Source organism: Roseateles sp., from assembly GCF_965262435.1.
Classification (GTDB): domain Bacteria; phylum Pseudomonadota; class Gammaproteobacteria; order Burkholderiales; family Burkholderiaceae_C; genus Paucibacter_A.
Window position 1 is genome coordinate 1,997,753 of record NZ_OZ253537.1, and the last position, 114,481, is coordinate 2,112,233.

93 protein-coding genes, 1 tRNA gene and 1 pseudogene (2 of these 95 cut by a window edge) are annotated in these 114,481 nt (G+C 66.0%); 65 read left to right on the plus strand and 30 right to left on the minus strand.

The annotated features are described in order from the left end of the window. The 5 genes from ACQY39_RS08670 to ACQY39_RS08690 all read left to right on the plus strand — a co-directional run. Positions 1–1,764, plus strand: partial view of a heavy metal translocating P-type ATPase gene (locus tag ACQY39_RS08670; protein ID WP_428505300.1) — the 3' portion only. 546 nt of this gene lie to the left of the window's left edge; the window shows 1,764 of its 2,310 coding nt (coding positions 547–2,310); its start codon lies off the left edge, out of view; its stop codon occupies positions 1,762–1,764. Between the two features lie 85 nt (positions 1,765–1,849). After that, on the plus strand, positions 1,850–2,224 hold the full coding sequence (locus tag ACQY39_RS08675; RefSeq protein WP_428505302.1) for a hypothetical protein: 375 nt from the start codon (positions 1,850–1,852) through the stop codon (positions 2,222–2,224). 156 nt (positions 2,225–2,380) lie between these two features. Next, positions 2,381–3,703, plus strand: coding sequence for a TolC family protein (locus tag ACQY39_RS08680; RefSeq protein ID WP_428505304.1), 1,323 nt, complete (start codon positions 2,381–2,383; stop codon positions 3,701–3,703). Then, positions 3,700–5,022 carry an efflux RND transporter periplasmic adaptor subunit gene (locus ACQY39_RS08685; protein WP_428505306.1) on the plus strand — a complete coding sequence of 441 codons (1,323 nt, stop codon included), beginning with the start codon at positions 3,700–3,702 and terminating at the stop codon, positions 5,020–5,022. Before ACQY39_RS08680 ends, ACQY39_RS08685 begins: the two co-directional genes overlap by 4 nt. A gap of 26 nt (positions 5,023–5,048) precedes the next feature. Further along, positions 5,049–8,246, plus strand: a complete 3,198-nt coding sequence (locus ACQY39_RS08690; protein WP_428505308.1) for an efflux RND transporter permease subunit — start codon at positions 5,049–5,051, stop codon at positions 8,244–8,246. A 355-nt stretch (positions 8,247–8,601) separates the two neighbouring features. Here the strand turns inward: ACQY39_RS08690 and ACQY39_RS08695 are convergent. Continuing rightward, positions 8,602–8,678 (minus strand) — tRNA-Met (locus ACQY39_RS08695). Positions 8,679–8,830: 152 nt separating this feature from the next. Then, complete coding sequence (locus tag ACQY39_RS08700; protein ID WP_428505310.1) at positions 8,831–9,736, minus strand: delta(1)-pyrroline-2-carboxylate reductase family protein; 906 nt, start codon at positions 9,734–9,736, stop codon at positions 8,831–8,833. Positions 9,737–10,016: 280 nt separating this feature from the next. Between ACQY39_RS08700 and ftsY the strand changes: the two genes are divergently transcribed. Further along, positions 10,017–11,162 (plus strand): signal recognition particle-docking protein FtsY, encoded by a 1,146-nt coding sequence (gene ftsY / locus ACQY39_RS08705; RefSeq protein ID WP_428505312.1) that lies wholly within the window; start codon positions 10,017–10,019, stop codon positions 11,160–11,162. Positions 11,163–11,352: 190 nt separating this feature from the next. Here ftsY and ffh read toward each other — a convergent pair whose 3' ends face one another. Beyond that, entirely contained in the window at positions 11,353–12,759 is a 1,407-nt protein-coding gene (gene ffh, locus ACQY39_RS08710; protein ID WP_263517005.1) for a signal recognition particle protein, read from the minus strand. A gap of 50 nt (positions 12,760–12,809) precedes the next feature. Here ffh and ACQY39_RS08715 point away from each other — a divergent pair, with 50 nt between their 5' ends. From ACQY39_RS08715 to ACQY39_RS08745, 7 genes are all read left to right on the plus strand, one after another. Then, positions 12,810–13,682, plus strand: a complete 873-nt coding sequence (locus tag ACQY39_RS08715; protein WP_428505314.1) for a cytochrome C assembly family protein — start codon at positions 12,810–12,812, stop codon at positions 13,680–13,682. An 18-nt stretch (positions 13,683–13,700) separates the two neighbouring features. Next, the gene (locus ACQY39_RS08720; protein ID WP_428505316.1) at positions 13,701–13,946 is read left to right on the plus strand and encodes a PP0621 family protein; all 246 of its coding nucleotides are present in this window, start codon (positions 13,701–13,703) and stop codon (positions 13,944–13,946) included. Beyond that, on the plus strand, positions 13,943–15,871 hold the full coding sequence (locus tag ACQY39_RS08725) for a sensor histidine kinase (protein ID WP_428505318.1): 1,929 nt from the start codon (positions 13,943–13,945) through the stop codon (positions 15,869–15,871). The genes ACQY39_RS08720 and ACQY39_RS08725 overlap by 4 nt, the downstream gene beginning before the upstream one ends. A 7-nt stretch (positions 15,872–15,878) precedes the next feature. Then, entirely contained in the window at positions 15,879–17,471 is a 1,593-nt protein-coding gene (locus ACQY39_RS08730; protein ID WP_428505320.1) for a sigma-54-dependent transcriptional regulator, read from the plus strand. 787 nt (positions 17,472–18,258) lie between these two features. Next, positions 18,259–21,165, plus strand: a complete 2,907-nt coding sequence (locus ACQY39_RS08735; protein ID WP_428505322.1) for a ribonucleoside-diphosphate reductase subunit alpha — start codon at positions 18,259–18,261, stop codon at positions 21,163–21,165. A 239-nt stretch (positions 21,166–21,404) separates the two neighbouring features. Continuing rightward, a complete protein-coding gene (locus tag ACQY39_RS08740) occupies positions 21,405–22,610 on the plus strand; it encodes a ribonucleotide-diphosphate reductase subunit beta (RefSeq protein ID WP_428505324.1) in 1,206 nt (401 codons plus the stop codon). Positions 22,611–22,843: 233 nt separating this feature from the next. Further along, positions 22,844–23,509 carry a histone gene (locus ACQY39_RS08745; RefSeq protein ID WP_428505326.1) on the plus strand — a complete coding sequence of 222 codons (666 nt, stop codon included), beginning with the start codon at positions 22,844–22,846 and terminating at the stop codon, positions 23,507–23,509. Positions 23,510–23,636: 127 nt separating this feature from the next. Here the strand turns inward: ACQY39_RS08745 and ACQY39_RS08750 are convergent, their stop codons facing one another. The 11 genes from ACQY39_RS08750 to ACQY39_RS08800 form a co-directional block, all read right to left on the minus strand. Further along, positions 23,637–25,013 carry a zinc-ribbon and DUF3426 domain-containing protein gene (locus ACQY39_RS08750; RefSeq protein ID WP_428505328.1) on the minus strand — a complete coding sequence of 459 codons (1,377 nt, stop codon included), beginning with the start codon at positions 25,011–25,013 and terminating at the stop codon, positions 23,637–23,639. Between the two features lie 87 nt (positions 25,014–25,100). Further along, complete coding sequence (gene prmA, locus ACQY39_RS08755; RefSeq protein ID WP_428510761.1) at positions 25,101–26,000, minus strand: 50S ribosomal protein L11 methyltransferase; 900 nt, start codon at positions 25,998–26,000, stop codon at positions 25,101–25,103. A 47-nt stretch (positions 26,001–26,047) separates the two neighbouring features. Beyond that, the gene (gene accC / locus ACQY39_RS08760; RefSeq protein WP_428505330.1) at positions 26,048–27,397 is read right to left on the minus strand and encodes an acetyl-CoA carboxylase biotin carboxylase subunit; all 1,350 of its coding nucleotides are present in this window, start codon (positions 27,395–27,397) and stop codon (positions 26,048–26,050) included. A gap of 9 nt (positions 27,398–27,406) precedes the next feature. Beyond that, positions 27,407–27,868: an acetyl-CoA carboxylase biotin carboxyl carrier protein gene (accB, locus tag ACQY39_RS08765; RefSeq protein ID WP_263517015.1), complete on the minus strand. Its 462-nt coding sequence runs from the start codon at positions 27,866–27,868 to the stop codon at positions 27,407–27,409. Between the two features lie 69 nt (positions 27,869–27,937). Then, positions 27,938–28,393 (minus strand): type II 3-dehydroquinate dehydratase, encoded by a 456-nt coding sequence (gene aroQ / locus ACQY39_RS08770; protein ID WP_428505332.1) that lies wholly within the window; start codon positions 28,391–28,393, stop codon positions 27,938–27,940. Positions 28,394–28,581: 188 nt separating this feature from the next. Further along, the gene (locus ACQY39_RS08775) at positions 28,582–29,178 is read right to left on the minus strand and encodes a TlpA disulfide reductase family protein (RefSeq protein ID WP_428505334.1); all 597 of its coding nucleotides are present in this window, start codon (positions 29,176–29,178) and stop codon (positions 28,582–28,584) included. After that, entirely contained in the window at positions 29,175–29,804 is a 630-nt protein-coding gene (locus tag ACQY39_RS08780; RefSeq protein ID WP_428505336.1) for a hypothetical protein, read from the minus strand. The genes ACQY39_RS08775 and ACQY39_RS08780 overlap by 4 nt, the downstream gene beginning before the upstream one ends. Positions 29,805–29,810: 6 nt before the next feature. After that, entirely contained in the window at positions 29,811–30,560 is a 750-nt protein-coding gene (locus ACQY39_RS08785) for a transglycosylase domain-containing protein (RefSeq protein WP_428505338.1), read from the minus strand. Then, positions 30,557–31,423, minus strand: coding sequence for a shikimate dehydrogenase (gene aroE, locus ACQY39_RS08790; protein ID WP_428505339.1), 867 nt, complete (start codon positions 31,421–31,423; stop codon positions 30,557–30,559). The genes ACQY39_RS08785 and aroE overlap by 4 nt, the downstream gene beginning before the upstream one ends. Beyond that, a complete protein-coding gene (locus ACQY39_RS08795; protein WP_428505341.1) occupies positions 31,420–32,277 on the minus strand; it encodes an energy transducer TonB in 858 nt (285 codons plus the stop codon). The genes aroE and ACQY39_RS08795 overlap by 4 nt, the downstream gene beginning before the upstream one ends. Positions 32,278–32,279: 2 nt before the next feature. Then, entirely contained in the window at positions 32,280–34,337 is a 2,058-nt protein-coding gene (locus ACQY39_RS08800; RefSeq protein ID WP_428510763.1) for a ribonuclease catalytic domain-containing protein, read from the minus strand. 205 nt (positions 34,338–34,542) lie between these two features. On the opposite strand from ACQY39_RS08800, the gene ACQY39_RS08805 reads away from it, so the two are divergent. The 3 genes from ACQY39_RS08805 to ACQY39_RS08815 all read left to right on the plus strand — a co-directional run bounded on the left by ACQY39_RS08805 (position 34,543) and on the right by ACQY39_RS08815 (position 38,106). Further along, positions 34,543–36,741 (plus strand): prolyl oligopeptidase family serine peptidase, encoded by a 2,199-nt coding sequence (locus ACQY39_RS08805; RefSeq protein ID WP_428505343.1) that lies wholly within the window; start codon positions 34,543–34,545, stop codon positions 36,739–36,741. Positions 36,742–36,891: 150 nt separating this feature from the next. Continuing rightward, on the plus strand, positions 36,892–37,227 hold the full coding sequence (locus ACQY39_RS08810) for an SHOCT domain-containing protein (RefSeq protein WP_428505345.1): 336 nt from the start codon (positions 36,892–36,894) through the stop codon (positions 37,225–37,227). 231 nt (positions 37,228–37,458) lie between these two features. Next, positions 37,459–38,106, plus strand: coding sequence for a DUF6680 family protein (locus ACQY39_RS08815; RefSeq protein ID WP_428505347.1), 648 nt, complete (start codon positions 37,459–37,461; stop codon positions 38,104–38,106). Positions 38,107–38,477: 371 nt separating this feature from the next. On the opposite strand, the gene ACQY39_RS08820 is transcribed toward ACQY39_RS08815, so the two are convergent. Then, positions 38,478–39,224, minus strand: a complete 747-nt coding sequence (locus ACQY39_RS08820) for a helix-turn-helix domain-containing protein (RefSeq protein ID WP_263564681.1) — start codon at positions 39,222–39,224, stop codon at positions 38,478–38,480. Positions 39,225–39,431: 207 nt separating this feature from the next. Between ACQY39_RS08820 and ACQY39_RS08825 the strand changes: the two genes are divergently transcribed. The 4 genes from ACQY39_RS08825 to ACQY39_RS08840 all read left to right on the plus strand — a co-directional run bounded on the left by ACQY39_RS08825 (position 39,432) and on the right by ACQY39_RS08840 (position 43,942). Continuing rightward, a complete protein-coding gene (locus tag ACQY39_RS08825; protein WP_428505349.1) occupies positions 39,432–40,691 on the plus strand; it encodes an amidohydrolase family protein in 1,260 nt (419 codons plus the stop codon). Positions 40,692–40,809: 118 nt separating this feature from the next. After that, entirely contained in the window at positions 40,810–41,229 is a 420-nt protein-coding gene (locus tag ACQY39_RS08830; protein ID WP_428505351.1) for a hypothetical protein, read from the plus strand. Beyond that, positions 41,226–42,017: a DUF2145 domain-containing protein gene (locus ACQY39_RS08835; protein WP_428505353.1), complete on the plus strand. Its 792-nt coding sequence runs from the start codon at positions 41,226–41,228 to the stop codon at positions 42,015–42,017. Before ACQY39_RS08830 ends, ACQY39_RS08835 begins: the two co-directional genes overlap by 4 nt. Positions 42,018–42,040: 23 nt before the next feature. Beyond that, complete coding sequence (locus ACQY39_RS08840) at positions 42,041–43,942, plus strand: MFS transporter (protein ID WP_428505355.1); 1,902 nt, start codon at positions 42,041–42,043, stop codon at positions 43,940–43,942. Between the two features lie 20 nt (positions 43,943–43,962). Here the strand turns inward: ACQY39_RS08840 and fabG are convergent, their stop codons facing one another. Next, entirely contained in the window at positions 43,963–44,703 is a 741-nt protein-coding gene (fabG, locus tag ACQY39_RS08845) for a 3-oxoacyl-ACP reductase FabG (protein WP_428505357.1), read from the minus strand. A 105-nt stretch (positions 44,704–44,808) separates the two neighbouring features. On the opposite strand from fabG, the gene ACQY39_RS08850 reads away from it, so the two are divergent. The 5 genes from ACQY39_RS08850 (at position 44,809) to ACQY39_RS08870 (ending at position 53,875) form a co-directional block, all read left to right on the plus strand. After that, complete coding sequence (locus ACQY39_RS08850) at positions 44,809–45,312, plus strand: hypothetical protein (protein ID WP_428505359.1); 504 nt, start codon at positions 44,809–44,811, stop codon at positions 45,310–45,312. A 7-nt stretch (positions 45,313–45,319) separates the two neighbouring features. After that, positions 45,320–46,267 (plus strand): DUF2145 domain-containing protein, encoded by a 948-nt coding sequence (locus ACQY39_RS08855; protein ID WP_428505361.1) that lies wholly within the window; start codon positions 45,320–45,322, stop codon positions 46,265–46,267. A 521-nt stretch (positions 46,268–46,788) separates the two neighbouring features. Next, positions 46,789–48,486: a glycoside hydrolase family 19 protein gene (locus ACQY39_RS08860; RefSeq protein WP_428505363.1), complete on the plus strand. Its 1,698-nt coding sequence runs from the start codon at positions 46,789–46,791 to the stop codon at positions 48,484–48,486. Between the two features lie 180 nt (positions 48,487–48,666). Further along, a complete protein-coding gene (locus tag ACQY39_RS08865) occupies positions 48,667–51,798 on the plus strand; it encodes a chitinase C-terminal domain-containing protein (protein ID WP_428505365.1) in 3,132 nt (1,043 codons plus the stop codon). Between the two features lie 34 nt (positions 51,799–51,832). Next, positions 51,833–53,875: a glycosyl hydrolase family 18 protein gene (locus tag ACQY39_RS08870; RefSeq protein WP_428505367.1), complete on the plus strand. Its 2,043-nt coding sequence runs from the start codon at positions 51,833–51,835 to the stop codon at positions 53,873–53,875. A gap of 566 nt (positions 53,876–54,441) precedes the next feature. On the opposite strand, the gene ACQY39_RS08875 is transcribed toward ACQY39_RS08870, so the two are convergent. Together ACQY39_RS08875 and ACQY39_RS08880 are read right to left on the minus strand one after the other, a co-directional pair. Beyond that, positions 54,442–55,275: an N-acyl amino acid synthase FeeM domain-containing protein gene (locus ACQY39_RS08875; protein WP_428505369.1), complete on the minus strand. Its 834-nt coding sequence runs from the start codon at positions 55,273–55,275 to the stop codon at positions 54,442–54,444. A gap of 184 nt (positions 55,276–55,459) precedes the next feature. After that, the gene (locus tag ACQY39_RS08880) at positions 55,460–56,068 is read right to left on the minus strand and encodes a YqiA/YcfP family alpha/beta fold hydrolase (protein ID WP_428505371.1); all 609 of its coding nucleotides are present in this window, start codon (positions 56,066–56,068) and stop codon (positions 55,460–55,462) included. 195 nt (positions 56,069–56,263) lie between these two features. Between ACQY39_RS08880 and ACQY39_RS08885 the strand changes: the two genes are divergently transcribed. After that, a complete protein-coding gene (locus ACQY39_RS08885) occupies positions 56,264–59,050 on the plus strand; it encodes a zinc-dependent metalloprotease (protein WP_428505373.1) in 2,787 nt (928 codons plus the stop codon). A 532-nt stretch (positions 59,051–59,582) separates the two neighbouring features. Beyond that, the gene (locus ACQY39_RS08890) at positions 59,583–60,593 is read left to right on the plus strand and encodes a transporter (RefSeq protein ID WP_428505375.1); all 1,011 of its coding nucleotides are present in this window, start codon (positions 59,583–59,585) and stop codon (positions 60,591–60,593) included. A gap of 1 nt (position 60,594) precedes the next feature. On the opposite strand, the gene ACQY39_RS08895 is transcribed toward ACQY39_RS08890, so the two are convergent. From ACQY39_RS08895 to thiD, 5 genes are all read right to left on the minus strand, one after another. Beyond that, positions 60,595–61,044, minus strand: a complete 450-nt coding sequence (locus ACQY39_RS08895) for an N-acetyltransferase family protein (protein ID WP_428505377.1) — start codon at positions 61,042–61,044, stop codon at positions 60,595–60,597. A gap of 7 nt (positions 61,045–61,051) precedes the next feature. After that, complete coding sequence (gene mpl, locus ACQY39_RS08900; RefSeq protein ID WP_428505379.1) at positions 61,052–62,428, minus strand: UDP-N-acetylmuramate:L-alanyl-gamma-D-glutamyl-meso-diaminopimelate ligase; 1,377 nt, start codon at positions 62,426–62,428, stop codon at positions 61,052–61,054. Between the two features lie 55 nt (positions 62,429–62,483). Then, positions 62,484–63,158 (minus strand): HAD family hydrolase, encoded by a 675-nt coding sequence (locus tag ACQY39_RS08905; protein WP_428505381.1) that lies wholly within the window; start codon positions 63,156–63,158, stop codon positions 62,484–62,486. A gap of 17 nt (positions 63,159–63,175) precedes the next feature. Next, positions 63,176–64,462 (minus strand): glutamate-1-semialdehyde 2,1-aminomutase, encoded by a 1,287-nt coding sequence (hemL, locus tag ACQY39_RS08910; protein WP_428505383.1) that lies wholly within the window; start codon positions 64,460–64,462, stop codon positions 63,176–63,178. 81 nt (positions 64,463–64,543) lie between these two features. Next, the gene (gene thiD, locus ACQY39_RS08915; RefSeq protein WP_428505385.1) at positions 64,544–65,521 is read right to left on the minus strand and encodes a bifunctional hydroxymethylpyrimidine kinase/phosphomethylpyrimidine kinase; all 978 of its coding nucleotides are present in this window, start codon (positions 65,519–65,521) and stop codon (positions 64,544–64,546) included. A 264-nt stretch (positions 65,522–65,785) separates the two neighbouring features. Here thiD and ACQY39_RS08920 point away from each other — a divergent pair, with 264 nt between their 5' ends. The 13 genes from ACQY39_RS08920 to ACQY39_RS08980 all read left to right on the plus strand — a co-directional run bounded on the left by ACQY39_RS08920 (position 65,786) and on the right by ACQY39_RS08980 (position 88,743). After that, positions 65,786–65,938: a rubredoxin gene (locus ACQY39_RS08920; protein ID WP_428510765.1), complete on the plus strand. Its 153-nt coding sequence runs from the start codon at positions 65,786–65,788 to the stop codon at positions 65,936–65,938. 121 nt (positions 65,939–66,059) lie between these two features. Then, a complete protein-coding gene (locus ACQY39_RS08925; RefSeq protein WP_428505387.1) occupies positions 66,060–66,437 on the plus strand; it encodes a response regulator in 378 nt (125 codons plus the stop codon). 128 nt (positions 66,438–66,565) lie between these two features. Then, positions 66,566–66,931 carry a response regulator gene (locus ACQY39_RS08930; protein WP_428505389.1) on the plus strand — a complete coding sequence of 122 codons (366 nt, stop codon included), beginning with the start codon at positions 66,566–66,568 and terminating at the stop codon, positions 66,929–66,931. A gap of 16 nt (positions 66,932–66,947) precedes the next feature. Beyond that, a complete protein-coding gene (locus tag ACQY39_RS08935) occupies positions 66,948–67,508 on the plus strand; it encodes a chemotaxis protein CheW (protein WP_428505391.1) in 561 nt (186 codons plus the stop codon). Between the two features lie 102 nt (positions 67,509–67,610). After that, positions 67,611–69,914 (plus strand): methyl-accepting chemotaxis protein, encoded by a 2,304-nt coding sequence (locus ACQY39_RS08940; RefSeq protein WP_428505393.1) that lies wholly within the window; start codon positions 67,611–67,613, stop codon positions 69,912–69,914. Between the two features lie 15 nt (positions 69,915–69,929). Beyond that, positions 69,930–76,676, plus strand: a complete 6,747-nt coding sequence (locus tag ACQY39_RS08945; RefSeq protein WP_428505395.1) for an Hpt domain-containing protein — start codon at positions 69,930–69,932, stop codon at positions 76,674–76,676. A gap of 110 nt (positions 76,677–76,786) precedes the next feature. Further along, positions 76,787–77,896 (plus strand): GGDEF domain-containing protein, encoded by a 1,110-nt coding sequence (locus ACQY39_RS08950; protein ID WP_428505397.1) that lies wholly within the window; start codon positions 76,787–76,789, stop codon positions 77,894–77,896. Between the two features lie 1,025 nt (positions 77,897–78,921). Then, a complete protein-coding gene (locus tag ACQY39_RS08955) occupies positions 78,922–79,635 on the plus strand; it encodes a CerR family C-terminal domain-containing protein (protein WP_428505399.1) in 714 nt (237 codons plus the stop codon). A 41-nt stretch (positions 79,636–79,676) separates the two neighbouring features. Continuing rightward, the gene (locus ACQY39_RS08960) at positions 79,677–81,125 is read left to right on the plus strand and encodes an efflux transporter outer membrane subunit (protein WP_428505401.1); all 1,449 of its coding nucleotides are present in this window, start codon (positions 79,677–79,679) and stop codon (positions 81,123–81,125) included. Then, the gene (locus tag ACQY39_RS08965) at positions 81,122–82,324 is read left to right on the plus strand and encodes an efflux RND transporter periplasmic adaptor subunit (protein WP_428505404.1); all 1,203 of its coding nucleotides are present in this window, start codon (positions 81,122–81,124) and stop codon (positions 82,322–82,324) included. Before ACQY39_RS08960 ends, ACQY39_RS08965 begins: the two co-directional genes overlap by 4 nt. 33 nt (positions 82,325–82,357) lie before the next feature. Next, on the plus strand, positions 82,358–85,471 hold the full coding sequence (locus ACQY39_RS08970) for an efflux RND transporter permease subunit (RefSeq protein WP_428505406.1): 3,114 nt from the start codon (positions 82,358–82,360) through the stop codon (positions 85,469–85,471). A gap of 40 nt (positions 85,472–85,511) precedes the next feature. Continuing rightward, positions 85,512–86,639, plus strand: coding sequence for an alpha/beta hydrolase family protein (locus ACQY39_RS08975; RefSeq protein ID WP_428505408.1), 1,128 nt, complete (start codon positions 85,512–85,514; stop codon positions 86,637–86,639). 136 nt (positions 86,640–86,775) lie between these two features. After that, positions 86,776–88,743 (plus strand): metallophosphoesterase family protein, encoded by a 1,968-nt coding sequence (locus ACQY39_RS08980; protein ID WP_428505410.1) that lies wholly within the window; start codon positions 86,776–86,778, stop codon positions 88,741–88,743. A gap of 26 nt (positions 88,744–88,769) precedes the next feature. Here the strand turns inward: ACQY39_RS08980 and ACQY39_RS08985 are convergent, their stop codons facing one another. Genes ACQY39_RS08985 through ACQY39_RS08995 form a run of 3 tightly spaced genes read right to left on the minus strand, consistent with a single transcriptional unit; the run spans position 88,770 to position 90,856 of the window. Further along, a complete protein-coding gene (locus ACQY39_RS08985; protein ID WP_428505412.1) occupies positions 88,770–89,057 on the minus strand; it encodes a hypothetical protein in 288 nt (95 codons plus the stop codon). Continuing rightward, a complete protein-coding gene (locus ACQY39_RS08990) occupies positions 89,054–89,338 on the minus strand; it encodes a DUF2164 domain-containing protein (RefSeq protein ID WP_428505414.1) in 285 nt (94 codons plus the stop codon). The genes ACQY39_RS08985 and ACQY39_RS08990 overlap by 4 nt, the downstream gene beginning before the upstream one ends. A gap of 18 nt (positions 89,339–89,356) precedes the next feature. Then, on the minus strand, positions 89,357–90,856 hold the full coding sequence (locus tag ACQY39_RS08995; RefSeq protein ID WP_428505416.1) for a cryptochrome/photolyase family protein: 1,500 nt from the start codon (positions 90,854–90,856) through the stop codon (positions 89,357–89,359). A 33-nt stretch (positions 90,857–90,889) separates the two neighbouring features. Here ACQY39_RS08995 and ACQY39_RS09000 point away from each other — a divergent pair, with 33 nt between their 5' ends. The 9 genes from ACQY39_RS09000 (at position 90,890) to ACQY39_RS09040 (ending at position 99,208) form a co-directional block, all read left to right on the plus strand. Then, positions 90,890–91,468, plus strand: coding sequence for a YqgE/AlgH family protein (locus tag ACQY39_RS09000; protein WP_263563572.1), 579 nt, complete (start codon positions 90,890–90,892; stop codon positions 91,466–91,468). Then, a complete protein-coding gene (gene ruvX, locus ACQY39_RS09005; protein ID WP_428505419.1) occupies positions 91,465–91,896 on the plus strand; it encodes a Holliday junction resolvase RuvX in 432 nt (143 codons plus the stop codon). The genes ACQY39_RS09000 and ruvX overlap by 4 nt, the downstream gene beginning before the upstream one ends. Continuing rightward, the gene (pyrR, locus tag ACQY39_RS09010) at positions 91,893–92,396 is read left to right on the plus strand and encodes a bifunctional pyr operon transcriptional regulator/uracil phosphoribosyltransferase PyrR (RefSeq protein WP_428505421.1); all 504 of its coding nucleotides are present in this window, start codon (positions 91,893–91,895) and stop codon (positions 92,394–92,396) included. Before ruvX ends, pyrR begins: the two co-directional genes overlap by 4 nt. A 5-nt stretch (positions 92,397–92,401) precedes the next feature. Beyond that, positions 92,402–93,364, plus strand: coding sequence for an aspartate carbamoyltransferase catalytic subunit (locus ACQY39_RS09015; protein WP_428505423.1), 963 nt, complete (start codon positions 92,402–92,404; stop codon positions 93,362–93,364). Then, a complete protein-coding gene (locus ACQY39_RS09020; protein WP_428505425.1) occupies positions 93,361–94,674 on the plus strand; it encodes a dihydroorotase in 1,314 nt (437 codons plus the stop codon). The genes ACQY39_RS09015 and ACQY39_RS09020 overlap by 4 nt, the downstream gene beginning before the upstream one ends. 1 nt (position 94,675) lies before the next feature. Then, positions 94,676–95,413, plus strand: coding sequence for a lysophospholipid acyltransferase family protein (locus tag ACQY39_RS09025; RefSeq protein ID WP_263517056.1), 738 nt, complete (start codon positions 94,676–94,678; stop codon positions 95,411–95,413). A 47-nt stretch (positions 95,414–95,460) separates the two neighbouring features. Further along, the gene (locus ACQY39_RS09030; protein WP_428505427.1) at positions 95,461–97,065 is read left to right on the plus strand and encodes a thymidine phosphorylase family protein; all 1,605 of its coding nucleotides are present in this window, start codon (positions 95,461–95,463) and stop codon (positions 97,063–97,065) included. Positions 97,066–97,081: 16 nt separating this feature from the next. Beyond that, complete coding sequence (locus ACQY39_RS09035) at positions 97,082–97,981, plus strand: ribose-phosphate diphosphokinase (RefSeq protein ID WP_428505429.1); 900 nt, start codon at positions 97,082–97,084, stop codon at positions 97,979–97,981. A gap of 75 nt (positions 97,982–98,056) precedes the next feature. Then, on the plus strand, positions 98,057–99,208 hold the full coding sequence (locus tag ACQY39_RS09040; RefSeq protein WP_428505431.1) for an HD-GYP domain-containing protein: 1,152 nt from the start codon (positions 98,057–98,059) through the stop codon (positions 99,206–99,208). Positions 99,209–99,331: 123 nt separating this feature from the next. Here the strand turns inward: ACQY39_RS09040 and ACQY39_RS09045 are convergent. Further along, a pseudogene (locus ACQY39_RS09045) lies at positions 99,332–99,709 on the minus strand (2,3-bisphosphoglycerate-dependent phosphoglycerate mutase); the annotation flags it as partial. A gap of 200 nt (positions 99,710–99,909) precedes the next feature. On the opposite strand from ACQY39_RS09045, the gene ACQY39_RS09050 reads away from it, so the two are divergent. The 8 genes from ACQY39_RS09050 to ACQY39_RS09085 all read left to right on the plus strand — a co-directional run bounded on the left by ACQY39_RS09050 (position 99,910) and on the right by ACQY39_RS09085 (position 106,851). Further along, positions 99,910–101,142, plus strand: a complete 1,233-nt coding sequence (locus tag ACQY39_RS09050) for a hypothetical protein (protein ID WP_428505433.1) — start codon at positions 99,910–99,912, stop codon at positions 101,140–101,142. An 11-nt stretch (positions 101,143–101,153) separates the two neighbouring features. Continuing rightward, positions 101,154–101,585: a hypothetical protein gene (locus ACQY39_RS09055; protein WP_428505435.1), complete on the plus strand. Its 432-nt coding sequence runs from the start codon at positions 101,154–101,156 to the stop codon at positions 101,583–101,585. A 57-nt stretch (positions 101,586–101,642) separates the two neighbouring features. Further along, entirely contained in the window at positions 101,643–103,157 is a 1,515-nt protein-coding gene (locus ACQY39_RS09060) for a methyl-accepting chemotaxis protein (protein WP_428505437.1), read from the plus strand. 128 nt (positions 103,158–103,285) lie between these two features. Further along, the gene (locus ACQY39_RS09065) at positions 103,286–103,696 is read left to right on the plus strand and encodes a rhodanese-like domain-containing protein (RefSeq protein WP_428505439.1); all 411 of its coding nucleotides are present in this window, start codon (positions 103,286–103,288) and stop codon (positions 103,694–103,696) included. A 71-nt stretch (positions 103,697–103,767) separates the two neighbouring features. Further along, positions 103,768–104,028, plus strand: coding sequence for a glutaredoxin 3 (grxC, locus tag ACQY39_RS09070; RefSeq protein WP_428505441.1), 261 nt, complete (start codon positions 103,768–103,770; stop codon positions 104,026–104,028). Positions 104,029–104,183: 155 nt separating this feature from the next. Continuing rightward, complete coding sequence (gene secB, locus ACQY39_RS09075) at positions 104,184–104,660, plus strand: protein-export chaperone SecB (RefSeq protein ID WP_428505443.1); 477 nt, start codon at positions 104,184–104,186, stop codon at positions 104,658–104,660. A 163-nt stretch (positions 104,661–104,823) separates the two neighbouring features. Then, the gene (locus ACQY39_RS09080; protein ID WP_428505445.1) at positions 104,824–105,852 is read left to right on the plus strand and encodes an NAD(P)H-dependent glycerol-3-phosphate dehydrogenase; all 1,029 of its coding nucleotides are present in this window, start codon (positions 104,824–104,826) and stop codon (positions 105,850–105,852) included. Between the two features lie 3 nt (positions 105,853–105,855). After that, a complete protein-coding gene (locus ACQY39_RS09085) occupies positions 105,856–106,851 on the plus strand; it encodes a Bug family tripartite tricarboxylate transporter substrate binding protein (protein ID WP_428505447.1) in 996 nt (331 codons plus the stop codon). 3 nt (positions 106,852–106,854) lie between these two features. On the opposite strand, the gene ACQY39_RS09090 is transcribed toward ACQY39_RS09085, so the two are convergent. Continuing rightward, entirely contained in the window at positions 106,855–107,328 is a 474-nt protein-coding gene (locus tag ACQY39_RS09090) for a tRNA (cytidine(34)-2'-O)-methyltransferase (protein ID WP_428505449.1), read from the minus strand. Positions 107,329–107,379: 51 nt separating this feature from the next. Then, positions 107,380–108,135: a ComF family protein gene (locus ACQY39_RS09095; protein ID WP_428505451.1), complete on the minus strand. Its 756-nt coding sequence runs from the start codon at positions 108,133–108,135 to the stop codon at positions 107,380–107,382. Positions 108,136–108,158: 23 nt separating this feature from the next. On the opposite strand from ACQY39_RS09095, the gene ACQY39_RS09100 reads away from it, so the two are divergent. From ACQY39_RS09100 to ACQY39_RS09130, 7 genes are all read left to right on the plus strand, one after another. After that, the gene (locus tag ACQY39_RS09100; RefSeq protein ID WP_428505453.1) at positions 108,159–109,103 is read left to right on the plus strand and encodes a biotin synthase; all 945 of its coding nucleotides are present in this window, start codon (positions 108,159–108,161) and stop codon (positions 109,101–109,103) included. Positions 109,104–109,317: 214 nt separating this feature from the next. Further along, entirely contained in the window at positions 109,318–110,511 is a 1,194-nt protein-coding gene (gene coxB, locus ACQY39_RS09105) for a cytochrome c oxidase subunit II (protein WP_428505455.1), read from the plus strand. A gap of 38 nt (positions 110,512–110,549) precedes the next feature. Continuing rightward, positions 110,550–112,178, plus strand: a complete 1,629-nt coding sequence (gene ctaD / locus ACQY39_RS09110; RefSeq protein ID WP_263517071.1) for a cytochrome c oxidase subunit I — start codon at positions 110,550–110,552, stop codon at positions 112,176–112,178. 4 nt (positions 112,179–112,182) lie between these two features. Further along, on the plus strand, positions 112,183–112,299 hold the full coding sequence (locus tag ACQY39_RS09115; protein WP_428505458.1) for a cytochrome oxidase small assembly protein: 117 nt from the start codon (positions 112,183–112,185) through the stop codon (positions 112,297–112,299). Between the two features lie 7 nt (positions 112,300–112,306). Then, positions 112,307–112,930: a cytochrome c oxidase assembly protein gene (locus tag ACQY39_RS09120; RefSeq protein ID WP_428505460.1), complete on the plus strand. Its 624-nt coding sequence runs from the start codon at positions 112,307–112,309 to the stop codon at positions 112,928–112,930. Next, positions 112,927–113,169 (plus strand): DUF2970 domain-containing protein, encoded by a 243-nt coding sequence (locus tag ACQY39_RS09125; protein ID WP_263517074.1) that lies wholly within the window; start codon positions 112,927–112,929, stop codon positions 113,167–113,169. Before ACQY39_RS09120 ends, ACQY39_RS09125 begins: the two co-directional genes overlap by 4 nt. Positions 113,170–113,227: 58 nt before the next feature. Then, on the plus strand, positions 113,228–114,112 hold the full coding sequence (locus tag ACQY39_RS09130; protein WP_263517075.1) for a cytochrome c oxidase subunit 3: 885 nt from the start codon (positions 113,228–113,230) through the stop codon (positions 114,110–114,112). A gap of 105 nt (positions 114,113–114,217) precedes the next feature. Here ACQY39_RS09130 and ACQY39_RS09135 read toward each other — a convergent pair whose 3' ends face one another. Beyond that, positions 114,218–114,436: a DUF2909 domain-containing protein gene (locus ACQY39_RS09135; RefSeq protein ID WP_263517076.1), complete on the minus strand. Its 219-nt coding sequence runs from the start codon at positions 114,434–114,436 to the stop codon at positions 114,218–114,220. A gap of 33 nt (positions 114,437–114,469) precedes the next feature. On the opposite strand from ACQY39_RS09135, the gene ACQY39_RS09140 reads away from it, so the two are divergent. Then, positions 114,470–114,481, plus strand: the 5' portion of a protein-coding gene (locus tag ACQY39_RS09140) for an SURF1 family protein (protein WP_428505463.1). It continues 747 nt past the right edge of the window; the window shows 12 of its 759 coding nt (coding positions 1–12); it begins with the start codon at positions 114,470–114,472; the stop codon falls past the right edge of the window.

Here is a 114,481-nt window from a genome sequence, read left to right on the forward strand (position 1 = left end):
CTGGCCCTGGCGGCCATCGCCCTGGCCGGGCTGGAGACCTACAAAAAAGGCCTGGCGGCGCTGCGCGTCGGCCGCCTCAACATCAATGCCTTGATGGCGGTGGCCGTCAGCGGCGCTTTTGTCATCGGCCAATGGCCCGAGGCGGCCATGGTGATGGCGCTGTATGCCCTGGCCGAGCTGATCGAAGCGCGCGCCGTGGACCGTGCGCGTCATGCCATCCAGAGCCTGCTGGCCCTGGCGCCCGAGGATGCGGAAGTGCTGCAGGCCGATGGCCAGTGGCGCCGCCTGCCCAGCGGCGAGGTGGGCCTGGGCGCGACCGTGCGCCTGAAGCCGGGCGAGCGGGTGCCGCTGGACGGCCGCGTGCTGCGTGGCCAGAGCGCGGTGGACCAGGCCCCGGTCACGGGCGAGAGCCTGCCGGTGGACAAGCGGGCGGGCGATGCGCTTTACGCCGGCACCATCAACCAGACCGCGGCGCTGGAATTCGAAGTCACGGCCCTGGCGGCTGACAGCACCCTGGCCCGCATCATCCACGCGGTCGAAGAGGCCCAGTCCAGCCGCGCGCCGATGCAGCGTTTTGTCGATCGCTTTGCGGCCATCTACACCCCGGCGGTCTTTGTGCTGGCGCTGGCGGTGGCGGTGCTGATGCCCTGGCTGGCCGGTTGGACCTGGATGCAGTCGGTCTACAAAGCCCTGGTGCTGCTGGTGATTGCCTGCCCCTGCGCCCTGGTGATTTCGACGCCGGTGGCGGTGGTCAGCGGCCTGGCCGCGGCGGCGCGTCGCGGCATCTTGATCAAGGGCGGGGTCTATCTGGAAGAGGCACGCAAGCTCAAGGTCGTGGCGCTCGACAAGACCGGCACCCTGACCGAAGGCCGGCCGGTGCTGACCCACTTTGAGCTGCTGCGCCCCGGCGCCGAGCTGGCCCGTGTGCAGGCCTGGGCCCAAGCCCTGGCTTCGCGCTCGGACCACCCGGTGTCCAAGGCGATCGCCCAGGGCTTGTCGGTCGCGTTGGTGCCCGAGGTGCAGGGCTTTCGCGCCGAGGCCGGCCGCGGCGTGGCTGCTCAGGTCGAGGGCCAGGCGCTGGTGCTGGCCAATCACCGCTGGATCGAGGAGCGCGGTCAGTGCTCGCCAGAGCTTGAGGCGCAGATGGCGGTGCATGAGCAGGCCGGGCGCAGCGTCAGCCTGCTGGCCGATGCCGGCGGCGTGCTGGCCTTGTGCGCCGTGGCCGACACGGTCAAGCCCTCCAGCCGCCAGGCCGTGGCCGATCTGATCGATCTGGGCCTGACCCCGGTCATGCTCTCGGGCGACAACCCGCGCACCGCGCAGGCGATCGCGGCCCAGCTGGGCATCACCGAGCTGCGCGCCAATCTGCTGCCCGAGGACAAGCTGGCCGCCATCACCGAGCTGCAGGCCCGGCTGGGCCCCACGGCCATGGTCGGCGATGGCATCAACGACGCGCCGGCCCTGGCCCGCGCCGACATCGGCTTTGCCATGGGCGGCGCCGGCACGCACACAGCCATGGAGGCGGCCGATGTGGTGGTGATGAACGACGACCTGTCGCGCCTGCCCGAGACCATCCGGCTCTCACGCCGCGCCCGTGCCGTGCTGTGGCAGAACATCGCCTTGGCGCTGGGCATCAAGGCGGCGTTTTTGCTGGCAGCCTTGTTCGGCAGCGCGACCATGTGGATGGCGGTGTTCGCCGATATGGGCGCCAGCTTGCTGGTGGTGTTCAACGGCCTGCGCATGTTGCGCGGCCCGCGCCGCTGAAATTCAGCGCTGACATCAAGCGTTTACCCGCATGATCGTCTGCCGCGCTGGCTATACTGCGCCCGCTTTTGTTCAAGCCCTCTCCATGCGTCGTCTTCTCCTCACCCTGCTGGCACTGTTGATGCTGGCCCAGTCCAGCTGGGCCGCGGCAGCGCTGTGCTGCATCAAGGAGTTCCAGGCCAGCGCGCTGGAGGCGGCGGTTCATTTGCAAGGCCAGACCCATGCCGAGCCGCGTGAGCCTCAAGTGCTCGGCGATGATGGTGATGGCCTTGAGCTCAGGGCCCAGGATGTCTGCGCCCTCGGCCACTGCCACTGCAACCATTCGCCGCTGGCCGTGTCGCCCGACGACGGTCTAGGTGCCCAGGCCGACGGCGCCGAGCGGCGCCCGCCGCCGCGCTGCGCAGCTGAGCGCTCGCACATTCCCGAGGGGCGTGACCGCCCCAACTGGCTGCGCGCCTGAGCGGCGCGTCGTCCAAAACCCTTTTTCCTTTTTGCTTGTCCTCACGCGGCCTGTCCGTGTGAGGTGAGTTCGGCCTGATCGTTTCTTTTTCAGGCCCGCCGGACGCTGCGCCGACCACCCGTATGTGCTGTTTTTCCACACAAACCGGAGTGTTCGATGCGAACCCCTTTTCTCATTTCCTTTGTACCGGTGCCGGTGCGGATGACGCGCGCCGCGGCGCTGCTGTCGCTCTGCGCCCTGGCGCTGCTGAGCCCGGGCTTGCGGGCGCAAACGCCTGAACCTGTCCCCGCGGCAAGTTTGAGCCTGCCGCAAGCCCTGAACCTGGCCCTGAGCCACAACCCCGATCTGGCCGTCGCGCGCCTGGAGCTGCAGGCCCAGGAAGCGGCCGAGCAGCAAGCCGGCGTGGGCCCCAACCCCGAGCTCAGCCTGCTGATCGAAGACACGCGCCGTGCCAGCCGCAGCAGCACCGTGCAGTGGAGCCAGGCCCTGGAGCTGGGCGGCAAGCGCGCTGCCCGCGTGGCCGCGGCCGCTCATGCCCGCGAGCAGGCGGCCGTGGGCTTGCAAGCGCGGCAGGCCGAGCTGCAGGCCGCCGTCAGCACGGCATTCTTTGACCTGCTGGCGGCGCAGGAGCAGCTGAGCCTGAGCGAATCGGCCATGCAGCTGGCCGAGCGCAGCGTGCAGGCGGTGCAGCTGCGTTTGCAGGCCGGCAAGGTCGCGCCGCTGGAGCTGCACAAGGCGCAGGTCGCGGCCGGCGCCGTGCGTGCGGACCTGGCCCAGGCGCGCAGTGAGCTGAGCCTGGCCCGCCAGCGCCTGGCTGCGCTTTGGGGCGGCGCCGAGGCCCGCTTCGAGCGCGCCGAGGGTCTGGCCGAGCAGATGCCGCCCAGCAGCGCCGAAGTCGCGCCCAGCAGCACGGCACTCGATGAAGCGCCGGCCCTGCGCCTGGCCCGCCTGGACATCGCCCGCCGTCAGGCCCTGACCGCCGGCGAGCGCGCCAAGCGCGTGCCTGATGTGACCGTCAGCCTGGGGGCCAAACGTGAGGCAGAAACAGGGCGAAGCATGGCCGTGATCGGCCTGTCTTTGCCTTTGCCGCTGCGCGATCGCAACGAGGGCAATTTGCTCGAAGCGCTGAAGCGCGAGGAGCAGGCGCGCGAGCAACTGGCCGCCGCGCAGGTGCGCCTGCGTCTGGACCTGGCGCAAGCCCAGGAGCGCCTGCGCCAGACCCGTCTGCAGCAGCTGAGCCTGCGCGTGCAGCAGCTGCCGCTGGCGCAGACGGCGTTTGACACCGCGCTGCGCGGCTACGAACTGGGCAAGTTCGCCTTCATCGACGTGCTCGATGCCCAGCGCAGCCTGTTCCAGCTGCGCCAGCAAGCCCTGCGCCAGAGCGCCGAAGCCTGGCGCGCCGCTGCCGAGATCGCCCGCCTTTTGGGGCTGCCGCCTTTCGCCGTGCAGCCCACCACCCAACAAGACACCACATCATGATGATGAAGAGCAATACCCACACTGAAACTGCGAATCCCACTCCGGCAGCACGCCCCAAGAAGCAGGCCCTGGCCGTGGCTGTGGTGCTGGCCCTGGGCCTGGCCGGCGGCTGGGCCATCCTGCGCGGCGGGCCGGCCGTGGCCGGGGCTGACGCCCATGCGCACGGCGAAGGTGAGGCGCCCCACGAAGAAGCGCCCTCTGTGGTGGCCCCGCCCGTGGTGGCCGCCTCGGCCCCCGCCGCTGCAGCCAGCTCCGCCGACAGCGGCGAAGAATTCGTCGAGCTCAGCGACGAGCAGCTGCAGCGCCAGGCCATACGCCTGGAAGCCGCCGGGCCGGCCAGCCTGGCCCGCAGCCTGGAGCTGCTGGGCGAGGTCAAGCTGAACCAGGACCGCAGCGTCTTGGTGACGCCGCGCCTGGCCGGCCAGGTCGAGGCGGTGCGCGTCAGCGCCGGTGATCGGGTGCAGGCCGGCCAGGTGCTGGCCGTCATCTCCAGCCAGGCCCTGGCCGACCAGCGCAGCGAGCTGCTGGCGGCGCAAAAGCGCCTGGCCCTGGCGCGCGGCGTCTACGAGCGCGAGAAGAAACTCTGGGAGGAAAAGATCAGCGCCGAGCAGGACTACCTGCAAGCCCGCCAGGCCTTCCAGGAGGCGGACATCACGGCCGAGAACGCGCGCCAGAAGCTGCAGGCCCTGGGCGCCGGCGCCGCGGCCAGCGGCACCGCGGGCCTGACCCGTTACGAGGTCCGTGCGCCCATGGCTGGCGTGGTGGTCGAGAAAAAGATCAGCGTCGGCGAGGTGCTCAAGGACGATGCGCCCATCTTCCAGCTGGCCGATCTGGGCACGCTGTGGGTGGAGCTGAGCCTGCCGGTGCAGACCCTGGGCCAGCTGCAGATCGGCGCGCGCGGCCGCATCCAGGGCGCGCCTGCCAAAGAGCCGGCGTTGACGCTGAGCCATATCGGCAGCACGGTGGCCGAGCAAAGCCGCAGCGCCATGGCCCGCTTGCTGCTGCCCAACCCGCGCGGCCAGTGGCGGCCGGGCCAGCCGGTGACGGTGGCGCTGCAAACAGGCCAAACGGGCGCCTCGGGTGAAGTGACGGTGCCGGTGGCGGTGCGCAACGAGGCCTTGCAAAGCCGCGAAGGCCGTGACGAGGTGTACGTGCGCGAAGGCCAGCACATGGTCGCCCGCGCTGTGCGCCTGGGCCGCAGCGACGGCAGCCATACCGAGGTGCTGCAAGGCCTGAGCGCCGGGGAGCGCTATGCCTCCGCCAACAGCTTTGTCGTCAAGGCCGATCTGGGCAAGTCGGCCGCGGCCCACGCGCATTGAAAAAGAGCGAGAGGACGCAAACCATCATGTTTGAAAAACTCATACGAACCGCCATCGCCCAGCGCTGGGCGGTGATGCTGGGCGTGCTGGCCATGGCCTTGTGGGGCGTGTACAGCCTGCAGCGCCTGCCCATCGACGCCGTGCCGGACATCACCAACGTCCAGGTGCAGATCAACACCGAGGCGCCCGGCTACTCGCCGCTGGAATCCGAGCAGCGCGTCAGCTTCCCCATCGAGACGGCCATGGCCGGCCTGCCGAATCTGGAGCAGACGCGTTCGCTTTCGCGTTACGGCCTGTCCCAGGTGACCGTGGTGTTCAAGGATGGCACCGACATCTACTTCGCCCGCCAGCTGGTGAACGAGCGCATCCAGCAGGCGCGCAGCCAGCTGCCGGCAGGCCTGGCGCCGGCGCTGGGGCCCATCGCCACTGGCCTCGGTGAGATCTATATGTGGACGGTGGAGGCCAAGCCTGAGGCGCGCCGGCCCGATGGCCAGGCCTACACGCTCAGCGATCTGCGCGAGATCCAGGACTGGATCGTCAAGCCGCAGCTGCGCACCGTGCCCGGCGTGACCGAGATCAACACCATCGGCGGCCATGCCAAGGAATACCTGGTGGCGCCCCGGCCCGAGCAGCTGGTGGCCCATGGCCTCAGCATGGTCGAGCTGGTGCAGGCGCTGGAGCGCAACAACAGCAATGTCGGCGCCGGCTATATCGAGCGGCGCGGCGAGCAATATCTGATCCGCGCGCCGGGTCAGCTGGGCTCGATCGAGGACATAGCCAACACAGTGATCCAGACCCGCCAGGGCCTGCCGCTGCGCGTGCGCGATGTGGCCGAGGTGGGCCTGGGCCAGGAGCTGCGCAGCGGTGCGGCCACCGAGAACGGCCGCGAGGTGGTGCTGGGCACGGTCTTCATGCTGATGGGTGAGAACAGCCGCGTGGTCGCGCGTGCGGTGGACTTGAAGCTCAAGGAAATCGCTCGCAGCCTGCCCGAGGGCGTGATCGTGCAGACGGTGTACGACCGCACCGTGCTGATCGACAAGGCGATTGCCACCGTCAAGAGCAATCTCTTCGAGGGCGCGCTGCTGGTGGTGGCGGTGCTCTTTCTCTTCCTCGGCAATCTGCGTGCGGCCCTGATCACGGCGGCGGTGATTCCGCTGGCCATGCTGTTCACCTTCAGCGGCATGGTGGCCAACCGCGTCAGCGCTAATCTGATGAGCTTGGGCGCGCTAGACTTCGGCATCATCATCGACGGTGCCGTGGTCATCGTCGAGAACTGCGTGCGCCGCCTGGCCCATGCCCAGGCCCTGGCCGGCCGCCCCTTGAGCCGCAGCGAGCGTTTTGCCGAGATGTTTGCCGCCGCGCGCGAGGCGCGCCGGCCGCTGCTCTACGGCCAGCTCATCATCATGGTGGTCTACCTGCCGATCTTTGCCCTCAGCGGGGTCGAGGGCAAGATGTTCCACCCCATGGCCTTCACCGTGGTGGCGGCCTTGGCGGGCGCCATGATCCTGTCGCTGACCTTTGTGCCGGCGGCCGTGGCCTTGTTCATCGGCGATCACGTGGCCGAAAAGGAAAACCGCCTAATGGGCTGGGCCCGCCGCGGCTATGCGCCGGCCCTGGACTGGGCCTTGCTGAACAAGCCCCTGGTGCTGGCGCTGGCGGCGGTGTCGGTGAGCCTGAGCGGCCTGATGCTCAGCCGCATGGGCAGCGAGTTCGTGCCCAGCCTGGACGAGGGCGATATTGCACTGCATGCCTTGCGCATCCCGGGCACCAGCCTGAGCCAATCGGTGGCCATGCAGGCGGAGCTGGAGCGGGTGATCCAGACCTTCCCTGAGGTGCAGCGCGTCTACGCCAAGCTGGGCACTGCCGAGATCGCCACCGACCCCATGCCGCCCAATGTGGCCGACACCTTTGTCATGCTCAAGCCGCGCGCCCAGTGGCCTGACCCCAAGCGGCCCACGGCCGACTTGGTGGCCGCGCTACAGACGGCCGTGGCCCAGGTGCCGGGCCAGAACTACGAGTTCACCCAGCCCATCCAGATGCGCTTCAACGAGCTGATCTCGGGCGTGCGCAGCGATGTGGCGGTCAAGGTGTTTGGCGACGAGATGGCGGTGATGGAGCGCAGCGCCGAGGCCATCGCGGCCGTGCTGCAGCGCATCCCCGGCGCGGCCGACGTCAAGGTCGAGCAGACCACTGGCCTGCCCATGCTCAGCCTGCAGCTGGACCGTGCCAAGCTGGCCCGTTTGGGCCTGAGCGTGGCCGAGGTGCAGGAGACGGCGGCCATCGCCATCGGTGGCCAGGAGGCAGGCACGCTGTTCGAGGGCGACCGCCGCTTCGACATCCTCGTGCGCTTGCCTGAGACCTTGCGGAGCGATGTCGAGGCGCTCAAGCGTTTGCCGCTGCGTTTGCCATCTACTGGAGGCAATGCCTCGCCGGCCTACGTGACCCTGGGTGAGGTGGCGCAATTCGACATGGCGCCGGGCCCGAACCAGCTCAGCCGCGAGCAAGGCAAACGCCGCGTGGTCGTGACGGCCAATGTGCGCGGACGCGACATCGGCTCCTTTGTGGCCGAGGCGCAAGCCCGGCTGCAGGCCGAGGTCAAGATCCCGCCGGGCTACTGGACCCAGTGGGGCGGCACGTTTGAGCAGCTGCAGTCCGCCAGCCAGCGCCTGAAGATCGTCGTGCCCCTGGCCCTGAGCCTGGTGTTTTTGCTGTTGTTCGCCATGTTCCGCGACCTCAAGGACGGCCTGCTGGTCTTCACCGGTGTGCCTTTTGCGCTGAGCGGCGGCATTGCGGCGCTGTGGCTGCGCGACATCCCGCTGTCCATCTCGGCCGGCGTGGGCTTCATCGCGCTCTCGGGCGTGGCGGTGCTCAACGGCCTGGTGATGATCGCCTACATCCGCAGCCTGCGCGAAGAGCAGGGCCTGGGCCTCGACGCCGCCGTGCGCGAGGGCGCGCTCACCCGCCTGCGCCCAGTGCTGATGACGGCCCTGGTCGCCTCACTCGGCTTTGTCCCCATGGCCTTGGCCGTGGGCACCGGCGCCGAGGTCCAGCGCCCGCTGGCCACGGTGGTGATCGGCGGCATTCTTTCGTCCACGGCGCTGACCTTGCTGGTGCTGCCGGTGCTGTATCGGTGGGTGCATGGGCGCAGGGCAGCGCGCCAGGCCTTGGCGCAGGGAGCGCAACAAGCGGACCGCAACGCAAGTGCCGCTGATTTCAGCGCTTAGTCGGTGCCGCCCTCACGGCCCGGCACTGCGCCGCCATTGCCGCCGGGGGGGGGCGAATCCGCCCCTTCGGGTGAAGGCGTTGTGGTGCTGCAGCGGGCAAGCTGCGCTTTTCTGAGTCTGCTCTGGTCCGGCGGTGCGTGGCGAGAGCTGCGCAAGCGGGTGCTTTCGGCGTTTGAAGCACAGCCTGCCGTTTGTGCCTGAGGGCGCCTGAGACAGCGGTGGAGCGAAGCGTCGGCATGGCCGGCGTTTTTTTTGCGCTTCTGCGCTCGGGTTCTCATTCGCCGGCTCGGCTGTTTGGAACCGCGCGGGCAAAGAAAAAAGCCCGCAACCTTTCGGGTGCGGGCTTTTCATGTTTTGGTGGCGCTTCAGGGATTCGAACCCCGGACCTGCGGATTATGATTCCGTCGCTCTAACCGGCTGAGCTAAAGCGCCTCAAGCCCTCTACTATAGCACCGGTTTTTTGAGCCGCGCAAGAGTTCTTTGAAAAAATCTCAGGGAATTTGAATTCGCCAGGGCGCTGGGTCCGTGGACGGGAGTCGCTGCGCGAGGCTGCGGCAGGTCCGGCGCCCCTGCCACGGTTGGGCTCACGGGTTGGGCTGCAGCGCCACCCGCACCGCTGCCAGGTCCCAGGCCGCGTGGCCGACGGTCTTGAAGAGCAGGGGCGCGCGAATCAAGTTGGGATGACGCAGCGCTTCGGCGAGGCTGTGGACGCGGCTCCAGTCGATGTCGGCCTGCAGCAGATCGCCGGCTTCGTGGCGGGCGCCGTCGAGGTCGTCGACCCAGACCTGGCGGCGGCGCACTTCGCTGGCCGGCAGCTCGGCCATCTGCGGCGTGAAGCTGCCGATGCCGACGATCAAGGTGGGGTCGGCCACATGCGCGGGCAGCACTGCGCTGAGGCTGGTGGTGGCGGCCACCGTGACCTCACTGTCTTCCAGCGCCTGCTCCAGGGGCAGGGCGCGCAGGCCCGGCAGGCCTTCCTTGCTCAGTTGCGCGGCGAAGGCCTCGCCCTGGCCGCGGTTGCGGCCCACGCACCGCAGCTGCACTCCAGGCCAGCGCTGGCTCATGGCCCAGGCGTGGCTGCGTGCCTGTTCGCCGGTGCCGACCAGGGTCAACACCGCGGGTGGACGCTGAAGCAGGGTTTCGATGCCCAGCAGGGTGACGGCGGCGGTGCGGCGTGCGGTGACCACCGAGCCGTCCATCACCAGCAGCGGTTCGCCGTGGCTGGCGCTGCTGACCAGCAGGCGACCCTGGATGGTGGGCTGGCCGAGGGCGCGGTTGGCCGGGGTGACAGCGACCAGCTTGGTGATGGCGTACTGTGCATCGGTGCAGGGCATGGCCAGATAGCTGCCGCCCTCGGGCAGCGGCAGGACGGAACGGGTGGCCGCATGGATGGTGCCGGCGCGCAAATCTCGCATGGCTTGGGCCACGGCTGGAATCAGGCGGTCGAAGGGCAGCAGGGCGGCCGTGGCCTGAGCGTCAAGAATGTCCATCGTTGCGTGAGCCGGACGGGGTCGCCGACGGCCGGAAGCGAAGCGGGCTTTGAGTATCCACCGCCGAGGCGGCCCTGGGTGTCGCCGGGCTGCCCAGGGGGCGCCGTTTATGATTCGGGTGCGAACGCAGGCGTGGGTGTCGAGCTGAACCCGGCGCCGCGATCCGGAACCCCGATGACAAGGTTGAGCGACGCGCCGGCACCGCCGGCCCGCTTGCCCGCCGACGCTGCCCCGGCTTCGCGATGACGAAGTTGCCGCAGTGCCGCAGCCAAGAGTGCCCATGTTCAGCTTCTTCAAGAAAAAGTTCTCCAGCAGCCCGGCGCCCGAGCCCGTACCGGCGCCCGCGGTGGCCAGCGTCGATCTGCCCCAGGCGCCGCCTGATGCTCTTGTCGCCGCAGTGCCGGTGGCTCCGGCTCCTGTGGCCGCGCCCACGCCGGCCGCGGTGCTGAGCGCCGAGCCTGTGCCGGTCAACGCGCCCGCCATGCCTGTGGCACCGATCGCGCCTGTGCCCGCCCCGGCACCTGAGCCCCGCCGCAGCTGGATCGACAAATTGCGCCAAGGCCTGCGCAAGACCGGCTCCAGCATCGCCCAGGTCTTTACCGGCACGCAGATTGACGACGCTCTGTACGAAGAGCTGGAAGAGGCGCTGCTGATGGCCGACACCGGCGTCAAGGCGACCGAGTATTTGTTGACGGAACTGAAGCGCCGCGTCAAGGAAGCCAAGGCGACCGACCCTCAGGCGGTGCGTGGCCTGCTGGTCGAAGCTTTGGCCGAACTGCTCAAGCCTCTGGAGAAGAGCCTGGCCGTGGGCCAGCACAGCCCGACGGTGATGATGGTGGTGGGCGTCAACGGCGCCGGCAAGACCACCAGCATCGGCAAGCTGACCCGCCATCTGGCCGAGGCGGACCAGAAAGTGCTGCTGGCTGCGGCCGACACCTTCCGCGCGGCGGCGCGCGAGCAACTGTCCGTTTGGGCCGACCGCACCCAGGTGCAGATCATCAGCCAGGAGGGCGGTGACCCGGCCTCGGTCACATTTGATGCGGTCAGCGCCGGCCGCGCGCGCGGCTGCGATGTGGTGCTGGCCGACACGGCTGGCCGCTTGCCGACGCAGCTGCATTTGATGGAAGAGCTGAAGAAGATCAAGCGCGTGATCACCAAGGCGCAGGCCGACGCGCCGCACGAGGTGCTGTTGGTGGTGGACGGCAACACCGGCCAGAACGCGCTCAGCCAGGTCAAGTCCTTCGATGACGCGCTGGGCCTGACCGGCTTGATCGTCACCAAGCTCGACGGCACGGCCAAGGGTGGTGTGCTGGCGGCCATCGCTCGTGAGCGGGCCATACCGGTCTACTTCATCGGCGTGGGCGAGAAGCTGGAAGACTTGCAGACTTTCAATGCGCGCGAGTTTGCGCAGGCTTTGTTGGAGTGAGTGGTGAGTGGTGAGTGGTGAATCGGTGAACAGGTGAACAGGTGAACAGGTGAACAGGTGAACAGGTGAACAGGTGAACAGGTGAACGGGTGAACGGGTGAACGGCTCGGCTTGGGCACCATGAAAAAAAGCCACCGGATCGCGGTGGCTTTTTTGTGGGTGAGCGGGGGGGGCGCTCGGGTGCGCGGCTTCAGCCGCCCAGGCCACCCATGCCGCCGCCGCCCATCATGCCCTTCATGGCTTTCATGCCGCCCATCTTCTTCATCATCTTCATCAGGCCGCCGCCGCTCATCTTTTTCATCATGCCCTGCATCTGGTCGAACTGATTGAGCAGGCGGTTGACGTCCTGGATCTGCACGCCGGCGCCGGCGGCAATGCGGCGCTTGCGGCTGGCCTTGCTCTTGCCGTCCATCAGCAAGTTGGGCTGACGGCGTTCCTTGGCTGTCATGGCGTTGAGGATGCCTTCCATGCGCTTCATATCGCGCTCGGCGCGGTCCATGTCTTGCGGGCCGGCCTTGGCGGTCATCTGGGTGGGCAGCTTGTCCATCAGGCCTGAGAGGCCGCCCATCTTCTTCATCTGCGAGATCTGGGCCAGGAAGTCGTTGAGGTCAAAGCCGCTGCCGGTCTTGAGCTTGTCGGCCAGCTTCTGTGCGGCGGCCACGTCCACGCCCTTGGTCACTTCTTCGACCAGGGCGACGATGTCGCCCATGCCCAGCACGCGGCCGGCATGACGCTCGGCATCGAAGACTTCCAGGCCGTCGAGCTTCTCTGACGTACCCGCGAACTTGATCGGTGCGCCGGTGATCTGGCGCACCGACAGGGCGGCACCGCCACGCGAGTCGCCGTCCAGCTTGGTCAGGATCACGCCGGTCAGGGGCAGGGCTTCCTTGAAGGCCTTGGCCGTGTTGATCGCGTCCTGGCCCTGCATGGCGTCGACCACGAACAGGGTTTCGACCGGGTTCAGCACCGCGTGCAGATCGCGGATCTCGGCCATCAGCGCTTCGTCGATGGCCAGGCGGCCGGCCGTGTCGACCAGCAGCACATCGAAGTAATGCTTCTTGGCGTAGTCAATAGCCGCCAGGGCGATGTCGTGCGGCTTTTGATCGGGGCTGGAGGCGAACCATTCAGCGCCGGCTTGGCCTGTGACCGTTTTGAGCTGCTCGATGGCGGCCGGGCGGTAGACGTCGGCGGAGACGGTCAGCACCTTCTTCTTGCGCTTCTCGATCAGGTGCTTGGCCAGCTTGCCGGTGGTGGTGGTCTTGCCGGCGCCTTGCAAGCCGGCCATCAAGATGACGGCGGGCGGCTGGGCGGCCAGATTGATGTCGGAAATGCCCTCGCCCATGGTGGCGGCGAGTTCCTTGTGGACGATGGACACCAGCACCTGGCCGGGGTTGAGCGAGCCCACCACCTCGGCGCCCAGGGCTTTTTCCTTGACCCGGGCAATGAAGTCGCGCACGACGGGCAGGGCCACGTCGGCTTCCAGCAGGGCCATGCGAACTTCGCGCAGCATCTCCTGGACATTGCTTTCGGTGATGCGGGCTTGGCCACGCATCGTTTTCACGAGCTGGCTCAGGCGGTCGGTCAGATTGGAGGCCATCGGGGGTGGCGCCGGACCGGAGGGGCGGCGCGCAAAAGTACACTGTGGCGATGATTTTATCGTTCGTCTCTGCCGAGTCCGCCCAAGCCCTGCTGACCGGCTTCAGCGTACTGGCCGTGGCCGCCTATGCCTGGGCCGCCTGGCGCAGCGAAACTCGCCCTGCCGAGGGTGGCAGCCCGGCTGCAGAGCGGCCCGCCTGGCCCGTGCATCTTGGCCTCTTGTTGCCCTTCGCGGCCCATTTTTTGGCTTTGTTGGTGGACATCTCGGGCCTGGGCCTGGCGCAGGCCGGCGCGCGCTTCGGCTTTGCGCCGGCGCTGTCGATGACAGCCTGGCTGGTGCTGGCGGTCTACCTGGTGGAAAGCCACCTGCTGCCGCTGCCGGGCGCGCGCCGGGTGCTGGCGCTGATGGCCCTGGTGACCGTGCTGCTGGCGCTCGTGTTTCCGGGTGAGAGCCGGCCGCAGGCCGCCTCGCCTTGGGCGCCCTTGCATTGGGTGCTGGGCCTGGCTTCTTATGGCTTGTTCGGTGTGGCGGTGCTGCACGCGGTGCTCTTGAACCGGGCCGAGCGCCAGATGCGCCAGGTCGGTTCGGGCACGGTCGGCCGTGCGCGGTCAGCCAGCCCCGGCCTGCCGCTGCTGCGTCTGGAGCGGCTCACCTTTCAGTTTGTCGGCGCGGGTGTGACCATGCTGTCCCTCGCTTTGCTGCTGGGCTGGTGGTTCACGCCGCAGTGGCGCTGGGATCACAAGAATCTTTTCGCCGTGCTGGGCTGGGTGGTTTTGACCGGTTTGCTGACCGGGCGCCGCATCTTTGGTTGGCGCGGCCGCCGCGCCACCCGCTGGCTCTACTTCGGCGCGCTGCTCTTGCTGCTGTCCTATGCGGGTTCGCGCTTTGTGCTGGAAGTTGTTTTGCAGCGTCCGCCGCTGTGATGGGATGCTGAAGCTGCCATGAAATACCTGATCTTGATCGGCCTGTTGGCCTTGTTGTTCTTTGTGCTGGGTTTCAAGCGCGCGCGGCCGCCGCAGCCGCCCGTGGCCGGCAAAGCGCGCGATTCAGCGCCCCAGGACATGCTCAGCTGTGCGCATTGCGGCCTGCATCTGCCGCGTGATGAGGCGCTGCCGGGCCAGGGCGGGGTGTTCTGCAGCGCCGCGCATCGCGCCAGCTATGAGGCGGAGCATGGCGGCGGGCGATGAACAAGGCTGAGCCGGCCCAGTCCTGGTTCGGGCCGGGCAGCGAGGCCACGGCCGCTGCTACCGAAGGCGATGCCGACACGGAGTCGCGCTTCGGCGGCCTGGGCAGCGCCAGCGGCTTCAGTGCTTCAGGCTTTGACGAATTGCAGGCCGAGGCTGCAAGCGCGCCAGCCGGTGATTCGCCGGACTTCTTTTTCCAGCAGGCGCGCCGCCTGGCACAGGCCGGTGGAAACGCCTTCGGGCGTCTGTACCGGGCCTTTCTTGCCGCTCGGGCGGCCCTGGGCCTGGTCCTCGTGGCCACGCAGGTGATCGCCGGTTTCCTGGGCTCGCCGCCGCCGCGCTGGACCTTGGGCCTGTGCTTGCTCTATGCCGCCGAGGCGCTGGCGCTCTGGCTCTTGCCGCGCCTGCAGCGCGGGGCCACGGCGCGCAGCCTTGCGCGCGTGTCCAGCCCGCAGTGGTGGGCCAGCATCGGCCTTGACCTCGGCCTGTTCGGCTTGCTCCATGCCTTCGACCGCTTGGCCGGCGTCAATTACGGGGCGCTCTTTGTGCTGCCGGTGCTGATGGCCGGTGTCTTGACGCCGCGCCTGCTGGCTCTGGCCACGGCCGCCGTGGCGGCCTTGCTGATGCTGGCCGTGTCCGGCTGGGCGGTGCTTGAGGGCGCCGATGTCGGCCTGCGCATGACGCAGGCGGGACTGGTTGGCAGCGGCTTTTTTGTCGTCAGCCTTCTGGCCAGCGAGTTGGCCAGCCGCTTGGCGCGCGAAGAACGGGCAGCGCGCGGCAGCATGGAGTTGGCGCGGCAGCAGGCGCAGCTGAACCGCCTGGTGATCGACGAAATGCAAGAGGGCGTGCTGGTGGTGGACCGGCGCGGCCGGGTGCGCGCGGCCAACCCGGCGGCCCGCATTCTTTTGGCCGATGCGGCGCCGCTGGCGCAGCAGGGGGTGCCAGGGGCGCCAGCCATGGTGCGCAAGGCGCCCTTCCAGCTGCGCGGCGTGCCGGCCTGGCAGCCGCTCGAGGCGGCCGTGGAGCAGGCCTTCACGGCCGGCAATTGGCCCGAGCTCGGGCGCGATATCAGCCTGAGCTTTGCCAGTGGCTGGCAACGCAGCCTGCGTCTGCGCATGCGTTTCACGCGCCGGCGCGAGCCCAACACCACGGAAGATTTGTGCGTGCTGCTGATCGAGGACAACCGCCAGGTGCAGGCGCGCAGCCAGCAGGAAAAATTGGCCGCCATGGGCCGGGTCTCGGCCGGCATTGCGCATGAGATTCGCAACCCGCTGGCCGCCATCGACCAGGCCAATGCCTTGCTGGCCGAGGACTTGGCCGAGCCGCGCGCTCAGCAGCTCACGCGCATGGTGGCGTCCAATGTGCAGCGCCTCAAGCGCATCGTCGAGGACGTGCTCGAAGTGGCGCCGGGCGCGGTGCCCACGCCGGTGCCGGTCGACGCCAGCACCCTGGTCAACGAAACCTGTCTCGATTGGGCGCGGACCAATCAGCTCGCGCCCGGGCCGCTGGATCCGCTCAGCTGCATCGTGCCCTTGCAGCCGCTGATCGTCAGTTTCGATCCCGAGCATCTGCGCCGCGTGCTGGTCAATCTGCTGGACAACGCCTTGCGTCATGCCGACCCGGGGCCCGCCTCCGTCCAGGTGCATCTGGACAGCGAAGCGTCCGCGGCCGGCCCGGGCTGGGCACGGCTGGTCATCTTCAATGCCGGTCGCCCGATTGCGCCCGAGGTCGAACGCCACTTGTTCGAACCCTTCTTTTCAACCCGCAGCCGTGGTTCGGGCCTGGGCTTGTACATTTGCCGGGAGCTGTGCGAGCGCTACGGTGCCCGCATCGACTACCAGCGCCGCCATGACGAAGCGCTGCCCGGCAACGAGTTCGTGCTGCGCCTGCGCTTGATGCCAGCCAGCAGCCCCGCCAACCTGATCTGAGACACCCATGAGCAGCAGCAGTCAACCTGCCGCCATCGGCCCCACGCACCGGCTGCTGGTGGTCGACGACGAACCCGATTTGCGCACGCTCTATGAGCTGACGCTTTTGCGCGAAGGCTATGAGCTGGAGACCGCCGGCACCGTGGCCGATGCACTGGCGCGCCTGCGAGCCCAGAACTACAGCGCCGTCATCACCGACATGCGCCTGCCCGATGGCAGCGGCCTGGACCTGCTGCATTGGCTGGAGCAGCAGGGCCGGGGCGAAAAAACGCTGGTAATCACGGCCTATGGCTCGGCCGAGAACGCCGTCGAGGCGCTCAAGGCCGGTGCATATGACTACCTGACCAAGCCGGTGGACTTGCGACAGTTCCGCTTGGTGGTGGCTTCTGCCCTGGGGCGTGTGGCCGCGGTGAGCGCAGTCCAGGCTGCGCCATCGGCTGCGGCGCCGTCTGCAGTGCTGCCACCCGCACAGCCCTCAGCGCCTACCGCCGCCGCGCAGGCTGCACCCGCACTGTTGCCGACCAAGGCTGCAGCCGCGCCGCGCCGCACAGCCCCCGCCGGCTCGGCCCTGGACCGGCTGGCCGGCCAGTCGGCGGCCATGCAGGAGGTGCGGGCCTTGATCGACAAGGTCTCCCGCAGCATGGCGCCGGTGCTCTTGCAAGGCGAGTCCGGCACCGGCAAGGAGCTGGTGGCCCGAGCCATCCACGACAGCGGCGTGCGCGCGCGCCAGCGCTTTGTGGCGGTCAACTGCGGCGCCATTCCCGAGCAGTTGCTGGAGGCCGAGTTCTTCGGTTACCGCAAGGGCGCCTTCACCGGCGCACATGAAGACCGTGAGGGCTTTTTCCAAGCAGCCGATGGCGGCACCCTGTTTCTTGACGAAATCGGCGACCTGCCCCTGGCCATGCAGAGCAAGCTTTTGCGCTCCATCCAGGAGCGTTCGGTGCGGCCGGTGGGGGCTGTGGTGGAGGCGCCTGTCAATGTGCGCATCCTCAGTGCCACTCACAAGGATTTGGGTGCCGAGGTGGCGGCCGGGCGCTTCCGCCAGGACTTGTTCTACCGCCTCAATGTGATCCAGCTGCGCGTGCCGCCGCTGCGCGAACGCATCGAGGACGTGGCCCAGATCGGCGAACAGGTGTTGACGCGCATTGCCCACGACGCCGGTGTCTCGCCGGTGCCGCGCCTGACTGCGGATGCACTGGACCTGCTTGCTCGCTATGCCTTTCCCGGCAATGTGCGCGAACTCGAGAACCTCCTGCACCGGGCGCTGGCTCTGTCGGGCGGGGAGTGGATCTCGGCCGGCGATCTGGGTTTGCCCGATGCGGTGCTCGATGATTCTCAGCTCTCAGCCTTTGATGTCCTGGATGACGCCTTGGTCGCCGAGCCGGCTGCACGCGGTGCGACCGAGTCCGCCCCGGAGTTGGCGGCTGCGGAACTGCCCTCCGATCTGGCCCGCTACCTTGACGAGGTGGAGCGAGACATTCTCTTGCGCGCGTTGGCCCGCCACCGCTTCAATCGCACGGCGGCAGGTGCTTCGCTGGGTTTGAGCTTGCGACAGATCCGTTACCGCATGGCGCGCCTGGACATCACGGCGGGTGAATGACCCGGCGGGCCAGCGGCTAGCCGGCCGCGGCCAGGCCCGGTAAAAAAACGTAAGCAGGGCAGCTTGTTCGGTGTGGCGCTGAGGGCTGCGGACGCGCGCGGCACGGCGAGTTGAATGCCGGCCGCAGCCCCTGCGTGTGAGCGGCTCGCTGCTGCGGCGTCGGGCACCGCCAGGATTGGCGCGGCCTGGCGCCGGATTCGGCCCGCCAGGCCAGGCGCCATGCGGGTCTGCTCGCCGCCGGCCCCTGGGCATCGGGGTTGGCGCGCGACGGGGCCTCGCGAAGCCCCGTGCCCGCCTGGATTCAGCGGCGCTGGGGGCGCCATCGCATAGCCACTTCGTACCGGCCCGTCAACGGGATTGATACGCTATCGGTAGTGCTTGAGGGGCTTCTCGCCCCCAGATATAGTGTCCGTCATGGTATCCTTCACGCTTGGCTGCGGTGCTCTGAATCGCCTGCTTGCTGCCCTCGGGCAGCTCGGGTGGGCGCAGAGACCCCGGTTCGCCGTCGAGGCTTCGGAGGCTGCTCAGGGTCTGGTTCAGACCCTGCAGCAGTCCATCAGGAGCAGGCGCCACCCGCTATGGATCGCGGGCTTCGGCGTCATCCTCGCAGCGTTCGGCCGACGGGCAGCCTTGCTTTGCAGGGCAGCTGCCTCGGCCCTCAGCCAACAACAACCATTGCCAGACCCGATGCGGTCCGGCGTGTCTGAACGGAGCTTCACCGCTCCCGCTACACGCCGCCGCATCGCCATGTATTTTTGAATCAAACGTGACACCCCAAGGAAGATCCATGCAGACACAAGCCGCTCCCGCTGTGAACCCGGCCCCCGAAGGCGCCAGCCGCCTGGCCTCGTCGACACTGAGTCTGGCCGCCCAGTCGGCCTTCCAGGCTTACCAGATCCTGCGCCGCAACGGCGCGGTGGTGGCCTTCGAGCCGAGCAAGATCGCCGTGGCCCTGATGAAGGCCTTCCTGGCCGTGCATGGCACGACCGGCGCGGCTTCGGCAAGCGTGCGCGAGACGGTGGACGGCCTGACCGAAGCGGTGGTGCGCGCCCTGCTGCGCTCGCGTCCGAGCGGCGGCACCTTCCACATCGAAGACATCCAGGACCAAGTGGAACTGGGTCTGATGCGCGGCGGCCATCATGAAGTGGCGCGTGCCTATGTGCTGTACCGCGAGCGCCGCTTCCAGGAGCGCCAGCGCCAGGGTGTGGTCGACACACCGCCGGCCGAGAACACCTTGACCGTGATCGACAACGGCCAGCGCGTGCCGCTGGACCTGCCGCATCTGCAAAGCTTGATCGTGTCCGCCTGCGCCAACCTCGGCGCCGACGTGAAGCCTGAGCCCATCCTGGCCGAGACGAAACGCAATCTGTACGACGGCGTGCCCATCGACGAGGTCTACAAGGCCTCCATCCTGGCCGCTCGTACCCTGATCGAAAAAGACCCGGGCTACAGCCGCGCCACCGCACGCCTGCTGCTGCACACCATCCGCCGCGAAGTGGTGGGTGGTGAGATCAGCCAAGAACAGATGCAAGAGCGTTACGCCGAGTACTTCCCCAAGTACATCAAGAAGGGCGTGGCCGCTGAGTTGCTGGACGAGCGCCTGGGTCAGTACGACCTGGCCCGCCTGGGCGCCGCGCTCAAGGCCGAGCGCGATCTGCAGTTCGACTACCTGGGCCTGCAGACCCTGTATGACCGCTACTTCCAGCACATCGAGGACAAGCGCATCGAGATGCCGCAGGCCTTCTTCATGCGCGTGGCCATGGGCCTGGCGCTGAACGAGATCGACCGCGAAGCCCGCGCCATCGAGTTCTACGAAGTGCTGTCGAGCTTCGACTTCATGTCCAGCACGCCGACCCTGTTCAACTCGGGCACGCGCCGCTCGCAGCTGTCGAGCTGCTACCTGACCACGGTCGCCGACGATCTGGACGGCATCTACGAGGCCCTGAAAGAGAACGCGCTGCTGAGCAAGTTCGCCGGTGGCCTGGGCAATGACTGGACCCCGGTGCGCGCTCTGGGCTCGCACATCAAGGGCACCAACGGCAAGTCGCAAGGCGTTGTGCCTTTCCTGAAGGTCGTCAATGACACGGCCGTGGCCGTGAACCAGGGCGGCAAGCGCAAGGGCGCGGTCTGCGCCTATTTGGAAAGCTGGCACCTGGACATCGAAGAATTCCTGGAGCTGCGCAAGAACACCGGTGACGACCGCCGCCGCACCCACGACATGAACACCGCGAACTGGATCCCCGATCTGTTCATGCGCCGTGTCATGGACGGTGGCGACTGGACCCTGTTCAGCCCCTCGACCTGCCCGGACCTGCACGACCTGTTCGGCAAGGCCTTCGAGACCGCTTACGTGGCCTACGAGGCCAAGGCTGACCGCGGCGAGATCAAGCTCTTCAAGCGTCTGCCGGCCAAGGACCTGTGGCGCCGCATGTTGTCCATGCTGTTCGAAACTGGTCATCCCTGGATCACCTTCAAGGACGCCTGCAATGTGCGCTCGCCCCAGCAGCATGTCGGCGTGGTGCACTCGAGCAACCTCTGCACCGAGATCACGCTGAACACCAATGACAGCGAAATCGCCGTCTGCAATCTGGGTTCGGTCAACCTGGTCCAGCACTTGAAGGGCGGCGGCGTGGATCACGCCAAGCTGAAGAAGACGATCTCGACGGCCATGCGCATGCTCGACAACGTCATCGACATCAACTATTACGCGGTCAAGAAGGCGCGTGACTCCAATCTGCGCCACCGTCCGGTGGGCCTGGGCCTGATGGGCTTCCAGGACGCGCTCTATGCGCTGCGCACACCTTACGCGTCCGACGCGGCGGTGGAGTTTGCCGACCGTTCGATGGAAGCGATCTGCTACTACGCCTACCAGGCCTCGACCGAGCTGGCCGAAGAGCGCGGCCGCTACTCGTCCTACCGCGGCTCGCTGTGGGACCGTGGCATCTTGCCGATCGACTCGCTGGAGCTGCTGGCTGAAGCGCGTGGCGGCTATGTGGAAGTCGACCGCTCGACCAGCATGGACTGGGACGCACTGCGTGCCCGCATCGCCACCCACGGCATGCGCAACAGCAACTGCGTCGCCATCGCCCCGACCGCGACCATCTCCAACATCATCGGCGTGGACGCCTCGATCGAGCCTTGCTTCGGCAACCTCTCGGTCAAGTCCAATCTGTCGGGTGAGTTCACCGTCATCAACGAAGCGCTGGTGCGTGACCTCAAGGCTCTGGGCCTGTGGGACGACGTGATGGTCATGGACCTGAAACACTTCGACGGTTCGCTGCGCCGCATCGACCGCGTGCCTGAAGAGCTGAAGAACCTCTACGCCACCGCCTTCGAAGTGGAAACGCAGTGGTTGGTGGAAGCCGCCGCGCGCCGCCAGAAGTGGATCGACCAGGCGCAGAGCCTGAACATCTACATGGCCGGCGCCTCGGGCAAGAAGCTGGATGAGACCTACAAGCTGGCCTGGCTGCGCGGCTTGAAGACCACCTACTACCTCCGCACCATGGGCGCGACCCACGCCGAGAAGAGCACGGTGACCAAGTCCGGTCAGCTCAATGCGGTGTCCTCCGGTGCGGCCGGCGGCATGGTGTCGGCACCGGCTCCCGCCGCTCCGGTGGCCGCCGAGTCTGAGCTTCCTGCCACCGACATGAAGTTCTGCTCGATCGACAACCCCGATTGCGAAGCCTGCCAGTAAGCGAATGAAAAAGAGGCGATCGCAAATCGCCTCTTTTTGTCTGTGGCCCGCGATGTCAATGTTCATCGATATCGTCGGCCATTTGTATGCATAGATTTGAAGTTATGTGTTGAAGCGCCCGGTGTGCATTTGTTCCAGAAATCGATGCAGGCCAGCAACGCGCAAGGCGTCTTGATGTCAAGAAGTCCTTGGTGTTTGAACACAACACTCTGATAATTCGACACGATAGGAAGTCCACCATGTTGGTTTGGGAAGAAGACCTGAAGCCTGCTGATTCAGCCACTGCAAATGCCGCATCCAGCCCCGCTGCGAATGCGCGTGTTGATGCCCCCGTCGGCGCTGCAAACAGCGCCGCTCCGGCAGCTGGCCTAACCCCCTCCTCACCGGCCGCAGCCGTGCTGGCCGCGTCGCCGACCCAGGCCGCCGAGCGCCGCGTCAAGGCCGCTGACAAACGCATCATCAACGGCCAGACCGACGTCAACCAGCTGGTGCCCTTCAAGTACAAGTGGGCCTGGGAGAAGTACCTGGCCACCTGCGCCAACCACTGGATGCCGCAGGAAGTGAACATGTCGCGCGACATCGCCTTGTGGAAGGACCCGAATGGTCTGTCCGAGGACGAGCGCCGCATCATCAAGCGCAACCTGGGCTTCTTTGTCACCGCCGATTCGCTGGCCGCCAACAACATCGTGTTGGGCACCTACCGCCACATCACGGCGCCCGAGTGCCGCCAGTTCCTGCTGCGCCAGGCCTTTGAAGAGGCCATCCACACCCACGCCTACCAGTACATCGTCGAGTCGCTGGGCCTGGATGAGGCCGAGATCTTCAATGCCTACAACGAAGTCAAGTCGATCCGCGACAAGGACGAGTTCCTGATCCCCTTCATCGGCGCGATCATGGACCCCAACTTCCACACCGGGACGCTGGAGACCGACCAGACCTTGCTGAAGAGTCTGATCGTGTTCGCCTGCCTGATGGAAGGCCTGTTCTTCTATGTCGGCTTCACCCAGATTCTGGCCATGGGCCGCCAGAACAAGATGACCGGTGCGGCCGAGCAGTACCAGTACATCCTGCGCGACGAGTCCATGCATTGCAACTTCGGCATCGACCTGATCAACCAGATCAAGCTCGAGAACCCGCAGCTCTGGACCGCCGAATTCAAGGCTGAGATCAAGGCCTTGTTCATGAAGGCCGTCGAGCTCGAGTACGCCTACGCCGAAGACACCATGCCGCGTGGCGTGCTGGGCCTGAACGCATCGATGTTCAAGGGCTATCTGCGCTATATCGCCAACCGTCGTGCCACCCAGATCGGTCTGGAGGAACTCTTCCCGAATGAAGAGAACCCCTTCCCCTGGATGAGCGAAATGATTGACCTGAAGAAGGAACGCAACTTTTTCGAAACCCGCGTCATCGAGTATCAAACCGGTGGTGCGCTGAGCTGGGACTGAAGCCGCGCGGGCCCTGGCCTTCGCACTCCATCGCAGTTCATCGAGAGAGATCAGAGACACACGTAACCGCCATTTGCAGCGCCACCGGCCCGAGGCCGGTGCGCTCAAGCGGCACCCCGATTTACCGTACCGGAGCACTCCTCCTGGGTGACATTTGGACGGTGAATAACTGCGCTGCAGCGGCCTCGCTGACTGTAGGCAGTGCTCTTTTCACTTGATCAAGGAGAACTGAAATGGCAACTGCAAAGAAGGCTACGGCCAAGAAGGCCGCCGCTCCGGCGAAGAAGGTCGCTGCTGCACCGAAGGCTGCTGCACCGGCAAAGAAGGCTGCTGCTGCGCCTAAGGCCGCCGCACCGGCGAAGAAGGCTGCAGCTCCGGCCAAGAAGGCCGCTGCACCGGCGAAGAAGGCTGCGGCTCCTGCCAAGAAGGCTGCCGCACCAGCGAAGAAGGCCGCGGCTCCTGCCAAGAAGGCTGCTGCACCGGCGAAGAAGGCTGCCGCTCCTGCCAAGAAGGCAGCTGCACCGGCGAAGAAGGCTGCTGCTCCTGCCAAGAAGGCAGCTGCACCGGCGAAGAAGGCGGCAGCTCCTGCCAAGAAGGCCGCTGCACCGGCGAAGAAGGCGGCAGCTCCTGCCAAGAAGGCCGCTGCACCTGCCAAGAAGGCCGCTGCGCCGATCAAGCCGCCCGTGAAGAAGGCTGCTGCGCCGATCAAGCCGCCGGTCAAGAAGGCTGCCGCTGCTGCCCCCAAGGCCGCTGCGCCGAAGGCTGCCGCACCGAAGGCCGCTGCTGCCAAGCCGGCTGCCAAGAAGGCTGCTGCCAAGCCCGCTGCTGCGGCTCCCGCAGCCAAGACGGCGCTGAGCCCGCAAGCCGCATGGCCCTTCCCCACAGGCAACAAGCCCTGAGGAATAGGGTGACCGAAGTCGGCTTGCGCCGGCTTGGGGTCTCCCGCTTCGAACCCGGCCTCGGCCGGGTTTTTTTACGCCTCTTGCTTTTGTCTTGGCTCTGCCAGCCGCAAGCGGCCAGGGCCGCTCAAGGGTAGAAGAGTTCCACGCTGTATCCGCTCACCGCGCGCTCGCCGGTGGTCAGGAGGGTGTTCACAGGCAGCTCACTGCTGGCTGCCAAGGAGTCCTTGCTCAGGCCGAAATCGTGGGGAGCCAGGGCCCGGCGTGCGATCAGTTGGCCGCTGGCGTCGGTCAGACTCAGCTCGACCCAGGGCAGGGCCAGTTCGAACTCGCTCTTGTTGCGCAGGCTCAAGGCCAGCTTGTAATGATGGCCTGAGCCGGCCTGGCTCAGTGCGCTGCTGTCGACGCTGAAGCTTTCCAGTCTTTGCCAGGGCTTGAGTTCGCACCGGGCCAGCTCGCAAAAGGCTTGAAGGTCGGGGCGCAGCTGCGGATAGCGGGCCACCAAGGCATCACGGAACTGCCAGGTCGCCTGCAGACCCAAGGCCAGCAGGGCCAGGCCGCAGAGCAGACCCAGGCTCAGCCGCACCCAGAGTCGACCCCAGAGCGCTTGACTGCGTGTGGGCCTGAGGAACTCGGGCAGCTCAGCCGAAGTGGTCGTTTGGGCTCCGGCGGCGGTGGTCGAAGCGGAGGTTGAACCCGCTTGCGCAGCCGCTTCGGCTTCGGCCAGCAATTCGCCGCCGGCGCCCAGCGTGGTCGCCTGGAAGCCGTGATCGTCTTCCTCGACGGTATTCGATCCTGTCGGCTCAGCTGCTGCTGCAGCAGCTGATCGGTTCAGTTGGGCCTGGCGCTCGCTTTCCGCCAGCATCGCCGATTCGATCTCGGCCGCGATCTCGGCGCGCTGTCGGGCTTGCGCTTGCTCGGCGGCTTGCGCAGCGAGCAGACGCGCCATCTCTTCCTGAACTTCCTGCTCGATCTGCTGTTCGATCTCGGGCTCAGTCCAGGCCGGTGCCGCGTCCTTCGGCGGAGTGGCCGGGGCAGGCGGCGGCTCGTCGATCCAGCGCGGCTCATGGCGGGAGTCCATGGCGGCGGCGACGATGGAATCGTGCGTGCCGAAATCCATGCTGGGGCTGGCCGAGGCGCTCTGCTCATGACGCGGGTGTTCAGCGTCAGCGGCGAAGTGGCTTTCGCTCTGAACCGGCGGCGCAGCCCGGTGCATGTTCAGGTCGGGCTCGGGCGTCGCCTGGTTCTCGGCCGTGGCGGGCGCTGGCGCTTGCGTGAGCTGATCGCGCATGGCCAGGTCCATGGCTGGGGTGGCCAGGGCGGCCGGCGCGGGAACCGGTGGCCAGGGCGGCGGCGCTTCCAGGTCGATGTCGAACAGCTGCTCGCGGGCGTCGAAAACTTCGGCGCAGCGGCCGCAGCGCACCCAGCCTTCCGAGACCCGGAGCTGGTCTTCCACGACGCGGAAAATGGTTCCGCAGGCGGTGCAACGGGTGGCAAGACTCATGGCGTGATCATGCCATGAGTCCGCCGAAGCTCAGGCCTAGGCAAGCCCGAACTCGATCGCGAATTCGGGCTCCGCACCATGCCCGAATCAAGCCGCAGGGCGCTGTGCCGTCATCAGGATCCAGCCCTCTTCCTCGTCGCTGACGTCCAGCTTCAGCCAGGGGGCGTAGGCTTCCTTCAGTTCCTCGGCCTGGCGGGCCAGGATGCCGGCCAGAATCAGGTGAGCACCTGGCGCCAAATGAGCGGCCAGTAGCGGTGCCAACAGCTTGAGCGGCGTGGCCAGGATATTGGCCATGACCAGCGGATATTCGCCTTGCGCGGCGTCCGGCAGAGCAGCGGTCAGGCTGACCTGATTGGCCTTGGCATTGTCCCGGCTGGCGGTGATGGCCGCCGGGTCGATGTCGACCGCGTCAATGTTCTGCGCGCCATGCAGAGCCGCGCCGATGGCCAAAATGCCAGAGCCGCAGCCGTAGTCGAGCACGCGGGTCCAGCCGGGGCTGAGCTCAGCGTGGCGGGCGATCCAGCGCAGGCACATGCGGGTGGTCGGGTGGGTGCCGGTGCCGAAGGCCAGGCCCGGGTCCAGGCGCATGATGCGCTGGGCTTGGGCCGGAGCCTCATGCCAGGACGGCACGATCCAGAACTCGGGCGTGATCTCGACCGGCGCGAACTGCGACTGCGTCAAGCGCACCCAGTCCTGCTCGGCCACCGCCTGGATCGCCTGCACATGGACATCGGCCGCCCAATCCTGGCTCAGGATCAGGGTGGCGCATTCGGTGGCTTCGTTCTCGTCCGGGAACAAGGCCTTGACCACCGAGCGCTGCCAGCCGCCCCGCGGCGCCGGCATGCCGGGTTCGCCGAACAGGGCTTTCTCGGCATCGGTGTCGGCATCGGCGTCTTCCACCGACACCGCCAGTGCGTCCAGCTCCATCAGCGCATCGCTGACGGTCTCGACATCATCCTCGCCGCAGATCAGCAGCAGCTCATGCAGCGTGGCCGGGTTCGGCTCGTCGGCCGTGTCTTGTGCAGTGGTGTCGCTCATCGCTTGTGTTGGCTCATCCAGCCTTCGAGGTAATGGATGTTGGTGCCGCCCTCGACGAACTTGGCGTCCACCATCAGCTCGCGGTGCAGCGGGATGTTGGTCAGGATGCCTTCGACCACGGTCTCGCTCAGGGCGATGCGCATGCGGGCCAGGGCCTGCTCGCGGGTGTCGCCGTGAACGATGATCTTGCCGATCATCGAGTCATAGTGCGGCGGCACGACGTAGTTGGTGTAGACATGCGAGTCGACGCGCACACCCGGGCCACCCGGTGCGTGCCACATGGTGATGCGGCCCGGCGAGGGCGTGAACTTGAACGGGTCTTCGGCATTGATGCGGCACTCGATGGAGTGGCCGCGCATCGTGATATTGCGCTGGGTGAAGGGCAGCTTCTCTCCGGCCGCCACCTTGATCTGCATCTGCACGATGTCGATGCCGGTCACCAGTTCCGTCACCGGATGCTCCACCTGCACGCGGGTGTTCATCTCGATGAAATAGAACTCCCCGTTTTCGTACAGGAACTCGAAAGTGCCGGCTCCGCGGTAGTTCATCTTGCGGCAGGCGGCGGCGCAGCGGTCACCGATCTTCTCGATGATGCGGCGCGGGATGCCCGGTGCCGGTGCTTCTTCGAGGATCTTCTGATGGCGGCGCTGCATGGAGCAGTCCCGCTCGCCCAGCCAGACCGCGCTCTTGTGCTCGTCGGCCAGCACCTGGATCTCTATATGGCGAGGGTTCTCGAGGAACTTCTCCATATAGACCTGGGGGTTGCCGAAGGCGGCACCGGCTTCGGTGCGCGTCATCTGCACGGCATTGACCAGGGCAGCTTCGGTGTGCACGACACGCATGCCGCGGCCACCGCCGCCACCGGCGGCCTTGATGATGACCGGGTAGCCGATCGAGCGGGCGATCTTGATGATCTCCTTCGGGTCCTCGGGCAGGGCGCCTTCGGAGCCCGGCACGCAGGGCACGCCGGCGCGGATCATGGCCTGCTTGGCCGAAACCTTGTCGCCCATCATGCGGATGGACTCGGGTGTCGGGCCGATGAAAGTGAAGCCGCTGCGCTCGACACGCTCGGCAAAGTCGGCGTTCTCGCTCAGGAAACCGTAGCCGGGGTGGATGGCCTCGGCGTCGGTGACCTCGGCCGTGGCGATGATGGCCGGCATGCTGAGGTAGCTCTGCGCGGACGCGGCCGGGCCGATGCAGACGGCCTCGTCGGCCAGCTTCACGTACTTAGCGTCGCGGTCAGCTTCCGAGTAGACGACCACCGACTTGACGCCCAGCTCGCGGCAAGCGCGCTGAATCCGCAAGGCGATCTCGCCTCGGTTGGCAATCAGAATCTTCTTGAACATCGCAGGTCCTTATTCGATGACGAACAAGGGTTGACCGAATTCGACGGGCTGGCCGTTTTCGCACAGCACCTTGGTGATGGTGCCGCTGAAGTCCGCATCGATCTCGTTCATGATCTTCATCGCTTCGATGATGCAGATCGCCTCGCCTTCCTTGATCTGCTGGCCGACTTCAGCGAAGGGCTTGGCATTCGGGCCGGAGGCGCGGTAGAAGGTGCCGACCATGGGCGACTTGACGATGTGGCCGGTTTCGGCCGGAGCTGCGACAGGCGCTGCGACCACCGGGGCGGCGGCGGCCACGGGTGCGGCGGCTGCGACCGGTGCGGCGGCGGGTGCGGCCATCATCATGGGCACGGCCACCGAGCCATCCGACTTGACGATGCGGACCTTGCCGTCGGCTTCGGTGATCTCGAGTTCCGAGATGTTCGACTCGGACACCAAATCGATCAGGGTCTTGAGCTTGCGCAGATCCATAGAATTTCTCCAGCGAATTGATATTTATTGTTGGTGAAACAGGGCGGCCGGATGGGCCGCCACCCTCGACTACTGCTTGTGTTGCGCTTGTGTCTGCAACTGCTTCAGTGCGTAGCTCAGTGCCAGCTGATAGCCCTGAGCGCCCAGGCCGCAAATCACGCCCACCGCAAGCTCGGAAAAATAGCTGTGTTGGCGGAACGCTTCGCGCTTGTGGACGTTGGACAGATGGACTTCGATGAAAGGCAGGGCCACGGCAGCCAAAGCGTCCCGGATGGCCACGCTGGTGTGCGTGTATGCCGCCGGGTTGATGATGATGAAGCGGCAGCCTTCTTGCGCGGCGGCCTGAATGCGGTCCACCAGCGCACCTTCGTGGTTGCTCTGGAAGGATTTTAGTTCAGCTCCGGCATTGGTTGCTATCTCAGCCAAATCAGCGTCAATTTGCGCCAAAGTCTGTGATCCATACACCCCTGGCTCCCGGGTTCCGAGGAGGTTGAGGTTGGGGCCATGAATGACGAGAATTTGCATCGGCAAGGTCTTGGGCGGCCGCGCTCAGATTTAGAGCCCGGACACTAGAAGCGAAGAAGGCCGGACTTTACGCGTTTTAGGGGGCGATCAAGACGGCTCGCCGGAAATAAATCGCTTGACCCTTTTGCGCAAATACGCTTGCCCGAGTCCTGCCCGCCGTCCGCCAGAAGCCCTGGCTGCACTGCGAATCAGACCGTTTTTGCGGCCAGCTCGCGCAGTTCGCTGAGGCTGGTGGCGCCGGTCTTGCGCCAGATGATGTGGCCATCTCGGCCCAAGGCGATGCTGAAGGGCAGGCCGCCGTTGCTGTTGCCCAGTGTGCGGGCCAGCTGGGCGCCGGTCAATCCGGCCATGCCCTGGGGGAAGTCCAGAGGCAGCTTCTTGAGAAACTCGCGCACCGGCGTGGGTGCGTCGACGGCGAGGCCCAGCACCTGCCAGCCCTTGGGCTTGAACTCGTGCTGGAACTCGGCCAACTCGGGCAATTCCTTGACGCAGGGCGGGCACCAGGTGGCCCAGAAATTCAGGAGCACAAGCTGGCCTCGGTAGTCGGCCAGGCGCAGATCACCGCCCTCCGGCCGCTCGAAGCTGGCGGCCCAGAGCTCGGTCTCGGCCGGCGGCAGGGCGGCAGCGGGTGTGGCCGCAGCGGGGGCAGGCGCCTGAGGTGCTGTGCGCACGCCCAGGTAGAGGCCGCCCAGGCCGGCGGCGCCGGCCAGGGCGCGCAAGGCCCAACGGCGCCCGCTGGAGACGGGCGGCGTGTCGTGTTCGGGCGAAGGAGTCTGGCTGCTCATGGGAGGCGGTCGCTTTCAGGTTCGGTGGGTTCGTTCAGCAGGCGCTGCAGGGCGGCCAAGTCGCCGCGCTCGCTGCGGCCCCGGCTGTCCAGCTTGAGGGCGCCACGCAAATCGTCGAAGTCCAGGATGCTCAGGTGCACCGTGATCTGCTCCTGCAGCGCCCGGCAGGGCGCGGCGAGCGAGAGCACATCGATCTGGCGGCCGCGGGCATCGTGGGTGGCGCCGACTTCGTAGTCCACGCCCAGATTGATCAGGCCGATTTCGGAGGCCTTGCTGTCGTCGCAATAGAGCTGGAGGTGGATGTTGTTCAGGCGCGTGGCCGTGCCGCGCCAGACGGCGCCGCAGAGATGCGGGCGGAATTCGGCCAGGCGTGCCATCCACTGCGCGGCCAGCTCGCGCAAGGCGCGCAGCTCGGCCGGCTGGGTGTCGGCACAGAAAATGGCCAGGTACTCGCGGACCTCGTCTTCCAATTCTTCGTTGCTGGGCAAGGCGGCACGGCCATGGCGGCTCAGGCCAAGCGCCTTCAGTGCGCGCTGCTTGGCCGGGCCGTATTCCATGCCTTCCTCCACCACCAGGCGGGCGGCCGTGGCGGCGATTTCTTGGCTGAGGGTGGATTCGCTGTTCATCGCCGCTCAGGGTAGCTCAACCGCCGGCATGCGTGCCTCGATGGTCGCAGCGCGCGACAGCACATAAGGCGAAGCCGGGCGCTTCTCGAAGCGCTTGGGCGCCGGCAGCATCACGGCCAGGCGGGCGGCCTGGTTGGCGCTGAGTCGGCTGGCATCGAGCCGGAAATAGTTGCGGGCAGCGGCTTGAGCGCCGAACAGGCCTTCGCCCCATTCGACGTTGTTCAAATAAATGTCCAGGATGCGCTGCTTGCTCAGCAGCCCTTCCAACATATAAGTGATGACGATTTCCTGGCCCTTGCGCACGAAGTTGCGCTCGCCGCTGAGAAACAGGTTCTTGGCCAGCTGCTGGGTGATGGTGGAGCCGCCGACCACCTTGGCCGGCTTCACGGTCTTGGCGGCCGGGCCGACCTGGGCCAGCCTCTTTTCCAGCTTGGCCTGGGCGCGTTGGTTGCGTTCCCAGGCTTTTTCCAGCGCGTCCCAGTCCACGCCGCTGTGCTCGGCAAAGCTGGCGTCTTCGCTGGCGATCACCGCGCGACGCAGCTGAGGCGAGAGCGCCTCGCCATCCACCCATTGCTGGCTCCAGGGCAGGCGGCCTTGCTCGCTGAGGATGCGCCAGGCCTCGGCCCGCTGGAAGGTGGTGGACTGCGGCGCCAGCACATTCATCAGCGCGATGCGCCCGGCAAAGTAGAGCTGCAAGGCCAGGGCGCCCAGCAGCAGCAGGGCGGCCAGCCGGGTCAAGAAGCGCAAGGGCTTCATGGCTTTGAAGCCAATTCCTGGCGCAGCGCTTGCAGCACCGGGCCGGTGTCCGGCCGTTTGCCGCGCCAGAGGGCAAAGGCCTCGGCCGCCTGCTCGACCAGCATGCCCAGGCCGTCGCGACCCTCGGCGCCCTGGGCGGCCGCCCAGGCCAGGAAGGGCGCGGCCGCTGGGCCATACATCATGTCCAGGGCCAGGGCGCCGGGGGCCAACACGCCGTCCGCCACCGGCACGGCGGCACCGGCCAGGCTGGCACTGGTGCCGTTGATCAGGATATGGAAGCCCTGGCCACAGTCTTGCAAGCTGCGGGCCTGCAGGGCCACGCCATGCTGTTCGGCCCAGTCGGCATGCTGGGCGACCAAGGCGGCGGCTTTGTCCACGCTGCGGTTGGCCACGGTGATGGCGGCCGGCCGGGCCGCGATCAGGCTGCCCAGCACGCCGGCCGAGGCGCCACCGGCGCCCAGCAGCAAGACCGTTTGTCCTGCCAGGCTGCGAGCGGCGTTGTGCTCGATGTCGCGCACCAGACCGGCGCCGTCGGTGTTGTCGCCCAACCAGGCGGGCCGGCCGTCTGAGTCGCAGTCGAAGCGCAAGGTGTTGACCGCGCCGGCCAGGCGGGCGCGCTCGCTCAGGCGCGCGGCCAGGGCATGAGCCTCGAACTTGAAGGGCACGGTGATGTTGCAGCCGCGGGCGCCGCTGGCGGCGAAGGCCTGAACGGTGGCGGCAAAGTCGTCCAGCGGGCAGAGCAGGCGCTCGTAGCTCAGGGCTTCGCCGGTTTGGGCGGCGAACTGGGCGTGGATGGCCGGCGAGCGGCTGTGGGCGACCGGGTTGCCCGCGACGGCATAACGATCCGGTTCAGGGCTGCTCATGGCTGCGGGCTCAAGGTGGTTTCCAGCCCGTCTTCGCGGGTGAAGCGGAAGCGCGAGCTGATCACCAGCACCTCAGCGCCCTTGCGCATGGCCTGGCTGAAGTTGCCGAAGGGGCTGGCCGCGCGCACGATGGCCACGGCGCGGCGGTCGAGTGTCTTGTTGCCCGAGGACGCGACGATGTCGGTCTCGATCACGCGGCCGCGATGGTCCACATGGATGTTCATGGTCAGCTCGCCGTAGAGCTTGCGGCCCTTGTAGCTGGGGAAGTCGCGCGTGCCGCGCGCCTCGACCTTGCGGCGCAAGAGGTCGTAATACTGGGCGTAGACGACTTCACGCGTGGCCGGGCTGACATAGCGCTTGCGCGGCCGGGCGTTCTCTTCGTTGACCCGACGTTCGATCTCGGCCAGCAGCTGCACCAGCTGGCGGCGGCGTTCGGCCTGCTCGCGCGCCTCGGCCGTGCCGCGGTCGCGCTCGGGGTCGGGTGGGGGCAGCAGGGACAGCTCGCGGCGCACCCGGCTCAGCAGCTGCTGTTGCTGCTGCTGCAGCTCGGCGATCTGAGCATGCTGCACCTCATTGGCCTCGCCCACTTCCAGCAGTTTGGACGGCGGCAGGGGCGAGGTGGCGCGGCCAGACTCGGCCTGGCCGCCACCGGCCAGATTCGCCTGGGCCAGGGCCTGCGCCTTGGTCGGCGGCTCGGTGCTGCGGCTGTTGACCAGCACGACCTCGAGCGGCGTTTCCTCGAACAGGCGATTGAAGCGCTCCGGGTCCACCCAGCGGAAAGCCAGCAGACCGGCATGCACAGCGGCCGAAACGAGCAGCGCGATCTGCAGGGTGGAGAACGGGCCGCGCCGCATCGTCAGTTCGCAGCCGCCTCGGTTGGCGCGCCGGCGGCATCGTCGCCCTCGGCGCCCATGTCCAGCGCCAGGGTCAGGGGCCCGCCGCCTTCCAGCACCTCGTCGTCCTCGCTCTCGGCGCCGTCCTCGCTGCTGGCGGCGCCAGTGTCCTCGGCCTCCAGGCGTTCGATCAGGCTGGCGTGCACGTCCAGCGTCATCTCATCGGTGCCGGTGATGCGCACACGCACATGGGCACCGCGCGGCAGCGGCTCGCAGCCCAGGGCCTTGAAGACCAGAGGCAGCTCGTCGGCGCGCACCAGGCCGTCCTTCATGACGGTGGCGGTCAGCTCGGTGATCTCGTTCTGCACCAGATAGCGCAAGGTCCAGAAGCGTTCGATGCCGTTCTGGAAGCCGTTGTAGGCGCTGTAGGCGGCGTCGAAGCCCGAGATGATGGAGAAGAGCTGTGCGTCCTTGGGCTTGAACGGCGCCACCAGGGCGGCCGTGCGGCCGTTCTTGGCGCAGGCAATGATCTGCCACTGGTTGACCAAGTCGACATAACGGCGCAGCGGCGAGGTGGCCCAGGTGTACTGGGCCACGCCCATGCCCGCATGGGGCAGGGCGCGCGTGCCCATGCGCACCTTGACGCCGGGCGCCATGCTGGCCTGGCTGCGGTAGATGCCGGGCAGGCCCATGTCGTTGAGCCAGCCGCCCCAGGTCGAGTTGGCCAGGATCATGGCCTCGGCCACGATCAAGTCCAGCGGCGAGCCGCGCAAGCGGGTGCTGATGCTGACGGTCTCGCTGCCATTGGGCTCACGCTCGCCGTTCGAATCGAGGCGGAAGTTGTAGTCCGGCCGGTTGAAGTTCTCGGGCTTGCCGCGCACGATTTCGCGCTGTGCCTTCAGATGGTTGGCCAGGCGGAAGGTGAAGGCCAGCTCGGGCGCGAAGGCGTAATCGGCCGGTGCGGCGCCGGTCAAGGTGTCGGCGGTGATGATGCCGTCCAGCTTGTCATGGCGCAGATTGGCCTTGATGGGCACGCGCTCCAGCTTCGTCTCGCTGCCAGTCACGGCCAGCGTGGCCTCGTCCATGGTGACGTAGAGCGAAACCGCCGGGCAGTCGCGCCCTTCGATCAAGGTGTAGGCCTGCACCACCTCGTCCGGCAGCATGGTCAGCTTCCAGCCGGGCATGTAGACGGTGGACAGGCGCTCGCGCGCCACCTTGTCCACGGCCGAGTCGGGCTGGAAGGCCAGGCCCGGCGCGGCGATATGCACGCCGAAGACGATGGTGCCCGTGCCCAGACCCTGGACCGACAGCGCATCGTCGATTTCGGTGGTGGCCGAGTCGTCGATCGAGAAGGCCTGCACCGGCGACAGCGGCAGCTCGTCCTTGATCTCGGGTGCCTGCAGGGCCGGGAAACCCGTGCCCTTGGGGAAGGTTTCGAACAGGAAACGCTTCCAGTGGAACTGATAAGGGCTGGCGATGGCGCCGGCGCTCTTGAGCAGTTCCAAGGGTGCCTTGTGCGAGCGGCGCGTGGCTTCGACCACGGCCTTGTACTCGGGGCCGTTCTTGTCGGGCTTGAACAGGATCTTGTAAATCTGATCGCGGATCGCGTCCGGGCAGCGGCCGGCGGCCAGCTCCTCGGCCCAGGCCTCGATCTGCAGCGCCTGCTGGCGCTTGCGCTCGATGCCCAGCAGGGCGGCCTTGACCACCTCTTCGGCCGCCTTCTTGAACTGGCCCTTGCCCGCGCGGCGGAAGTAATGCGGCGCTTCAAAGAGGCGGAACAGGGCGGCGGCCTGGTGGGTCACGCCGGCTTTGGCGTCGAAGTAATCGCGCGCCAGGTCGGCAAAACCGAACTCGGTGTCGGGCGCGAACTCCCAGGCCAGGTCCAGGTCGATCTCCTGGGCCAGGCGCTGGCCTTCCGCGATCAACTCCGCCGGGGCGGGCTTGTCGAACTTGAGCAGCACATTGGCTGACTTCACTTTGACGCGCTTACCCGACTCCAGTTCGATTTGCATCGAACTGTCGGCTTCGGACATCACGCGGCCGGCGAGGAATTTTCCGGCGTCATCGAACAGGGCAAACATATGGGCGGCATTGTCGCTGATCAAAGCGACTGCCTCGCCCGCTTGGGTGCTTCGCCTTGCCGATCATTAAGATGAGCCGCCGTCTTGATGCAGTTCAGGGTTCAAGCCGCCACCCCCTCGCAGCGCCGGCCCATCGGCTGGCAGGTCTTTCTACTCGGGGCGCCACCGCGCTGCCGATGTCATTCACCACTTGAGCATGCCGCACATGAAACTGAACCCGTCTCGCCTGGCACTGGCCTTGAGCGTTAGCCTGCTGTCCGCTCCGCTGTTCGCACAGACCGCCCCCAATTCACCGTACCCCGCCACCCCGCTCAAACCCGTCACCGATGTCTATCACGGCACCGCCGTGGTCGACCCCTACCGCTGGATGGAGGACCAGAAGTCCGCCGAGTTCCAGACCTGGCTGCGTGCGCAGGCCGATTACGCCAAGGCCAGCCTGTCCCAGTTGCCCGGCCGCGCCGCTTTGCGCGAGCGCCTGGGCCAACTCGCCGATGCGGGCGAAAGCACCGGCGGCTACAAGCTCGTGGCCGGCCAGCTCTTTTATATGAAGCGCGCGCCGGGCCAGAACCAGTCGCGGCTGTGGCTTCGTGCGGGGGTGGAAGGCGCCGAGCGCGAGCTGCTGGACCCGAACAACATCCCCGGCGAGCCCGGCAAGCATGCGATCGACTGGTACACGCCCTCGCCGGACGGCAAGCGCCTGGCCATTGGCCTGTCCAGCGGCGGCTCGGAAAACAGCGTGCTGCGCGTGTTCGATGTGGCCAGCGGCAAGTTCTTGAGCGAGGCCATCGCCCACACCGGCCTTAACCAGTTCGGCGTGGCCTGGTTCAAGGACGGCAGCGGCTTTGCCTACAACCGCCACCCGGCCGAAGAGCGCTACAACAAGAGCGCCGTCTTCCTGCACAAGCTCGGCGCCGATCCGGCGCAAGACGCGCCCCTGTTCGGCTGGGAGGTGAACGCCCAGGAGAAGCACGCGCTGGCCGACTTGCCCTACGTCTATCTGAGCAAGGACTCGCGCTGGGCCCTGGCCGAGGTGCTGCATGGCGATGCGGTCGAGCGCTCCTACTGGGTGGCGCCGGCCGAGGATCTGCTCAAGAAGGGCGCGGCCACCCCCTGGCGCCGCATCATCCGCCCGGAAGACAAGGTCACGGAGGCCACCATCTCCGGCGACCAGATCTATGCCCTGAGCCAGAAAAAAGCCTCGCGCCGCGAGCTGCTGCAGCTGGACCTGCGCCTGCGCACCACGCTCTTCCGCCCCCTGCTGCCGGCGGGCGAGAGCGTGTTGCAGGACATCAAGCTGGCCGACGATGCCGTCTACGTGAAGGCCCTGGATGCCGGCGTGAGCAAGCTCTGGCGGGTGGAGAAGAAAAAGCCCGGCAAGGGCAAGCCCGCCATCTCGACCGTGGCCCTGCCGTTTGAAGGCACGCTGCGCGAGATCAGCCCCTTGCCCGGCGGCGAGCTGCTGGTGCTGCACGAGGGCTGGACCCAGCCGCCGCAAAGCCTGGTCTTGATGAAGCCCGGCGCCGCTGACGCATCGGCGCGGCGAGTGGACCTGCAAAAGCCGGTGGCCGTGGACACCTCGGGCGTGCAGGCCGAGCGCGTCATGGTCAAGAGCCATGACGGCGTGATGGTGCCGCTGTCGATTCTGTCGTCCAAGAGTGCGCCGCGCGACGGCAAGCGCCCCACCATTCTCAGCGGTTACGGCGCCTACGGCATCACCCAGGAGCCCCGCTTCGGCGCCACCCGCCTGGCCTGGCTGGAGCGCGGCGGCGTCTCGGCCATCTGCCATGTGCGCGGCGGCGGTGAGCTGGGCGAAGACTGGCACCGCGGCGGCTACATCCAGACCAAGCAGAACACGGTCTCGGACTTTATTGCCTGCGCCGAATACCTGATTGCCAACAAGTACGCCTCGCCCGCCACCCTGGCCGGCACCGGCGGCAGCGCCGGCGGCATCACCATCGGCGGCGCCATCACCCAGCGCCCCGAGCTGTTTGCCGCAGCGCAGAGCGCGGTCAGCCTGTCCGACATGCTGCGCATGGAAACCACGCTCAACGGCGCGCCCAATATCGCCGAGTTCGGCACTGTCACCAACCCCGCGCATTTCAAGAGCATGTATGCGCTCAGCCCCGTGCACCGCGTGCGCGACGGCGTGAACTACCCGGCCGTCATCGTCACCACCGGCGCCAACGACCCCCGCGTCGAAGCCTGGATCCCCGCCAAGTTCGCCGCCCGCCTGCAAGCCGCACAGCCCGAGCGTTATGCTAACAAGCCCGCGCTGCTGCGCGTGGACTTCGAAGGCGGCCACGGCATGGGCTCCGGCGTGTCGCAGCGCCTGGACGAGACGGCGGATGTGTGGAGCTTCTTCCTCTGGCAGTTCGGGGATACGGGGTTTGCGCCGAAGCGGTGAGGGGCGGCTCAGTGCTCAGCCGGAGTAGCTTTGAGTCGTGGCTACTCTCGCTATTTGTCTGCTAGTCGGCGTTGAAAATTCGTGGCAGGCGTACGGAGCGCCTGCTTAAATTCTGGAAATAGTCCGTCGTTATTCAGGCTGGAAGGAAAAATGAAAGAAACCGCAGGCAAAGTTCTAAAGCGTCTCTGGCAATACGATATCGTAAAGAACGCGATCTCAGGCGCAGCAATCGGTGCAGTCGCAAGTCTATTTATTCCATTTCTTCGCCCAGTAAAAGGTGCCCTACTGCTGGCGCTACTCTTCGCTGGTGTTGGTGTTTACAGAAACCTTGGTAAGCAAAGTTCTGCAATCAACAAGGAAGATGGCACTCAAGCCGTCACTAAAGATGTAGCCGAAGAAATAAGGAAGTTTGCCGAGTTGAGAACGTCAAACGCTATTACAGAAGAAGAATTTCAAGCGCAGAAGAAGAGGCTGCTTGGTTATTAAGGTTTGAGTGGTTGTGCCTACCTTTGGTTGTAAATTAGTCGCGAACTGTGGCCTAGTTATTCTATGGTTTGAGTACATTTCGGCATGCTCCCATTTTGCCCCGCCACTTCGTTCTGGGCCAGGTGGTGTTACGCCACAATAAGTCTATTGATTCAATCATTGCGGCAGGCAGGGTAATTGGTGTAGCAGTTTGCGTAGCATCATTGCTGCCTAGAAAGTTTCAGTATGAATATGGATACCAAGGATTGGATTGTCGTAGTTGCGACTCTGCTGGGGCCAATTCTGGCTGTCCAGGCGCAAAAGTGGATTGAAGGTATACGTGAGCAAAAGGACCGAAAAACTCGTGTGTTCACGCAGCTAATGGCAACACGCGCTGCTCGATTGACTCCAGATCATGTGCAAGCATTGAACATGATCGACCTAGTTTTCTATGGTGGTTTCGTCTTCGGAATTCACCATAGGACACGCAAAGAACAAGCTATTCTGGACGCATGGAAGGAGTATCACGACAACCTGGGCGAGGGAGCTGATTTAGCGGAGGCTCAACAGCAGGCCCACTATGCAAAACGCGAAGAACTTTTTCTGAATCTTCTCTATGCAATGGCTCAGGATGTCGGCTTTACCTTTGATCGTGTTCAACTTAAGCGAGGGGCTTACACACCCGTTGCCCATGAGGAGATCGAAGCGGATCAACGCATACTTCGCAAAGCCCTGATTCAGACAATGTCAGGTGATTCGCCATTAAGCATGCGCGTTTTACAAATGCCAGCGAACCCCGAACTTGCGGAAGAATACCGCCGCAACATTGAGCGCATTGCAATTGCACTTGAAGCAAAAGCACATGAACCAGTCCAAGTTGAGAGGGTGCCTGTGGCTTAGCTGGTTGGACAAGTTGATGCCAACATTGGAAACGGACCTGGCATTTTCAAGGCATGTTTTGGCGTCCTGCGCCTTCTCCCTCGGCTCCGGCGCTGCTTACCTAGGGCGTTGAACTACCGCCCTCTGGTCATAGGGTCAGCATTGCAGAGGTCAGTAGTGGGGGTGGATTCGGCAAACCTAAGCAACACGCCGTTTACCGCGTAGGCGGCATAGGCTTGTCGTCAGGAGGTTGATTCGCGATTGATTTTTCGTCGGCGACGCCCTTGCCACACGGTTTTCAAAGTGAGCCATGAGCTTGCTCCCTCACTCGAAGCAACTGCTGTCCCTTCGCAGCGGTAAATCGGCGCGAATCGCACCGGGGTCGGCGCCTCCTACCCCCGCCCCGCCCTCTGCAAATGCCTGAAGTGCTCAAACAACCAGGACCGCATGCCCATCACCAGGGTGTACTGGCGCTTCTCGGCCTCGGGCAGTTTCTGGTCCAGCAGGTGCTGGCGGGCGAAATCGTGGGCCAAGCGTTGCAGGCGTTCGACCAGCTCGCGGGCCTTGGCCTGGCTGAGGCGGCCGTGCACCAGGCTCAGCAGCTCGGCCTCGCCGTCGAAGCCGCCTGAGAAAAAATCTCCGGCCACTTCCTCGCGGAAGAAGTTCATCACCGGCCCGTGCGGGCGCCAGCGAAAGGTCTTGGCCACGCGCAGCTTGTAGCGGTTCAGGGGCTTGAGCTCGATGATGTCCAGCCGGTCCAGCTCGGCCAGGTGCAGGGTCACCTCGGCCTCGCTGAGGCGGTAGTGCTGGTGCATCTGCTCGGCCGTCCACTGGCTCAGACAGCAGATGGCCACCAGCAGCAGCTTGGGGTCGGCCACCACGGCTTTTTCCTGCGCCAGGCTCAGTTCCATGCGCAGGGGCTGGCGTTCGCTGAGTGAGCGGCTCAGCTCGCCGAAATCGGTGTTCAGCACCCGGCAGATTTCATCGACCCGCGACAGCGGCATCTCGCCGCCGGGCGCAAACATGCGCTTGACGCTGGATTCCGACAGCTCCAGCTCGCGGGCCACATCGGCATAGCTCAGGCCCTGGCTCTTCAGCTCGGCCTTGATCACTTCGATCAGGGTTTGGGTGGTGGACATGCGGGCTTCGGTGCGAAGAAGAAGTCAGAAAAGAAAAGAGAAAAGTGCTGTGGCGCCGGGCGCAGCAGTAGCGCATGGTGCCACCGTCGGGGCCAGGTCTTGCCACCGAGCGGCATTTTTCGCACGCCAGCGCCGCGCTGCCGCGAGCATCGCTTTCATTCCAAGCCCAGCCGGGCGCCATCCCATCCAGACGGAGTGAGACACGCGATGCACCACGATGCTGCCTTTCAAACCACACGGCGCCGCCACCTGCAATGCTGCGGCGCCGCCGCCGTGGCCGGCCTGTTCAGCAGCCTGGTGCGCCCGGCCCAAGCCGGCTATCTGCGCAACCCCTGCCGTGGCGCCTTGCCCGAGGCCCTGCGCCAGCATCCGGCCCTGCAGCAGCTCTGGCAGGACATCGACGCCCGCCAGCTCTGGGACGTGCACTGCCATCTGCTCGGCACCGGCGATGCCGGCAGCGGCTGCCGCATCCACCCAGCCATGCACCAGTGGTGGCACCCGGGCGAGAGCCTGCGCCGCCGCGTCATCATGGACGGCGCCTGCGTGCCGGCCGATGCGCCCAGCGTGGACCGTGCCTATCTGCAGCGCTTGCGTGCGCTGACCGAAGACTTCCCCGAGGGCGCCCGCTGGATGCTCTATGCCTTTGACGAGGCCCACGACGAGCAGGGCCGGGCCCAGGCCGACTGGACCACCTTCCATGTGCCCGATGCTTATGCCCGCAGCGTGGCGCAGGCCGGCCCGCAGCGCTTTGCCTGGGTGGCCTCCATCCACCCTTACCGCGAGGATGCGCTGACCCGCCTGGATGCGGCCATCGCCGGCGGCGCCGTGGCGCTGAAATGGCTGCCCAGCAGCATGAACATCGATCTGCGCGACCGCCGCCTGCGCCCCTTTTACGAGCGTTTGGCCGCCGCCCGCTTGCCCCTGATCGTGCACTGCGGCGAAGAGAAAGCCGTGCCCGGCGCCGGCCGCGATGAGCTGGGCAACCCGCTGCTGCTGCGCCAGCCCTTGTCGCAAGGCGTGCGCGTGATCGCGGCGCACTGCGCCTCGCTCGGCGATGCGCTGGACCTGGACCAGCCCCGGCCGCGCCTGCGCCCGGCTTTTGATCTCTTCGCCCGGCTGATGGACGAGCCGGCCTGGAGCGGCCTGCTGCTCGGCGATGTCTCGGCCCTGTTCCAGTTCAACCGCCGGCCCGAGGTCTGGCGCAGCGTGCTGAGCCGGCAAGATTGGCATGGCCGCCTGCTCCATGGCTCGGACTACCCGCTGCCCGGCGTGGGCCTGCTCTACCGCCTGGGCAGCCTGGTGCGGGCGGGGCTGCTAGACGCCGCGCAGCAGCCTTTTCTGGAGCAGCTGCGCGAGCACAACCCGCTGCTGTTCGATCTGCTTTTGAAGAAGTCGGTTCGGTGGCGAGGCCAGGGCTTGCGCACTGAGGTCTTTCACTCGCGCCGCCATTTCGAGCATCCAGGCTGAGTGCGGCCCTGCGATGATGCGCCCGCCAGCGCGCATGCCAATCCATGTGCCGACGGTGTGCCTGACGGAGACATCAAGTCGAAAGCCGGGGTACTGCAAGACCCTTGAATCGGGAGTTATGAAGATTAAGAACACCAAGTTCCTTTCCTGTTCCGCGTATCTGCTGCTGAGCCTGGTCTTGTTGCAAGCGCCACATGCGCGAGCCCAGACCACGGCCTCGGAGGCCAGTGCCTTGTCTGCCGTGCCCGTGGCGGTCTCGGTGGCAGCGCCTGCGGTGCTCTTGTCGGCGGGTGCGAACTTGACGGTCGTGGCCGTCGAGGCCTCGGCCCAGGGCACGGTGTGGGTGTTGGAGCGCGCGTCGGATGGCGTCCGCGCCAGCGTTCGTTTCACCGGCAAGGCCAGCACAGCTTTGGGCGCCGTGGTGGTGGTCTCGGTGATCGGCAGTGGCTATGTGCTTTCGGTGGCGGGCGAGGCGGTCGCCCTGGTGCCCAATGCCGTCGGCAAGGCCTTGCTGCACAACGAGCAGATCACGCGATGAAGCACTGCGTTTGGCTGGTGTTGTTGCTGACGGCCGGCTGGGCTCAGGCCGGGCGGCCTTGTGAGGACAAGCCGCTCACCGTGCAGCAGATCGAGCGCGGCATGAACCTGGCCGAAGCCACGGCTCGGCAGTTGGAGGCCAGCGGTGCGCAGGTCGTGTTGCTGGCCCGCGCGGGGCAAGACCTTAGCAAGTACGGGGTTCAGTGGTCCCACCTGGGCATTGCCTACCGGGACAGCCAGGGTGATGCGCAGGATGCGCAGCCGGTCTGGCGTGTGCTGCACAAGCTCAACCACTGTGGCTGCGCCCGCGCCGATCTGTTTCGTCAGGGCCTGGGTGAGTTCTTTTTGGACCGCCCGCATCGCTACGAGGCTGCTTTTGCTCGGCTGAGCCCGGCGCTTCAGTCGGCGCTGATGCCGCTGCTGCGCGACCAAGCACGCGTGGCCACCCTGCACGAGCCGCGCTACAGCATGGTGTCTTACGCCTGGGGCAGCAAGTACCAGCAAAGCAATCAATGGGTGCTGGAGACGCTGGCCTTGGCGAGCCAGGGTGCAGAGAGCCGGGCCCAGGCCCAGGCCTGGTTGCGCGAGCGGGACTACCAGCCCGGCCTGCTGCGGCTTTCCACGGTCACGCGGCTGGGCGCACGGGTGAGCATGGCCAATGTCGAGTTCGATGACCATCCGAGCGCCCAACGCTTTGCCGGGCGAATTGAAACGATCACGGCCGATTCGGTGTTCGCCTGGCTGCCCCGCGCGGGAGCCGGCGATGCGGTCGAGCTGGTCAAACCATGAATTGAAGAAGCGGAGGCAACAGCATGTCGGAATCCCATGGTGGTCAGTTCGCGCTCTTGGCGCAGCGCCGCTTCGCCCCGTTTTTCTGGACCCAGTTCCTGGGTGCGGCGAATGACAACCTGTTCAAGTTCGCCTTCACCGTGCTGCTGACCTACCAGCTGCAGCTGAGCTGGTTGAAGCCGGCCCAGGCCGGGCTGGTGATCGGCGCCTTGTTCATCTTGCCTTTTGTGCTGTTCTCGGCCACCAGCGGCCAGCTGGCCGACAAGCATGACAAGACGCGGCTGATCCAGTTCATCAAGAGCCTGGAGATCGCCATCATGGCGCTGGCGGCCTGGGGCTTTTACGCGACGAATGTGCCGGCTCTTTTGGTCTGCGTCTTCCTGCTGGGCCTGCACTCGACCCTGTTCGGCCCGGTCAAGTACGCCTATCTGCCGCAGCAGCTGAACGAGCGCGAGCTGACGGGCGGCAATGGCATGGTGGAGATGGGCACCTTTGTGGCCATCCTGCTGGGCAATGTGGCCGGTGGCGTGCTGATCGCGCGCCCCGAGGTGGGCGCGCAGCAGGTGGCCTTGGCCTGCCTGGGCCTGGCTGTGCTGGGGCGCTTGACGGCGCAAGCCATTCCAACTTGCCCGGCCACCGACCCCGGCCTGGTGATCAACTGGAACCCGGTCAGCGAGACCTGGCGCAACCTCAAGCTGGCTGGTGAGCAGCTGGCGGTGTTCCGCTCGCTGCTGGGCATTTCCTGGATGTGGTTCTTTGGTGCCGTCTTCCTGGCCAACTTTCCGGCGTTTGCGAAAGACGTGCTGCACGGCAATGAGCAGGTGGCTTCGCTGCTGCTGGTGGTGTTCTCGGTCGGCATCGGTGTGGGCTCGCTGCTGTGCGAGCTGTTCTCGCGCCGCCATGTCGAGATCGGCCTGGTGCCGGTGGGCGCCATCGGCATGAGCGTGTTTGCCATCGACCTCTACTTCGCCTCGCGGGGCTTGCCGGCGCCATTGCCTGCTGCTGCGGCGCTGAGCCTGGGCGACTTCCTGGCCCAGGCCGCGCATTGGCGCGTGCTGGCCGATCTGTGCCTGCTGGCGCTGTTCGCCGGCCTGTACAGCGTGCCCATGTACGCGCTGATTCAGGTGCGCGCCCAACCGACCCACCGCGCCCGCATCATCGCGGCCAACAACATCCTCAACGCGCTGTTCATGATCGCCAGCTCGCTGCTGGCCGGTGCCTTGCTCGGCGCGGGCTTCAGCATCCCCGAGCTCTTCTTGGCGGTGGGCCTGGCCAATGCGGTGGTGGCGTTCTACATCTTCATGCTGGTGCCCGAGTACCTGCTGCGCTTTGTGGCCTTCGTGGCCTCGCGCCTGGTCTACCGCTTCCGAGTGCGCGGCGACGAGCACATTCCGGCGCGCGGCCCGGCCCTGCTGGTCTGCAACCATGTCTCCTTCATCGACGCCGTGCTGCTGATGGCGGCCAGCCCGCGGCCGATCCGCTTTCTGATGGACCACCGCATCTTCCGCATCCCGGTGCTGGGCTGGTTGTTCCGCCTGGCCAAGGCGATCCCAATCGCGCCGCAGAAGGAAGACCCGGCCACTTACGAGCGCGCTTTCGAGCTGGCGCGCGAGGTGCTGGACGAGGGCGAGTTGCTCTGCATCTTCCCCGAGGGCGGCATCACCCGCGACGGCACGCTGCAGCCCTTCAAGGGCGGGCTGATGAAGATCCTGGAAGGGCGCGAGCAGGTGCCGGTGGTGCCGCTGGCGCTGCAGAACCTCTGGGGCTCTTTTTTCTCGCGCGTGGAGCAGGGCCAGGCCATGGTGCGGCCCTTCCGGCGGGGCTTGTTCAGCCGGGTTGGGCTGCTGGCGGGCCCGCCCTTGGCCTCGGCCGAGGTCAGCCCCGATCGGCTCCGCGCGCGGGTCGAGGCGCTGCTGGTGAGCTGAGCTTCTGCGAGCCGCCCGGCCTACACCGTCATGCCGCCCGAGACCTCGATCACCGCGCCATTGATGTAGCTGGCGTCCTCGCTGGCCAGAAAGGCGTAGACGCTGGCGATCTCTTCTGGCTTGCCCAGGCGCTTGAGCGGCACATGGGCTTGCATTTCGGTGATCACCTTCTCGGGGATGGTGGCCAGGATGGGCGTCTCGATGAAGCCCGGCGCGACCGCATTGACGCGCACGCCCTTGAGCCCCAGCTCGCGCGACCAGGTCTTGGTGAAGCCGATCACGCCGAACTTGGCCGCCGCGTAATTGGTCTGGCCGAAATTGCCGTAGATGCCGACCACCGAGCTGGCGTTCAGGATCACGCCGGCGCCCTGCGCCACCATGGCGTCGGCCACGGCCTGGGCGCAGTGGAAGACGCCGCGCAGATTGACGTCGATGACTTGGTCGAACTGCTCCAGGCTCATCTTCTGCAGCCGCGCGTCGCGGGTGATGCCGGCGTTGTTGACCAGCACATCGATGCGGCCGTAACGCGCCAGCACCTCGGCCACCACCGTATCCACCTGGGCGCGGTCGGTGACATTGAGCACCAGGCCCAGGGCTTCGGCGCCGAGCGCGCGGCATTGGTCGGCGGCGGCGTTCACGGCTTCGGGCTTGATGTCGCCGCAGATGACGATGGCGCCTTCCTGGGCAAAGCGCAGGGCGGTGGCCAGGCCGATGCCTTGGGCGGCGCCGGTGATGATGCAAACCTTGTTCTTCAGCTTCATGAGTGTTGGATGAAAGTGGGGCGAAGAGTGCGCAGTCTAGGCCCGGCTTGCCCTCGGGCAGCCGCTAACATCGCGCATCCTTGCTCTGAACCTGACGGACCCCTCATGAACACCCATTCCTTGCGTCTTTCGTCCCGGGCCACTGCGGCTGCTGTGTTGGCGCTGGCTTCTTTGGCCCTGGCGGCGCCCGCCCAGGCCACGGGCCTGTCGGCGTCTTCGGCCTCCGAGAGCATCGGCACCTCGATCGGCAGCCTGTCCACCTCGGTGCAGAAGTCCAGCGAAAGCTCGAGCGGCGACAAGAAGGTGGCGGCCGGCGACTACAAGATCATCGAAGTGGCCGAGGCCCCGGGTCGCCCGGGTCAGGTACGCCTGAGCTTGCAGGCCAAGGTTCAAGGCGGGGCCGCCGATGGTCAGAGCGCTGAGCAGTTCTTCCTGTTCTTGCCGCAGACGACCCTGGCAGCAGCTGGCCTGGAGAACGGCCAGTGGGTCAGCGCCCGGCCGACGTCCTATGGCCTGGAGTTTTCGCGTCAGGCCACGCAGCAGGCCTTCTTCCTGGTGCTGGACGACGCCTTCTATCGCGAGCTGCCCTCGCGCGCTGTGACGCTTTGAGATGGGCGTGAAGGTGTCGGCCGGGCTGCCTTTGCTGATGGCTTTGGCATCGTTTCTCGCTCTGGCCTCAGCACCCTGCCGCGCCGACATCCTGCGCTATTGCGCGCAGACCACCGAGTCCATGAGCGTGGCGCAGCAGGACCGCTTGCTGCGCTTCAGCGCCGTGGTCAAGCAGCAGCTCGAAGCCTCGGGCCAGGAGCTGGCCATCGTCGCCCGTGCCGGGCTGGATCTGCAGCGTTTTGGCCTGCGCTACTCGCATGCAGGCATCAGCCTGAAGGCCAGCCCCAACACGCCCTGGTCGGTGCGCCAGCTCTATTTCGCCTGCGACGAGAACCGACCGCGCCTGTTCGACCAGGGCCTGGCCGGCTTTCTGCTGGGCACGCTGACCCCGGATTTGAGCGTCATCTCCTTGCTCTTGCTGCCGCCCGAGGCCGCGGCGCCGGTGCAGGCTTTGGCGGCCGATGACGGCCGCGCCTTGCAGCTGCTGGCGCCGCGCTACAGCGCCAACGCCTATGCCTTCGGCCTGAGTTACCAGAACTGCAACCAGTGGCTGCTCGAGTTGCTGGCCGCCGGCTGGGGCGGTTTGCAGCCCTCCGCTGAGGCCCAAGCGGGCGTGTACCAAGCCGGTCTGCGCGCCCAGGCCCAGGCCTGGCTGCAAGCCCAGGGCTACCAGCCCACGGCCGTGGAGCTGGGCTGGCGGCCGCTGATGTGGGCCGGCGCCTTGATTCCCTGGGTGCACAGCGATGACCACCCGGCCGAGGACCTGGCGCAGCTGCGCTACCGGGTCAGCATGCCCGATTCCATCGAGCAGTTTGTGCGCCAGCGCTGGCCCGAGGCGCGGCGTGTTGAGTTGTGCCTGCGTGGCCAGCAGGTGGTCATGCGCCGCGGCTGGCAGCCCTTGTCGGCCGATTGCACGGCGGCCGAAGACGATCAAGTGATCGACCTGGGCGCCTGAGGCCCTGGCCTGCCTTTGCGGCAGGTGCCGCAGCGCGGCATTGGCGCCACCCATGACGCGCATACGCAGGACCGGGAGGTCTTGCTAACGGTGAGATTGCCTGTCTTTTTGTATCAAAACCCCGCCCGAGCTTGAATGCATCGCGCCCGATTCGGGCTCCTGGCCGGCCGCTGCAAGCGCGCCGGGCAAGGGCTTTTGGCAAGGCTCCGCCACGCCGCAGCGCTAAGCGGGCTGGACTGCGTTTGGTATTGCTGTTTACGCTATGTTTCGTGCAAACTAGGTGTTTTCATCTATGTTTTGCGACAAACTGGTATCTAAAGTAAATACCACTGATGGGCCAAAGCAATGTTTTGGTCTTGAAGCGGTTGCCTCGATTGCCACGGGCTCTGGGGCTTGAATCACACCGGCGCTGCAGCCTTTTGGCGCGTGAGAGATGGGAGTTGTTCATGAACCGAAGTCCTGAAATCGCAACCCACCTGGCATGCGGCCAAGAGCGCCTCACCGGAGCGCGCGAGGTTTTCATGAATCGGCCGTTCGGCATACTGTCAGGCCTTACAGGTCGTCATCTGCGCGGCCAGCGTTGGGCGGTTTTGGCCGTGTTGCTGGCCGCGGCGGCGCCCGCCTGGGCGGTGAACTGCAGCGCCTTGCCGGTCTGGGCCTCGGCCACGGCCTACACGGCGGGCAAGCAGGTGCAGGACGCTGGCAAGGCCTACTCGGCCAATTGGTGGACGCAAGGCCAGGCACCGGCGAGCAATTCGGGCAGCTGGGCGGTCTGGAAGCCCTTGGGCGCCTGCGATGGCGGCGGTGGCACGGGCGGCAACAAGGCGCCGGTGGCCAACTTCAGCTCGGCGGTGGACCGCCTGACTGTCAGCTTCGACGGCAGCAGCTCCAGCGACGCCGATGGCGCGGTGGCCAGCTGGCGCTGGGATTTCGGTGATGGCACGAGCGGCACGGGTGCCAAGACCAGCCATGCCTATGCCAAGAACGGTACCTACCCGGTCACCTTGACGGTCACCGATGACAAGGGCGCCACCGGCAGCAAGGCCTTGAGTGTGAGCCTGGTTTCCGTGGTCAAGGACCCGGTCACCGGCAAGTACATCTTGCGCCAGGCCGATGTGCTGGCCAATGAAGCGCGGCTGACCAGCACGCCGCTGTTCGCCTCGGTCAAGGCTTCGGTGGCGACGCGGGACAACGCTGTGGTCACCGCGGTCAAGCCCGGAGCGGCCGGCAACCCCGAGAACGTCAAACGCGTCGAACGCATCTTGCCCGCCAGCCAGTGGGAATTCTTGTTCCCGTTGCGCCATGCCAGCTACACCTACACCGGCCTGCTGCAGGCTGTGGCCAAGTTCTCGGGCGTGTGCAGCAGCTACAGCGATGGCCGCGATGCCGATGCCATCTGCCGCAAGACCCTGGCCACCATGTTCGCCCACTTCACGCAGGAGACCGGCGCGCATGACCGCAACAACGCCATCCCCGAGTGGCGCCAGGCCCTGTACTTCGTGCGTGAATCGGGCTGCAGCGAGAGCAGCTACGGCTGCCCTTACAACAACGAGTGCCTGCCGAGCACCTGGCAGGGTCAGGTCTGGCCATGCGGCAAGGACGCTCAGGGCCGCTACAAGCAGTACTTCGGCCGCGGCGCCAAGCAGCTGTCCTACAGCTTCAACTACGGCCCCTTCTCGGACGCCATGTTTGGTGATGTGAAGGTGCTGCTGAACAACCCCGAGCAGGTGGCCGACACCTGGCTCAACCTGGCCTCGGCGGTGTTCTTCTTCGTCTACCCGGCCTCGCCCAAGCCCAGCATGCTGCATGTGGTGGACGGCAGTTGGAAGCCCAATGCGACCGATACGGCCCAAGGCATCAAGCCCGGTTTCGGAGCCACCACCCATGTGATCAACGGCGGCATCGAATGCGGCCAGATCATCGAGAAGCCGCAGTCGGTCAATCGCATCGCCTACTACCGCCAGCATGCAGCCTCCCTCGGCGTGCCGATCGCGGCCAATGAAGAATTGGGCTGCGCGACGCAGAAGCCTTTTGTGGTCGGCGGCGCCGGCGCCCTGGACATCTACTGGGACCAGGACTGGGCCTACTACCCCGACATGCCCGAGGGCAAAGCCTTCGCCTGCAAGCTGGTCGGCTACCAAACGGCTCACTTCGCCCTCAAGGCCGGCGACTACCAACGCTGTGTCGAGAAGTACTTCGATGTGACCGTCAAACCATGAGCCGGCACTGAAAAACCAGCGGTCCGGGCGCGTCGCTCCGAGTCCGCTTCTCCCCGAAGGCCGTTCCTGCAGCCCTCGTTCGAGCGAGGGGTGGGGCGGCTGCATTCCGCGACGCAAACCGCCCCGCCCAGCGCCCTGCGCGCTTCCAAGAACCTAGCCTGAGACAAGCAAGGACTCCCCATGAAACATGCACTTCCCAGCCTGAGCGTGCTGGTGGCCGCCATGGCCGCCAGCCCCGCTTTGGCCTACAACTGCACCGGTGTGAATGAATGGTCGGCCACGGCCGTCTACACATCGGGCGGCAAGGCCAAACAGAACAACAAGGCCTTCCAAGCCAAGTGGTGGACTCAGGGCAACAGCCCGGCCACCAACTCGGGCCAGTGGGACGTCTGGAAGCCGCTGGGCGACTGCGATGGCGTCGTCAATCAGCCGCCGGTGGCAGCGTTCACCAGCAGCATCAACGGCCTGGCTGTCAGCGTCAACGGCAGCGCTTCGACCGATGCCGACGGCCGCGTGGCCAGCTATGCCTGGACCTTTGGTGACGGCGGCACGGCCACAGGCGCCACCGCCAGCCGCAGCTATGCCGCAGCCGGCACCTACACCATCACCTTGACGGTGACCGATGACAAGGGCGCCACCAGCAGCAAGAGCAGCCAGGTGACCGTGGGGACGGTGGTCAACCAGCCGCCCGTCGCCGCCTTCACCAGCACGGCCAGTGGCCTGACGCTGAGTGTCAACGGCAGCGGCTCCAGCGACCCCGACGGCACGATTGCCAGCTACGCCTGGAACTTCGGCGATGGCGGCACCGCCACCGGCGCCACCGCCAGTCGCACGTATGCGGCCGCCGGCAGCTACAACGTCAGCCTGACGGTGACCGACAACAAGGGTGCCACGAACACCAAGACTCAGGCCGTCACCGTGACGGCCGGCCCGGTCAACAAGCCGCCCACAGTGGCCTTGACCGCACCGACTGCCGGCGCAACCCCCGGTGCCGGTGACAGCGTCACCCTGAGCGCCAATGCTGCCGACAGCGATGGCACGGTCGCCAAGGTGGCCTTCTACATCAACGGCGCCCTGGTGGCCGAGGACAGCACATCGCCCTTCAGCGTGGCGTGGACGGCACGCGCTGGCGTGGCCGACGTCGTCGCCCGCGCCACCGATGACAAGGGCGCCAGCACCGACAGCTCGGCCGTGCGCATCACCGTCAGCGGTACCAGCACGGGTGATGAGCGCTGCCGCCCCGAAGGCCTGCTGACCACACCGGGTACCTCGCCCGCCTACTGCAAGGTCTATGACGAGCAGGGCCGCGAAAAGATGGGCGCCGACAAGCCGCGCCGCATCATCGGCTACTTCACCAGCTGGCGCACCGGCAAGAACGGCCAGCCCGCCTACCTGGCCAGCAACATCCCCTGGGCGCAGCTGACCCACATCAACTACGCCTTTGCGCACGTGGACGGCGCCAACAAGCTCTCGGTCGGCAATGTCAACGACCCGAACAATCCGGCCACCGGCATCACCTGGCCCGGTGTGGCCGGTGCCGAGATGGACCCGAGCCTAAGCTACAAGGGCCACTTCAACCTGCTGAGCAAGTACAAGAAGCAGTTCCCGCAGGTCAAGACCCTGGTGTCGGTTGGCGGCTGGGCCGAGACGGGCGGCTACTTCGACGACAGTGGCAAGCGCGTGGCCAGCGGTGGCTTCTACACCATGACCACCAATTCCGACGGCAGCGCCAACACGGCCGGCATCAATGCCTTTGCCGACTCGGCCGTGGCCTTCCTGCGCCAGTACGGCTTTGACGGTGTGGACATCGACTACGAGTACGCCACCAGCATGAAGGACGCCGGCAACCCTGACGACTTCGCCATCTCCAATGCGCGCCGCGCCAGCCTGGTGAAGAACTATGTGGTGCTGATGCAAACCCTGCGTGCGCGCCTGGATGCGGCCAGCCAAGCCGATGCCAAGCACTATATGTTGACGGTGGCGGCGCCAGCCTCGGGCTACTTGCTGCGCGGCATGGAGAACTACCAGGTCACCCAGTACCTGGACTACGTCAACATCATGAGTTATGACCTGCACGGCGCCTGGAACCAGTTTGTTGGCCCCAATGCAGCGCTCTACGACGACGGCAAGGACAAGGAGCTGGAGGCCTGGAGCTACTACACCGCGCCGCAGTACGCGCGCATCGGCTACCTCAACACCGATTGGGCCTATCACTACTTCCGCGGCGCGCTGCCGGCCGGTCGCATCAACATCGGTGTGCCTTACTACACCCGCGGTTGGAAGGACGTGACGGGCGGCAGCAACGGCCTTTGGGGCACGGCTGCTCAGACCGACCAGACCAAGTGCCCGCCGGGAACCGGCGGCGGCACGGTGCAGAAGTGCGGTGCAGGCGCCATTGGCATCGACAACCTCTGGCATGACCTGGATGTCGGCAACAAGGAGGTGCCCGCTGGCTCCAACCCCATGTGGCACGCCATGAACCTGGCCGCCGGCAAGCCCGGCAGCTATCTGGCCGCCTACGGTCTGAACCCGGCCACCAACCCGGCCGACCAACTGACCGGCAGCTATGCGCGCTTCTATGACTCGACCCTGGTTGCGCCATGGTTGTGGAATGCCCAGAAACGGGTCTTCTTGTCCACCGAGGATGAGCAGAGCATTGGCGTGAAGGCCCAGTACGTGGCCGACCGCGGCATCGGTGGTGTGATGTTCTGGGAATTGGCCGGTGACTATGCCTACGACAACGCGAAGGCCGAGTACTTCATGGGCAGCACCCTGACCAAGGCGCTGTACAACAAGTTCAAGACGGCCACGCCTTACGGCAACCGCCTGAGCGCCACGGCCCTGCCGACCGAGAGCCTGGACATCCGCTTCCGCATCGCCGGCTTCGCCCTGGGTGACGCCAACTACCCGATCAACCCCAAGCTGACCCTGACCAACAACAGCACGCAGACCCTGCCGGGCGGCACCGACTTCAGCTTCGATGTGCCGACCGCCATTCCTGCGACGCTGGCGGATCAGAGTGGCTTCGGGCTCAAGATCGTGCAGAGCGGTGCCAACCCGGCCGGCAACAACATCGGCGGCCTCAAGAATGATGCGCACCGCGCTGCCTTCAAGCTGCCGACCTGGCAGACCCTGGCCCCGGGTCAGAGCGTGACCATCGCCCTGAACTACTACCTGCCCATGCCCATGCCGAGCAACTGGGTGGTCAGCTTCGGTGGCAAGTCCTACAGCCTCAAGCAAGAGGCACGGCGCGCGGACCTGAGCGCCGCCGCCATGGCCAAGGCCGCTGCCGCCAAGGCCGCAGGCAAGTGAACGCACTCAACCTCTATCGACGGAGCAAGACAATATGAGACTGCAACAAACAATGATCCCGGCCGCCCTGGCCCTGGCCTTCGGGCTGGCCAGCCCCCTGGCCATGGCCTACAACTGCACCGGCGTGGCCGAGTGGAGCGCCCAGTCGGTCTACACGAGCGGCAAGGTCGTGCAACAGACCAACAAGGCCTATTCGGCCAAGTGGTGGACGCAGGGCAACAGCCCGGCCACCAACGCTGGCCAATGGGATGTCTGGAAGCCGCTCGGTGACTGCGAAGGCAGCAACAACGACGTGACCCCGCCGACCGTGCCTTCGGGCCTGACGGCCAGCAGCCAGACCACCAGCAGCATCGTGCTGAACTGGAGCGCCTCGACCGACGCCGGCAGCGGCGTGGCCGGCTACGACGTCTACCGCGCGGGCAATCTGGTGGCCTCGCCCACGGCCGCCACGCACACCGACAGCGGCCTGGCCGCCGGCACCGCCTACAGCTACACCGTGCGGGCCCGTGACAAGGCCGGCAATGCCTCGGCCCAGAGCGCAGCCCTGATGACCAGCACCGCCAGCGGCGCTTGCGCCGCGCCGCCGGCGGTGCCGTCCGGCCTGGCTTCGCCCAGCCAGACCAGCAACAGCGTGAACCTGACGTGGTCGGCGGTGGCTGCCGCGCCTAACTGCACCGTTCAGTACCGCGTGCTGCAGGGCAGCGCGCAGGCCGCGCAAGTCGCCAACACCAACGCCAGCGTGACCGGACTGGCCGCCGACACGGCCTACAGCTTCAGCGTGGTGGCCTTCAACCAAGCCGGTGCATCGGCTGCCTCGCCCGCCATCTCGGTGCGCACCGCCAAGCCCGACACCAACACCGGTGCCAAGAACGTGGTGGGCTACTTCGCCCAGTGGGGCATCTATGGCCGCAACTACCTGGTCAAGGACATTGACAAGGGTGGCGCCGCCTCGCGCCTGACGCACATCAACTACGCCTTTGGCAATGTGCGCAACAACAAGTGCGAGGTCGGCCTGACCGTGCCGGTGAACGAAAGCACTGGCGTGGGCGGCGATGCGTTTGCCGACTACACCAAGTCTTTCCAGGGCTACCAGAGCGTGGACGGCGTGGGCGACACCTGGGACCAGAAGCTGCGCGGCAGCTGGAACCAGATGAAGAAGCTCAAGGCCAAGTACCCCAAGCTCAAGGTTCTGATCTCGCTGGGTGGCTGGACCTACTCGCGTGGCTTCTCCAGCGCATCGCGCCCAGAAAACCGTGTGGCCTTCGTCAAGTCCTGCATCGACGCCTACATCAAGGGCGACCTGCCGGTGACGGAAAACGCGGGCGGCCCGGGCGCAGCCGCCGGCGTGTTCGATGGCATTGACATCGACTGGGAGTACCCCGTGGCCTGCGGTTTGGCCTGCGGCAAGCCCGAGGACAAGGAAAACTTCAACGGACTGGTGGCGGAGTTCCGCAAGCAGCTCGATGCGGTTCGCCCGGGTCTGCTGCTGACCATGGCGGCACCGGCCGGCATTGACAAGATCCGCGTGTACCAGCCCGAAGTGGCGCAGAACTCGCTGGACTTCATCAATGTGATGACCTACGACTTCCACGGCGGCTGGGAGAGCACCACCAACTTCCACGCGCCGCTGTACGGCTCGCCCAAGGATCCGTCCACCGGTGATGCGCGGGTCTACAACACGGCCGATGCCATCCAGGCCTATCTGGACCGCGGCGTGCAGCCCAAGAAGTTGAACCTGGGCATCGGCTTCTACGGCCGCGGCTGGACCAATGTGCCCAACACCAACAACGGGCTCTACCAGACCGGCGCGATCCCGGCGCCTGCCACCTACGAGAAGGGCAATGAGGACTACAAGGTGCTCAAGACCTTGAACTACCCCAGCTACGTCGACCCGGTGACCCGCGCCCAGTGGATCTTCAATGGCACCACCTTCTGGAGCTTTGACACCCCGGTGCAAATCACCGAGAAGATGAACTACCTGAAGAGCAAGAACCTCGGCGGCGCTTTCTTCTGGGAGTTCAGCGGCGACGACGCCAACTCGACCCTGCTCAAGGCCGTCAGCGACGGCGTGAAGTAAGGCTGGCGATCAGGATCAGAAATCCGGAGGCGGAGGAAGGGCCGGGGGCAGTGGCTTCTCACTGCTCGGTCACTGCCCCCACAAAGCCCTCAGCTGCTTCCGGGTAGGTATCCGATCCAAGCGAAAGAAAGGCCAGCGTCTCCGCTGGCCTTTTTGTTGCTCGCAGATTCCATCGATGTGAATTGGGCGGCTCTCGGCACTGAGCAGCCGTTCGATTGGGCGGCGATCGGGCCGACTGGGCACTCTGCTCCGTTCATGTCCCCCGTCGCCCGACTGTGTCGGGCGCCTCCTCCTTGACTTCACTTCGCAGAGCACCCAGCCGTCCCGATCCAGCAAGGCCATGCCCCTCCGACGAAGACGCCGACCGGTTGAACTGACAAGGGGTGTCGGGTGAGTGCTGAAGCGAAGTTAAGGAGGAGGCCCGCGCGCAGCGCGGGACGGGGGACATGAGCGGAAGCACTCGCCCGGCGACCCTTGGCACAAGCCCCCACTTCAACGATGGCTACGTGCCGTGACCCGCCAGTCAGCCGGTGCGCGTGCACTGCCGGTGGCTTGGCGTCTCTAGATCAGAGGAACTCGCCGGTGACCGTGTCGCCTTCGAGGTCAGGGTAGTCGTCTTTGCTGGTGGCGGCGCGCAGGCTTTCGATGTCCTGGTGAGCGCGGCTGAGGCGGCCGACGATATTGGCTTCCTCGGCAATCGACAGGAAGTAGGGGTAGAGCGAGCGCACTTCCAGCGACTTCTCGGGCTGGCCACCCAGGGTGGAGATTTGCTCCTGCACATAGCTGAAGTCCAGGCACATCAGCACCGCCGGTGCATTGACGCGCGGGTTCTGCCGCTGGCCGGTCAGGACCTTGAAACCCAGCATGGCCTCGTAGAAGCGAACGTGGCGAGGGTTCACCTCGATCAGCAGGCTGTCGAAGCCCATCAGCCGGTGGGCGTAGATGTAGGCGACATGGAACAGCGAAGCCAGCACACGCTTGGACTTGGAGACGTTGTCCACCGCCAGCTTGGTGAATTCGCAGATATTGCGGCGCTCAGCGCGCAGGGCGTCTGTCTCGGGGCCGAAGGTTTCGTCCACGTTGAGGCCGGCCGGCGAGTCGAAGCCGATGGTGATGGTGCCGATGATGACTTCGGCATCGCTGGCCATCAAGGTGATGCGCTGCGGCTCCGCTTCTTCGGGCAGGTCGCTGGCAATGTAGCCCCGCGAGGCGTAGCGACGCTGGATCAGCACGCTGGCGGAGTTGCGTCGGCCGGAGGAGTCGGCATTGCGGATCTTGAACAGGCGCTGGTTGATCTCCACGCCTTTGCCCACGCCTTCGCTCTGCAGCAATTCGGGCAGCAGCGATTGCAGCTTATGCGGTGACTCGAACGTCACGCCGATGATGGTGTCGCCTTGCAAAGTACTACTTCCTCACACTCTCTCGTCCGGCTCGGGGGCTGAGCTCGTTGCCGCCTGGGCAGAGGATGTCTGCTTCGGGCGCCGCAGCATTGTCGCCAAATACGACCAACCGTGGGCAAAATTCCCGCAACATTCGCCAGTATCCATGATCGGCTTGATCTCAGTGGTCAGTGTAAGTACGGCGTCAGAGTTGCAGAAACTCGGTCAACTCAGCCAGATGCTCGTCAAAGTCACTGAGCCCATGGTCGCTGCCTTCCAGCAATCGAATCGGGCCGTCTGCATAGCGGGCCTGCATCTCCCGCCAGTCCAGCAGTTCGTCACCCTTGGCCACGACGGCCAGGCAGCGCTCCGGGTTCAAGAGCCGCTCTGGCCTCAGCGCGCGCAGCTCATCGACGTATTCCGCTTGAAAGAAAAAGCGCTCGTCCGGGTCCTGCCAGCAGCTTTGCTCGCCGATGTAGGCGGCCAGGTCACGGGCCGGATCCACGGCGGGGTTGATGACGACGGCGCGCCAGAGCGGCCGGCTCTGGATCAGGGCCGTCGTGTAGAAGCCGCCCAGTGAGCTGCCCATGACTGCCGATTCGCCCGCCGGCCAGCCCTCGGTCAGCCTTTGCAGCAGTGCGAAAGCCGCACGCGGCGAGGGCGGCAACTGCGGGCAGGCGAAATGAAGATCGGGGCGATGCTCGGCCACCCAGGCCTGCATGCGCAAAGCCTTGGCCGAGCGCGGCGAGGAGCGGAAGCCATGCAGATAAAGCAGGTGACTGCGGCGCTGGACAGGGCGTGCGTTCAGGGTCATGCCGCTGAGTGTAGGTCGGCCCGCACTTGGTACTTACCCGCGGCGGTCTAGGGCCTGCGGCCATTGACGGCCCGCAGATGACAAGACACAGTTGCCGCCTTTGTGCCGCCGGGGCCGGTTTTCGCGTCTGCTTCGCGAACTCGGCCCGGAGCCAGCGGCCCTATCTCGAACCTGCAATGTGCCAAGGAAGTCTGAATGTTCACGAGCCGCTCCACACTCCCGTTTTCGCCCATGACGCCGGCCTCGCCGCTGGGCGCTCTGAAGCTGTCTAGCCTGGCCGCTGCGGTCGCCTTGTTGAGCGCTTGCGCCAGCACCACTGCGCCGACAGGCCAAGCGCCCGCTACCGCTCCTGCCGCAGCCCCTGCTGCATCTCCTGCGGTTGCGGCCACGGCGCCGGCTGCTGCTCCGGGCGCCTCTGCGACCGTGCCCGGCGCCGCTCGCCCGCCCACCGATCCCACCGCGCCCAAGCCCTTCGCCGACATCATCAAGGACGCCAAGGTTCAAGGCGGTCTGTTCCCGATCTGGCGCAAGGACGAAAAGGTCTGGCTGGAAGTGCCCAAGGACAAGATCGGCAAGCCCTTCCTCTTCACCGCCAATGTGGCGAACGCCGTCGGTGAGCGTGGCCTCTACGCGAGCCAGATGGGCATGGACCAGATGGTCGAATGGCGTCGCATCGGCAACCAGATCCAGCTGATCGCCCTGAACACCGCCTTCCGCGGCGAGGGTGGTGGCAAGGCTGCCGTGGCCCAGGCCTTCTCGCCCAGCTTGCTGGCGGCCGGCCCGGTGGCCAGCGCCGAGCACCCGGAGCGCAAGTCGGTGCTGGTCGATGCGTCCATGTTCCTGAGTGACATCCCAGGCCTGTCGACCCGCCTGGAGGCGGCCTACCGCCTGCCTTTCGCGGCCGACCGCGCCAACTCGTACATCGAAGCCAGCCGCGCTGACGCCACACTGAGCACGCTGACCGCGCGCATGCACTTCGCCACGCCGCGCATCCCGGCGCCGCCGCTGACCCCGAGCCCGGTGCCCATGCCGACACCGCCGCAGGCCACGCCCGATGCGCGCAGCATGTTCGTCAGCTTTGTCTACAGCTTCGCGGCCTTGCCCGAGGCTCCGCTGCGGCCGCGTCTGAGCGACCCGCGCCTCGGTCATTTCATGGAGTCCTTCACCGACCTCGGCAATGACATGAAGGCCAATGCGCGCGTGCACTACATCAAGCGCTGGCGCCTGGAAAAGCAGGACCCGAACGCGGCCCTGAGCGAGCCGGTCAAGCCCATCGTCTATTGGATGGACAAGAACATCCCGGCCAAGTACCGCCCGGCCGTGGAAGCCGGCATCGTCGAGTGGAACAAGGCCTTCGAGAAGATCGGTTTCAAGAATGCTGTGCTGGCCAAGCAGCAGCCTGACGATGCCGATTGGGACAATATGGACGCCGGCCATGCCTCGATCCGCTGGTTCGTTGGCGCCGATGTCGGCTTTGCCATCGGCCCCAGCCATGCCGACCCGCGCAGCGGTGAAATCCTGGACGCTGACATCGGCATGAGCGATGTCTTCTCGCGCGGTTCGCGCCGCATGATTGTGGAAGACGTGGGCTTCAGCGCGCTGCAGGCCCAGCAGGCGACCCAGGCGCTGGGCGCGCACCGCCACGGCGCCGCCGAGGCCCTGTGCACCTATGCGCACGACGCCGCATCCGAGATGAATTTCGCGCTCGATGTGCTGGAAGCGCGCGGCGATGTGGCGCCCGACAGCCCGGAGGCCGAAGCCTTTGTGGCCGCGGTCATCAAGGACACCATCATGCATGAGGTGGGCCACACCCTGGGCCTGAAGCACAACTTCAAGGCCTCCACCACGATCAGCCAGAAGCAGTTGCAGGACAAGGCTTACACCGATGCCAACGGCATCTCCGGCTCGGTGATGGACTACAACGCCTACAACCTGGCGCTCAAGGGCGAGGCCCCGACCACTTTCAACAACACCACCCTGGGTGCTTACGACTACTGGGCCATCGAGTACGCCTACAAGCCGATCAGCGTGGAGAACGAAGCGGCCGAGCTGGCCAAGATCGCCAGCCGCAGCACCGAGCCGGCATTGGCTTATGCCGATGACGCCGATGCCGGCGGTTTCGGCCCTTACGACGGCATGGACCCGCTGGCCAACCGCTTCGACCTGGGTGATGACCCGCTGGCCTATTACAAGAAGCGCCTGAAGCTGTCCAAGGAACTCTGGACCCGCGTGCAGGACCGCAAGCCCGAGGTCGGTGACGACCCGCTGCGTCAGCGCCGCGCCCTGATGAGCGGCTTCAACCAGCTGTTCCGCTCGGCCGAGCTGGTCGGCAAGTATGTCGGCGGCATGCACGCCCTGCGTGACCTGCCCGGCAGCACCGGCCGCGCCAGCTTCAAGGCGGTCGAGCCAGCCAAGCAGCGCGAGGCCTTGCAGTTCCTGGCCAGCGGCCTGTTCAGCGTGGATAGCTTCAAGTTCAAGCCCGAGTTCCTGTCCACCCTGACCATCGACTACAACGAGTGGGAACGTGGCGGCCCGCTGAATGTGCCGGCCTCGGTGGCGCGGGTGCAGTTGGTGGCCTTGGATCGCTTGTTGAGCCAGAACACGGCGCTGCGCCTGATGGACATGCCGGCTTATGTGCCGGAAGCCCAGCGCAAGGGTCTGATCTCGCTCAACGAGGTCTACGGCACCTTGCAAGGCGCAATCTGGAGCGAGCTCAAGAGCGGCAGCGAGATCGACCGCCTGCGTCGCAATCTGCAGCGTGAGCACCTGAAGCGCCTGCAAGCCATCCTGACCAAGGGCGGCGGCGCCTCGGGCCAGATGGCCGATGCCTATGCCCTGGCTCGCTTGCAGGCCAACAACCTGGCGGCCGAACTGCGCGCCGCGGTGGCCAAGGGTGGCCAGACCGTCGAGACTCGCGCCCATCTGGCCGAGAGCCTGGACACACTGAACAGCGCCCTCAAGGCTTCGATGTCGCGCAGCTGATCTGACTCGTCTGTGATGAAGAAGGCCGGCGCCGAAAGGTGCCGGCCTTTTTTGCGACCATGTACGCGCGCCTGAGCCGCTTCGCTGCGCTCTCGGCCGCGCACAAATCGCCCGTCGTCGGGCCGAGCCACCTCCGAAGATGGCGGGTTCCACCGTCGAGAGGCAGATCGATCGCGATGCAAGCGCCCTGCAGTTTGGGTCGCCGCTGGGCGATTTGTGAAGGGCTGAGCAGCGCAGGGCATCGGGGCGCGCGCGTACTCGCGCGCTTCAAGAACTGACTTGGCGCGTCTGTCTGAACGAAACGAACGCAGTGAGTGAAGTGAGTTATGCGCCAGCCCCGAGGTGCGAGCAGCGCAAGGCAGTCGGCCCGGCAGGGCCGACCCCGGAACCATGAGCCCGGCGGCGGCCCGAACTGCAGGGCCTCACGAGGGACAACAAGAAGGCTGTTTCGTGCCGACACCCGCCACAGCAGCCCTGACATCTCCATGACGCACAATCGCGCCCGCAGCGGAGCCAGGGGAGGGCAGGCGGTATGAGTTTCAGTTTTGGTGCGCATCAGGACAGTGCCCTGATTTGCGGGTTCGTGTTGGCGCCAGCTCAGGCAGCCCGCCCGCTCAGCCTGGCCGAGGCTTTGGCCTGGTTGGCAGACGCCCCCGCGCGGGCAAGCAGCTCAGAGTTCATCTGGCTGCATTTCAATCTCACCGATGCGTCGGCCCAGGCTTGGATGCAGTCGCATCTGAGCCTGCCACCCGAATTCTTCGAGACCCTGCGTCAAGGCTCGCGCTCCACTCGCATTGAGGATGCCGACGACCACCTGATCGCCGTGGTCAACGATGTGGCCTACGAGTTTGCATTCGACCCATCCGAGATTGCCACGCTCTGGGTCAATGTCAGCCCGCAGGTGGCCGTGAGTGCGCGCAGCCACCCGCTGCGTTCCATCGACCGTTTGCGCGAAGCGGTCAAGATGGGTGCGCATTTCGACTCCACGGTGTCCCTGCTCAACCACCTGTTCCGCGACCAGGGCGATGTGTTGGTGCGCATCGTGCGCGATGCCACCGTTCAAGTGGACCGCATCGAAGACAGCCTGCTGGCAGGCCGCCTGCAGGCCAAACGCAGTGAGCTGGGCCAGTTGCGTCGCGTTCTGGTGCGACTGCAGCGCCTGCTGGCGCCCGAGCCGGGCGCCTTGTTCCGCCTGCTGCGCTTGCCGCCGCCCTGGGTCGTGCCGCAAGACCTGGATGAGCTGCGTCAGGCCACCGAGGAGTTCTCCCTGGTCATCCGCGATATGGCCGCGCTGCAGGAACGCATCAAGCTGCTGCAAGAAGAAATGGCCGCCCAGGTGGGCGAACAGACCAACCGCAGCGTCTTCACCTTGACCGTGGTGACCGTGTTGGCCTTGCCGATCAACATCATGGCCGGCATGTTCGGCATGAACGTGGGCGGCGTGCCGCTGTCCGACGATCCGCATGGCTTCGCCATCCTGGCCGTGCTGGTGCTGCTGTTCACGGCCGTGGCCGGCTGGTGGGCCTTTCGCAAGCGTGACTGATTCAGCCCGCGCCGAGGCGCAACTCCTCGTCGCCATGGTCATCGCGCCGACCACTGGGTTGCCAGCCCTGAGCACGGTAGAAGCCATGCGAACGCAGCGCCGGGTCTGCGCCGGCCATCAGCCAGGGCCTGGGGCTGCCGACTGATTGCAGATGTGACACGGCGGCGGCCAGCAAGTCGCGACCAAGGCCTTGACCTTCGCAATTAGCCAGCACGGCCAACACCAGCACTTCGCCGCTGGCCGGGTCCACATTGCAAAAGCCGATCGCCTGATCGTCGCCATCGACGGCCAGCCAGCCGCAGACCGCGCCGTCATCGAAGACCGCGCGCAGCGTGGCTGGCGTGATGCCCAGCTCCGCCAGTCTCTGCGGCGAGATGGCGTTGTCCCGCGTGCGCGCTCGAATGTGGAACATCGCGTCCACATCGGCGCTGCAGGCCGCGCGCAGCCGCATATTCAGTTCAACGCTGCGCCAGGGCCGCGAGCAGCTTGTCGTGGATGCCGCCGAAACCGCCGTTGCTCATGCACAGCAGGTGGTCGCCCGGGCGGGCGGCCTTGAGCACAGCGGTGACCAATGCGTCGATATTGGCTGTCACGACGGCTTGGGCGCCCATCGGTGCCAGAGCTTCGACGGCGTCCCAGCCCAGACCATCCTGGTGGCAGAAGCTCAGGTCGGCAGCCTCCAGAGCCCATGGCAGCTGTGCCTTCATGGTGCCCAGCTTCATGGTGTTGGAGCGCGGCTCGAAGATGGCCAGGATGCGTTCGGCCGGCGCGATGCGGCGGCGCAGGCCGTCCACCGTGGTGCGGATGGCCGTGGGGTGGTGAGCGAAGTCGTCGTAGACCTTGATGCTGCCCCCGGCAACGGCGATCTCGCCGCGCAGCTCCATGCGGCGGCGCACATTCTTGAATTCGGCCAGGGCGGCGGCACTTTGCTCGGGCGTCACGCCCAGGTGCTCGGCAGCGGCGATGGCGGCCAGGGCGTTGAGCTGGTTGTGCTCGCCGATCAGCGACCACTCGACCCGCGCCACCTTGAGGCTGCCGCGCAGCACATCAAAAGCCTGCGGTTCGCCGCGCGCACGCAGGGCGCCGCTTTCTTCCTTGCGAGCACCGAAGCGCTGCACCTCGCTCCAGCAGCCGCGGCTGAGCACGCGCTGCAGCGCCTCTTCGCGGGCATTGAGCACGATGCGACCGCTGGCCGGCACGGTGCGCACGAGGTGGTGGAACTGGGTCTCGATGGCAGCCAAGTCGGGGAAGATATCGGCGTGGTCGTATTCGAGGTTGTTCAGCACGGCCGTGCGCGGTCGGTAATGCACAAACTTGCTGCGCTTGTCGAAGAAGGCGGTGTCGTATTCGTCGGCTTCGATGACGAAGGCTGGACCTGTGCCGAGCTTGGCTGACACGCCGAAATTCTGCGGCACACCGCCGACCAGAAAGCCCGGCTGCAGGCCGGCGTGTTCGAGGATCCAGGCCAGCATCGAGGTGGTGCTGGTCTTGCCATGGGTGCCCGCCACCGCCAGCACATGGCGGCCTTGCAGCACGTGCTCGGCCAGCCATTGCGGGCCGCTGGTGTAGGCGGCGCCGGCGTCGAGGATGGCTTCCATCAGCGGGAACTTCTCGCCGCGCGTGACCACATTGCCGATCACGAACACATCAGGCTGCAGCGCCATCTGCTCGGCGCCAAAGCCTTGGGTCAGTTCGATGCCCAGGGCTTGCAGCTGATCGCTCATCGGCGGGTAGACATTGGCATCGCAGCCGGTGACGCGGTGGCCGGCCTCGCGCGCCAGAGCAGCCAAGCCGCCCATGAAAGTGCCGCAGATGCCGAGGATGTGGATGTGCATGGTCGTGATCGTCAATCGTCAGAAACGGGTGCGAGCGTAGCCGCGTGGCGATGGCTCAGGCCATGAACCACGCTTCGCTCAGGGGCAAGGCGGCTTCGAGAGAGTGCAGGACCAGGCAGCGCGGTGCGATTTCCGGGTCGGGGGATTTGAGGTCGGGCACCAGCACCACGCCGGCGCCGGCCGTCAGCGCCCCGAGGGCGCCGAAGCTGGAGTCTTCAAACACCAGGGTCTGCTCGGGCGGGCAGCCCAGGCTGCGTGCGGCCAGTTCGAACAGGTCGGGGTGGGGCTTGCCACGCGTGACCTGGTCACCGCCGTGGATGGGGCCGAAAAAGCTCAGCAGGCCCGCGAGGCCCAGGCGCCGCAGCACCTCGGTGTGTCGGGTGGAAGAGGCGACTGCGCAAGCTACGCCGCGCGCTTGCAGTGACTGAAGCAGCGACAACGCACCAGGGCGCAAGGCAAAGCCCTGGCCTTGAAACTGCGCTTCGACCTCGAGGTCCACCTCGTCGTACATGGCCTCGGCTTGGGCGTGCGAGCCCAGCTTGTCGGCCAGCACCCGCAGGCTGTCTTGGCGGTTGATGCCGACGGTCAGCAGGTAGTCGGCCTCGCTGAGCGGCGTGCCAGCGGCCGCACTCTGGCGCAGCCAGGCGTCACGGATGGGCCGCTCGGAATCAAGCAGCAGGCCATCCATATCGAAGATGGCCGCGGTGAAGCGGCGGCCGGTGTGCGGCATGACGGGGGTCGCTGCGATCAGCGCAGGGCGTGGCGGGCGGCGTCCAGCGTGGCCTGGATGTCGGCCTCGCTGTGGGCGGCGGAGACAAAGCCCGCTTCGTACAGCGCCGGGGCCAGGTAGACGCCGGCGTCCAGCATGGCGTGGAAGAAGCGGTTGAAGCGCTCCTTGTCGGTCGTCATCACGGTCTGGTATTCCTGCGGCAGCTGGTCCATCAGGAAGAAGCCGAACATGCCGCCTTGGCAATCGACGCTGAAGGGCACGCCGTTCTCCTTGGCGACCGCCGCCAGGCCGTCGACCAGGCGGCGTGTCTTGGCCGACAGGTCTTCAAAGAAACCGGGCTTCTGGATCTCGCGCAGCGTGGCCAGGCCGCAGGCGGTGGCCACCGGGTTGCCGCTCAGGGTGCCGGCCTGGTAGACGCCGCCCAGCGGAGCCAGGTGCTTCATGATCTCGCGGCTGGCGCCGAAGGCGGCCAGGGGCATGCCGCCGCCAATGACCTTGCCGAAGACGCTGATGTCGGGCTTGAAGCCGGGGATCAGGCTGGCGTAATGGCCTTGGGCGCTGTGCAGACCGACGCGGAAGCCGGTCATCACCTCGTCCAGCACCAGCAAGGCGCCGTGCTCGGTGCAGAGCTCACGCAGACGCTTCATGTACGCCGTCTGGGTGCGCACGAAATTCATATTGCCGGCGATCGGCTCGATGATCACGCAGGCCAGCTCCTTGCCATGCAGGGCAAAGGCTTCTTCCAGCTGGGCCAGGTGGTTGAACTCCAGCACCAGGGTGTGCTGGGCCACTTCGGCCGGCACGCCGGCGCTGGTCGGGTGGCCGAAGGTGGCAAGACCTGACCCCGCCTTGACCAGCAGCGCATCGGTGTGGCCGTGGTAGCAGCCTTCGAACTTGATGAACTTGCTGCGGCCGGTGGCGCCGCGCGCCAGGCGGATGGCACTCATGGTCGCCTCGGTGCCCGAGGACACCAGGCGCACCTGCTCCATGCTGGGCACCAGCTTCAGGATTTCTTCGGCCAGCTCAATCTCACGCTCGGTCGGCGCGCCGAAGGAAAAGCCTTCCCGCGCGGCCTTGGTCACGGCCTCCAGCACGGCCGGGTGGCCGTGGCCCAGAATCATCGGGCCCCAGGAGCCGATGTAGTCGATGTAGCGCTGGCCGTCGGCGTCAACGATGTAGGCGCCGTCGCCGCGGGTGATGAAGCGCGGCGTGCCGCCGACCGCGCGGAAGGCGCGCACCGGAGAATTGACGCCGCCAGGGATGACGCGCTGGGCGCGTTCGAACAGTTCTTGGTTCTTCGACATGATGAATTGACGGGCCCGGACAGCGGGCCGATAAAAATGGCAGCCCTTACAGAGGGCCAAATGGGGCCAGGTGACTCCGCTTCAATGCATGCGGCGCGGCGGGCGGCCCGGAGCCGCTTCATCCAGCTTCACCGTGACGCTGCCCGCTTGCGCCGCGGCCGCCGCTTCGGCGGCCATTTCGGCCTCTTCCTCTTCGCTGGGCGGCAAGGCCCAGAAGAAGCGGTCGGGAATGACATTGCCCATGCCGGGGCGGAAGCCGCCGTCCAGGGCCTGGTCCAGGAAGGACAGGGCCTCTCCGACGGCCGAGTGGATTTCGGCACCGACCGAGAGCAGGGCGGCCAAGCCGGCCGAGAGCGTGTCGCCGGCGCCGACGAAGTTGACTTCGAAACGCTCGAACTTTTCGCCCGTCACCGGGCCGGCCGGCGTGGCGAGCACGTTGTCGACGAACTGGTTGGGCAGGGCAATGCCGGTGACCAGCACATGGGCCGCGCCATGCTGGCCGGCGGCCACGGCCAGCTCGCGCGGCGAGGCCGGTCGGTCAGCGTCCCAGTCGGGCAGCAGAAAATCACTCAAGGTCTTGTGGTTGCCGACCAGCACATGGGTTTGCGGCAGCACCAGCTCACGGAAGGCGTCCAGATAGCTGGCTTGTTGCTCCTCGTCGAGCCAGGCGACATTGGGCAGGTAGGCGACCAGGGGTACATCGGGGTAGTCCGACAGCACCTCCGCGACCGCGCTGACGCCCTCGGCGCTGCCCAGGAATCCGACCTTCCAGGCACTGATCTGGACATCTTCCAGGATCAATCGGGCCTGTTCCGCGATGGTGTCCGGGTCCAGGGTGTGGTGTTCGAAGACTTCGGCTGTGTCTCGCAGCACGATGGCGCTGACCACCGGCAGGCAATGTGCACCCATGGCCGCGATGGTGGCGATGTCGCCAGCCAGGCCGCCGGCGCCACTGGCGTCGCTGGCATTGAAGCTCAGCACGCAGGCGGGGGCCTGGGCTTCCTGCTCGTCGAGGGCGGCCGTCGGATCGGTACTGCTGGGGCGTTCGGTCTTGTTCATGATGTGCGGCGCGGGTTCGGGGGACAGAAATTGCAAGCAAATGCAAAAAAGGCGGGCCGCAGGCGGCGAGGGCGGGTGCTCAAGCACTGCAAAACAGGCTCCTGACGCTCGGGTGTACCCTGCTTTGAAAGCATGCGCGACAGGGGGAATCCAGCTGTTGCATCCTTGCCGATTCACTGGCCCAGTAGGGCAAGCCGGCGTGGCTACAATCTTCGCATTGTAGATAGCAAACCCATACCCATCGTGAGCGAAGCAAGTACCTGGATGTGCCTGATCTGCGGCTGGATTTACGACGAAGCCGCAGGTGACCCCGAGCACGGTATTGCACCGGGTACCCTGTGGGCCGATGTCGACATGAACTGGACCTGCCCCGAGTGTGGCGCCCGCAAAGAAGACTTCGAGATGGTTCGCATCTGACGCTGCGCACTGTAGCGCTGTCCCACCCGTCTGCAGTGAGTCGTGGCTGTCCGGCCATGAGCGTGCTGCTGTGAGGAGATAAGGCTTGGACGTACAAGTTCCCGAAGGCGCAAACCCAGTCTTGGCGACCCCAGCCAAGGTGCTGGTCATCGACGACAGCAACACCATCCGGCGCAGTGCCGAGATTTTCCTCAAGCAAGGTGGCCACGAGGTGGTGTTGGCCGAGGACGGCTTCGATGCCCTGGCCAAGCTCAGTGATTACGAACCCGATCTGGTGTTCTGCGACATCCTGATGCCGCGCCTCGACGGCTACCAGACCTGCGCCATCATCAAGCGCAACCCGCAGTTCGCGGGTGTGCCTGTCATCATGCTGTCGTCCAAGGATGGTCTGTTCGACAAGGCGCGCGGCCGCATGGTGGGTTCGCAGGACTACCTGACCAAGCCCTTCACCAAGGATCAGTTGTTGAAAGCCGTGCTTTCGCACCGGCGCGGCGCCTGATACTCAGGCCGCGGCACCGGAAGTTGTTGCTGTTGACGTTGTTGTTGATGATGGTTCTGTTTGCCGACCCTGTGGTCGGTCCGGTCGCCGGGGCTTATCGCCTCGCTGCGGTGACGTGAGGACGCCAAATGCCGATACAAAAAATTCTGTTGGTCGATGATTCCAAGACCGAACTCCATGTGCTGAGCGAAATGCTCGTCAAGCGTGGCTATCAGGTGCGCACCGCCGAGAACGGCGAGGAGGCACTCAAGCGCTTGGCCGAGGAAACGCCGGATCTGATCCTGATGGACGTGGTGATGCCAGGCCAGAACGGCTTTCAGCTGACCCGAACCATCACCCGCGATGAGCGCTTTGCCAATGTGCCGGTGATCATGTGCACCAGCAAGAACCAGGAAACTGATCGCGTCTGGGGCATGCGCCAGGGCGCGCGCGATTACGTGGTCAAGCCGGTCAAGGCCGAGGAATTGCTCGCCAAGATCAAGGCCCTGGGCTGAGCATGCGAGCGCTGACATGAGTAGCAGCTCCAGCAAACAGGCCCTGCGCGACCTGCAGACCCGCCTCGCGCAACGCATGCAGGCGGCGCGTGACCAAGAGATCCAGGCCGCCAGTTGGTTGGCGGTGGAATGCGCTGGCGTCGGCCTGCTGCTGTCCCTGCGGCAGGCTGCGGAAATCTTCACTCCGGTGCCGATGCGCGCCTTGCCCTATGCCCAGCCTTGGCTGGCGGGGGTGGCCAATCTGCGCGGCGGCCTGTTCACGGTCGTCGATCTGGCGGTTTTTCTGGGCCTGCGCGAGGCCGGTGCGGTCCGTACCGAAGCCCGCCAGGACCTGGCGCAGGTGCGCATGGTGTCGCTCAATGCCGAGCTCAACACCAACTGCGCCTTGTTGGTGGACCGCCTGCTGGGCTTGCGCGGTGACGAGCAGCTGCAGCCCGATCCGGCCGACAGCGAAACAGCCGGCCAGCGCCCCCGATTTGCCGGGCCTCGCCTGCTCGACGCCGACGGCCGAAGCTGGCAGACGCTCGATCTCGAAGCTTTGGCCAAGCACGACCAGTTTCTCCGTGTCGTGGTTTGATCTGATAAGCAAGCCGAGCGCATTCAGCTAGGCTCGAGGGTTAGCGGCGCGGCCAACACCGGTTCATGCAGGACCGGTATTCAACGAATTCACGAGGGTGAGATGAGCTTCCTGGACAAGATCAAGAACCTGGGCAAGACCGAGACCGAAGGCCAAGCGGAAGCCGTCAACGCGGATTCCCAGCCATCCGGTGCGGTGCTGGTGTCCACGCAGACGCATACCGGCCCGGGCCAGTTGACGAACTCATCCATCATCTCCGAGGCCCTGCCTACCGAGCAGCAAGGCGCGACCGAGTTTGGCGAAACCACGGCCACCTTTGCCACCACCAGCGCGGCGCTCGACGGCCCCCTGACCGAGCAGCAGTCCGACAGCAAGCCGCCAGAGAACCGCCGCCAGACCGTGCTGATCGCCTTGGTCGCAGTGGGCTTGCTCGGCACGGCCGCCACGGTCAGCCTGAGCCTGGTCGGCGGCAGCCGCAGTGCGGCCCAGGTGCGCGCGGCCGGTCAGGCCTTGATGCACTCGCAGCGCATGGCCAAGTCGGTGTCCACCGCACTGGTGGGTAACCAAGGCGCGTTTGCCGAGCTGCGTGAGAGCGGCAGCGTGCTGGTCGGCGTGGTCGGCAACTTGCGCACCGGCGACGGCCCCTTGGCCGCAGCCCCCGGCAGCGTGCAACCGGTGCTGGACATTGTTCAGCCCCTGGTGGAGCGTGCTGAAAAGAATGCCAAGGTGGTGCAGGCGCAGGAAAAGGTGCTGACCGAAGTCGGCCAGGCCCTGCGCGCCATCAACCGCCAGTCCAGCGACCTGCTGGAAAGCGCCGAGGCCGTGGCCTCGGAGTCGCTGCAGCGCAATGGTTCGGCCGCTGAAATCTCCGCCGCCGGCCAGTTGGTGATGTTGACCCAGCGTATCGGCAAGAGCGCCAACGAGTTCCTGACCCAGGACGGCGTCAGCCCCGAGGCCGTGTTCCTGCTGGGCAAAGACTTGAACTCCTTCAAGCTGATTGCTGAAGCGCTGCTGAACGGCAACTCCGAGCTGCGCTTGGCCAGTGCCAAGGACCCGCAGCTGCGCGAACGCCTGGGCGCTTTGCTCAAGCAATATGAACAGACCCGCACCCAAGCTTCCGCCATTCTGGGCAATCTGCAAGGCCTGGTGGCTTCGCGCGAAGCCCAGAAAAGCATCTTGGGCGACAGCGAAACCCTGCGCAAGGGCCTGGAAGACCTGGCCTTGGAGCTGGAGTCGGCCGGTGGCGTGAGCTGGTGGTTGGCTCTGCTGATGATCGCCTCGCTGGGCGCGCTGGTGGCCGGCTCGCTCGGTTTCCTGCGCCTCTATGTGGCGGACCAGAAACAGCGCGCCATGTTGGCCGAGGCCCAGGAGGGCGAGGCCAAGGCGCAAGAGCGCGAAGCCAAGCGCGTCAACGACGCCAACCAGGCCGCGATTTTGCGTTTGATGAACGAACTGCAGTCGGTCGCTGAAGGTGACTTGACGCAACAAGCCACGGTGACCGAGGACATCACCGGCGCCATCGCCGACTCGGTGAACTACACCGTGGAAGAGCTGCGCAGCCTGGTCGGCCAGGTGCAGGCCACAGCCGCCCGGGTGACCGACACCACCGGTCAGGTCGACCAGACCTCGACCGACCTGCTGGCCGCGTCCAAGGAGCAGCTGCACGAGATCCGCTCCACCGGTGAGGCCGTGCTGCAGATGGCCGAGCGCATCAATGAGGTGTCCAACCAAGCCCAGTCCACCGCTGAAGTGGCGCGTCAGTCGCGTCAGGCCGCCGAGTCGGGTCTGCAGGCCATGCAGAACAACATCAGCGGTATGAATGCCATCCGCGAGCACATCCAGGAAACTTCCAAGCGCATCAAGCGCCTGGGCGAGTCCTCGCAGGAAATCGGTGAGATCACCGAGCTGATCTCCGACATTACCGAACAAACCAACGTGCTGGCGCTGAACGCAGCTATTCAGGCCGCCTCGGCCGGTGAAGCCGGTCGTGGCTTCTCGGTGGTGGCGGAAGAAGTGCAGCGGCTGGCGGAACGCTCGGGCGATGCGACGCGCCGGATTGCCGCCCTGGTCAAGACCATTCAGACCGACACCCACGACGCCGTGGCCGCCATGGAGCGTTCGACGCTCGGCGTGGTGCAGGGTACGCGACTGTCCGATGCGGCCGGCAAGGCGCTGGAAGAGATCGACAGCGTGTCACGTCGCCTCGATGATTTGATCGCCCAGATTTCCACCCAGGCCCTCAGCGAAGCCGCCTCCGCCAATGAGGTTGCCTCCAACATCCAGCATATTTTTGCCGTGACCGAACAGACCAGCGAAGGCACGCGCTCGACCGCACAGATGGTGCACGAGTTGTCCCGTTCGGCCGAGGCTTTGAAGCAGTCGGTGGCGCGGTTCAAGGTCGCCTAAGAGGCGGAGCCCGGCATGGATCAGTTCCGCGAGTCCGAGTTTCCTCCCGACCTCAGCCCCCTGGCGTGGGTGCAGGAGGAGTTGCGCCGATCCCTTGAATCGGTCCACAAGGCGCTTCGGCGCATGCTGCGCGATGGCGACAGCAAGTTCAGCGTGCTGGGTGCCGAAGTCGGCTCCAGCTCACAGTCTTTGTTGGGCGCCGCGGCACAGTTGCACCAGGTGGCCGGCGTGCTGTCCCTGGTCGGCTTGCCGGCCGGTGCCACGGTGCTGCGCACCGCCGAGCAAGCGGTGCAGCTGCTGGCCGAGCGCACCGATCTGGTCGACCCCTTCCGCGTCGAGACCATTGAGCGCGCCAATTTCGCCCTGCTCAGCTACATCGCCCGCCTGCTGGCCGGCAACAAGGCCTCGACGCTGAGCCTGTTCCCCGCCTACCGCGAGCTGCAGACCTTCATCGGCGCCGAGCGGGTGCACCCGGCCGACCTCTGGCAGTACGAATGGCACTGGCGCGAGGTGCCGGACGAAACCGGCTGCCCGGCTCTGGCCCCGGAGACCGGCCGCGCGCCGTTCGAAGCGGCCTTGCTCAAGCACATGCGCACGCCCAGCCCGGCTTTTGCCGGTCGCTTGAGCGACCTGTGCGCCGGCCTGGCAGCGGGCCTGATCGAATCGCACAGCAAGACCCTCTGGCAACTGGCTGCCGCGCAGTTCCAGGCCCAGGCCTTGGGCTTGCTGGACGGCGATGCCTTCGTCAAGCGCCTGGGCTCGCGCCTGCTGTCCCAGCTCAAGCTGGGTTGTCAGGTCGACCCGGCGGTGCAGGAGCGCCTGGCGCAAGACCTGCTGTTCTTCTGCGCCCAGGCGCGTGACCCGGCAAACGAGCGCATGGCGCCGCGCCTGAGCGCGGTATGCCGGGCTTTCGGCCTGAACCCTGAATTCCGGGGTGACTACGAAGACCAGACCCTGGGTCATATCGACCCGGCCTGGGTGGCGCAGGCGCGCCGCCGTGTCGGCGTGGCCAAGGAATCCTGGGGCAGCGCCGCCGAGGGCGACAGCCATCGTCTGGCCGGCCTCGACGAGCAATTCGCCGCTGTGGCGGAATCGCTGCAGCGCCTGTTCCCGAGTGGCGAGGTGCTGGGCCAGACCCTGCAGCGCGCGGTGGTCGCCACCCTGCGCTCGGGTCAGCCGCCGCGCCCGGCCCTGGCCATGGAAGTGGCCACCAGCATGTTGTATGTGGAGGCGGCGCTCGACGACGCAGCCTTCGACCAGCCCGAGCAAGCCGAGCGCGTGCGCGCCCTGGCCCAGCGCATCGATGCGGTCGCCCATGGCGATGCGCCGCAGCCGCTGGAAGCCTGGATGGAGGACCTGTATCGCCGGGTCTCCGACCGCCAGACCCTGGGCAGCGTGGTGCATGAGCTGCGTGCCAGCCTGTCCGACATCGAGCGCCAGGCTGATGAGTATTTCCGTGACCCGGCGCAGCGCCAGAAGCTGATCCCCGTGCCGGCCCAGCTCTCCGCCATGCGCGGTGTGCTGACCGTCTTGGGCCTGGACCAGGCGGCCTTGGCTTGCCTGCGCATGCGCGACGAGGTCGATGAGCTGGCCAACACCGAGGTCGACACTGACCGTGGCGGCCCGCGCGAACTGTTCGAGCGCCTGGCCAACAACCTCGGCGCCCTGGGCTTCCTGATCGACATGCTGAGCGTGCAGCCGCAGCTGGCCAAACGCATGTTTGTGTTCGAGGAGGCCAGTGGTCGCCTCAACCCGGTGATGGGTCGCCGTGCCGACGCCAGCCCGCTGCCGCCCATGGTGGCTTCGGCCCCGGCGCCGCTGGACGGCCTGATGCAGCTGGACCTGGACAGCCCCTCGGCACCCGCGCCCTTGCAGACCCTGGTCAGCCAAGCCCCTGCGGCCCTGGGTGACTTGGGCCTGCCCGAGCTCAGCTTCGCGCTCGACAGCGCGCCCGAGCTCGCAGCAACTGCTCCCGAACTCGCGCCTGCCGAGGCGCCCGTGACGTCGGTCGAGTCGGCCGTGGCGTCGCCCGAGCCAGCCCCGGCCGCCTTTGCGCACGACCCCGAGATGCAGGAGATCTTCCTCGAGGAAGCCGGCGAAGTGCTGGGCAATGCCCGCGCCGCCCTGGCCGCCTTGCAAGAAGACGGCAGCGATCGCGAGCAGCTGACGGTCTTGCGCCGTGCCTTCCACACTCTCAAGGGCAGCTCTCGCATGGTGGGCTTTGATGCCTATGGCGAGGGTGCCTGGGCCTGCGAGCAGCTTTTCAATGCGCGCCTGGCCGATGCCACGCCCCAGGCCGATGCGCCTTTGCTGGCCTTCAGTGCCGAAGCGCTGGACTATCTCGGCCAGTGGTGCGAACAGATCGCCGGCCGGCAGAGTGGCGCCTTCATTCCCGACCCGCTGCGCCGCAGTGCCGATGCCTTGCGTCTGCAGGGCGAGGCGCTGGCGCTGGACTGGCCGGGTCGCCAGCTGGCTTCGGACGAGATGCCGGTCGAGCCTCTGGCCGAAGCGTTGGCCCAGGAGCTGTTCGAGCCGGTGGCGGTCGACGCCGAAGCAGAACCCTTGCATGAGTTGATCGATGCTTCGGCGGATCAGCTGGGCGGCGAGTCCACCCTAGAGGCCCTGCCGGAATCCGAATCCGCGCCGGAGCCGATCGAGCTGCCGGCGCTGCCGGAGCTGTCAGAAGAAGTGTTGGAACTGCCTGAGCTGGCGCTGCCGGAGCTGACTCCGCCCGAGCTGACTCTGCCCGAGTTGACTCTGCCCGAGTTGAGCCTGGCCGAGCCGCCTTTGCTGACCGACGAGGCCGCAGTTCCCGCTGTACCGCTGACGCCGGAGCTGGCCGACCAGGATCTGGGTCTCGACCTCGAACTGCCGGCTCTGTCGGACGAGTTGCCCGCGGCCCTGCCGACGCCGACTGAGTTCATGGATGAGCTGGTTGAGCTGCCGAGTTGGCAGGCTACGGCCATCGAGCCTGTTCCCACGGTGCTGTCTGAGGGCCCGGACACCGAGCTCGCCACCGAACTGCTGCCGGAGCTTCTGCCGGAGCTGGGCGAAGCCGAGCCGCTGCTCGGCGATGCCGGGCTGATGCTCGAAGGGGATGCTGGCGCAGCGGCCGAAACGCAGCCGCCTGTGCTGACCGACTTGCTGGATCTGGATCTGCTGGGCGAGGGCGAAGCGGCCGCGGACCGCGCGCTGGCCGCCGCAGCCACTGAGGGTCAGACAGATGTTGCGACGGAGGCGTTCCCCGCCGCCGCCGAGACCGTGCTCAGCGAGTTGCCGAGCGAAGCCGAAGACGCTGTGTCGAGTGAGTTCGCGACGCTGGACCCACTCGACCTGCCTCTGACCCTGGACCTGCCTCTGGATGCTGCCGAAGCGGCGTCCGAGACGGTCAGCCAGGCTGTGCCTGATTTTGAGTTGCCCGAATTCGAGCTGAACCTCGATCTGGGCGAGTTGGTGGGTGAGCCTGTCGCCCCTGCTGAACCTGAAGTGGTGGCCGAAGCGGTGGATGCAGCCGCGCTTGAGCTGGCGGGCGAAGTCGAAACCGAATCGCATGCTGAAGTTGCGGACACCATTGAGGCGCCAGTCGCCGCGCCGGCTGTACCTCATCTCAGCTTGGTCAGTTCTGGCGACCGCCAGGGCGGCGATGCGGATGAAGGGGAGGGCGAAGCTGCCGAAGAAGCTGCCGAAGAAGGGGATGAAGGCGTCAAGCGCATCGGTTCCTTGCGCATCGGCATCACCCTGTTCAACATCTTCCTGAACGAGGCCGATGAGCTCTCGCGTCGCCTGGCCACCGGCCTGGCGGAATGGGCGATGGAGCTGAACCCGCCGCTGCCCGCGCAGTGCGAGGCCCTGGCGCACGCCCTGGCCGGCAATTCGGCCACCGTGGGCTATGAGGATTTGTCGACCCTGGCGCGTGCCTTGGAGCACGCCTTGGGCCGCGCTCAGCGCGCCCAGCGCTTCAGCGAAGCCGATGCCCAGCTGTTCGAGCGGGCGGCCGAAGACATCCGCCAGCTGCTGCATCAGTTCGCCGCCGGCTTCTTGCGCCCGCATGACGCCTCGCTGGTCGAGCGTCTGCATGCTTACGAACCCGAGGTGGACAGCAGCCTGCTCGGTGACTACGACGCCTTGGAAAATCTGGACGCAGGCGATTTGGGCCCAACGCCCACCGTGGTGGACGACACCCTCGATCTGCATTTGCCGGCCTACCCGGCGGCAGCGGCCGAGCTTGCACCGAGCCGACCGACTGCAGATCAAGACGAAGTCGAACCCGGCCTGCCGGACGAAATCGACGCCGTGCTGCTGCCGATCTTCGAGGAAGAAGCGCGTGAGCTCCTGCCTCAGCTGCATGCCGCGCTGCGCGACTGGTTGCTGCGGCCGCAAGACCGCAGCGCTCCAGATGCCTGCATGCGCGCCCTGCACACCTTCAAGGGCGGGGCTCGCCTGACCGGTGCCATGCGTCTGGGCGAGCAGGCCCACGAGCTGGAGTCGGCCGTCGAGGCGGCGCTGGCCATGGACCCACCGGATAGCGCCAGCCTGCAAGCCCTGCAGGATGGCGGCGATGCGCTGGAAGCCAGCCTGGATCGTTTGCTGGCCTCGCTGTTGGAGCCGGCTGTGGCTGTGCCGGCGTTCGATGTGCAGCCGGTGGCTGAGCTGGCGCCCGAGATGGAATCTGGCGACGTGACCGTTGCCGAAGTCGAACCAGAAGCCGAAGCCGAAGCCGAAGCCGAAGCCGAAGCTGGCTCGGAAGTGGTGGCCGAGCCGGTCGAGCTGGTCGAGGAACAGGCCGCGCCAGCGCCGCCGCGGCAGATCGACTGGTCCCGCTTCAGTGAGCGTCAAGCCAGCCCCGACGACATCACCATCGAACTGCCCGGCAGCGGCCCGCAAGCCATGGTGCGCGTGCGCGGCAGCCTGCTCGAACGCATGGCCGCCCAGGCCGGTGAGGTCAGCATCCGACGCGCGCGCCTGGAGTCCGAGCTGGCCCAGATGAAGGGATCCTTGCTCGATCTGGACGACAACTTGGCGCGTTTGCGCAATCAGCTGCGCGAGTTGGAACTGCAGGCCGAGGCCCAGATGGGCACGCAGCAGGAGCTGCATCAGAAGGCCGGGCGCGATTTCGACCCGTTGGAGTTCGACCGCTACACCCGCTTCCAGGAACTGACCAAGATGCTGACCGAGTCGGTCGGCGACGTGGCCACGGTGCAGCGCGCCTTGCAGCGCAATGTGCAGCTTGGTGAAGACGAGCTGGCGGCCCAGTCGCGCCTGACGCGTGAGCTGCAGGACGATTTGCTGCGCACTCGTTTGATCGAGTTCGAAAGCTTGGGCGAGCGTATGCACCGGGTGGTGCGCCAGGCGGCGCGCGATGCTGGCCGGCAAGCCCAGCTGGAGATCATTGGCGGCCAGACCGAACTGGACCGCAGCGTCCTGGAACGCATGGCCGGGCCCTTCGAGCATTTGCTGCGCAACAGCATCAGCCATGGCATCGAAGCGCCCGAGCAGCGCCAGGCTCTGGGCAAGCCCGTTCAGGGCACGGTCCGGCTGGAGCTGCGCCAGGAAAGCAATGAAGTCCTGCTGACCTTCAGCGATGACGGTGCCGGTCTGGATCTGAAACGTATCCGCGAGCGCGGCGAGCAGCTGGGTCTGATTCAGCCCGGCGAAACGCTGTCGGAAGCAGCCCTGATGCAGCTGATCTTCACCTCCGGCTTCTCCACGGCCACGCAAGTGACCGAGCTGAGCGGGCGTGGCGTCGGCATGGATGTGGTGCGCGCCGAGGTCAGCACCTTGGGCGGTTCCATCACCACCGAGTCCAAGCCGGGGCAGGGCACCAGTTTCGCGCTGCGCCTGCCTTTGACCACGGCCCTGACCCAGGTCGTGCTGCTGCGCAGCGGCGACCAAGTGGTGGCGGTGCCGGCCAGTTTGATGGCCTCGCTGCAGCGGGTGCCGGCTGCCGCGGTGGAGGAAGCCTACGCCACCGGCAACCTTCAGCATGGCGGGCAGAGCCTGCCGTTCTACTGGCTCGGCGGTCTGCTGGGTCAGGCCGGGCGCGGCCATGGCCAGGGCAAGTACCTGCCGGTCGTGCTGATGCGCAGTGCCCAGCAGTCGCTGGCCTTGCACGTGGACGAGGTCATGGGCAACCAGGAAGTGGTGGTCAAGAACCTCGGTGCACAGCTCAGCCGGGTGCCTGGCTTGGCGGGCGTCAGCTTGCTCGCCTCGGGCGATGTGGCTCTGATCTACAACCCGGTGGCTCTGGCAGCCTGGTACGGTCCGCTGGCGCAGCAGCGCTTGCTGGAGGCCCGTGAAGCCGCTCAGCGTGTGGCCGAGCAGGGCAGTGCGCCGAAGCCGGTGGCCGAATCGAGCGAAGACCTGCCGCCGTTGGTGCTGGTGGTCGATGACTCCTTGACGGTGCGTCGTGTCACCCAGCGTCTGCTGGAGCGCGAAGGCTACCGGGTGCAACTGGCCAAGGACGGGCTGGATGCGATGGAGGCGCTTGGCGGCGACGAGCTGCCGGTGCTGGTGCTGTCGGACATCGAGATGCCGCGCATGGACGGTTTCGACCTGCTGCGCAACATCCGTGCTGATGCCCGTCTGCGCGAACTGCCGGTGGTGATGATCACCTCGCGCATCGCGCAGAAGCACCGCGACTATGCGGAGCAACTGGGTGCCAACCACTATCTCGGCAAGCCCTATGACGAAGCCCATCTGCTGGAGCTGATCGCTCGCTACACTGCGGCACAAGCTCAGGCCACTGAAGCGGCAGCCTTGTGATTTGAATGCGGCTGCGCCGTGGCCTTCGAGCCGCGCCGCAGCCGCCTCCGCCGCTTTTCATTGTGTTCACTGAGCCGGCCCTGGCTCAACGAGGCGTTCTTCCCTGACCCATGTCTGAAGTCGTAGATCATCTTGCCGAGTTGACCGGCTTCCGCGACCGGGATGTCATGGACGTGACCCTGGTGTCGGCACTGCGCGATTTGCTGGAGCCGCGCTCGGTGGCGATCTATCGCTACATCGGCGAGCCCGGGGCTGAACGTTGGCTGACGCGCGCCCATTTGCGCGGCGACGATGCCGTGGCCACCGCGGACCCGCTCTGGCTGGAGCCCGATCGGCTGCCTCCGGCCGCGGATTTTCCGCAGCGCCTCGAATGCATGCGCAGCCGTACGGTGTTGCAATGGCAGCCGCAAGCGGTCGCCGGCGCGGCCGGTTCCGGCATCGATGTCGATCGTGCGCCGAAGTTGGCGCAGGACTGGATCAATCTCTTTCCCATTGCCACCGAGCGCGAGGTCATCGGCGTGCTGGAGATCCACTCGGCCAGCCGCCTCAAGAGCAAGGCGCAGCGCATGGTCAGCAGCGTGCTGCGGATTTATCACAACTTCCAAGGCCTGCTCGACTACAGCGAGCGCGACACCCTGACCGGTCTGCTCAACCGCAAGACCTTTGAGGAGAGCTTTCTCAAGGCCTTGAGCGAGCTGTCGACGCTGGCGCAGGTTGCGGCGGCCGATCCGCAGGCGGGTGAGAACGACCGCCGCCACGAGAACATCCACCCGCAGTATTTCTTGGGTGTCATCGACATCGATCACTTCAAGGCCGTCAACGATGGTTTCGGCCATCTGATCGGCGACGAAGTGCTGTTGCTGCTGTCGCGCCTGATGCGCAGCAGTTTTCGCTTCCACGACTTGCTCTACCGTTTCGGTGGTGAAGAGTTTGTGGTGCTGATGCGCTGCGACGAAGGCGTGGATGCCGCCCATGCCTTCGAGCGACTGCGTCACAACACCGAGCATTACGCCTTCCCTCAGGTGGGCCGCATCACCGTGAGCATCGGCTTCACCCAGGTGCGTGTTGGCGACTCGCCCGCGGCCGCCTTCGAGCGCGCCGACAAGGCCGTGTATCACGCCAAAGACAACGGCCGCAACCAGGTGCACAACCACGCCGAACTGGTCTCGGCCGGCCAGATGCAAGAAGCGACCCAGCTCAGCGATATGGAGCTGTTCTAAGCCCAGTCCTCGCGCAGCGCTGCCGCGTGCGCTCCGTTTGCTTTCTTGCTTGCCGCCCGTTCTGCCTTGGTTTTCTTTCCCGGCCAACGACAAGTTCTCGGTCTACCGTCGCTTCGGCGCCAGTCACCTGGATCGCATGTTCAGCGGCATCCAGGTCCAGGACAGCCACGGCCTTGGCATCAAGCTCAGCCTAGGAATCGAGTACGCCTTGGTCAAGAATGGGTCGCTGCGCGCCGCGCTGACACGCTACAACAAGGCCCTGCCCTTTTTGTACGTCATGTTCTCGTGGATCGGTCGACTGAATTCGGCACATAGCAGCCTTCTTGCTCTCCCTCGTGAGGCCCTGCAGTCCGGGCCGCCGCCGGGCTCATGGTTCCGGGGTCGGCCCTACCGGGCCGACTGCCTTGCGCTGCTCGCGCCTCGGGGCTGGCGCATAACTCACTTCACTCACTGCGTTCGTTCCGTTCAGACAAACGCGCCAAGTCAGAGTTTGAAGCGCGCGGGTACGCGCGCGCCCCGAGCCGCTGCGCTGCTCAGCCCTTCACAAATCGCCCAGCGGCGGCCCGAACTGCAGGGCGCTTGCATCGCGCTCGATCTGCCCCTCGACGGTCGAACACGCCACCTTCTGAGGTGGCTCGGCCCGACGACGGGCGATTTGTGCGCGGCCGAGAGCGCAGCGGAGCGGATCAGGCGCGCGTACTCGCGCGCTTCAAGCTCTGACTCGGCGCCACTGTTTGACCACAGTGAGCGCAGCGAACGGAGGGAGTTTGGCGCCGCTGAGCCGCGCAGTGAGCAGCGAGGGGAGTCGGCTCGCAGAGCCGACCCGGGCACCATGAGCACGGCGGCGGGCCGAGCCACCGCAGCGCGAAAACCCTGCCGTCGAGGTTCCGCTTTGTGCCGATAGCCGCCCGATGCGCTTCGCTTGCACAAACGTGCATCGCTCGACCCCTGTCCTTCATTCCCGTACAAGGGCTATTCGCAAATGTTTAATCAATCGATTGATTAACGTGGCTATCATGCGCGCCATGTCGAAACAAAACAAAACGATTCCGGGCGATGAGACGCCGGGCCGCCGCGAGCGGCTCTTGACCGAGGCCAGCCGCATTTTTGCGCTCAAGGGTTTTGACAAGGCCAGCACGAGGGAGATTGCTCAGGCCGCCGGGGCGAATATCGGCCTGATCGCCTATTACTTCGGGGACAAGCTGGGCTTGTACCGCGAGGTGATGATGCGGCCGGTGGCCGATGTGATTGGCCGGATGCCCGAGGCCGACGCCAGCGTACCGCTGCGCGAGTGGCTGGAGAGCTTCTATGGCGCCTTTTTGCAGCCGCTGCAGCTGGACGAGGAAGCCTTGGCCAGCCTCTTGCGGCTGTGCGGGCGCGAAATGATCGAGCCCTCGGCGGTCTACCAGGACATTTGTGCGGAGTACATCGCCCCGCGCCATCTGGAATTGGTGCAGATGCTGGCCCAGCGCTGCGGTGTGGCGGAGGTTGACACCGAGCTGCATCAGCTGGCCTTTGGCCTGGTCGCTCTGGCCCATGACTACTGGATGTCGGCCGATCATATGGAAGCCTTGGTGCCCGGCATGGTGCGCGGGCCCGGCGCGTACGAGCGGGTGCTGGGTCGCCTGGTCGGCTACGGCGAGGCTTTGATCGAACACGAGCGGGCGCTGCGTCAAGCGTCCAAGACCAACGCTGCCGCAGTGAAGCCCAAGACATCGCAGAAAGCCCGCAAGACATGAAGAACGTGAAGGTGAGGATGAGAACAAACAAGCGCCCTGTCATGCCAGCGCTGCGCCTGGCACTCTCGACGACCGCCGTGGCCGTCTTGAGCGCCTGCAGCAGCTTGGCGCCCCCGGCCGAACTGGAGCAGCAACTGGCGCCGGCGGCCACGCGCTGGCATGCGCCGCAAACGGATGTCCGCGAGGCCGATGCTGGCCAGCCAGTCTGGCAGCGCCTGAACGACCCGCTGCTGCTGCAATTGCAAGCCCAGGCGGAAAGCGCCAACCCCAGCTTGCAGCAGGTGCTGGCCCGCGTGCAGCAGGCTCGGGCCTTGTCTCAGCAAGCCGGCAGTGCGCAGCTGCCGCAACTCAATGCCAACGGCATGGTGCAACGCAGCCGGCCCGCCCAACCCGGCGGCAGCCCGGCCCAGACTTTGTCCTCGCTGAGCCTGGACAGCAGTTGGGAGATCGATCTGTTTGCTCGCGTGCGCCAGCAAGCCTCGGCCGCCCAGGCGCGCTTGAAGGCCAGCGAGCTCGATGCGCAGGCCGCACGCCTGAGTTTGGCCGCCGAGGTGGCCCAGGCCTATCTGAACCTGCGCAGCTGCGAACGTTTGGCGCAGATCGCTCAGGCCGATGCTGCGGCGACCGAGCAGCTGGCGCGCTTCGCAGCCGAGCGCTTGCGCGTCGGCTTTGAGTCGGCGGCTAACGAGGCACTCTTGCAGGCCGCAGCGGCCAATGCCGCCAATCTGGCCCTGGCCCAGCGGGCTGAATGCGATCTGGCGATCAAGGGCTTGGTGGCACTGACGGCCATGGAGGAGGGCGCTTTACGCCAGTCCCTCCAGCCCGGCGCTGCGCAGTTGCCAGCCATCGCCAGCTTGGGCCTGGCCGTGGCTTCGGTGCCGGCCGAGGCCCTGGCCCGCCGCCCTGATCTGGCAGCCAGTCAGCAGCAGGTCATGGCTGCATGGGCCGAGCGTGGTGCCGCTGAAGCGGCGCGTTACCCTCAGCTGCAGCTCAGCGGCAGCATCTCGCTGGCGAATTTGCGCATTGGCGGCAGCAGCGATGAAGGCCGCGGCTGGTCCTTCGGGCCCAGCTTGAATGTGCCTTTGTTCGATGGCGGCGCACGCCGGGCACAGGCGCAAGGCGCTCTGGCCCGCTATGAGGAGGCCTTGGCCGGCCATCGCCAGAGCGTGTTGCAAGCGGTGCGCGAGGTGGAAGAGGGCCTGGTGCGCCTTGACGCTGCACGGGCCCGCGAAGCCCTGGCCGAGCGGGCTGCGGCCGGCTACCGGCAGAGCCTGCAGGCGACCGAACGGCGCTGGCGCGCCGGCCTGGCCAGCGCGGCCGAGTTGGAGGATGCCCGCCGCCTGAGCTTGGGTGCCGATTCGGCACTGGTGCAGCTGCAGCGCGAGGGGCTGAGCGCCTGGGTGGCCCTGTGCCGCGCCACCGGCGCCGGCTGGGACGGCCAGGCCGCGCCGCTCGGCCTGAAGACGAAAGAAGAAGGGCGCGCAGCATGAAGCCCACGCGCCTGAAGTCCAAGAACACCAACACCCCCTATTTGTCCGCGAGTCCACTGTCCATGAACCGCAGCACTTCTACCCATTCCCTCGCCCCCTTGCTGGCCCTGATCCTGAGCCTGGGCTTGATGCAAGCCCAGCCGGCCTCGGCGGCCGATGCCGCGGCCAGCGCGCCGGCCAAAGCCCGCCCGGCCCTGACCGTGCAGCTGACCCAAGCCAGCAGCGCCGAATGGGAGCAAACGCTGAGCGCCCACGGCAGCGTCACCGCCTGGCAAGAGGCCATCATCGGTGCCGAGATCGCCGGCCTGCGCCTTGCCGATGTGAGGGTGCAGGTCGGTGATCGGGTCAAGCGCGGCCAGCTGCTGGCCCAGCTCTCGGATGCCACCGTGCGCGCCGAGCTGGCCCAGAGCCGCGCCGCTGCGGCCGAAGCCCAGGCCTTGCTGCACAGCGCCCAGGGCGATGCCGAGCGCGCTCGTGCCTTGCAGGCCGGTGGCAGCGGTGCCTTGAGCGCCCAGCAACTGGCCCAGTACCTGACCGCCGAACAAACGGCCAAGGCCCGGCTCGATTCCGCCCAGGCCCGGGTGGCCAGCGACGAGCTGCGCCTGGCGCAGACCCGCATCACCGCGCCCGACGAGGGCATCATCTCCGCCCGCCTGGCCACGATGGGCGGCGTAGCGCAGCCGGGCCAGGAGCTGTTTCATCTGATCCGCCAGGGTCGCCTGGAATGGCGGGCCGAGCTGCCCGCGGCCGATCTGGCGCGCGTGCGCGCCGGTCAAGCCGTGCAGCTGGCCGCCGGCGACGGCAGCAAGGTGCCGGGCAAGGTGCGCGTGGTGGCGCCCACGGTCGATGCGCAAACTCGCATGGGCCTGGTCTATGTGGATCTGAGCGGCCCCGGTGCTGCCCTGCTGCGCGCCGGCAGTTTTGCGCGCGGCGAGATCCAGCTGGGCCGCGGTCAGGCGCTGAGCCTGCCGCAGTCCGCCGTGCAGCTGCGCGATGGCAACAGCTATGTTTTCCGAGTGGGCAAGGACCAGAAGGTGCAGCAGGTCAAGGTCAGCACCGGCCGCCGCGTCGGCGATCGGCTTGAGCTGCTCGGCGGCTTGGAGCCCGGCGCGGCCGTGGTGCAGAGCGGGGTCAGCTTCCTCAGCGATGGCGACAGCGTGCGCGTGGTGGCTGCGTCGGCCCCGGCCGCCAAGCCTTAAGCCGGCATCAACAGGATCAGGACCCTAAGCACCATGTTGAACGTTTCTTCCGCGTCCATACGCAACCCGATTCCGGCCATCCTGCTCTTCATCATGCTGACCTTGGCCGGTCTGCTGGGCTTCCGCTGGATGAAGATCCAGAACTTCCCGGACATCGACCTGCCTACTGTCACCGTGACGGCCAGCCTGCCCGGTGCCTCACCGGCGCAGCTGGAATCGCAGGTGGCGCGCAAGCTGGAGAACCAGCTGGCCACGCTGCAAGACGTCAAGCACATCTACACCACGATCCAGGACGGCGTGGTCATGGTCAGCACCGAGTTCCGGCTTGAGAAACAGACCCAGCAGGCGGTGGACGATGTGCGCGATGCGGTCTCGCGCGTGCGCTCGGATTTGCCGGCCGATCTGCGCGACCCGGTGATCTCCAAGATGGAGCTGACTGGCTCGCCCATCCTGGTCTACACCGTGGCGGCCGAGCGCATGGACGACGAGGCCCTGTCCTGGTTCGTCGACAACCAAGTGGCCAAGCGCATGCTGGCGGTGCGCGGCGTCGGCGCGGTCTCGCGCGTCGGCGGCGTCAGCCGCGAGGTGCGTGTCGAGCTGGACCCAGCCCGCCTGCTGGCCCTGAACGCCACAGCCAGCGAGGTTTCGCGGCAACTCCGTCAAGTGCAGCAAGAGGCTTCGGGCGGCCGCAGCGATATCGGCGGTGTCGAGCAGTCGGTGCGCACCTTGGCGACCGTGCAGACGGCCCAGGAGCTGGCGGCCATGGACATCACGCTGGGCGACGGCCGGCGCGTGCGTCTGGACCAAGTGGCCACGGTGCAGGACACGGTGGCCGAGCGCCGCTCGGCGGCCCAGCTCGATGGCCGGCCGGTGGTTGGGTTCGAGATCACGCGCACCCGCGGTGCTGGTGAGGTCGAAGTGGCGGCCGGCGTGGTCAAGGCGGTGGAGGAGCTGCGTGCGGCCCACCCCGAAATTCAGTTCGCCGAAGCCTTCAACTTCGTGGAGCCGGTGCAGGAGAACTACGACGGCTCCATGGTGCTGCTCTACGAGGGCGCGCTGCTGGCCATCGTCGTGGTCTGGTTCTTCTTGCGCGACTGGCGTGCCACCCTGGTGGCGGCCACGGCCTTGCCCTTGTCGGTGATTCCGGCCTTTGCCGTGATGTACTGGCTGGGCTTCACGGTCAACACGGTGACGCTTCTGTCCTTGTCCCTGGTTGTGGGGATCTTGGTGGACGATGCCATCGTCGAGATCGAGAACATCATGCGCCACCTGGCCATGGGCAAGACGCCTTACCAGGCAGCCATGGAAGCGGCCGATGAGATCGGCCTGGCCGTGATCGCCACCACCTTCACCCTGATCGCCGTTTTCCTGCCCACCGCCTTCATGAGCGGCATTGCCGGCAAGTTCTTTGTGCAGTTCGGCTGGACGGCGGCGATTGCTGTCTTCGCCTCCCTGGTCGTGGCGCGCATGCTGACGCCCATGATGGCGGCCTACATCCTCAAGCCCAGCACCAAGCTCCATGCCGAGCCGCGCTGGCTGGCCGTCTACACCGGCTGGGCCGCCTGGTGCTTGCGCCATCGTCTGCTCACCTTGGTCGCCACGGCCGTGTTCACCGGTGCCTCGCTCTTCCTGGTGACCCTGCTGCCCACTGGCTTCCTGCCGCCCGATGACTTGAGCCAGACCCAGGTCACCGTAACCCTGCCGCCCGGCAGCACTCTGGCCCAGACCACGCGCATGGCCGAGCAGGCGCGCCAGATCGTCGCAGCCAACAAGCAGGTCAAGCTGATCTACACCGCCATCGGCGGTGGCAATGCAGGCAGCGACCCCTTCGCCGGCGGCGGCGTGGCCGAGGTGCGCAAGGCCACCCTGACCCTCAATATGACGCCGCGCAAGGATCGCCCCGGCGTCAGCAAGCAGGCCATCGAGGCCCAGCTGCGCGAGGCCTTGGAGGTGCTGCCCGGTGCACGCGTCAAGGTCGGCTTTGGCGGCTCGTCCGAGAAGTATGTGCTGGTGCTGGCCGGCGAAGACGGCCGGGTCTTGGGCGAGCATGCCCAGCTGGTCGAGCGCGAGCTGCGCAGCATCCCGGGCATCGGCGCCGTCAATTCGACGTCCAGCCTGGTGCGGCCCGAGCTGATCGTGCGGCCCGACTTCGCCCGCGCGGCCGACCAGGGCGTGAGCGCCGAGGCGATTGCCGACACCTTGCGGGTCGCCACCGCCGGTGACTACGACCAGGCCCTGGCCAAGCTCAATCTGGCCCAGCGCCAGGTGCCCATCGTCGTCAAGCTGCCGGCCGAGGCGCGCAGCGACCTGGCCTTGCTCTCGCGCCTGCCGGTGCCAGGCAAGCATGGGCCGGTGCCCCTGGGCAATGTGGCCACGCTGGAGATTGCCAGCGGACCCGCCCAGATCGACCGTTACGACCGCATGCGCAATATCAACTTCGAGATCGAGTTGAACGGCGTGCCCCTGGGCGAGGCCGAACAGAAGGCCCTGGCCCTGCCCAGCCTGAAAAACCTGCCGCCAGGCGTGCTGCAAACCTCGGTCGGCGACGCCGAAGCCATGGGTGAGCTGTTCGCCAGCTTCGGCCTGGCCATGCTGACCGGCGTGCTCTGTATCTATGTGGTGCTGGTGCTGCTGTTCAAAGACTTCGTCCAGCCGGTGACGATTCTGGCCGCCCTGGTGCTGTCGATCCCGGGCGCTTTCCTGGCGCTCTATGTGACGCACACGGCGCTGTCCATGCCGTCCATGATCGGCCTGATCATGCTGATGGGCATTGCCACCAAGAACTCCATCCTGCTGGTGGACTATGTGGTGATCGCCCGGCGTGACCATGGCCTGCCGCGCTTCGAGGCCATCCTCGACGCTTGCCACAAGCGCGCCCGCCCCATCGTCATGACCACCATCGCCATGGGCGCGGGCATGTTGCCCATCGCCATCGGCATGGGCGTGGACCCGAGCTTCCGCGCGCCCATGGCCATCGTCGTGATCGGCGGCCTGATCACTTCCACCTTCCTGAGCTTGCTGGTGATCCCGGTGGTGTTCAGCTATGTGGATGACCTGATCCAGCTGTTCGCGCGCCTGATGCGGCGCAAGCCTTCAGCCAGCGCTGCAACAACTGCAGCAGCACCGGTGCCGGTCGATCCGGCTTGAAATTGCGCGATTGAACGCCAACTGCAGGAGCATGCCGACCATGCCAGACCCCCAGCCTTCCTCTCCGAACTCCGCCGGTGAACAGCGCCGTCGGCTGACCCTGGGGCTGGGTGCGGCCCTGGCGCTCTCGGCCCTGGCGGGCTGCAAGCCCGAGGTCTTTGGCGTTGGAGAGATCGCCACTGAGACGGGTTCGCCGAGCGGCCCTCAGGCTGCCTCGGCGCCCGACTTTGCCGAACTCACCGTCCCCGCCAGCCGCTACCGATCGCTGGATTTCGATTGGCAGGACGCGAGCCGCCAGCGCGCGGTGCCGGCGCGCCTGTATGTGCCGGCTGAACCCGCGGCGACGGGCGGCCTGCCCTTGCTGCTGTTCTCGCACGGTCTGGGTGGCTCGCGGCGCGGCTACAGCTATCTCGGTGCCTATCTGGCCTCTAAAGGTCTGGCCAGCCTGCATGTCCAGCATGTGGGCAGCGATCGCGGCCTGTGGACCGGCAATATCTTCAGCCTGGTCGGTCGCTTGCAAGATGCCGCCAAGGAAAGCGAGGCCTTGAACCGCGTCGCCGATGTCCGCTTTGCTCTGGACCAGTTGCTGGCCAGTGAGCAGGGCGCATCCATCGACCTGCAGCGCATCGCCGCAGCCGGGCATTCCTACGGCGCCAACACCACCATGCTGCTGTCCGGAGCCCGGGTGCAGCGCCAGGGTCAGGTCTTGCCATTGCTGGAGCCGCGCATCAAGGCGGCCATTCTCATTTCGGCCCCGCCTTTCTATGGCGAGAACGACCTGGCCCCCATCCTGCAGGACATCCGCATTCCGACCCTGCACATCACGGCCACCCAGGATGTGATTCAGGTACCCGGTTACTACTCGGCCGCCGAAGACCGCATCAAGGTCTTCGAGGCGATGGGTGGCCCGAGCAAGGCCCTGGCCGTGTTCGAAGGTGGCTCGCACAGCATCTTCACCGACCGCGCCGGCACCGGCGGCGTCAACCTCAACCCCAAGGTCAAGGTTGCGACGCGGGAGCTGTCCCTGGCTTTTCTCGACCATGTCTTCGCCGGCCGCAGCGAAGGCATGCGGCGCTGGGGCGAGCGCTACGGCGGCCTGCTGAAGCGCTGGCAGCCGGTGCCTTTTGCGGCTGAGACCCTGCTGAAAGGATCAGAGCAGGGCAGCTGAGGGGCGCAGCACGCACCGCCGTGCGTTGGACGGCATGCTTCTCCTGCCGTCTTGTGGCGTTTACACAGTCTTCATGGATGTGTCACCGCGGCTGAGCACCATCGCGCTTTTCTTTCTGCCAGAGAGCGCCTTGACCATGAAGACATCCCCCACGCCCCGCTTGTTGAGCCGGGCCTTGCTGGCCTGCCTGCCCTTGCTGCCTTTGCTGACGGCCTGCGGCGGTTCCGACGACACCAGCGCCCCGGCACCAGCGCCAGCCCCCGCACCTGCGCCCGCCCCAGCACCGGCCCCGGTGGAAATGAAGGCGCTGAAAGTCGCGGTGCTGCCCGACACCCAGGGCGGTGGCTCTAATACCTCGGTTCATCCGATGCGGGCGCTGCTGGAGCTGTACAAGGAGCAGAAGGTCGATGTGGTGCTGGTGGTCGGCGATCTGGCCGAGAACGGCACGGCGGCCGAGTACCGCCAGTGGCGCGAGGTGGCCGAAGCCTACAAGCCCTTCATGACCTTCCTGCCCATCATGGGCAATCATGACAACAAGGGCATGGACCAGGACTGGCACGACCTGGCCGGCGATTTCATCCCGGCCGATGCCGAGCATATGGCCGGCGCGCGCAACAAGAACTACGCCGTGCTGCGCAAGGGTGTGCTGCTGATCAATGTGTCCTATGGCTGGATGCCTTTTGCCTACGACTTCATCGAGCAGACCATCCTGAAGCACAAGGCGCAGGCCCGCCACATCGTGCTGCAGACTCACAACTCCTTTGTCGGCAACAAGTACGGCCTGCTGCGCGAGCGCATCGTCGAGGGCTACAAGTCGGAGGAGGGCGATGTCGCCTTCAAGGGCGTGTACGAGAAGTACCGCAAGCTGCTCGCTGACCACGACGTGGTCTATGTGTCCGGCCATGAGCATCTGTATGCGCGCAGCCTGATCCGCGACCCGGCGCAGCGCAACTTCATGCAGATCGTCTCCGGCAGCGCCTCCTACAAGGGCTATGAGAATCGCTTCGGCGAGCATGAGCTGGTGCAGAACACGCTGATGCTGAAGGCCCGCACCGAGGCCACCGGCACGCTGGATGTCAACGCCTCCATCCTCGACTTCAAGGACGATGTGCTGGACTTCAAGGCCTGGTATGCCGAGCACAGCGTGATGAAGAACGAGGACGGCCCCAAGGAGCTGGCTCAGCCGAAGTGGCAGCTCTTCGACCGCTTCCGCCGCAGTGCGGCGCGCTGCGAGAAAGTGGTCTACCCGGCCAGCTTCCCCAGCGAAATCCAGCGCAACAACGTCTACGACACCAACTACCGCAGCAGCCCATGCCCGTCGCCGCAGGGCGTGTCAGCACGCGTGCTGGACGGCGAGAACCTCAGCTTCAATCGCCACGACACGCGCAGCCGCACCATGAGCGCCGAGCCGGGCAAGACCGAGGCCGCGAACAGCCGCGAGATGCTGTCGCTGATGCAGCGCTTCATGTTCGTGGCCCATGAGAGCTGGCGCCCGAATCTGAATAACAGCCAGCGCGCCCGCCTGATCAAGGTCGGCACGCCGGACGAGGCGGTCGAGGTGCGCGCCACCACCATCGACCTGAAGAAGCAGCTGATCCTGTCCTGGGAGGCCAAGCTCGAAGGCACCGTGTCCGAGGTCCTGAATGTCAGCGGCACGGCCGGTCAGGGCGGCACTTACATCGACCCTTATGGCCGGCTCAAGGACATCCGTACCAGCACCGGCCTGCCCGGTTCGCTCGGTGACGGCAGCGAGCAAGGCAAGCGCCCGGTGCAGCTGCCGGCCTGGGCCAGCGGCAGCTGGACCCTGGCGGCAGACGGCCAGGGCGATCCCTTTGTGCTGGAATTCGGCCTGCCCAAGGATGGCAAGGCGGAGCAGCTGATGCTGGCCCGCCAGGACCCGGTCAGCGGTGCCTGGCGGCCGGTCGCCACGACCGCCTGCCTGAGCCAGCGCGCTTATGTGCCGGCTTATCTACTCGGCACGCCGCCCGATGTGGCGGCCAGCTGCTCGCTGGTCGAGGGTGTGGCCGGCTATGACACGGCGAAGAAGGCCTTCTGGCTGCGTAGCCCGCGCGAGGGGCGTTTTGCCCTGATCACGCGTCCTTGATCGAGGCTCGGCCTTGCTGTCTGCCCTCAGCCGGTGCGCCGAGGGTGGCGAGCGGCCTGGTCCTCATTGCCGCGCTTGTAGTTGCCGGTGATCTTGGCCATGGCCTGCTGGCCTTGCTCGAAGCTGCCGGTGTTCAGGATGTGCAGCAGGCCGAGGGCTCGGTTGCCGCGCAGCAGGGCCGCCTGGCGGCCGCCGTGCAGCACTTCCAGGCTGCCGTCCTTGCGTTCACGGTGGCTGAAACCCAGATCGAATGGGCGGGTCGGGGCAGGGCTGAAGTCTTCGCCTTCGTCAGCCGGTGCGCTCGGGCCGTTCATGGCTTCTTGCTCCGCGCGCCGGCTTTGCTCTCGTACTTGCGCCAGTACTGGAACTCGTCCTCATGGACTTCGATGTCCAGCTCGGCCACGCGTTGCTGCATGCGCTCTTGCACATCGGCCACCGCCTGGTTGTAGATCAGCGGGCCGATCTCCTCCAGGAAAAAGCCGAGTAGGCCGCCGGCGGCGATATTGCCGATGGGCTCGTCCATGTGGTGCTCGAAGTAACGCTCGATCGAGTGAATCGCTTGTTCGCGGGCGGCTTTGGGGATCTCGATGCTCATCGCGGTTCGTTTTCTTTTTTACTCAATGGCCCGCGATTTGACCACCGCGTAGCGCGCCAGCGTGGCGGCGCGCGCCTCGTCGTGGCGCACGATGGGCGTCGGGTAGTCGCGGCCCAGCACCACGCGGCAGGCCTCCAGCTCCAGCGGCTTGGCCTGCCAGGGTGCGTGGATCAGCTTCGGGGGCAGCTTGGCCAGCTGCGGCAGGTAGCGCTTGATGAACTTGCCCTCGGGGTCGAACTTTTCGCTCTGCGTGACCGGATTGAAGATGCGGAAGTAGGGCTGAGCGTCGCAGCCGCTGGACGAGGCCCATTGCCAGCCGCCGTTGTTGGCGGCGAGGTCGAAGTCCAGCAGCTTTTCGGCGAAGTAGGCCTCGCCGCGCTGCCAGGCGATGCCTAAATCCTTGATCAGGAAGCAGGCCGTCACCATGCGCAGGCGGTTGTGCATATAGCCGCTCTGGTTCAGCTGCAGCATGGCGGCGTCGACCAGGGGGTAGCCGGTTCGGCCTTCGCACCAGGCCTTGAACAGGTGATCGGCCGCCGGGCCGCTGTCCCAGGTGATCGCGTCGTACTCGGGCCGGAAGGCCCGCACCATGGCATGTGGGTGGTGGTGCATGACCTGGTGGTAGAAATCGCGCCAGATCAGCTCGGAGAGCCAGACCTCGGCGCCGCGGTCGCCGCCCTGGGCACGCTGCCAGGCCTCGCGCGCCAGGCGCCGGATGGAGATGGTGCCGAAGCGCAGGTGCAGACTCAGGTAGCTGGGGCCCTTGACGGCGGGGAAGTTGCGCGAGGCCTCGTACTGGTCCATGCGGTCCAGAAACTCCTCGAACAAGGCCTCGGCGCCCGAAGCGCCAGCGCCCAAATGCGCGCTCAGGTCCGTGGGCTCAAAACCGATCTCGGCTAGGCTGGGCACACCGCGGGCCAGGGCCGTGGGGGCCAGGGCCGCCGCGTGGCGGGCCACCGGGTAGCTGCTCAGATAGAAGTCATTGATCTGGCGCAGCCAGGCGTTCTTGTAAGGCGTGAACACACCGTAGGGCTTGCCGGTGCCGGTCAGCACCTCGCTGCGCTCGAACACCACATGGTCCTTGAAGCTGCGCAGCTGGCAGCTGAAGCTGGCCAGGGCTTCGGCCACCTGGGCGTCGCGGGCCAGGGCGGCGGGCTCGTCGTCGTGGTTGCAGAACACGGCCTGCACTTCCAGCTCGGCCGCCAGGCGCGGGATCTCCTCGCCTGCCCAGCCATGGCGCACGATCAGGCCGCCGCCGGGGCAGAGCGCGCGCAGGCCGGCGTCCAGCTCGACCAGGCTGCGCAGGATGAAATCAACCCGGCGGTCGCTGCGGGGCAGGGCGTCAAGGATGTCGCGGTCCAGCACGAACACGCAGAAAACCTGGTCCGCGGTCCGCAAGGCCCGGTACAGGGCGGCCTGGTCGTCCACACGCAGGTCGCGGCGGAACCAGACCAGGGCGCGTGGCACGCGGCGGGACGGGGCGGGGCTTTGATCAGAGGCATTTATTGAGCGCGTCATCCCGATAGTGTCGCCCGCGAATAAAATGCTTGCATGCCTCAAGATCGGATCGTCCTCGCCAACCAGTTCCTGATCGCCATGCCGGGCATGGCCGACGAGGCCTTCGCGGGCAGCGTCATCTACCTCTGCGAACACAATGAAAAAGGGGCGCTGGGCCTGGTCATCAACAAGCCCATCTCCCTGACCCTCGGTCATCTGTTCGAGAAAGTCGAGCTGAGCCCACCCAGCGATGAGCTGGCCGCCTCCACCGTTTACTACGGTGGCCCGGTGCAGACCGAGCGCGGTTTCGTGCTGCACGAGCCCTTGGACGCTGAGGGCAAGCACTACAACGCCACCCTGGCCGTTCCCGGCGGCCTGGAAATGACCACCAGCCGAGATGTGCTGGAGGCCTTGTCCAACGGCGCCGGCCCGCGCCGCGTGCTGGTCACCCTGGGCTACAGCGGCTGGGCCGCCGGCCAGCTGGAAGAAGAAATCGGCCGCAACGGCTGGCTGACGGTGGACGCCGAACCCAACATCATCTTTGATACCCCGGTGGAGCAGCGCTACGAGCGTGCGCTCGGCCTGCTGGGCGTGGACCCGCGCATGCTGAGCCAAGAGGCCGGCCACGCATGACCGCGCCGGCCCCAGCGACCCCCATTCCCGCACCGGCCGCCGCCGCCGTGCAGACGGCCCTGGCCTTTGACTACGGCAGTCGCCGCGTCGGTGTGGCCTATGGCAGCCGCTTCACCGGCCAGGCCGAGCCGCTGCGCCACATCGCCGTCGAAGGCGAGGCGCGCATGCAGGCGATCGAGAAGCTGGTGCGTGAATGGCAGCCCCAGGCCCTGGTCATCGGCGTGCCCTTCCACCCCGACGGTGCAGAACACGAGATCACCGCCCGCGCGCGCAAATTTGGTCGCCAACTCAAGAGCCGCCTGCGCCTGCCCGTCTTCGAGGTGGACGAGCGCTACACCAGCGTCGAGGCCGAGAGCCGGGGCGCGCGCGATGTCGATTCGGCCGCGGCCGCCCTGATTCTTGAACAGTTTTTCAGAGAGAACACATGAGCACTTTGCTACTGGATGCCGAGGCGATCTATGCCGATCTGCTGCGCGGCGTGCAAAAACTCTGGCAGCCCGAGGCGGCGCTGGTGGGCATCTGGTCGGGCGGCGCCTGGCTGGCCGAGCGGCTGCAGCGCGATCTGGGCCTGGCCGGTCAGGCCGGCGTGATCTCCAGCTCCCTGCACCGGGATGACTTCGGCTCCAAAGGCATGTCAGCCAAGGCCGACCACACCAAGCTGCCCTTCGAGGTGGAAGGCCGCCACATCGTCTTGATCGACGATGTGCTCTACACCGGCCGCACCACGCGTGCCGTGATCAACGAGCTCTTCGATTTCGGCCGCCCGGCCAGCGTCACGCTGGCGGTGCTGGTGGACCGTGGCGGGCGTCAGCTGCCGATCGAGCCGGCCTTCTCGGCCGCGCGCGTGCACCTGCCGGCCGAACAGCGCCTGCGCCTGGCCAAGAGCGAGGACGGTGGTCGTTTCAGTTTTGATGTCAAGGAAGGCTGAACGCCATGCTCTCCAAACGCAACCCCCAGCTGAACAAGCACGGTGAGCTGGTTCACCTCTTGTCCATCGAAGGCCTGCCCCAGGCCATCATTCACCAGATCCTGGATACGGCCGGCACTTTCCTCTCGGTCAACGACCGCGAGGTTAAGAAGGTGCCGCTGCTGCGCGGCAAGTCGGTGTTCAATCTGTTCTTCGAGAACAGCACCCGCACCCGCACCACCTTCGAGATCGCGGCCAAGCGCCTGTCGGCCGATGTGCTGAACCTCGACATCGCCCGCTCCAGCACCGCCAAGGGCGAGACCCTGCTGGACACGGTGGCCAATCTCTCGGCCATGCATGCCGATATGTTCGTGGTGCGCCACAGCGAATCGGGCGCGCCCTACCTGATCGCCCAGCATTGCGCGCCCCATGTGCATGTGGTCAACGCCGGTGACGGGCGCCACGCGCATCCGACGCAAGGCTTGCTCGATATGTACACGATCAGGCACTACAAGAAGGACTTCCGCAATCTGACCGTGGCCATCGTCGGCGACATCGTGCACTCGCGCGTGGCCCGCTCGGACATCCACGCGCTGAACATCCTGGGCGTGCCCGAGATCCGCGCCGTCGGCCCCAAGACCCTGGTGCCGGGCGACCTCAAAGACATGGGCGTGCGTGTCTGCCACGACATGGCCGAGGGTGTGCAGGGTGCCGACGTCATCATCATGCTGCGCCTGCAGAACGAGCGCATGAGCGGCGCCATGCTGCCCAGCGCTGGCGAGTTCTTCAAGAACTTCGGCCTGACGCCCGAGAAGCTGGCGCTGGCCAAGCCCGACGCCATCGTCATGCACCCGGGCCCGATCAACCGGGGCGTTGAAATCGCCTCCACCGTGGCCGATGGCGCGCAAAGCGTAATCCTGCCGCAGGTGACCTTCGGCATCGCCGTGCGCATGGCCGTGATGTCCATCTTGGCAGGAAACGAAGCATGAAGATCTTGATCAAAGGCGGTCGACTGATCGACCCGACCAGCGGCCTGGACCGCATCGGCGACCTGGCCATCGCCAACGGCCGCATCGTCGGCCTCGGCGATGTCGGTGAGTTTTCGGCCGAGCGCGTCATCGAGGCCGGCGGCCTGGTGGTGGCGCCGGGCCTGGTGGACCTGGCGGCGCGCCTGCGCGAGCCCGGCCATGAACACGAAGGCATGCTCGAGAGCGAGCTGGCCGCGGCAGCGGCCGGTGGCGTGACCAGCCTGGTCTGCCCGCCCGACACCGACCCGGTGCTGGATGAGCCCGGCCTGGTCGAGATGCTCAAGTTCCGCGCCCGCAAGCTCAGCCGCTGCCGTTTGTTCCCGCTGGGCGCACTGACGACCCATTTGAGCGGTGAGTCGCTGACCGAAATGGCCGAGCTGACCGAGGCCGGCTGCATCGGCTTCTCGCAGGCCGACAGGCCCGTTCGCGACACCCTGGTGCTGGCCCGCGCCCTGCTGTATGCGGCCACCTATGACTACACCGTCTGGCTGCGTCCGCTCGATGCCTACCTGTCCGGTGGCGTGGCCGCCAGCGGCGCGGTGGCGACCCGCCTGGGCCTGTCCGGCGAGCCGGTGACGGCCGAGACCGTGGCCTTGCATACCATCTTCGAGCTGATGCGCTCGACCGGCGCCCGCGTCCACCTGTGCCGCATCTCCAGCGCTGCCGGCGTGGCCCTGGTGCGTGCGGCCAAGCAGGAAGGCCTCAAGCTCACGGCCGATGTGTCCATCAACTCCCTGCACCTCAGTGATGTGGACATCGGCTACTTCAACCCGGCCATGCGCCTGAACCCGCCGCTGCGCCAGGGCCGCGACCGCGACGCCCTGCGCGCCGGTCTGGCCGACGGCACACTGGACGCGCTGGTGTCCGACCACATGCCCGTCGCCCCTGACGAGAAGAACGTGCCCTTTGCCGAAGCCACGCCCGGCGCCACCGGCCTGGAGCTGCTCTTGAGCCTGGCCCTGCGCTGGGGTCAGGACAGTGGCCTGTCGATGGCGCAAAGCCTGGGCGTGGTCACGGCCGCGCCGGTGCGCGTGCTGGGCAGCGCCCTGGGCTCACTGGGCGCCAGCGCCGGCCGCCTGGTCGAGGGCGGCGTGGCCGATGTCTGCGTCTTCGACCCGGCAGCCAGCTGGGCGGTCACGCCCGAGCGCCTGAGCAGCCAGGGCAAGCACACGCCGTTTGCCTACGAGATCAGCGGCTTCGAGCTGCCGGCTCAGGTGCGCTACACGGTGGTGGCCGGCCATATGGCCTTCGAAGCTGAGGCTGCCCGCTGAGATGCGAAATCTGCTCGCTGCTTGGCGCTTGCTGCGCTTTGTCCTGCATGTGCTGCACGGGCTTTTGATGATCAAGCTGCTGTTCCCGAGCCTGAGCTTGGGGCAGCGCCACCACCGCATCCGTTGGTGGTCCGGCAAGATGCTGGCGCTGATGGGCGTGCGCCTGGAGTTCAAGGGCCAGGCCCGGCCGGGTGCCAAGTTGATCGTCGCCAACCATGTGTCTTGGCTGGACATCGCCGCGGTACATGCGGTGCTGCCCGAGGCGCGCTTTGTCTCCAAGGCCGATGTCAAGCATTGGCCGGTGGTGGGCGCGCTGACGGCGGGCGTGGGCACCTTGTTCATCGAACGCACCAGCAAGCGTGACGCGCTGCGTGTGGTGCACCAGATGGCCGATGCGCTCAAGGCCGGCGACACCGTGGCTGTGTTTCCCGAGGGCACAACTGGGGCCGGCCCAGAGCTGCTGCCTTTCCACGGCAACCTCTTGCAGGCTGCCATTGCCACCGAGACGGTGATCCAGCCCTTGGCGCTGCGCTGGTATGAGCCGGGCGAGCGCTTCAGCAGCTCGGCCCGATTCATCGGCGACACCACCATGATCGCCAGCCTCTGGACTGTGCTCAAGGCACGCGGCGTGGGCATCGAGATCCAGATCCTGCCGGCGCTGGAGAGTGCGCACGCCGACCGCCGCGCCCTGGCCGAGCATGTGCGCGAGCAGATCGCCGAGGCCCTGGCTGCGAATTGAAACAAGTGCCCGACGGGCAGGGCGGTCTCGTCCGTTACAGTGTCCGAATGAGCGCGACCCCGGTTCCCAAGAGCTCGCTGCCCAAGAGCTCGCTGTCCATCCGCCGTGTCGGCATCGACACCTGGCGCGAGAACGTGGCTTATCTGCACCGGGACTGTCCGGTGGTTCGTGCCGCCGGTTTTCAGGCCCTGTCCAAGGTCGAGATCCACACCAACAACGGTCAGGGCCCGCGCAGCATCCTGGCCGTGCTCAATGTGGTGGACGACGAGCGCATCGTCAGCGCCTGTGATCTGGGCTTGAGCGAAGAAGCCTTTGCCCGCCTGGGGGTGGTCGATGGCCATGCGGCGACGATCGCCCATGCCGAGCCACCCGGCTCCATCGCCGCCTTGCACCGCAAGATCGATGGAGAACGCTTGGGCCGCCAGGATCTGGCCGCCATCATCCGTGACGTGGCACAAGCGCGTTACTCCAAGATCGAGCTGGCTGCCTTTGTCGTGGCCACCAAACAGTACGAGCTGGACCGCGAAGAGGTCTTGCACCTGACCGAGGCCATGATCGCCGTCGGCCGACGTCTGGACTGGAAAGGCCAGGTCGGCGCCGGCCCGGTGGTGGACAAGCATTGCATCGGCGGCATCCCGGGCAACCGCACCTCCATGTTGGTCGTGCCCATCGTCGCCGCCCACGGCATGCTCTGCCCCAAGACCAGCTCGCGCGCCATCACCTCGCCCTCAGGCACGGCCGACACCATGGAGGTGTTGGCGAATGTGGAGCTCGGTTTCGAGCGCATGGTCGAGATCGTGCGCGCCACCCGCGCTTGCCTGGCCTGGGGCGGCACGGCCGATCTCTCGCCGGCCGATGACATCCTGATTTCGGTCGAGCGGCCGCTGTCCATCGACTCGCCGGGGCAGATGGTGGCCTCCATCCTGTCCAAGAAGATTGCAGCCGGCTCCACCCATCTGGTGCTGGACATTCCGGTGGGCCCGAGCGCCAAGGTTCGCTCCATGGTCGAGGCGCAGCGGCTCAAAAAGTTGTTCGAATACGTGGCCGGCCATCTGCGCCTGCAGATCGATGTGGTGCTCAGCGATGGCCGCCAGCCGATCGGCCGCGGCATCGGCCCGGTGCTGGAGGCGCTGGATGTGATGCAGGTGCTGCAATGCGACCCGGCCGCGCCGCAGGACCTGCGGCAGAAGGCCTTGCGCCTGGCCGGGCGCATGATCGAGTTCGACCCCGATGTGCGCGGCGGTGAGGGCGACGCGATCGCCCGCGACATCCTGGACAGTGGCCGCGCCCTGGCGCAGATGAATGCCATCATCGATGCCCAAGGTCGGCGCGTGGCAGCTCCTGGGGTTGGCGCGCTCAGCTTTGAGGTGCTGGCGCCCCATGAGGGCCACATCATCGCCATCGACAATTTGCGCATTGCCCGGGTCGCGCGCCTGGCCGGTGCGCCGCAGGTGGCGGGCGCCGGCCTGCTGCTGCTCAAACGCCTGGGCGAGCCGGTGAAAGCCGGCGAGCCGCTCTATCGCATTCACGCCCAATTCGAAGCCGATCTGCAGTTTGCCCGCGAGCTGGCCGAAAAAGGGTCGGGCTGTCAGATCGGCCGGCTCGACCAGCTGCCGCATGAATTTGCCAGCGGCTCTTTGTTTTCAATCTGAAAGTGCTTCGCCATCCATGAGCGATCTTCTGCATTCCCGGGCTCTGCTGCTGGCTTTCGAAGACGAGCGCCCGCTGGCGCAGGAGCTGGCCCAGGCCCTGGGCCTGCCGCTGGCCTTCATCAGCCGCCACCGCTTCCCGGACGGTGAGCTGCGCCTGGTCTTGCCCAAGCCCTTGCCGCCCACGGTCTTCCTCTTGCGCGGCCTGCAGCAGCCCAATGAAAAATTGGTCGAGCTCTTGATCGCCGCGCCGACCGCGCGCGAGCTGGGCGCCGACCGTCTGGTGCTGGTGGCGCCTTATCTGGCGTACATGCGCCAGGACATGGAGTTCACGCCCGGCGAGGCGGTCAGCCAACGCCACATCGCCCGATTGCTGGCCCAGCAGTTCAACCATGTGATCACCCTGGACCCGCATCTGCACCGCATTGCCAGCCTCGATGAGGTGATGCCGGCCGGTGCCGGCTTTGCGCTTTCGGTGGCGCCGGTGCTGGGTGCCTGGATTGCCGCGCATGTGCCGGGCGCGCTGCTGATCGGGCCCGATGAAGAGTCGGCGCAATGGGTCAGCGAGGCCGCCGCCGCTGGAGGCTTGGACCATGCGATCGGCCGCAAGGTGCGCCATGGCGACCATCAGGTCGAGCTGGCTTTGCCGCAGCTGGAGGTGAGCGGCCGGGCCGTTGTGTTGCTGGACGATATGGCCTCGACCGGCCGTACCTTGATCGGCGCGGCCCAAGGCCTGCTGGCCCGGGGCGCGGCCTCGGTCGATGTGGCCGTGACCCATGCCTTGTTCAACGGCGATGCCTTGCCGGCCCTGCAGGCTGCGGGCGTGCGGCATGTCTGGAGCAGCAACAGCGTGCCGCATGGCAGCAACGCGGTCAGCATCGTGCCCTTGCTGGCCGGTGTGTTGAGGCGCTGGTTGTGAGCTGAAGCTGAGTCCTGCTGGCTCGCAGGATCGAGCCCGACTGTCTTTCTTCTTCACGAGGAGTGGCTGAGCGCGATGCAATTGCTGAAGTTGGTGGCTGAGCAGGTCCAAGTGGCCGTGCCCTTGCCCTTCAATGTGCGCGACGCCTCGGGCGGTCTCTTGCTGGCCTGTGGCCAGAAGCTGCACAGCCAGGTCCAGCTGCTGTCCTTGCTGGAGCGCGGCATGTATGCCGATGTGCAGGAGCTGCGTGCCCTGCAGGCCGGTCAGGAAATACCGACCGAAGCCCCCTCGCTGGCCTCGCGTTGGCAGCAGGCGGTCTGGTCGCTCGACGTGATGCTCAAGACCTTGTCGGATGCCGAGCATTTTCTGAGCAGCTGCGACGAGGTGACCACCGAGCTGATCACGCTGGCAAGGCAGGACGGCGATGTCGCGCTTTACCAGTCGGTGCGCCAGGAAAACCAGCAGCTTCGCCTCTACGGCCTCACGCATTCCCTGCACGTGGCCACCCTTTGCCTGATGGTGGCGCAACGCCTGGGCTGGCCCGAGGAGCGGCAGCGCTGCGCCGTCAAGGCGGCGCTGACCATGAACGCCAGCATCATCGAATTGCAGGGCCGCTATGCCATGGCCGGCGGGCGCCTGACCGAGAGCCAGCGTGAGCAGATCCGCCGCCATCCCGAGGATGCCACCAAGCGTCTGCGTGCCGCGGGCACGGCCGATGAGGAATGGTTGATCGCCGTGGCCCAGCACCATGAGCAGCCCGGGGGGCGCGGTTACCCGCGCGGTCTGACCGAGGTGGAGGAGCTGGCGCGCCTGCTGCGTCTGGTTGATGTCTTCATGGCCAAGATCAGCGCTCGCACCAACCGCCCGGCCATGGACATCAAGCTTGCTGCGCGCCAGACCTACGAGGGCGCGCCTGGGGATGCCATGGTGGCGGCCCTGATCAAGGAGTTCGGCATGTACCCGCCGGGGGAGTTGCTGCGCCTGGCCAGCGGTGAGCTGGCCGTGGTGGTGCGGCGCGGTGCCAGCCTGCAATGCCCGGTGGTCATGACCTTGGTCGACGCCCAGGGCAAGGCCTGCTCCGAGCCTATGTGTCGCGATACATCGCGGCCCGAGCACGCGGTGGCGGCCGTGGTGCCCGACAAGAGCCTGCTGGCGCGTTTGCCCAGTGAACGGCTCTACGGCCTTTACGGTCTGCACGGGCTGGACGCACTCAACCCCCTGCACTGAGGCGAGCCAGGCCGGGTAGGGGTGAATCAGAGGAGGGCGCGGAACCCCCGGGGGTCAGGCCTTGCCCTGGCTGGCCGAAGTCGCCGCCTAGCTTGATCGCCGGGGCCGCGCTGCCTTACCAGAAGGGCAGCATGCGGGCGGCGGTGTGTCGTAGCGGCGGCGCCAGACCAGCAATTGCTCGTCGCCGTACTGCTTTGCGATGTCTGCCTTGTTCAGGCCTAGCAAGGAGCCCTCATGGCGCTCCTTGAGGCGCCAGCTGTGGACAACCGGCAACCAAATGCGATTCATTTGATCCAAACAATGCCAAAGCGTCCAAACCGCACGCTTGAACATCGAGGTGTAAGCCACGCCAAAGACCAGGCCTGCATCCTTGATCAGTCGGTCGGCCTGTTTGGCCTGCTTAACACCGGTGAGGGTCAGGTCAATATCGGTCCAGCCGGTGAAGCGGTTTTCGAGGTTTCAGGTGGATTCTCCATGGCGAATGAGCACGCGGTTGTCCATGGACTTTGCTTGATAGGGCCGCCCGATTCGGGCTGCCGGAGTTTTCTGGACCTGAAGTCGCAAGCCATGTTTCACGCTTGCTTGCGTTTTGCACTCAAGTCTGTGGCGCCGGAACCGACAACGTCTGTACAGACTTGGGCGTTGGGCGCACATTTGTGCGGCCCCGTCAGTTTTTTTAGCTGTTCATTAAGGAGACATTCATGAGAATTGGAACTGCTGTGTTCCTGACGCCAGTGGCCCTGGCTCTACTCACTTTGACCGGCGCTGCGCGAGCACAGGCGGCCAGTGACTCTGCGTTTTCCTTCTCGGGTTTTGGCACGCTGGGCTTGGTCAAGTCCAGCTCTGACACCGGCAAGTACGCTCTGTACGGCCAACCGCGCGGTGCCGACACGTCGGTCACCGGCGAAGTGGACAGCAAACTTGGCCTGCAGGTCACTGCTCGCGCCAACGCCATGTTCTCCGGCACCGTGCAGGTGCTGACCAAGCAGGACGGCAAGGGCAAGTTCACACCGGCCTTGGAGTGGGCCTTTGTCAAGGCACAAGTCTCGCCGAATCTGGCCCTGCGACTCGGCCGCATGGGCGGCCCCTTCTTCGCTGTGTCGGACTTCCGAGATGTTGGCTTCGCCAACACCTGGCTGCGCCCCCCGCAGGATGTCTATGGCCAAGTGCCGGTCAGCCACTTTGATGGTGCTGATCTGAGCTATCAGACCACCCTCGGCTCGGCCACCGTGACTGCTCAGTTGTACGGCGGCAAGTCCTCGAACTATGTCACCAGCAACAAAGTCGAACTGGACAAGGTCATGGGCATCAACGCCACGGTCGAACTCGACGGTGGCCTGACCTTGCGCTTCGGCCATGTCGACAGCAAGCTGACAGTTCACAGCAGCACCTTGGCGGGCATCGTCGGCGCACTGCGCAACCCGGCGCTGGCTGGCCTGAGCCCGACTTTTGCAGCCCTGGGCAATCAGCTGGACGGCACCGACAAGAAGGCCACCTTCACCGGTATCGGCGCCAGCTACGACCAAGGCAATTGGCTGGCCAATTTTGAGTACACCCAGCGCCGTACCGACTCCTATGTGTCAGACACCAACGGCTGGTACTTGACCGTGGGCCATCGCTTCGGCAAGTTCACGCCCTACCTGACGATGTCCGAGCTCAAAGTGGTTGATGCCAACGCGGTCAACAACATCCCTGCGCCAACGCCGCAGTTGGCCGGCCTGAAAGCGGGCGTCAATCTGGTGCTGGCCGGTCAGGCCATCAGCCAGAAAACCGGGGCCTTGGGCTTGCGTTGGGACGCCTATCGCAACATCGCCGTCAAGGCGCAGTTCGAGCGCATTTCGCCCAAGACTCAGGGCTTGTTCCTGGTGCCGACCAACGGCACGATGGTCGGTAAAACCAACATCTACAGCATCGCTGTGGACACGGTGTTCTGAAGGGGCCGATCATGAAACAACTCAAGCAAATTCAGGCTGGCGCGGCGCTCGTGCTTTTGTGCGCTTTGCCCTTGGCTCAGGCCCAGGTGGCCGTGATCGTCAACCCGAAGAACGCAGCCGCCACCATGACGGCCGACCAAGTCTCCAGCATCTTCCTGGGTAAATCCAACACCTTGCCTAGTGGTGCCGCGGCGGCTGCCGTGGACCTGCCAGAAAGTGCGGCGACACGCGATCAGTTCTACAGCAAGGTCACGGGCAAACAGGCGCCGCAGGTCAAGGCCGCCTGGTCGCGCCTGGTGTTCTCGGGCAAGGCGACGCCGCCCAAGGAACTGGCTTCGGCCGCTGAAGTGAAGAAGTTCGTGGCTGCCAATCCCGATGCCATCGGCTATATCGAGAAATCCGCCGTTGACGGCAGCGTCAAGGTGGTCTTGAGCGTAGACTGATTTCACGCTCAACCCTGGTGCGCCGATGGGCTGGGCGCACATGCACTGGAGGTTCGAATGAATGTAAAGACCAGAATCTGGCTCTTGCCTGTGTTTGCTGCACTGATCTTCGCCATCGGCATTGCCGTGGTCTGGGCCTTCTCGGCCCGGACCTCGTCAGCCATCAGTGCCGTCGGCAGCGTGCACTACCCGTATGTTGACGCGACGACGCAACTGGCCGCCCAGCTGGAAGCCTTGGGCGCCACCATCCAGAGTGCGGTGGCTGAAGGCGAGAAAAAGCGTCTGGACGAGGCCAAGGAACGCGCTGCCAGCATCCAAAAGTTGCTGGCGGCGATTGCCAAGATTGAAGGCAAAGCCGAAACAGGTGCCAAGCTGAAGAAGGGTTTTGACGCCTACTTTGCTGCCTCGGTTGATACGGCGGAGCTGTTCCTGGGGATCAAGCAAGGCGATCAAGCCGGTGCGATTCCCAAGATGCAATCGGCATTGAAGGCGCTGGAAACCGAGGTCAAGGCGGCGCGCGTGGAAGCCAGCGAGGGCTTCGACAGCGGACTGCACAAGGCCGAGGGCGGTGTGTCCGCCAGCTTGCTGGCAATCTTCGTCAGCGGCCTGGTTGTGGTGGTGTCGCTCGGTGTCGGTTCGTTCCTGGTGATCGGCAGCGTCTGGCGTCAGCTGGGCGGTGAGCCTGAGTACGCCCGCGATGTGATGCGTCAGATGGCCGATGGCGATCTGTCTCAAGACATCCTGGTGGCGCCCGGGTCCGAGGGCAGCTTGCTGGACGCCGTGCGCGCCATGTCGCAAGGCTTGGCCGCTATCGTCAGCGATGTGCGCATGGGCACGGACTCGATGTCGGTGGCCTCGCGTGAAATCGCAGTCGGCAACCATGACCTCTCGGTGCGCACCGAGAAGCAGGCGACGTCGCTGGAACAGACCTCGGGCAATATGCAGACCCTGACCGATACCGTGCGGCAGAGCGCCGATGCGGCCGCCCAGGCCAACCAGCTGGCGGGTTCCGCTGCCACGGTGGCACGCAAGGGTGGTGAGGTGGTCAGCCAAGTGGTCTCCACCATGGAAGAGATCAACACCAGCTCCAAGAAGATCAACGACATCATCGGCGTCATCGATGGCATCGCTTTCCAGACCAATATCTTGGCGCTGAATGCTGCCGTGGAAGCGGCGCGTGCCGGCGAGCAGGGCCGTGGCTTTGCCGTGGTGGCCAGCGAAGTGCGCTCCCTGGCGCAGCGCTCGGCCGAAGCGGCCAAGGAGATCAAGTCCTTGATCGGCGCCAGTGTCGACCGGGTTGAGTCGGGCAGCCGCTTGGTGCGCGATGCCGGTGCCACCATGACCGAGATCGTGGCCAGCGTGCAGCGGGTGTCGGACATCATCGGTGAGGTCACGGCCGCCTCGGGTGAGCAAAGCCAGGGCATCGGCTTGGTCAACCAGTCGGTGGTGCAGCTCGACCAGATGACGCAGCAAAATGCGGCGCTGGTGGAAGAAGCCGCAGCGGCGGCCAGCAGCCTGGAGCAACAAGCCCAGGCACTGCAGGCCGCAGTCGCGACCTTCAAACTGCGCTGATCGAGCCCGGCGGCGCACTCGCCGCCAACCCGGGCCCACGAGGGTCTTCAGGCCCGCCGCTGCTGAGCACCGGCGGGCTTTCTATAATCAGAGTCTTCTTTTCACGGACGCCTCACGGACGCAGCCCTTTGAACTTCTTGCTCGACAACTGGATTTTGGTCTTGGCCGCGCTGACGTCTGGCGGCCTTTTGCTCTGGCCCACGGTGGCTCAGGGCGCGCAAGGTGCGGCCGTCAACACGGCGGAGGCGGTGCGTTTGCTGAACCGCGAGAAGGCCGTGGTGATCGACGTCTGCGAACCGGCCGAGTTCGCCGCCGGCCATGTCGCCGGTGCTCGCAACGTTCCTCTGGCGGCGCTGGAGGGTCACAAGAGCCTGCCCAGCAACAAGACCCTGCCCCTGGTCGTGGTCTGCCAGAGTGGTGCCCGCGCTGCCCGCGCCGCGGCACAGCTGCGCAAGCTCGGCTACGAAAAAGCCCAGCCTTTGTCTGGCGGTTTGAGCGCCTGGCGCGAGGCGAATCTGCCGGTCGAGAAGGCCGCTTGAGTTTGGCGTGCGGCAGTCGGGTCAAGGTACCTGAGTCGAGTCAGCTTCCCTAGTTTTTCGAGGAATGGGCCATGAGCCACGTCAAGATGTACACCACCCTGGTCTGCCCCTACTGTGTGCGGGCCAAGGCCTTGCTCAAGCAGCGCGGTGTTGAGCAGATCGAGGAAATTCGAATCGACCAGAACCCGGCCGAGCGCGACGCCATGGTGGCGCTGACCGGTCGCCGCACCGTGCCGCAGATCTTCATCGGCAGCACCCATGTTGGTGGTTGCGATGATCTGATCGCGCTCGACCAACGCGGCGGTCTGCAGGCCTTGCTGCAAGCGGCCTGAGCGGGCCTCGCTTTGCGGGAATGGGCTTGGCGCTCGACCGCTGCTTTTCAAGAGCGGGCAGACCCCCACAGACTGAAATATTCGCTGCGCCATAATCGGCGCCGCTGCCCGCAGCACCGACGCTGGCGGGCCTTTACTTTTTTGGGAAACCTATCATGGCCGAAGAGAACAACACCCCCGTCTTCCAGATTCAGCGCATGTACCTGAAGGATCTGTCGCTGGAACAGCCCAATGCGCCGCAGATCCTGCTGGAGCAGACCCAGCCCCAGGTCGACATCAACCTGGCCCTGGCCGCCGAGCCTGTGGTCGAAGGCATCTTCGAGGTGTCGGTCACCGCCACCGTCACGACCAAGGTCGGCGACAAGACCTTGTTCCTGATCGAGGCCAAGCAAGCCGGTATCTTCGAGATCCGCAATGTGCCTCAGGAACAGACCGAAGGCATCCTGGGCATCGTCTGCCCGCAGATGATTTACCCCTATCTGCGCGCTGTCGTGTCGGACGTCTGCACCCGTGCTGGCTTCCCGCCGGTGCTGCTGACCGAAGTCAACTTCCAGGCCATGTTTGAAGCTCAGCAGGCCGCGCGCGACGCTGCTGCCGGTGGCGATGCCGCCGTGGCACCGACGCTGAACTGAGCGTCTGGGCGGCGTTGAGTCGCTGGCCCAGAGGGCCCGCGGCTCGCGGCGACCGCCTTGGATTCACGACGCCCCCGCTGGTCGACGGCCGGGGCGTTTTGCATGGTTCAAGCAGAATCGGCCAGAAGGCCTAGAGCGCATGTTTGAGGATTAAGCTGCAGCCATGAAGATCAGTATTCTTGGTGCCGGAGCCTGGGGCACGGCTTTGGCGGTGCAGGCCGCTGCCCGTCATGAGGTGGTGTTGTGGGCGCGCGATGCGGCGGCTGTGGCCGTTATGCAGGCCGAGCGCTGCAACCGGGCCTATCTGCCCGACACCCGGCTGCCGGACGCCTTGCAATTGGAGGCCGATCTGGCGCGTGCCGTGGCCCACGCTTGCGAGGGCGAAGTGCCGGGGCTGGTCGTGGTCGCCACGCCCATGGCCGGGCTGCGCGCCATGCTGGCTTCGCTGCCCGACGGCGCTCAGGTGCTCTGGCTGTGCAAAGGGTTTGAGGCCGGCACTGGCCTGCTTGGTCATGAGATTGCCCGCGCCGTGCAGCCGCGCCTGCGCGTCGGCATTCTGTCCGGGCCCAGCTTTGCACAGGAAGTGGCGGCCGGTCAGCCGACTGCCTTGGTGGCCGCCAGCGAGGACGAGGCTCTGGCCCAGGCGGCTGTCGCGGCTTTCCACAGCGAGCGCCTGCGCGTCTACACCTCGGCCGATCCGTTCGGCGTTGAGGTCGGCGGCGCGGTCAAGAACGTGATGGCGATTGCCGTCGGTGCGGCCGACGGCCTGCGCTTGCGCGCCGAGGCGAGCGGCCAATTGCTTGACGCCCCCGGGCTCAATGCCCGTGCGGCCCTGATCACCCGCGGCTTGGCCGAAATGCTGCGCCTGGGTTTGGCGCTGGGTGCGCGCGCTGAGACCTTCATGGGCTTGTCGGGCATGGGTGATCTGGTGCTCACCGCCACCGGCGATCTGTCGCGCAACCGCCGGGTCGGCCTGCTGCTGGCCGATGGCCTGCCGCTGGCGCAGATCCTGCGTGATCTCGGCCATGTGGCCGAAGGTGTCTACAGCGCGCCAACGGTGCTGGCTCGCGCCAGCGCCAAGGGCGTGGACATGCCCATCACCGAGGCGGTGGTGGCGGTTCTGGAAGGGCGTCTGAGTCCCGTCGATGCGGTGGACCTGCTGATGGGCCGCGAGGCCAGGGCAGAGCACTGAGCGATGGCCGCCGCCCAGGATCTCAATTCGCGCCGACGCTGGCTGCTGGCCTTGGCCGGTTTGTTTGCCTCAAAGGCCGCCTCGGCGGCTGAGCCGGTTTGGCCTGCGGCCCGACCGATCAAGCAGATCGTGCCCTTTCCCGCCGGCAGCTCTCCCGACCTGGTGGCTCGCTGGCTGGCCGAGCCGCTGGCGGCGGCCTTGGGGCAGGTGGTGTTGATCGACAACCGACCCGGTGCCGGCGGCAATATCGGCACCGGCTTGGCCACCCAGGCTGCAGCCGATGGCTACACCTTGCTGCTGACCATCCAGGGCCCCCTGGTCACGGCGCCCCTGCTCAATCCCAAGCTGCCCTACGATCCGCTGCGTGATCTGCGGCCGATCGGCCTGGTTGCCAGCTCGCCCAATGTGCTGGTGCTGGGTGCTGGCGTGGCCGCCCGCGATTGCGCTGATTTTGTTCGTCAGGCCCGGGCCCAGCGCGGGGCCTGGAATTACGGCAGCGTCGGCAATGGCAGTGCCTCGCACCTGGCCATGGAGTCATTCAAGGCGCGCAGCGCTTTGGCCATGACCCATGTGCCCTATGCCGGCTTTCCGCAGGTGCTCAATGCCTTGCTCAGTGGCGAGTTGCAGGCGGCCTTCATGGTGCCAGGTCTTGCCATGGCGCAGGTGCGTGCCGGGAAGCTGCAGGCGCTGGCCGTCAGCAGCCTGGGGCGGGTGGCGGCATTGCCGGAGCTGCCGACCTTGGTCGAGCTGGGCTACCCGGGCTTTGAGGCCATTTCCTGGCAGGCCTTGATGGCGCCGGCGCGCACGCCGAATGCCGTTGTCGAGCGCCTGTTGGCCGAGTTGCTGCGCATCTGTCGCAGCGAGTCCTTCCGCAGCAAACTCCTGGGCTTGTACTTCAGTGCCCTGGGTACTGCACCTGAGGGCGCGCTTAATCTGATGCGTTCCGACCGCCAGCACTGGGCTCAGGTGATCAAGGCCGCAGGCGTGCGCGGCGACTGAGCCTCAGGGAGCGCTGCCCTCGTAGCCGTTCTGTCGCCAGGCCTCGAACACGGCCACGGCCACGCTGTTGCTCAGGTTGAGGCTGCGCTGACCAGGGCGCATGGGCAGTCGCACCCGTTGTGGCTCGGGGAACTGTTCGCGCAGCTCGGGCGCCAGGCCCGCGGTTTCAGAGCCGAAGACCAGGAAGTCGCCCGCTTGCCAGTGGATGTCGGCCAAGGGTCGGCTGCCCTTGGTGGTGAAGGCGAACAGGCGATCCGGCGCCGGCTGCGCGCTGGCCAGGAAACTGGCCCAGTCGCGATGGCGCAGCACGGCCGTGTACTCGTGATAGTCGAGCCCGGCGCGTTGCAGCAGGCGGTCCTCCATGGAGAAGCCCAGGGGCTCGATCAGGTGGAGGCTGCAGCCGGTGTTGGCGGCCAGACGAATGACGTTGCCGGTATTGGGCGGTATTTCCGGTTGGACCAGAACGATATGGAACATGGCAGAGTGCGGCGCAGGCGCCGAGCGAAAAAGAAGAGGGGAGGAGAGGGTTTAGTCCAGCGCGGTGTCGGGCGTGCGGGCGACGACCCAGGCCTGCACATTGAGGGCGCCGGCTTGGCGCAGCACCCGGGCGATTTCGAACAGGGTGGCGCCGCTGGTCATCACATCATCGAGCACGACGACATGACAGCCGCGTAGCTCGCCGGTCCGCCCGGGCTCGACGGCAAAGGCCTGCTTCACATTCTTGCCTCTTTCCTTGAGTGGCAGCTGGGCTTGCTGCGCTGTGCTGCGCACGCGCAGCAGCAGTTCGGGTTCGCAGACCAGCTTGCGCCGTCGGGCCAGGGTCCGGGCCAGTTCGAAGCTTTGGTTGTAGCCACGTTCACGCAGGCGGCGTGGCGACAGCGGCACGGGCAGCAGCAGGTCCGGTGCTTCCGCTTCAGCGATATTGAGGGCCTGGTTCAGGCGATCCAGCAGAGTCTCGCGGAGTTCGATGGCCTGATGAAATTTGTAGTGCTGGATCAGGCCGTCCCAGGGAAAGCTGTAATCGAGCGCGGCGATGCTGCGGTCTAGGGGCGGCGGCTCGCGCAAGCATGTGCCGCATTTGGCTTCACGGCGCCCGGCCAGGGCAGGTGGCAAGCGTGCCGCACAGGTCCAGCAACGTGGCACCGGCCTGGCATAGCGCTGCAGGCATTCGCTGCAGACCTGCTGTCTGGACCAAGCCCGGCAGATCGCGCACTGCCCCGGGCAGCGCATCAACACCCGCTCGACAAAAGCGGGTTTGACGGGAGCGAGGCGCCGGGTCAGCATGGCGCTCAATATACTGCCGGCCCATGGCCGAACCCTTGTCTCCCCCTAGGACCGACGCGTCCCCCGCGCCCCAGCTGCCGCGGCCCCAGCAACTTGATCCCATCGCTTTGCAGCGGCAGGCGCGGCGCTTGGCTGCGCATGGGCAGGCATCCTGGTTGAGCCTGGAGGTGGCGCAGCGCATGGCCGAGCGGCTGGCCATCATCAAGCTGCAGCCAGCGCGCGTTTTGCAATGGTCGGGTCTGCTCGGCGGCGGCAGCGAGGCCCTGCGCCAGGCTTACCCGCAGGCCGAGCATGCCGATGTCGAGCCTACGCTGGATTTGCAGCTGCGTGCACGTGCGCTGCACAAGACTTCATGGTGGCAATCGGCGCTCGGTCGGGCGCCCGCCTTGCAGGTGCTGGCGCCGGAGGACTTGGCTGGGCATGGTCAGGTCGGTTTGGTCTGGGCCAATCTGGCCTTGCACACCATGCCGGATCCACCGGCCACGCTGGCGGCCTGGCATTCGGCTTTGCAGGTCGACGGCTTTCTGATGTTTTCCTGCTTCGGGCCCGACAGCCTGGTCGAATTGCGGCCCTTGTTTGCCCGTCAGGCTTGGGGGCGCCCCGGGCCGGATTGGTGGGACATGCACGACATCGGTGACCTCCTGGTCGGCGCCGGCTTTGCCGATCCGGTCATGGACCAGGAGCGAATTCAGCTGACCTGGGCGCAGCCGGCGGACCTGCTCATGGACCTGCGTCTGCTCGGCGGCAATGTCGCGCCAGATCGGTTTGCGGGATGCCGAGGCAAGACCTGGCACCGTAAGCTGCTGGAAGCCTTGGAAACCTTGCGCCGAGCTGACGGCCGCCTGCATCTGAGCCTGGAAATTGTCTACGGCCATGCCTTCAAAGCAATGCCGAAAGTGCGGGTAAGCCCCGAAACCAGCCTGTCTTTGGAGCAGATGCGCGCGATGGTGCGCCGATCCGGTGCTTGATGCGGCTAAAGAGACAGTGAGCAGGGGAGTCGTAGGCTAAAATTCGCATTTAGCCAAAATGCATGCTCCGTGACTTTAGGGTCAGGCCTTGCCAGCGTCTTTGACAAGCCTCAAAAACAAGCGCTGTAGCGGTCGCATCGTTGGGCAAGCCGGGCAGTGAAGCGGGTTCACGCCAGGGCTCTCATGAGACGAATTTGAAACAAGAGTGACGACCATGATGATGATGAACACACGAGTGCATCAGGCCGCGCGCCGCTTGGCACAGGTGGCCCTGGCGGCAGGCGCGACGCTGGCGGCCCATTCGGCCGTGGCGGCCCAGGCGGTCCAAGATCTGCCGGGTGGCCCCGCCGTCAATCAGCTCAATCTGCACCCTCCGGTCACCCGCATTGCGGCCGATCAAATGTGGCTGCACAACTTCATGCTGATCATCTGCCTGGCCATTTTTGTGGCTGTGTTTGGCGTGATGTTCTATTCCATCTTCAAGCATCGCAAGTCCAAGGGTGCGGTGTCGGCGAACTTCCACGAGAGCGTGAAAGTTGAAATCGCCTGGACCGTTGTGCCTTTCATCATCGTCATCTTGATGGCCCTGCCGGCCACCAAGGTCGTGGTCGCCATGAAGGACACCACCAATGCCGACCTGACCATCAAGGCCACCGGTTACCAGTGGAAATGGGGTTACGACTACATCAAGGGCGAAGGCGAGGGCATTGGTTTCCTGGCCACGCTCGACACGGCGCAGCGTGCCATGTCGGATGCAGGCAAGCCCGAAGGCGACAACTACCTGCTCAAGGTGGACAACCCGCTGGTCGTGCCCGTCAACAAGAAGGTGCGCATCATCACCACCGCCAATGACGTGATTCACGCCTGGATGGTGCCGGCCTTCGGCGTCAAGCAAGATGCCATTCCCGGCTTCGTGCGCGACACCTGGTTCAAGGCAGAAAAGATCGGTGATTTCTACGGTCAGTGCGCTGAGCTGTGCGGCAAGGAACACGCCTACATGCCCATCCATGTGAAGGTGGTGTCGGCTGAGGACTACTCCAAGTGGGTGGACGGCAAGAAGAAGGAATTGGCTGCCAAGGCGGACGATCCGAGCAAGGTTTGGGAATTGCCGGCCCTGGTGGCGCGCGGCGAGAAGGTCTACAACGCCAACTGCGCGGCTTGCCACAAGGCTGACGGGTCCGGCGCAGGCCCGATCAAGGCTTTGGTGGGCTCGCCGGTGGTGTTGTCGGAAGACAAGCTGGCGCAGATCAAGGTGCTGCTGAATGGCCAGAACAACGGCACCATGCCGGCTTGGAAGCAGTTGAGCGACACCGAGATCGCGGCCGTGATCACCTACACCAAGAACAGCTGGTCCAACAAGACCGGTCAGGCGGTGCAGCCGGCTGAAGTGCTGGCCGCACGCAAGTGATTGGCTGAACGTCGACAAGCGTTGATAAAGGAAACAAGATGAGTGCAGTGCTTGACCACCACGGTCATGACGTTCATGACCATGACCACCACGATCACCATGCCCCGACGGGCTGGCGTCGTTGGGTCTTTGCGACCAATCACAAGGACATCGGTACCCTGTACCTGCTGTTCTCGTTCACCATGCTGATGATCGGCGGCATCTTGGCGCTGTGCATCCGCGCCGAATTGTTCCAGCCCGGTCTGCAGTTCTTCAATCCGGAACTGTTCAACCAGTTCACCACCATGCACGGCCTGATCATGGTGTTCGGCGCCATCATGCCGGCCTTCGTGGGCTTTGCGAACTGGATGATTCCGCTGCAGATTGGTGCATCGGACATGGCCTTCGCGCGCATGAATAACTTCAGCTTCTGGCTGATGATTCCTGCGGCCATCATGCTGGTGGCTTCGTTTTTCATGCCCGGCGGTGCACCCGCAGCCGGCTGGACGCTGTACGCGCCGCTGACCTTGCAGATGGGCCCCTCCATGGATGCTGGCATCTTCGCCATGCACATCCTGGGCGCTTCGTCCATCATGGGTTCGATCAACATCATCGTCACCATCTTGAACATGCGCGCGCCCGGCATGACGCTGATGAAGATGCCGATGTTCTGCTGGACTTGGCTGATCACCGCCTACCTGCTGATCGCCGTCATGCCTGTGCTGGCCGGTGCCATCACCATGACGCTGACCGACCGTCATTTCGGCACCAGCTTCTTCAACCCGGCTGGTGGCGGTGACCCAGTGATGTACCAGCACATCTTCTGGTTCTTCGGTCACCCCGAGGTCTACATCATGATCTTGCCGGCCTTCGGCATCGTCAGCCAAATCGTCCCGACCTTTGCGCGCAAGAAACTGTTCGGCTACGCCTCCATGGTGTATGCGACCGCTTCGATTGCCATCTTGTCCTTCATCGTCTGGGCTCACCACATGTTCGCGACCGGCATGCCGGTGACGGGCCAGCTGTTCTTCATGTACGCGACCATGCTGATCGCCGTGCCGACAGGCGTGAAGATCTTCAATTGGCTGGCGACGATGTGGCGCGGGTCGATGACTTTCGAAGTGCCCATGCTCTGGGCCGTCGGCTTTATCTTTGTGTTCACCATGGGCGGCTTCACCGGCCTGATCTTGGCCATGGCGCCGATCGACATCCAGGTGCAGGACACTTACTACGTTGTGGCCCACTTCCACTACGTGCTGGTGGCCGGATCCCTGTACGCCCTGTTCGCCGGTGTGTACTTCTGGGGTCCGAAGTGGACCGGCGTGATGTACAGCGAAACCCGCGGCAAGATCCACTTCTGGGGCTCCTTGATCACCTTCAACATCACCTTCTTCCCCATGCACTTCCTGGGTCTGGCCGGCATGCCGCGTCGCTACGCTGACTACCCCGTGCAGTTCACCGACTTCAATGCCATCGCTTCGGTCGGCGCCTTTGGTTTCGGCCTGATGCAGGTGTATTTCTTCCTATTCGTCGTTATCCCGATGATGCGCGGCAAGGGTGAGAAGGCTCCGCAGCGTCCTTGGGAAGCTGCCGAAGGCCTGGAGTGGGAAGTGCCGTCGCCGGCTCCCTTCCACACCTTCGAAGAGCCGCCCAAGTTGAACGCCAGCGCCACCAAGATCGTTGCCTGAAGCCATGACTCAGACCCCCGAGCAACGCAAGAGCAACAAGCGCCTGGCGCTGGTCTTGTTCACGGTGGCCCTGGTCTTCGGACTGGGCTTCGTGACCAAGATCGCCCTGCTGGGGTTCTGAGCTTTTCATGAGCAAACCCAAGCTGCCCTGGACCCTGGCGTCCGCCCTGCGCAGGGACAACCTGCACCTGGTCGGCAAGCTGCTGGTGGTGGTGACGATGATGTTCGGCTTCGGCTACGCGCTGGTGCCGCTCTACAACGCCATTTGCACCGCCCTCGGCATCAATGTGCTGTCGCTCAGTGAGCGTCAGCATGCGGTGCGCGCCGAGGATGTGAAGAACGGCCAGATCGACTACAGCCGCAAGATCACCATCGAGTTCGATGCCAATGCGCGCGGCCCCTGGGAGTTCAAGCCCGCGGTGACTCATGCGGTTGTGCACCCGGGTGAACTTGCCACGGTGATGTACGAGTTCCGCAATGTGCAGGACCGCGTCATGTCTGCACAGGCGATCCCGAGTTATGCGCCCAAGCAGGCCACGGCGCATTTCAACAAGCTCGAGTGCTTTTGCTTCAACGAGTACACCCTGCAGCCAGGGGAAAAGAAGCAGTGGCCGGTGGCTTTTGTGATCGACCCCAAGTTGCCCAAAGACGTCAAGACCATCACCCTGTCCTACACCTTCTTTGAGGTGGCGGGCAAGGTCAAGCAGCAGGCCGTGCAGACCAGCGTGCCGGGCAAAGAGGGACGTTCATGAGCCAGGCGGGTGAAGATTTGAAGCAAGCCATCGCACGTCCGGCGTCGTTTGTGCAAACGATGCGGGCGGTCGCTTGGTCCTTCTTCGGCGTGCGTCGCGGCGCCGACTATGAGAAAGATGTGGCTCAGCTCAATCCCGTGCATGTGATCATTGCCGGGGTGATCGGGGCCGTTTTATTCGTGCTGGTGCTGGTGCTCTTGGTCCAATGGGTCATCGGCAGCGGGGTCGCCGGCGCTTGAGTTTTGCAAGCTTTGCAGCGTCATCAGCAGGACTGAATTTAGTTCGAGGAGAAAAGAAATGTCGGCAGCGACTACCACGGGCAAGACCCCTTACTACTTTGTGCCAGGGCCTTCGCGCCATCCGGTGATGGCGGCCATCGGCCTGTTCTTCGTGATCCTCGGCGCAGGCCAGTGGATCAACGACCATGACTGGGGCAAGTACTCGCTGATCTTCGGCCTGCTGTGGTGGGCCGTGGTGCTCAAGCAGTGGTTCGGCGACGCCATCCGCGAAAGCGAAAGCGGCTTGTACAGCGACCGCATCGACCTGTCCTTCCGCTGGAGCATGGGCTGGTTCATCTTCTCGGAAGTGATGTTCTTCGCCGCCTTCTTCGGTGCGCTGTACTGGGCTCGCGTCCATGCCGTGCCGAGTCTGGGCAGCCTGGAGAACGCACTGTTGTGGCCTGATTTCAAGGCTCTGTGGCCCAGCGTCGCCGCCGGCATGACGGCTTCGCCGGCCGGTGTCGTCGAGCCCTTCAGCACCATGGGCCCCTGGCCGCTGCCGACCATCAACACCGCCTTGTTGCTGACCTCGGGTGTGACGCTGACGGTGGCGCATCACGCCTTGATTGCTGGCAACCGCGGCAAGACCATCGCCTTCATGTGGATGACCGTCATTCTGGGCATCGTTTTCTTGTGCGTGCAAGGCTACGAATACATGCACGCCTACCGTGACCTGAACCTCAAGCTCAGCTCCGGCGTCTATGGCTCGACCTTCTTCATGCTGACCGGCTTCCACGGTTTCCACGTGTTTGTGGGCATGTTGATGTTGCTCTTCATCACCCTGCGCCTGCAGAAGGGCCACTTCACCAAGGACCGCCATTTCGGCTTCGAAGGCGCGGCTTGGTACTGGCACTTTGTGGACGTGGTCTGGCTGGGCCTGTATTTCATCGTCTACTGGATGTAATCGGCCTGCCAGCCGGCCAAAAAGAAAGCGCCGCAATTCGCGGCGCTTTTTTTCTGAGCAGTTCCGCTCAGACTCGTGGGCAGGGAAGGGCAGCGCTGGGCGCTGTCAGCGTTGGAGTGGCAGGCCGGTCGGCTCGATCCAGCCCATCAGATAGCTGAGCAGGATGAAGAGAAACAGGGCCACGGAAAGCCCCACGCGCAGTGCCAGAGCTCGGGCCATATTCGGTCCGCGCTGCTCGCGGTTGCCGTTCTTGAACATGAACAGGCCGGCGGCCGCTAGGGCGCCCAGGATGCCGATGAAGGCGAGGATGACGATGGTTTTCATGGTCGTGAATTATGCGCCGGGAGGGGGGGAGCGATGTCTCGCTTG

Bases quoted from the DNA above. Each gene is read 5' to 3' on its own strand.
- ACQY39_RS08860 (WP_428505363.1), top strand. From the start codon at position 46,789: ATGAATCGGCCGTTCGGCATACTGTCAGGCCTTACAGGTCGTCATCTG.
- ACQY39_RS08675 (WP_428505302.1), top strand. From the start codon at position 1,850: ATGCGTCGTCTTCTCCTCACCCTGCTGGCACTGTTGATGCTGGCCCAG.
- ACQY39_RS08930 (WP_428505389.1), top strand. From the start codon at position 66,566: ATGCCGATACAAAAAATTCTGTTGGTCGATGATTCCAAGACCGAACTC.
- ACQY39_RS08995 (WP_428505416.1), bottom strand. From the start codon at position 90,856: ATGACGCGCTCAATAAATGCCTCTGATCAAAGCCCCGCCCCGTCCCGC.
- ACQY39_RS08950 (WP_428505397.1), top strand. From the start codon at position 76,787: ATGTCTGAAGTCGTAGATCATCTTGCCGAGTTGACCGGCTTCCGCGAC.
- fabG (WP_428505357.1), bottom strand. From the start codon at position 44,703: ATGAAGCTGAAGAACAAGGTTTGCATCATCACCGGCGCCGCCCAAGGC.
- ACQY39_RS08795 (WP_428505341.1), bottom strand. From the start codon at position 32,277: ATGCGGCGCGGCCCGTTCTCCACCCTGCAGATCGCGCTGCTCGTTTCG.
- ACQY39_RS08850 (WP_428505359.1), top strand. From the start codon at position 44,809: ATGAACACCCATTCCTTGCGTCTTTCGTCCCGGGCCACTGCGGCTGCT.
- ACQY39_RS08815 (WP_428505347.1), top strand. From the start codon at position 37,459: ATGGATACCAAGGATTGGATTGTCGTAGTTGCGACTCTGCTGGGGCCA.
- ACQY39_RS08960 (WP_428505401.1), top strand. From the start codon at position 79,677: ATGCCAGCGCTGCGCCTGGCACTCTCGACGACCGCCGTGGCCGTCTTG.
- ACQY39_RS09085 (WP_428505447.1), top strand. From the start codon at position 105,856: ATGGCCGCCGCCCAGGATCTCAATTCGCGCCGACGCTGGCTGCTGGCC.
- pyrR (WP_428505421.1), top strand. From the start codon at position 91,893: ATGAGCACTTTGCTACTGGATGCCGAGGCGATCTATGCCGATCTGCTG.
- ACQY39_RS08895 (WP_428505377.1), bottom strand. From the start codon at position 61,044: ATGCGGCTGCGCGCGGCCTGCAGCGCCGATGTGGACGCGATGTTCCAC.
- ACQY39_RS08940 (WP_428505393.1), top strand. From the start codon at position 67,611: ATGAGCTTCCTGGACAAGATCAAGAACCTGGGCAAGACCGAGACCGAA.
- ACQY39_RS09000 (WP_263563572.1), top strand. From the start codon at position 90,890: ATGCCTCAAGATCGGATCGTCCTCGCCAACCAGTTCCTGATCGCCATG.
- ACQY39_RS08730 (WP_428505320.1), top strand. From the start codon at position 15,879: ATGAGCAGCAGCAGTCAACCTGCCGCCATCGGCCCCACGCACCGGCTG.
- ACQY39_RS08985 (WP_428505412.1), bottom strand. From the start codon at position 89,057: ATGAACGGCCCGAGCGCACCGGCTGACGAAGGCGAAGACTTCAGCCCT.
- ACQY39_RS08920 (WP_428510765.1), top strand. From the start codon at position 65,786: ATGTGCCTGATCTGCGGCTGGATTTACGACGAAGCCGCAGGTGACCCC.
- ACQY39_RS08865 (WP_428505365.1), top strand. From the start codon at position 48,667: ATGAAACATGCACTTCCCAGCCTGAGCGTGCTGGTGGCCGCCATGGCC.
- hemL (WP_428505383.1), bottom strand. From the start codon at position 64,462: ATGTCGAAGAACCAAGAACTGTTCGAACGCGCCCAGCGCGTCATCCCT.
- ACQY39_RS08880 (WP_428505371.1), bottom strand. From the start codon at position 56,068: ATGACCCTGAACGCACGCCCTGTCCAGCGCCGCAGTCACCTGCTTTAT.
- ctaD (WP_263517071.1), top strand. From the start codon at position 110,550: ATGAGTGCAGTGCTTGACCACCACGGTCATGACGTTCATGACCATGAC.
- ACQY39_RS08810 (WP_428505345.1), top strand. From the start codon at position 36,892: ATGAAAGAAACCGCAGGCAAAGTTCTAAAGCGTCTCTGGCAATACGAT.
- ACQY39_RS09020 (WP_428505425.1), top strand. From the start codon at position 93,361: ATGAAGATCTTGATCAAAGGCGGTCGACTGATCGACCCGACCAGCGGC.
- ACQY39_RS08800 (WP_428510763.1), bottom strand. From the start codon at position 34,337: ATGTTTGCCCTGTTCGATGACGCCGGAAAATTCCTCGCCGGCCGCGTG.
- ACQY39_RS08820 (WP_263564681.1), bottom strand. From the start codon at position 39,224: ATGTCCACCACCCAAACCCTGATCGAAGTGATCAAGGCCGAGCTGAAG.
- accC (WP_428505330.1), bottom strand. From the start codon at position 27,397: ATGTTCAAGAAGATTCTGATTGCCAACCGAGGCGAGATCGCCTTGCGG.
- ACQY39_RS09035 (WP_428505429.1), top strand. From the start codon at position 97,082: ATGAGCGATCTTCTGCATTCCCGGGCTCTGCTGCTGGCTTTCGAAGAC.
- ACQY39_RS09100 (WP_428505453.1), top strand. From the start codon at position 108,159: ATGGCCGAACCCTTGTCTCCCCCTAGGACCGACGCGTCCCCCGCGCCC.
- ACQY39_RS08735 (WP_428505322.1), top strand. From the start codon at position 18,259: ATGCAGACACAAGCCGCTCCCGCTGTGAACCCGGCCCCCGAAGGCGCC.
- ACQY39_RS09060 (WP_428505437.1), top strand. From the start codon at position 101,643: ATGAATGTAAAGACCAGAATCTGGCTCTTGCCTGTGTTTGCTGCACTG.
- ACQY39_RS09055 (WP_428505435.1), top strand. From the start codon at position 101,154: ATGAAACAACTCAAGCAAATTCAGGCTGGCGCGGCGCTCGTGCTTTTG.
- ACQY39_RS08680 (WP_428505304.1), top strand. From the start codon at position 2,381: ATGCGAACCCCTTTTCTCATTTCCTTTGTACCGGTGCCGGTGCGGATG.
- secB (WP_428505443.1), top strand. From the start codon at position 104,184: ATGGCCGAAGAGAACAACACCCCCGTCTTCCAGATTCAGCGCATGTAC.
- grxC (WP_428505441.1), top strand. From the start codon at position 103,768: ATGAGCCACGTCAAGATGTACACCACCCTGGTCTGCCCCTACTGTGTG.
- ACQY39_RS09025 (WP_263517056.1), top strand. From the start codon at position 94,676: ATGCGAAATCTGCTCGCTGCTTGGCGCTTGCTGCGCTTTGTCCTGCAT.
- ACQY39_RS08685 (WP_428505306.1), top strand. From the start codon at position 3,700: ATGATGATGAAGAGCAATACCCACACTGAAACTGCGAATCCCACTCCG.
- ACQY39_RS08835 (WP_428505353.1), top strand. From the start codon at position 41,226: ATGAAGCACTGCGTTTGGCTGGTGTTGTTGCTGACGGCCGGCTGGGCT.
- ACQY39_RS08885 (WP_428505373.1), top strand. From the start codon at position 56,264: ATGTTCACGAGCCGCTCCACACTCCCGTTTTCGCCCATGACGCCGGCC.
- ACQY39_RS08890 (WP_428505375.1), top strand. From the start codon at position 59,583: ATGAGTTTCAGTTTTGGTGCGCATCAGGACAGTGCCCTGATTTGCGGG.
- ACQY39_RS08980 (WP_428505410.1), top strand. From the start codon at position 86,776: ATGAAGACATCCCCCACGCCCCGCTTGTTGAGCCGGGCCTTGCTGGCC.
- ACQY39_RS09030 (WP_428505427.1), top strand. From the start codon at position 95,461: ATGAGCGCGACCCCGGTTCCCAAGAGCTCGCTGCCCAAGAGCTCGCTG.
- ACQY39_RS08965 (WP_428505404.1), top strand. From the start codon at position 81,122: ATGAAGCCCACGCGCCTGAAGTCCAAGAACACCAACACCCCCTATTTG.
- ACQY39_RS08715 (WP_428505314.1), top strand. From the start codon at position 12,810: ATGATTTTATCGTTCGTCTCTGCCGAGTCCGCCCAAGCCCTGCTGACC.
- ACQY39_RS08970 (WP_428505406.1), top strand. From the start codon at position 82,358: ATGTTGAACGTTTCTTCCGCGTCCATACGCAACCCGATTCCGGCCATC.
- ACQY39_RS08990 (WP_428505414.1), bottom strand. From the start codon at position 89,338: ATGAGCATCGAGATCCCCAAAGCCGCCCGCGAACAAGCGATTCACTCG.
- aroE (WP_428505339.1), bottom strand. From the start codon at position 31,423: ATGAGCAGCCCTGAACCGGATCGTTATGCCGTCGCGGGCAACCCGGTC.
- ACQY39_RS09015 (WP_428505423.1), top strand. From the start codon at position 92,402: ATGCTCTCCAAACGCAACCCCCAGCTGAACAAGCACGGTGAGCTGGTT.
- ACQY39_RS08840 (WP_428505355.1), top strand. From the start codon at position 42,041: ATGTCGGAATCCCATGGTGGTCAGTTCGCGCTCTTGGCGCAGCGCCGC.
- ACQY39_RS08905 (WP_428505381.1), bottom strand. From the start codon at position 63,158: ATGCCGCACACCGGCCGCCGCTTCACCGCGGCCATCTTCGATATGGAT.
- ACQY39_RS08775 (WP_428505334.1), bottom strand. From the start codon at position 29,178: ATGAGCAGCCAGACTCCTTCGCCCGAACACGACACGCCGCCCGTCTCC.
- ACQY39_RS08700 (WP_428505310.1), bottom strand. From the start codon at position 9,736: ATGGACATTCTTGACGCTCAGGCCACGGCCGCCCTGCTGCCCTTCGAC.
- ACQY39_RS08975 (WP_428505408.1), top strand. From the start codon at position 85,512: ATGCCAGACCCCCAGCCTTCCTCTCCGAACTCCGCCGGTGAACAGCGC.
- coxB (WP_428505455.1), top strand. From the start codon at position 109,318: ATGATGATGATGAACACACGAGTGCATCAGGCCGCGCGCCGCTTGGCA.
- ACQY39_RS08745 (WP_428505326.1), top strand. From the start codon at position 22,844: ATGGCAACTGCAAAGAAGGCTACGGCCAAGAAGGCCGCCGCTCCGGCG.
- ACQY39_RS08750 (WP_428505328.1), bottom strand. From the start codon at position 25,013: ATGAGTCTTGCCACCCGTTGCACCGCCTGCGGAACCATTTTCCGCGTC.
- ACQY39_RS09090 (WP_428505449.1), bottom strand. From the start codon at position 107,328: ATGTTCCATATCGTTCTGGTCCAACCGGAAATACCGCCCAATACCGGC.
- ffh (WP_263517005.1), bottom strand. From the start codon at position 12,759: ATGGCCTCCAATCTGACCGACCGCCTGAGCCAGCTCGTGAAAACGATG.
- ACQY39_RS08780 (WP_428505336.1), bottom strand. From the start codon at position 29,804: ATGAACAGCGAATCCACCCTCAGCCAAGAAATCGCCGCCACGGCCGCC.
- ACQY39_RS08945 (WP_428505395.1), top strand. From the start codon at position 69,930: ATGGATCAGTTCCGCGAGTCCGAGTTTCCTCCCGACCTCAGCCCCCTG.
- ACQY39_RS08825 (WP_428505349.1), top strand. From the start codon at position 39,432: ATGCACCACGATGCTGCCTTTCAAACCACACGGCGCCGCCACCTGCAA.
- ACQY39_RS09095 (WP_428505451.1), bottom strand. From the start codon at position 108,135: ATGCTGACCCGGCGCCTCGCTCCCGTCAAACCCGCTTTTGTCGAGCGG.
- aroQ (WP_428505332.1), bottom strand. From the start codon at position 28,393: ATGCAAATTCTCGTCATTCATGGCCCCAACCTCAACCTCCTCGGAACC.
- ACQY39_RS09050 (WP_428505433.1), top strand. From the start codon at position 99,910: ATGAGAATTGGAACTGCTGTGTTCCTGACGCCAGTGGCCCTGGCTCTA.
- ACQY39_RS08870 (WP_428505367.1), top strand. From the start codon at position 51,833: ATGAGACTGCAACAAACAATGATCCCGGCCGCCCTGGCCCTGGCCTTC.
- ruvX (WP_428505419.1), top strand. From the start codon at position 91,465: ATGACCGCGCCGGCCCCAGCGACCCCCATTCCCGCACCGGCCGCCGCC.
- mpl (WP_428505379.1), bottom strand. From the start codon at position 62,428: ATGCACATCCACATCCTCGGCATCTGCGGCACTTTCATGGGCGGCTTG.
- ACQY39_RS08955 (WP_428505399.1), top strand. From the start codon at position 78,922: ATGTCGAAACAAAACAAAACGATTCCGGGCGATGAGACGCCGGGCCGC.
- thiD (WP_428505385.1), bottom strand. From the start codon at position 65,521: ATGAACAAGACCGAACGCCCCAGCAGTACCGATCCGACGGCCGCCCTC.
- accB (WP_263517015.1), bottom strand. From the start codon at position 27,868: ATGGATCTGCGCAAGCTCAAGACCCTGATCGATTTGGTGTCCGAGTCG.
- ACQY39_RS08725 (WP_428505318.1), top strand. From the start codon at position 13,943: ATGAACAAGGCTGAGCCGGCCCAGTCCTGGTTCGGGCCGGGCAGCGAG.
- ACQY39_RS09130 (WP_263517075.1), top strand. From the start codon at position 113,228: ATGTCGGCAGCGACTACCACGGGCAAGACCCCTTACTACTTTGTGCCA.
- ACQY39_RS08935 (WP_428505391.1), top strand. From the start codon at position 66,948: ATGAGTAGCAGCTCCAGCAAACAGGCCCTGCGCGACCTGCAGACCCGC.
- ACQY39_RS08690 (WP_428505308.1), top strand. From the start codon at position 5,049: ATGTTTGAAAAACTCATACGAACCGCCATCGCCCAGCGCTGGGCGGTG.
- ACQY39_RS09135 (WP_263517076.1), bottom strand. From the start codon at position 114,436: ATGAAAACCATCGTCATCCTCGCCTTCATCGGCATCCTGGGCGCCCTA.
- ACQY39_RS08785 (WP_428505338.1), bottom strand. From the start codon at position 30,560: ATGAAGCCCTTGCGCTTCTTGACCCGGCTGGCCGCCCTGCTGCTGCTG.
- ACQY39_RS08805 (WP_428505343.1), top strand. From the start codon at position 34,543: ATGAAACTGAACCCGTCTCGCCTGGCACTGGCCTTGAGCGTTAGCCTG.
- ACQY39_RS09080 (WP_428505445.1), top strand. From the start codon at position 104,824: ATGAAGATCAGTATTCTTGGTGCCGGAGCCTGGGGCACGGCTTTGGCG.
- ACQY39_RS08720 (WP_428505316.1), top strand. From the start codon at position 13,701: ATGAAATACCTGATCTTGATCGGCCTGTTGGCCTTGTTGTTCTTTGTG.
- ACQY39_RS08740 (WP_428505324.1), top strand. From the start codon at position 21,405: ATGTTGGTTTGGGAAGAAGACCTGAAGCCTGCTGATTCAGCCACTGCA.
- ACQY39_RS09040 (WP_428505431.1), top strand. From the start codon at position 98,057: ATGCAATTGCTGAAGTTGGTGGCTGAGCAGGTCCAAGTGGCCGTGCCC.
- ACQY39_RS09120 (WP_428505460.1), top strand. From the start codon at position 112,307: ATGAGCAAACCCAAGCTGCCCTGGACCCTGGCGTCCGCCCTGCGCAGG.
- ACQY39_RS09115 (WP_428505458.1), top strand. From the start codon at position 112,183: ATGACTCAGACCCCCGAGCAACGCAAGAGCAACAAGCGCCTGGCGCTG.
- ACQY39_RS09125 (WP_263517074.1), top strand. From the start codon at position 112,927: ATGAGCCAGGCGGGTGAAGATTTGAAGCAAGCCATCGCACGTCCGGCG.
- ftsY (WP_428505312.1), top strand. From the start codon at position 10,017: ATGTTCAGCTTCTTCAAGAAAAAGTTCTCCAGCAGCCCGGCGCCCGAG.
- ACQY39_RS08830 (WP_428505351.1), top strand. From the start codon at position 40,810: ATGAAGATTAAGAACACCAAGTTCCTTTCCTGTTCCGCGTATCTGCTG.